General features: G+C 72.4%; 106 protein-coding genes, 2 pseudogenes and 1 riboswitch (1 of these 109 running past the window's edge). Of the genes and pseudogenes, 73 read left to right on the top strand and 35 right to left on the bottom strand.

All coding sequences use genetic code 11. The annotated features are described in order from the left end of the window. The 7 genes from ACH45E_RS04185 to ACH45E_RS04155 all read left to right on the top strand — a co-directional run. Positions 1–316 carry the 3' portion of a small basic family protein gene (locus ACH45E_RS04185; RefSeq protein WP_003988855.1) on the top strand. It extends 17 nt beyond the left edge of the window, so 316 of the gene's 333 nt are visible here — the last part of the coding sequence; the start codon falls outside the window, past its left edge; it ends in the stop codon at positions 314–316. Between the two features lie 5 nt (positions 317–321). Next, positions 322–1200, top strand: coding sequence for a DUF881 domain-containing protein (locus ACH45E_RS04180; RefSeq protein WP_361435322.1), 879 nt, complete (start codon positions 322–324; stop codon positions 1198–1200). 193 nt (positions 1201–1393) lie between these two features. Beyond that, positions 1394–2209, top strand: coding sequence for an FHA domain-containing protein (locus ACH45E_RS04175; RefSeq protein WP_361435324.1), 816 nt, complete (start codon positions 1394–1396; stop codon positions 2207–2209). A gap of 43 nt (positions 2210–2252) precedes the next feature. Continuing rightward, positions 2253–2990, top strand: coding sequence for a MerR family transcriptional regulator (locus ACH45E_RS04170; RefSeq protein WP_361435326.1), 738 nt, complete (start codon positions 2253–2255; stop codon positions 2988–2990). Between the two features lie 86 nt (positions 2991–3076). Further along, a complete protein-coding gene (locus ACH45E_RS04165; RefSeq protein WP_026253112.1) occupies positions 3077–3550 on the top strand; it encodes a bifunctional nuclease family protein in 474 nt (157 codons plus the stop codon). 169 nt (positions 3551–3719) lie between these two features. Beyond that, entirely contained in the window at positions 3720–4364 is a 645-nt protein-coding gene (locus ACH45E_RS04160; protein ID WP_361435328.1) for a MerR family transcriptional regulator, read from the top strand. Positions 4365–4463: 99 nt separating this feature from the next. After that, on the top strand, positions 4464–5882 hold the full coding sequence (locus ACH45E_RS04155; protein WP_361435330.1) for a DNA polymerase IV: 1419 nt from the start codon (positions 4464–4466) through the stop codon (positions 5880–5882). Between the two features lie 121 nt (positions 5883–6003). Here ACH45E_RS04155 and ACH45E_RS04150 read toward each other — a convergent pair whose 3' ends face one another. Further along, the gene (locus ACH45E_RS04150) at positions 6004–6387 is read right to left on the bottom strand and encodes a PRC-barrel domain-containing protein (RefSeq protein WP_361435333.1); all 384 of its coding nucleotides are present in this window, start codon (positions 6385–6387) and stop codon (positions 6004–6006) included. 114 nt (positions 6388–6501) lie between these two features. Then, positions 6502–6597, top strand: a riboswitch (glycine riboswitch). Positions 6598–6774: 177 nt separating this feature from the next. On the opposite strand from ACH45E_RS04150, the gene gcvP reads away from it, so the two are divergent. Then, entirely contained in the window at positions 6775–9660 is a 2886-nt protein-coding gene (gene gcvP / locus ACH45E_RS04145) for an aminomethyl-transferring glycine dehydrogenase (RefSeq protein WP_361435335.1), read from the top strand. 67 nt (positions 9661–9727) lie between these two features. On the opposite strand, the gene ACH45E_RS04140 is transcribed toward gcvP, so the two are convergent. Beyond that, positions 9728–10147: a TOBE domain-containing protein gene (locus ACH45E_RS04140; protein WP_361435337.1), complete on the bottom strand. Its 420-nt coding sequence runs from the start codon at positions 10145–10147 to the stop codon at positions 9728–9730. Positions 10148–10221: 74 nt separating this feature from the next. Next, positions 10222–10623, bottom strand: coding sequence for a helix-turn-helix transcriptional regulator (locus ACH45E_RS04135; protein ID WP_361435339.1), 402 nt, complete (start codon positions 10621–10623; stop codon positions 10222–10224). 129 nt (positions 10624–10752) lie between these two features. Here ACH45E_RS04135 and ACH45E_RS04130 point away from each other — a divergent pair, with 129 nt between their 5' ends. Then, a complete protein-coding gene (locus tag ACH45E_RS04130; RefSeq protein WP_361435341.1) occupies positions 10753–11322 on the top strand; it encodes a DUF1707 domain-containing protein in 570 nt (189 codons plus the stop codon). A 28-nt stretch (positions 11323–11350) separates the two neighbouring features. On the opposite strand, the gene ACH45E_RS04125 is transcribed toward ACH45E_RS04130, so the two are convergent. Beyond that, positions 11351–13306 carry an amino acid transporter gene (locus ACH45E_RS04125; RefSeq protein WP_361435343.1) on the bottom strand — a complete coding sequence of 652 codons (1956 nt, stop codon included), beginning with the start codon at positions 13304–13306 and terminating at the stop codon, positions 11351–11353. A gap of 527 nt (positions 13307–13833) precedes the next feature. Between ACH45E_RS04125 and ACH45E_RS04120 the strand changes: the two genes are divergently transcribed. The 4 genes from ACH45E_RS04120 (at position 13834) to ACH45E_RS04105 (ending at position 18113) form a co-directional block, all read left to right on the top strand. Then, positions 13834–15126 (top strand): extracellular solute-binding protein, encoded by a 1293-nt coding sequence (locus ACH45E_RS04120; protein WP_361435346.1) that lies wholly within the window; start codon positions 13834–13836, stop codon positions 15124–15126. Between the two features lie 9 nt (positions 15127–15135). Beyond that, the gene (locus ACH45E_RS04115) at positions 15136–16134 is read left to right on the top strand and encodes a sugar ABC transporter permease (RefSeq protein WP_361435348.1); all 999 of its coding nucleotides are present in this window, start codon (positions 15136–15138) and stop codon (positions 16132–16134) included. Between the two features lie 65 nt (positions 16135–16199). Continuing rightward, positions 16200–16964: a carbohydrate ABC transporter permease gene (locus ACH45E_RS04110; protein WP_361436801.1), complete on the top strand. Its 765-nt coding sequence runs from the start codon at positions 16200–16202 to the stop codon at positions 16962–16964. A gap of 99 nt (positions 16965–17063) precedes the next feature. Continuing rightward, a complete protein-coding gene (locus ACH45E_RS04105; protein WP_361435350.1) occupies positions 17064–18113 on the top strand; it encodes an endo-1,4-beta-xylanase in 1050 nt (349 codons plus the stop codon). A gap of 125 nt (positions 18114–18238) precedes the next feature. Here the strand turns inward: ACH45E_RS04105 and ACH45E_RS04100 are convergent, their stop codons facing one another. Together ACH45E_RS04100 and ACH45E_RS04095 are read right to left on the bottom strand one after the other, a co-directional pair. Further along, entirely contained in the window at positions 18239–18445 is a 207-nt protein-coding gene (locus ACH45E_RS04100) for a DUF5999 family protein (protein ID WP_361436804.1), read from the bottom strand. Positions 18446–18799: 354 nt separating this feature from the next. Then, positions 18800–19384 carry a hypothetical protein gene (locus ACH45E_RS04095; RefSeq protein ID WP_361435352.1) on the bottom strand — a complete coding sequence of 195 codons (585 nt, stop codon included), beginning with the start codon at positions 19382–19384 and terminating at the stop codon, positions 18800–18802. 558 nt (positions 19385–19942) lie between these two features. Between ACH45E_RS04095 and ACH45E_RS04090 the strand changes: the two genes are divergently transcribed. Together ACH45E_RS04090 and ACH45E_RS04085 are read left to right on the top strand one after the other, a co-directional pair. Then, complete coding sequence (locus ACH45E_RS04090; protein ID WP_361435354.1) at positions 19943–21460, top strand: glutamate--cysteine ligase; 1518 nt, start codon at positions 19943–19945, stop codon at positions 21458–21460. Between the two features lie 197 nt (positions 21461–21657). Next, positions 21658–22458, top strand: coding sequence for a type II CAAX endopeptidase family protein (locus ACH45E_RS04085; protein ID WP_361436807.1), 801 nt, complete (start codon positions 21658–21660; stop codon positions 22456–22458). A gap of 74 nt (positions 22459–22532) precedes the next feature. On the opposite strand, the gene ACH45E_RS04080 is transcribed toward ACH45E_RS04085, so the two are convergent. Beyond that, positions 22533–23342 carry a PhzF family phenazine biosynthesis protein gene (locus ACH45E_RS04080; RefSeq protein ID WP_361435356.1) on the bottom strand — a complete coding sequence of 270 codons (810 nt, stop codon included), beginning with the start codon at positions 23340–23342 and terminating at the stop codon, positions 22533–22535. Positions 23343–23517: 175 nt separating this feature from the next. On the opposite strand from ACH45E_RS04080, the gene ACH45E_RS04075 reads away from it, so the two are divergent. Together ACH45E_RS04075 and ACH45E_RS04070 are read left to right on the top strand one after the other, a co-directional pair. Beyond that, on the top strand, positions 23518–24351 hold the full coding sequence (locus tag ACH45E_RS04075) for a class II glutamine amidotransferase (RefSeq protein ID WP_361435358.1): 834 nt from the start codon (positions 23518–23520) through the stop codon (positions 24349–24351). Between the two features lie 97 nt (positions 24352–24448). Then, positions 24449–25066: a PadR family transcriptional regulator gene (locus tag ACH45E_RS04070; RefSeq protein ID WP_361435360.1), complete on the top strand. Its 618-nt coding sequence runs from the start codon at positions 24449–24451 to the stop codon at positions 25064–25066. 78 nt (positions 25067–25144) lie between these two features. Here the strand turns inward: ACH45E_RS04070 and ACH45E_RS04065 are convergent, their stop codons facing one another. Further along, complete coding sequence (locus ACH45E_RS04065; protein ID WP_361435362.1) at positions 25145–25573, bottom strand: SRPBCC family protein; 429 nt, start codon at positions 25571–25573, stop codon at positions 25145–25147. A 236-nt stretch (positions 25574–25809) separates the two neighbouring features. On the opposite strand from ACH45E_RS04065, the gene ACH45E_RS04060 reads away from it, so the two are divergent. The 3 genes from ACH45E_RS04060 (at position 25810) to ACH45E_RS04050 (ending at position 28605) form a co-directional block, all read left to right on the top strand. Further along, positions 25810–26361 carry a Clp protease N-terminal domain-containing protein gene (locus ACH45E_RS04060; RefSeq protein WP_361435364.1) on the top strand — a complete coding sequence of 184 codons (552 nt, stop codon included), beginning with the start codon at positions 25810–25812 and terminating at the stop codon, positions 26359–26361. A 100-nt stretch (positions 26362–26461) separates the two neighbouring features. Next, positions 26462–27466 (top strand): EamA family transporter, encoded by a 1005-nt coding sequence (locus tag ACH45E_RS04055; protein ID WP_361435366.1) that lies wholly within the window; start codon positions 26462–26464, stop codon positions 27464–27466. 182 nt (positions 27467–27648) lie between these two features. Next, on the top strand, positions 27649–28605 hold the full coding sequence (locus tag ACH45E_RS04050; protein ID WP_361435368.1) for an EamA family transporter: 957 nt from the start codon (positions 27649–27651) through the stop codon (positions 28603–28605). Positions 28606–28686: 81 nt separating this feature from the next. Here ACH45E_RS04050 and ACH45E_RS04045 read toward each other — a convergent pair whose 3' ends face one another. Both ACH45E_RS04045 and ACH45E_RS04040 read right to left on the bottom strand, forming a co-directional pair. Further along, the gene (locus tag ACH45E_RS04045; RefSeq protein WP_361435370.1) at positions 28687–29316 is read right to left on the bottom strand and encodes an FMN-binding negative transcriptional regulator; all 630 of its coding nucleotides are present in this window, start codon (positions 29314–29316) and stop codon (positions 28687–28689) included. Next, a complete protein-coding gene (locus tag ACH45E_RS04040; RefSeq protein WP_361435372.1) occupies positions 29316–29999 on the bottom strand; it encodes a pyridoxamine 5'-phosphate oxidase family protein in 684 nt (227 codons plus the stop codon). Before ACH45E_RS04040 ends, ACH45E_RS04045 begins: the two co-directional genes overlap by 1 nt. 46 nt (positions 30000–30045) lie before the next feature. Here ACH45E_RS04040 and ACH45E_RS04035 point away from each other — a divergent pair, with 46 nt between their 5' ends. Then, positions 30046–31377 (top strand): aminotransferase class I/II-fold pyridoxal phosphate-dependent enzyme, encoded by a 1332-nt coding sequence (locus ACH45E_RS04035; RefSeq protein ID WP_361435374.1) that lies wholly within the window; start codon positions 30046–30048, stop codon positions 31375–31377. A 6-nt stretch (positions 31378–31383) separates the two neighbouring features. On the opposite strand, the gene ACH45E_RS04030 is transcribed toward ACH45E_RS04035, so the two are convergent. Then, the gene (locus ACH45E_RS04030) at positions 31384–32325 is read right to left on the bottom strand and encodes a DMT family transporter (protein ID WP_399039913.1); all 942 of its coding nucleotides are present in this window, start codon (positions 32323–32325) and stop codon (positions 31384–31386) included. A gap of 74 nt (positions 32326–32399) precedes the next feature. On the opposite strand from ACH45E_RS04030, the gene ACH45E_RS04025 reads away from it, so the two are divergent. Then, positions 32400–33302, top strand: coding sequence for a LysR family transcriptional regulator (locus ACH45E_RS04025; protein WP_361435378.1), 903 nt, complete (start codon positions 32400–32402; stop codon positions 33300–33302). A gap of 15 nt (positions 33303–33317) precedes the next feature. Here ACH45E_RS04025 and ACH45E_RS04020 read toward each other — a convergent pair whose 3' ends face one another. After that, entirely contained in the window at positions 33318–33785 is a 468-nt protein-coding gene (locus ACH45E_RS04020) for a pyridoxamine 5'-phosphate oxidase family protein (protein ID WP_361435380.1), read from the bottom strand. Positions 33786–33946: 161 nt separating this feature from the next. On the opposite strand from ACH45E_RS04020, the gene ACH45E_RS04015 reads away from it, so the two are divergent. Further along, entirely contained in the window at positions 33947–34591 is a 645-nt protein-coding gene (locus ACH45E_RS04015) for a cysteine hydrolase (protein ID WP_361435382.1), read from the top strand. A gap of 9 nt (positions 34592–34600) precedes the next feature. Here ACH45E_RS04015 and ACH45E_RS04010 read toward each other — a convergent pair whose 3' ends face one another. Continuing rightward, complete coding sequence (locus ACH45E_RS04010) at positions 34601–35104, bottom strand: Rieske (2Fe-2S) protein (RefSeq protein WP_361435384.1); 504 nt, start codon at positions 35102–35104, stop codon at positions 34601–34603. A 437-nt stretch (positions 35105–35541) separates the two neighbouring features. On the opposite strand from ACH45E_RS04010, the gene ACH45E_RS04005 reads away from it, so the two are divergent. Genes ACH45E_RS04005 through ACH45E_RS03995 form a run of 3 tightly spaced genes read left to right on the top strand, consistent with a single transcriptional unit; the run spans position 35542 to position 39056 of the window. Then, entirely contained in the window at positions 35542–36861 is a 1320-nt protein-coding gene (locus ACH45E_RS04005) for an aminotransferase class I/II-fold pyridoxal phosphate-dependent enzyme (protein ID WP_361435386.1), read from the top strand. Between the two features lie 32 nt (positions 36862–36893). After that, positions 36894–37787, top strand: coding sequence for a dihydrodipicolinate synthase family protein (locus ACH45E_RS04000; protein WP_361435388.1), 894 nt, complete (start codon positions 36894–36896; stop codon positions 37785–37787). A gap of 9 nt (positions 37788–37796) precedes the next feature. Then, positions 37797–39056 carry an MFS transporter gene (locus ACH45E_RS03995; protein WP_361435390.1) on the top strand — a complete coding sequence of 420 codons (1260 nt, stop codon included), beginning with the start codon at positions 37797–37799 and terminating at the stop codon, positions 39054–39056. Positions 39057–39139: 83 nt separating this feature from the next. Here ACH45E_RS03995 and ACH45E_RS03990 read toward each other — a convergent pair whose 3' ends face one another. Further along, positions 39140–39538, bottom strand: a complete 399-nt coding sequence (locus ACH45E_RS03990; RefSeq protein WP_361435392.1) for a hypothetical protein — start codon at positions 39536–39538, stop codon at positions 39140–39142. Positions 39539–39764: 226 nt separating this feature from the next. Between ACH45E_RS03990 and ACH45E_RS03985 the strand changes: the two genes are divergently transcribed. The 12 genes and pseudogenes from ACH45E_RS03985 (at position 39765) to ACH45E_RS03930 (ending at position 51366) form a co-directional block, all read left to right on the top strand. Then, positions 39765–40460: a response regulator transcription factor gene (locus ACH45E_RS03985; RefSeq protein ID WP_361435395.1), complete on the top strand. Its 696-nt coding sequence runs from the start codon at positions 39765–39767 to the stop codon at positions 40458–40460. A gap of 532 nt (positions 40461–40992) precedes the next feature. Next, positions 40993–41625 carry a hypothetical protein gene (locus ACH45E_RS03980; protein WP_361435397.1) on the top strand — a complete coding sequence of 211 codons (633 nt, stop codon included), beginning with the start codon at positions 40993–40995 and terminating at the stop codon, positions 41623–41625. A gap of 127 nt (positions 41626–41752) precedes the next feature. Beyond that, complete coding sequence (locus ACH45E_RS03975; RefSeq protein WP_361435399.1) at positions 41753–42658, top strand: universal stress protein; 906 nt, start codon at positions 41753–41755, stop codon at positions 42656–42658. Positions 42659–42686: 28 nt separating this feature from the next. Then, complete coding sequence (locus ACH45E_RS03970; protein ID WP_361435401.1) at positions 42687–43709, top strand: zinc-dependent alcohol dehydrogenase; 1023 nt, start codon at positions 42687–42689, stop codon at positions 43707–43709. A gap of 5 nt (positions 43710–43714) precedes the next feature. Further along, positions 43715–44587 carry a universal stress protein gene (locus tag ACH45E_RS03965; protein ID WP_361435403.1) on the top strand — a complete coding sequence of 291 codons (873 nt, stop codon included), beginning with the start codon at positions 43715–43717 and terminating at the stop codon, positions 44585–44587. Between the two features lie 3 nt (positions 44588–44590). Then, a pseudogene (locus ACH45E_RS03960) lies at positions 44591–44944 on the top strand (acetate--CoA ligase family protein); the annotation flags it as partial. Between the two features lie 141 nt (positions 44945–45085). Beyond that, positions 45086–46099 (top strand): 2-hydroxyacid dehydrogenase, encoded by a 1014-nt coding sequence (locus ACH45E_RS03955; protein ID WP_361435405.1) that lies wholly within the window; start codon positions 45086–45088, stop codon positions 46097–46099. Positions 46100–46455: 356 nt separating this feature from the next. Beyond that, a pseudogene (locus tag ACH45E_RS03950) lies at positions 46456–46656 on the top strand (cytochrome ubiquinol oxidase subunit I); the annotation flags it as partial. 64 nt (positions 46657–46720) lie between these two features. Next, positions 46721–47071 (top strand): hypothetical protein, encoded by a 351-nt coding sequence (locus ACH45E_RS03945; RefSeq protein WP_361435407.1) that lies wholly within the window; start codon positions 46721–46723, stop codon positions 47069–47071. Positions 47072–47279: 208 nt separating this feature from the next. After that, positions 47280–48485 carry a globin domain-containing protein gene (locus ACH45E_RS03940; protein WP_361435409.1) on the top strand — a complete coding sequence of 402 codons (1206 nt, stop codon included), beginning with the start codon at positions 47280–47282 and terminating at the stop codon, positions 48483–48485. A 346-nt stretch (positions 48486–48831) separates the two neighbouring features. Further along, complete coding sequence (locus ACH45E_RS03935) at positions 48832–50112, top strand: GAF domain-containing SpoIIE family protein phosphatase (protein ID WP_361435411.1); 1281 nt, start codon at positions 48832–48834, stop codon at positions 50110–50112. A gap of 63 nt (positions 50113–50175) precedes the next feature. Further along, complete coding sequence (locus ACH45E_RS03930) at positions 50176–51366, top strand: PP2C family protein-serine/threonine phosphatase (protein ID WP_361435413.1); 1191 nt, start codon at positions 50176–50178, stop codon at positions 51364–51366. A 40-nt stretch (positions 51367–51406) separates the two neighbouring features. Here the strand turns inward: ACH45E_RS03930 and ACH45E_RS03925 are convergent, their stop codons facing one another. The 5 genes from ACH45E_RS03925 to epsC all read right to left on the bottom strand — a co-directional run bounded on the left by ACH45E_RS03925 (position 51407) and on the right by epsC (position 54491). Continuing rightward, positions 51407–51745, bottom strand: a complete 339-nt coding sequence (locus tag ACH45E_RS03925; RefSeq protein ID WP_361435415.1) for a cupin domain-containing protein — start codon at positions 51743–51745, stop codon at positions 51407–51409. A 14-nt stretch (positions 51746–51759) separates the two neighbouring features. Beyond that, positions 51760–52605, bottom strand: a complete 846-nt coding sequence (locus ACH45E_RS03920) for a class I SAM-dependent methyltransferase (RefSeq protein WP_361435417.1) — start codon at positions 52603–52605, stop codon at positions 51760–51762. A 46-nt stretch (positions 52606–52651) separates the two neighbouring features. Continuing rightward, entirely contained in the window at positions 52652–53008 is a 357-nt protein-coding gene (locus tag ACH45E_RS03915) for a DUF6457 domain-containing protein (protein WP_399039905.1), read from the bottom strand. 68 nt (positions 53009–53076) lie between these two features. Then, positions 53077–53946, bottom strand: coding sequence for a cysteine synthase A (gene cysK, locus ACH45E_RS03910; protein ID WP_399039955.1), 870 nt, complete (start codon positions 53944–53946; stop codon positions 53077–53079). After that, positions 53841–54491: a serine O-acetyltransferase EpsC gene (gene epsC, locus ACH45E_RS03905; protein ID WP_399039953.1), complete on the bottom strand. Its 651-nt coding sequence runs from the start codon at positions 54489–54491 to the stop codon at positions 53841–53843. The genes cysK and epsC overlap by 106 nt, the downstream gene beginning before the upstream one ends. 819 nt (positions 54492–55310) lie before the next feature. Here epsC and ACH45E_RS03900 point away from each other — a divergent pair. The 6 genes from ACH45E_RS03900 to ACH45E_RS03875 all read left to right on the top strand — a co-directional run bounded on the left by ACH45E_RS03900 (position 55311) and on the right by ACH45E_RS03875 (position 60709). Next, positions 55311–56126, top strand: coding sequence for a DUF2249 domain-containing protein (locus ACH45E_RS03900; RefSeq protein WP_361435421.1), 816 nt, complete (start codon positions 55311–55313; stop codon positions 56124–56126). A 206-nt stretch (positions 56127–56332) separates the two neighbouring features. After that, a complete protein-coding gene (locus ACH45E_RS03895; protein ID WP_361435424.1) occupies positions 56333–57292 on the top strand; it encodes an Acg family FMN-binding oxidoreductase in 960 nt (319 codons plus the stop codon). 127 nt (positions 57293–57419) lie between these two features. Beyond that, positions 57420–57725 (top strand): FeoA family protein, encoded by a 306-nt coding sequence (locus ACH45E_RS03890; protein WP_361435426.1) that lies wholly within the window; start codon positions 57420–57422, stop codon positions 57723–57725. Beyond that, on the top strand, positions 57722–59671 hold the full coding sequence (locus ACH45E_RS03885; protein WP_361435429.1) for a ferrous iron transporter B: 1950 nt from the start codon (positions 57722–57724) through the stop codon (positions 59669–59671). The genes ACH45E_RS03890 and ACH45E_RS03885 overlap by 4 nt, the downstream gene beginning before the upstream one ends. After that, entirely contained in the window at positions 59668–60222 is a 555-nt protein-coding gene (locus ACH45E_RS03880; RefSeq protein ID WP_361435431.1) for a NifU family protein, read from the top strand. Before ACH45E_RS03885 ends, ACH45E_RS03880 begins: the two co-directional genes overlap by 4 nt. Before the next feature lie 10 nt (positions 60223–60232). Then, positions 60233–60709, top strand: a complete 477-nt coding sequence (locus ACH45E_RS03875; protein ID WP_361435433.1) for a MarR family winged helix-turn-helix transcriptional regulator — start codon at positions 60233–60235, stop codon at positions 60707–60709. Positions 60710–60719: 10 nt separating this feature from the next. On the opposite strand, the gene ACH45E_RS03870 is transcribed toward ACH45E_RS03875, so the two are convergent. Both ACH45E_RS03870 and ACH45E_RS03865 read right to left on the bottom strand, forming a co-directional pair. Next, positions 60720–61940, bottom strand: a complete 1221-nt coding sequence (locus tag ACH45E_RS03870; protein WP_361435435.1) for a metallophosphoesterase — start codon at positions 61938–61940, stop codon at positions 60720–60722. Between the two features lie 56 nt (positions 61941–61996). Next, a complete protein-coding gene (locus tag ACH45E_RS03865) occupies positions 61997–62791 on the bottom strand; it encodes a DUF1963 domain-containing protein (RefSeq protein WP_361435437.1) in 795 nt (264 codons plus the stop codon). Between the two features lie 105 nt (positions 62792–62896). Here ACH45E_RS03865 and ACH45E_RS03860 point away from each other — a divergent pair, with 105 nt between their 5' ends. From ACH45E_RS03860 to ACH45E_RS03825, 8 genes are all read left to right on the top strand, one after another. Continuing rightward, on the top strand, positions 62897–64057 hold the full coding sequence (locus ACH45E_RS03860) for an NAD(P)-dependent alcohol dehydrogenase (RefSeq protein ID WP_361435439.1): 1161 nt from the start codon (positions 62897–62899) through the stop codon (positions 64055–64057). Between the two features lie 18 nt (positions 64058–64075). Then, positions 64076–64840, top strand: a complete 765-nt coding sequence (locus ACH45E_RS03855) for a HipA family kinase (RefSeq protein ID WP_361435441.1) — start codon at positions 64076–64078, stop codon at positions 64838–64840. Continuing rightward, positions 64837–65253 (top strand): DUF3037 domain-containing protein, encoded by a 417-nt coding sequence (locus ACH45E_RS03850; RefSeq protein WP_361435443.1) that lies wholly within the window; start codon positions 64837–64839, stop codon positions 65251–65253. The genes ACH45E_RS03855 and ACH45E_RS03850 overlap by 4 nt, the downstream gene beginning before the upstream one ends. Positions 65254–65379: 126 nt before the next feature. After that, a complete protein-coding gene (gene fabG / locus ACH45E_RS03845) occupies positions 65380–66141 on the top strand; it encodes a 3-oxoacyl-ACP reductase FabG (RefSeq protein ID WP_361435446.1) in 762 nt (253 codons plus the stop codon). 20 nt (positions 66142–66161) lie between these two features. Continuing rightward, complete coding sequence (locus tag ACH45E_RS03840) at positions 66162–66923, top strand: SDR family oxidoreductase (RefSeq protein ID WP_361435448.1); 762 nt, start codon at positions 66162–66164, stop codon at positions 66921–66923. 194 nt (positions 66924–67117) lie between these two features. Then, positions 67118–68698 carry an ABC transporter substrate-binding protein gene (locus tag ACH45E_RS03835; protein WP_361435450.1) on the top strand — a complete coding sequence of 527 codons (1581 nt, stop codon included), beginning with the start codon at positions 67118–67120 and terminating at the stop codon, positions 68696–68698. A 92-nt stretch (positions 68699–68790) separates the two neighbouring features. After that, entirely contained in the window at positions 68791–69474 is a 684-nt protein-coding gene (locus ACH45E_RS03830) for a uracil-DNA glycosylase (RefSeq protein WP_361435452.1), read from the top strand. Between the two features lie 106 nt (positions 69475–69580). After that, positions 69581–70105, top strand: a complete 525-nt coding sequence (locus tag ACH45E_RS03825; protein ID WP_361435454.1) for a hypothetical protein — start codon at positions 69581–69583, stop codon at positions 70103–70105. A gap of 22 nt (positions 70106–70127) precedes the next feature. Here ACH45E_RS03825 and ACH45E_RS03820 read toward each other — a convergent pair whose 3' ends face one another. The 3 genes from ACH45E_RS03820 to ACH45E_RS03810 form a co-directional block, all read right to left on the bottom strand. Beyond that, a complete protein-coding gene (locus ACH45E_RS03820; RefSeq protein ID WP_361435456.1) occupies positions 70128–70592 on the bottom strand; it encodes a hypothetical protein in 465 nt (154 codons plus the stop codon). A gap of 113 nt (positions 70593–70705) precedes the next feature. Continuing rightward, positions 70706–71218, bottom strand: coding sequence for a DinB family protein (locus ACH45E_RS03815; RefSeq protein WP_361435459.1), 513 nt, complete (start codon positions 71216–71218; stop codon positions 70706–70708). 81 nt (positions 71219–71299) lie between these two features. Next, on the bottom strand, positions 71300–71890 hold the full coding sequence (locus tag ACH45E_RS03810; protein WP_361435461.1) for a TetR/AcrR family transcriptional regulator: 591 nt from the start codon (positions 71888–71890) through the stop codon (positions 71300–71302). A 98-nt stretch (positions 71891–71988) separates the two neighbouring features. Between ACH45E_RS03810 and ACH45E_RS03805 the strand changes: the two genes are divergently transcribed. Further along, complete coding sequence (locus tag ACH45E_RS03805) at positions 71989–73179, top strand: FAD-dependent monooxygenase (RefSeq protein WP_361435463.1); 1191 nt, start codon at positions 71989–71991, stop codon at positions 73177–73179. Beyond that, on the top strand, positions 73176–74090 hold the full coding sequence (locus ACH45E_RS03800) for a Gfo/Idh/MocA family oxidoreductase (RefSeq protein ID WP_361435466.1): 915 nt from the start codon (positions 73176–73178) through the stop codon (positions 74088–74090). The genes ACH45E_RS03805 and ACH45E_RS03800 overlap by 4 nt, the downstream gene beginning before the upstream one ends. A 6-nt stretch (positions 74091–74096) precedes the next feature. Here the strand turns inward: ACH45E_RS03800 and lnt are convergent, their stop codons facing one another. Continuing rightward, positions 74097–75674, bottom strand: coding sequence for an apolipoprotein N-acyltransferase (lnt, locus tag ACH45E_RS03795; RefSeq protein WP_361435468.1), 1578 nt, complete (start codon positions 75672–75674; stop codon positions 74097–74099). 104 nt (positions 75675–75778) lie between these two features. Next, a complete protein-coding gene (locus ACH45E_RS03790; protein ID WP_361435470.1) occupies positions 75779–76264 on the bottom strand; it encodes a nuclear transport factor 2 family protein in 486 nt (161 codons plus the stop codon). Between the two features lie 184 nt (positions 76265–76448). On the opposite strand from ACH45E_RS03790, the gene ACH45E_RS03785 reads away from it, so the two are divergent. Further along, positions 76449–77060 (top strand): DUF4291 domain-containing protein, encoded by a 612-nt coding sequence (locus tag ACH45E_RS03785; protein WP_361436810.1) that lies wholly within the window; start codon positions 76449–76451, stop codon positions 77058–77060. Between the two features lies 1 nt (position 77061). Here the strand turns inward: ACH45E_RS03785 and ACH45E_RS03780 are convergent, their stop codons facing one another. Next, positions 77062–77241, bottom strand: coding sequence for a hypothetical protein (locus ACH45E_RS03780; protein ID WP_361435472.1), 180 nt, complete (start codon positions 77239–77241; stop codon positions 77062–77064). Positions 77242–77334: 93 nt separating this feature from the next. Then, entirely contained in the window at positions 77335–78210 is an 876-nt protein-coding gene (locus ACH45E_RS03775) for an undecaprenyl-diphosphate phosphatase (protein ID WP_361435474.1), read from the bottom strand. Between the two features lie 285 nt (positions 78211–78495). On the opposite strand from ACH45E_RS03775, the gene ACH45E_RS03770 reads away from it, so the two are divergent. Genes ACH45E_RS03770 through ACH45E_RS03760 form a run of 3 tightly spaced genes read left to right on the top strand, consistent with a single transcriptional unit; the run spans position 78496 to position 81292 of the window. Continuing rightward, positions 78496–79644: a Gfo/Idh/MocA family oxidoreductase gene (locus ACH45E_RS03770; RefSeq protein WP_361435476.1), complete on the top strand. Its 1149-nt coding sequence runs from the start codon at positions 78496–78498 to the stop codon at positions 79642–79644. Further along, on the top strand, positions 79641–80576 hold the full coding sequence (locus ACH45E_RS03765) for a PmoA family protein (RefSeq protein WP_361435478.1): 936 nt from the start codon (positions 79641–79643) through the stop codon (positions 80574–80576). The genes ACH45E_RS03770 and ACH45E_RS03765 overlap by 4 nt, the downstream gene beginning before the upstream one ends. Continuing rightward, on the top strand, positions 80570–81292 hold the full coding sequence (locus tag ACH45E_RS03760; RefSeq protein WP_361435480.1) for a cupin: 723 nt from the start codon (positions 80570–80572) through the stop codon (positions 81290–81292). The genes ACH45E_RS03765 and ACH45E_RS03760 overlap by 7 nt, the downstream gene beginning before the upstream one ends. 161 nt (positions 81293–81453) lie before the next feature. On the opposite strand, the gene ACH45E_RS03755 is transcribed toward ACH45E_RS03760, so the two are convergent. Then, the gene (locus tag ACH45E_RS03755; protein WP_361435482.1) at positions 81454–81924 is read right to left on the bottom strand and encodes a helix-turn-helix domain-containing protein; all 471 of its coding nucleotides are present in this window, start codon (positions 81922–81924) and stop codon (positions 81454–81456) included. 106 nt (positions 81925–82030) lie between these two features. On the opposite strand from ACH45E_RS03755, the gene ACH45E_RS03750 reads away from it, so the two are divergent. Beyond that, entirely contained in the window at positions 82031–83200 is a 1170-nt protein-coding gene (locus tag ACH45E_RS03750) for a thiolase family protein (protein ID WP_361435484.1), read from the top strand. 16 nt (positions 83201–83216) lie between these two features. On the opposite strand, the gene ACH45E_RS03745 is transcribed toward ACH45E_RS03750, so the two are convergent. Next, positions 83217–84005 carry a VTT domain-containing protein gene (locus tag ACH45E_RS03745; protein ID WP_361435486.1) on the bottom strand — a complete coding sequence of 263 codons (789 nt, stop codon included), beginning with the start codon at positions 84003–84005 and terminating at the stop codon, positions 83217–83219. Between the two features lie 335 nt (positions 84006–84340). On the opposite strand from ACH45E_RS03745, the gene tuf reads away from it, so the two are divergent. Both tuf and ACH45E_RS03735 read left to right on the top strand, forming a co-directional pair. Next, a complete protein-coding gene (tuf, locus tag ACH45E_RS03740; protein WP_361435488.1) occupies positions 84341–85510 on the top strand; it encodes an elongation factor Tu in 1170 nt (389 codons plus the stop codon). 13 nt (positions 85511–85523) lie between these two features. Continuing rightward, positions 85524–86369, top strand: a complete 846-nt coding sequence (locus ACH45E_RS03735; protein WP_361435490.1) for a fused MFS/spermidine synthase — start codon at positions 85524–85526, stop codon at positions 86367–86369. Positions 86370–86379: 10 nt separating this feature from the next. Here ACH45E_RS03735 and ACH45E_RS03730 read toward each other — a convergent pair whose 3' ends face one another. Further along, positions 86380–87393, bottom strand: a complete 1014-nt coding sequence (locus tag ACH45E_RS03730) for a hypothetical protein (protein WP_361435492.1) — start codon at positions 87391–87393, stop codon at positions 86380–86382. A gap of 85 nt (positions 87394–87478) precedes the next feature. On the opposite strand from ACH45E_RS03730, the gene ACH45E_RS03725 reads away from it, so the two are divergent. Further along, positions 87479–87916: a DUF4442 domain-containing protein gene (locus ACH45E_RS03725; RefSeq protein ID WP_132855047.1), complete on the top strand. Its 438-nt coding sequence runs from the start codon at positions 87479–87481 to the stop codon at positions 87914–87916. A 10-nt stretch (positions 87917–87926) separates the two neighbouring features. Here the strand turns inward: ACH45E_RS03725 and galU are convergent, their stop codons facing one another. Next, a complete protein-coding gene (gene galU, locus ACH45E_RS03720) occupies positions 87927–88889 on the bottom strand; it encodes a UTP--glucose-1-phosphate uridylyltransferase GalU (RefSeq protein ID WP_361435494.1) in 963 nt (320 codons plus the stop codon). A 347-nt stretch (positions 88890–89236) separates the two neighbouring features. On the opposite strand from galU, the gene ACH45E_RS03715 reads away from it, so the two are divergent. From ACH45E_RS03715 to ACH45E_RS03680, 8 genes are all read left to right on the top strand, one after another. Then, a complete protein-coding gene (locus tag ACH45E_RS03715) occupies positions 89237–91033 on the top strand; it encodes an RICIN domain-containing protein (RefSeq protein WP_361435496.1) in 1797 nt (598 codons plus the stop codon). 421 nt (positions 91034–91454) lie between these two features. Then, a complete protein-coding gene (locus ACH45E_RS03710; protein WP_361435499.1) occupies positions 91455–98429 on the top strand; it encodes an SDR family oxidoreductase in 6975 nt (2324 codons plus the stop codon). 10 nt (positions 98430–98439) lie between these two features. Then, positions 98440–103470 carry a beta-ketoacyl synthase N-terminal-like domain-containing protein gene (locus ACH45E_RS03705; protein WP_361435501.1) on the top strand — a complete coding sequence of 1677 codons (5031 nt, stop codon included), beginning with the start codon at positions 98440–98442 and terminating at the stop codon, positions 103468–103470. Next, positions 103467–103787, top strand: a complete 321-nt coding sequence (locus ACH45E_RS03700; RefSeq protein WP_361435503.1) for an acyl carrier protein — start codon at positions 103467–103469, stop codon at positions 103785–103787. Before ACH45E_RS03705 ends, ACH45E_RS03700 begins: the two co-directional genes overlap by 4 nt. Before the next feature lie 3 nt (positions 103788–103790). Next, positions 103791–104600, top strand: a complete 810-nt coding sequence (locus tag ACH45E_RS03695) for an alpha/beta fold hydrolase (RefSeq protein ID WP_361435505.1) — start codon at positions 103791–103793, stop codon at positions 104598–104600. Further along, the gene (locus ACH45E_RS03690; protein WP_361435507.1) at positions 104597–105781 is read left to right on the top strand and encodes a glycosyltransferase; all 1185 of its coding nucleotides are present in this window, start codon (positions 104597–104599) and stop codon (positions 105779–105781) included. The genes ACH45E_RS03695 and ACH45E_RS03690 overlap by 4 nt, the downstream gene beginning before the upstream one ends. Continuing rightward, entirely contained in the window at positions 105778–106854 is a 1077-nt protein-coding gene (locus ACH45E_RS03685) for a class I SAM-dependent methyltransferase (RefSeq protein ID WP_361435509.1), read from the top strand. The genes ACH45E_RS03690 and ACH45E_RS03685 overlap by 4 nt, the downstream gene beginning before the upstream one ends. 99 nt (positions 106855–106953) lie before the next feature. After that, entirely contained in the window at positions 106954–107613 is a 660-nt protein-coding gene (locus ACH45E_RS03680) for a DedA family protein (protein WP_361435512.1), read from the top strand. A 24-nt stretch (positions 107614–107637) separates the two neighbouring features. Here the strand turns inward: ACH45E_RS03680 and ACH45E_RS03675 are convergent, their stop codons facing one another. Next, a complete protein-coding gene (locus ACH45E_RS03675) occupies positions 107638–108168 on the bottom strand; it encodes a gamma carbonic anhydrase family protein (protein WP_361436813.1) in 531 nt (176 codons plus the stop codon). Positions 108169–108275: 107 nt separating this feature from the next. Here ACH45E_RS03675 and ACH45E_RS03670 point away from each other — a divergent pair, with 107 nt between their 5' ends. Further along, positions 108276–109046, top strand: a complete 771-nt coding sequence (locus ACH45E_RS03670; protein WP_361435515.1) for an acyltransferase — start codon at positions 108276–108278, stop codon at positions 109044–109046. 35 nt (positions 109047–109081) lie between these two features. Here the strand turns inward: ACH45E_RS03670 and ACH45E_RS03665 are convergent, their stop codons facing one another. Beyond that, the gene (locus ACH45E_RS03665) at positions 109082–109939 is read right to left on the bottom strand and encodes a DMT family transporter (RefSeq protein WP_361435517.1); all 858 of its coding nucleotides are present in this window, start codon (positions 109937–109939) and stop codon (positions 109082–109084) included. A 91-nt stretch (positions 109940–110030) separates the two neighbouring features. On the opposite strand from ACH45E_RS03665, the gene ACH45E_RS03660 reads away from it, so the two are divergent. After that, positions 110031–110603, top strand: a complete 573-nt coding sequence (locus tag ACH45E_RS03660) for an XRE family transcriptional regulator (protein ID WP_361435520.1) — start codon at positions 110031–110033, stop codon at positions 110601–110603. 43 nt (positions 110604–110646) lie between these two features. Beyond that, positions 110647–111204 (top strand): YbaK/EbsC family protein, encoded by a 558-nt coding sequence (locus ACH45E_RS03655; RefSeq protein ID WP_361435522.1) that lies wholly within the window; start codon positions 110647–110649, stop codon positions 111202–111204. Between the two features lie 3 nt (positions 111205–111207). Here ACH45E_RS03655 and ACH45E_RS03650 read toward each other — a convergent pair whose 3' ends face one another. Then, positions 111208–112263 (bottom strand): cation diffusion facilitator family transporter, encoded by a 1056-nt coding sequence (locus ACH45E_RS03650; protein ID WP_361435524.1) that lies wholly within the window; start codon positions 112261–112263, stop codon positions 111208–111210. Positions 112264–112309 lie beyond the last annotated feature (46 nt).

Below are 112309 nucleotides of genomic sequence, written 5' to 3'. Positions count from 1 at the left end.
CCTCGTCGTGGGAGTCGTGGCCGGCCTGTTGGTCCGGCCCGAGGTTCCGGCGGTCGTCGAGCCTTATCTGCCGATCGCCGTCGTCGCGGCGCTGGACGCCGTCTTCGGCGGCCTGCGGGCCATGCTCGACGGCATCTTCGACGACAAGGTCTTCGTGGTGTCGTTCCTGTCCAACGTGGTCGTGGCCGCGCTGATCGTGTTCCTGGGCGACAAGTTGGGCGTGGGCGCTCAGCTGTCCACCGGCGTCGTGGTGGTCCTCGGCATCCGTATCTTCTCCAACGCCGCGGCGATCCGGCGCCACGTGTTCCGGGCGTGACACCGATGAGCAACCAGGACGAGCAGCCGGAGAACAGGCTGCGCAAGGAACTGCCCGCCGAGGTGCCCGCGACGGCCCCCGTGCCCGAGCAGACCGCCGAGGAGCAGACCGCCGAGGAGCAGACCGCCGGGGAGCAGACCGTCGGGGAGCAGCCCCAGCAGGCACTGACCGGCCGCCGGCGCCTGGTCCAGGGACTGTGGCCGCCCCGCGTGACACGGGCCCAACTGATCGTCGCGGTACTTCTGTTCGGCCTCGGTTTCGGGCTGGCCGTGCAGGTGGCGTCGAACAGTGACAGCGACAGCGCCCTGCGCGGCGCCCGCCAGGAGGATCTCGTCCGTATCCTCGATGAACTCGACGACCGTACTCAGCGTCTTGAGGACGAGAAGCAGGGACTGGACAAACAGCGGCAGGAGCTGCAGAGCAGCTCCGACCAGGCCGCGGAGGCGCGCAAGCAGACCGCCGAGAAGGAGAAGCAACTCGGCATCCTCGCGGGCACCGTGGCGGCCGAGGGTCCCGGCATCACGATGACGGTCGACGACACGAAGGGGACGGTCCAGGCGGACATGCTGCTCGACGCGATCCAGGAGCTGCGCGCTGCCGGCGCGGAGGCGATCCAGGTGAACGGTGTCCGGGTCGTTGCCGGCACCTACCTCACGGACTCCGGCAAGAGCGTGAGCGTCGACGGGAACAAGATCAACGCTCCCTATCGTTTCAAGGTCATCGGCAAACCGCAGGACCTCGAGCCGGCGCTCAACATTCCCGGAGGTGTGGTGCAGACTCTCGAGAAGGAGCAGGCCACCGTGACCGTCGAGCGGTCGACCAAGATCGTCGTGGATGCCTTGCGACCGGCGAAGCAGCCTGACTACGCTCGGTCGTCCTCGTAGTGAACCGAGAGTGCATGGGGGACGTCCGGCAGGGGCATGAGGTTGCGGGGGGTCGGCGCACGGAAGGGGTGGTGCGTGGTGGAAACTGTCTGGTGGCTACGGACGTTGTGAAGGTGTCCGGGTTGGCCGGTGTAGGCAATCAGGGTTCGTCCTGCCCCACGGGCGGGTCTGTTTCGGTCAAGGGGAATCGCCCGTGAAGTTGTTTGCGAAGTTGTTCGGCAAGAGCGCGCGAGAGGGCAGCGACAACGCGACCGCCCGCCATCGCGCACAGCCTGACGCAGAGGGTCAGCGCCCGCTGTTCCGTGACCAGGTGGCTGGTCCGGGCGGTGACATTTCCGGAGGTCAGGGCGCGCCGTCTGTTGACCCTGCCCAGCCCGGCGGCATAGGTTTCGGGCAACCGTCAACCTCAGGTACGGGTGGAGGGTTTGCCTCCGGCCCGTACGCGTCCAACGCTCCGGCGGGGCAGGAGGATCCGTCCATGTCGGTCCTGGTGTGTACGAGGTGCGGTAACCGCAACGCGGAGAACGCCCGCTTCTGTTCCAACTGCGGTGCGCCGCTGCGCCCCGGCGCCGTACCGGAGCGCGCGTCCGAGACCACGAGCACGATCTCCATCTCGGGCCTGGAGGCCTACGACGCGGAGGCGACCGGTCAGACGCCGATGCTCTCCCCGGAGGCGCAGGCGGCCGTCGACGCGCTGCCGCTGGGCTCGGCGCTGCTGGTGGTGCGCCGTGGGCCGAACTCGGGCAGCCGCTTCCTGCTGGACAGCGAGCTGACCACGGCCGGGCGTCATCCGCAGAGCGACATCTTCCTGGACGACGTGACGGTCTCGCGTCGCCACGTGGAATTCCGGCGCTCTCCGGACGGCTCCTTCACGGTGGCGGACGTGGGCAGCCTGAACGGCACGTACGTCAACCGTGAACGGATCGACGAGGTCGCTCTGTCGAACGGTGACGAGGTGCAGATCGGCAAGTACCGGCTGGTCTTCTACGCGAGCCGGCAGGGCATCTGACCCTCCCCCGGACGCCGTCCGGGGGGACCCCCAGGGAAGGTCCATGCTTCGAACACCGAGCGGCGGTGCCGGGCACGGCACCGCCGCCGCGGACAGTGGGCTGATGAGCATCGGCACGGTGCTGAACGTGCTGCGCGAGGAGTTCCCCGACGTCACGATCTCCAAGATCCGGTTCCTGGAGTCGGAGGGGCTGGTCGAGCCGCAGCGGACTCCCTCGGGGTACCGCAAGTTCAGTGCCGAGGACGTCGAGCGCCTCGGTCACGTCCTGAGGATGCAGCGGGACCACTATCTGCCGCTCAAGGTGATCCGCGAGCATCTGGACGCGATGGAGCGCGGCGAGGCCGTGCCGTTGCCGGTCGTGGGGCGCCAGCGCGCCGGTGAGACGGTGCTCGAACCCCCGGAGGGGCCCACGGCCGCCCGGATCGGGCGGGTCGAGCTGCTGGCGGCCGCCGGGATCGACGAGAGCGACCTGAAGGAGTGGGAGTCGTACGGACTCATCGCTCCCCTCGAGGGCGGGGTGTACGACGCGGAGGCCGTCACGGTGGCCTCCCTCGTCGCGGAGCTGGGGCGGTTCGGGATCGAGCCGCGCCACCTGCGGGTGATGAAGGGCGCCGCCGACCGGGAGGCCGGGCTGGTGGACCAGGTGGTCGCCCCGCTCAAGCGGCACCGCAATCCGCAGACCAGGGCGCACGCGGAGGCTCGTACGAAGGAGCTGGCCGCGCTCACGGTGAGGTTGCACGCGGCCCTGGTGCAGACCGCGCTCGGGGTTCGGCTGCCTTGAGCGGCACTGGTGTGCGAGAGGCCGGATCGGGCGCCCGTTCCCGGCCCGACTACCCAAACATCCCGGGCACGGCCTAGGGTTGCTGTGTGAACGAGCTCGATGTCGTAGGTGTCCGGGTGGAAATGCCCTCCAACCAGCCGATCGTGCTCCTGCGTGAAGTGGGCGGCGATCGGTACCTCCCCATCTGGATCGGACCGGGGGAGGCGACGGCGATCGCCTTCGCCCAGCAGGGCATGGCCCCCGCACGACCGCTGACCCACGACCTGTTCAAGGACGTGCTGGAGGCCGTCGGCCAGGAGCTCACCGAAGTGCGCATCACGGATCTGCGTGAGGGCGTGTTCTACGCGGAGCTGGTCTTCGCCAGCGGAGTCGAGGTGAGCGCCCGCCCGTCCGACGCCATAGCGCTGGCCCTGCGCACCGGAACGCCGATCTACGGCAGTGACACGGTGCTCGACGACGCGGGCATCGCGATTCCGGACGAGCAGGAGGACGAGGTGGAGAAGTTCCGCGAGTTCCTCGACCAGATCTCGCCCGAGGACTTCGGTACCAGCAGTCAGTGAGAGCGTCCTGACGTTCCCCGTCGGCGCATTCGGCTAGCCTTTCCCCGCGGTGGGGCACGGGAAACCACTCTTAGGGTGATTATCACTCGGCGTGCCGAGTGTGGCGATCGTTGACGCACCCCCGGTGACTGCCTACCGTCGAGAAGGCAGGTCAAGGACGGAGGTCGGCGTGAGAAGCAGCGGCGACGGTATGGCTGGGGGTGCCCCCGGACGTGCTCTCGGGGAGAGTGGTCCATACCCGCTTCATGGCAGCGCGACCGACCACGTTCCGCAGCGACCGACGGCCGTGCCGAGCGGCGGAGGGGCGGCGTCCATGGCGTCCGAGCAGATCGGCTACCGCGGTCCGACGGCCTGCGCGGCCGCCGGCATCACCTACCGGCAGCTGGACTACTGGGCCCGCACCGGCCTGGTCGAGCCGAGCGTGCGGCCCGCATACGGGTCGGGCACGCAGCGGCTGTACAGCTTCCGGGACGTCGTCGTCCTGAAGATCGTGAAGCGTTTTCTGGACACCGGCGTCTCGCTGCAGAACATCCGCACCGCCGTCCAGCACCTCAGGGAGCGCGGTTTCCGTGACCTGGAGCGCATGACGCTGATGAGCGACGGCGCCACGGTCTACGAGTGCACCTCCCCGGACGAGGTCCACGCCCTGCTCCAGGGCGGCCAGGGGATCTTCGGGATCGCCGTGGGCGTGGTGTGGCGGGACGTGGAGAGCGCGCTCTCACAGCTGCACGGGGAGCGCATCGACACCGGGGAGACCCTCGTCGGGCAGAACCCCGCCGACGAGCTGGCGCGGCGGCGCAACCGGGCGGTTTGACGGCGCCTGCCGCGCCTGCCCCGCGGCGGCGCAGGGCGCTGCCCGTCCCGCGTACCGGCTGCCGGTGCATTGTCAGTGGCGTGGTGCAGCATCGGAGATGTGAGAAACGCGCCCACGATCCTGCACCTCGACATGGATGCCTTCTTCGCCTCGGTGGAGCAGGCGTCCAAGCCGAGCCTGCGCGGGAAGGCCGTCGTCGTGGGCGGGCTGGGGCCGCGCGGAGTGGTCGCCACCGCGTCGTACGAGGCGCGGGTCTTCGGGGTCCACTCGGCGATGCCGATGGCCCAGGCGCGTCGGCTCGCCCCGAACGCCGCCTATCTCGTCCCGCGCTTCGGGGTGTACCGGTCGATCAGTGAACAGGTGATGGGCTTGCTGCGGGCGCTGTCCCCGCTCGTCGAGCCGCTGAGCCTGGACGAGGCGTTCGTGGACCTGGAGGCGGGGGGAGCGGCCCGGGACGGGGAATCAGCACGGCTGGCCGGGGTGAAGCTGCGCGCGGACATCCGGGCTGTCACGGGACTGACGGGGTCGGTGGGGCTCGCCGCGTCCAAGATGCTCGCGAAGATCGCCTCCGAGCAGGCCAAGCCGGACGGGCTGGTGCTGATCGAGCCGGGGACGGAGCGGGCGCTGCTGGGCCCGCTGTCGGTGCGCACGCTGCCCGGGGTGGGGCCGGCCACCGGGGACCATCTGCGACGCGCCGGGATCACCACGGTCGACGAACTCGCCGAGGCGGGCGAGGACGAGCTCGTACGGCTGGTGGGCAAGGCCCACGGTCACGCTCTGTACGCCATGGCGCTGGCGCACGACGAGCGGCCCGTGGTGGCGGAGCGGGAGGCCAAGTCGGTGTCGGTCGAGGACACCTATGACGTGGACATCCACGACCGGCTCCGAGTCGGCCTGGAGGTGCAGCGGCTCGCCGACCGATGCGTGCGGCGGCTGCGCGATGCCGGGCTGTCGGGGCGGACCATCGTGCTGAAGGTGCGGCGATACGACTTCTCGACGCTGACCCGGTCGGAGACGCTGCGGGGGCCCACGGACGATCCGGCGGTCGTGCGGGAGGCGGCGGCCCGCCTCCTGGACTCCGTCGACACGACCGGCGGTGTACGGCTGCTCGGGGTGGGCGTCTCCGGGCTCGCCGACTACACCCAGGAGGACCTGTTCGCCCAGGCGGCGGGTGAGCTGGCGGAAGCGGCCGCGGAGGAGGCAGTGCCCGAGCCTGTCGCCGAACAGCCGACGCCGGCCGAACGGCGCTGGCCCGCGGGGCACGACGTACGGCACGCGGAGTTCGGGCACGGCTGGGCGCAGGGCAGCGGGCTCGGGCGGGTCACCGTGCGCTTCGAGACGCCCGGCTCGGCGCCCGGCCGAGTGCGGACGTTCCGGGTCGACGACCCGGCCCTGGAACCGGCGGAGCCGCTGCCTTTGACAGCCCGGACAGCTGCGAGCGGGCTCCGACCCGGGAGCGATGGGGAGCGGGCTCCCATCGGTGCGGAGGGATCCCGAGGCGGTGCGGACAGGCCCTGACGCGCTGCGGATGAGCCCCTCCGCGGTGCGGGGGCTGAGGCGGACGAGGGAGCGGGGGTGTGTCCGGCCGGTGCTGGCCGGAAGGAGCCGGCCCGGGGCGGCTCTGTGGGGCTTGCGTTCGCTACGCCGGTCCCGCCGTCTCGTCCGTGCCCGCCAAATGGCCGAAGTCGCGGTCCGGGGGCGGAGGAGACGGGGTCACGTCGAGGCCGTAGTGGTGGTAGAGCTGGAGTTCCTGCTCGGGGGAGAGATGACGGCCGACGCCGAAGTCAGGCGCGTCCTTGATGAGGGACCGCTCGAAGGGGACCCGGAGGGTGCCGTCGATCAGTTCGCTGGGCTCCAGCGGAACGAAAGCGTCCCTGGAGAAGAGGCCGGTGCGTATGGCCGCCCACTCCGGCTCGCCGGTCGCGTCGTCGAGGTAGACCTCGTCGATCGTGCCGATCTTGTCGCCATTGCGGTCGAACGCCTTGCGGCCGATCAGGTGGCGCGGATCGATGTCGGTTCGCACGGTCCCTCCTCTTGGTCGCAACTCATCCGTAAGCACTACAAAAGAGCACATTCACCAAGGTGGCCACTCGAAGGAACAGGCGTGCACCTCGCTGGTACGCTGGCAAACGGCTGCTGACCCCGCGCGGGAGAGTCCTCCGGACATCATCGGAGGCGCCGAAGGAGCAACTCCTCCCCGGAATCTCTCAGGCTCACGTACCGCACGGACGAGGTCACTCTGGAAAGCAGGGCGGTGTCTCGACGGCTTCCGCTCTCACCGACGGTGAAAGCCGGGGCCCTCGGGCGACCCGGTGAAGCTCTCAGGTCGAGATGACAGAGGGGGAGGCCGTCGGGGTATCCGTACCGGGGTGCCCCTCGAAGGTCGCGTCAGACCAGGAGGCCCTCCGCAATGACCGCCCACCGCACTCCGCTCTCCGAGCTCGAACAGGGCATCCCCTTCGAGCAGCGCCACATCGGGCCCGACCAGGAGGCGCGGGCCAAGATGCTCGCGCACGTCGGCTACGGCTCGCTCGACGAGCTGACCGCCGCCGCGGTGCCGGATGTGATCAAGAACGCCGACGCCCTGGATCTGCCGGGTGCCCGTACCGAGGCCGAGGTGCTCGCCGAGCTGCGTTCGCTGGCCGACCGCAACCAGGTCCTCGACCCGATGATCGGGCTCGGGTACCACGGGACCTTCACCCCGCCCGTCATCCTGCGCAATGTGATGGAGAACCCGGCCTGGTACACCGCTTACACCCCGTACCAGCCGGAGATCTCGCAGGGACGGCTCGAGGCCCTGCTGAACTTCCAGACCATGGTCGCCGAGCTCACCGGGCTGCCGACCTCCGGTGCCTCGCTGCTCGACGAGGGCACGGCGGCGGCCGAGGCGATGGCGCTCTCCCGGCGCATGGGCAGGAACAAGAAGGGTCTCTTCCTGGTCGACGCGGACGCGCTGCCGCAGACCATCGCCGTGATCCGGACCCGCGCCGAACCGACCGGCGTGGAGGTCGTGGTCGCCGACCTCAGCGAGGGCATCCCGGCCGAGGTCGCCGAGCGTGAGATCAACGGCGTGCTGATCCAGTACCCGGGCGCCTCCGGGGCCGTACGCGACATCAAGCCCGTCGTCGACCGGGCGCACGAGCTCGGCGCGCTCGTCACCGTCGCCGCCGACCTGCTGGCGCTGACCCTGCTCACCTCCCCCGGCGAGCTCGGCGCGGACATCGCGATCGGTACGACCCAGCGCTTCGGTGTGCCCATGGGCTTCGGCGGCCCCCACGCCGGCTACATGGCGGTGCACGAGAAGTTCGCCCGCAGCCTGCCCGGCCGCCTGGTGGGCGTGTCCGTCGACGCGGACGGAAACAAGGCCTACCGGCTGGCCCTGCAGACCCGCGAGCAGCACATCCGCCGCGAGAAGGCCACCAGCAACATCTGCACCGCCCAGGTGCTGCTCGCCGTCATGGCCGGTATGTACGCCGTCTACCACGGCCCCGAGGGCCTGAAGGTCATCGCGCGGCGCACCCACCGGTACGCCACCCTCCTCGCCGAGGGGCTGCGGACGGGGGGCGTCGAGGTCGTCCACGGCTCCTTCTTCGACACCGTCACCGCGCGCGTCCCCGGCCGGGCCGCCGAGGTCGTGGCCGCCGGCCGGGAGAACGGGGTCAACCTGCGGCTCGTCGACGCCGACCACGTCTCGGCCGCCTGCGACGAGACCACGGCCCGCGCCCAGCTGGGCGCCGTATGGACGGCGTTCGGCGTCGAGGGGGACATCGAGGCGCTGGACGCGGCGACCGGGGACGCCCTCCCCGAGGCCCTGCTGCGCACCGACGACTACCTTGCCCACCCCGTCTTCCACCAGCACCGCTCCGAGACCGCGATGCTGCGCTACCTGCGCCGGCTCGCCGATCGCGACTACGCGCTCGACCGCGGCATGATCCCGCTGGGCTCCTGCACCATGAAGCTCAACGCGACCACGGAGATGGAGCCGGTCACCTGGCCCGAGTTCGGGCAGCTGCACCCCTTCGCGCCCGCCGAGCAGGCGCAGGGCTACCTCACGCTCATCCGTGAGCTGGAGGAACGTCTCGCCGAGGTCACCGGATACGACAAGGTCTCGCTGCAGCCGAACGCCGGTTCGCAGGGCGAGTTCGCCGGCCTGCTCGCCGTACGCGGCTACCACCGCGCCAACGGCGACGACCAGCGCACCGTCTGCCTCATCCCGTCCTCCGCGCACGGCACCAACGCCGCCAGCGCCGTGATGGCGGGCATGAAGGTCGTCGTGGTGAAGACCGCCGAGGACGGCGAGATCGACATCGAGGACCTCCGGGCGAAGATCGAGCAGTACCGTGACGAGCTGGCGGTGCTGATGATCACGTACCCGTCGACGCACGGTGTGTTCGAGGAGCACGTCGCCGACATCTGTGCCCAGGTCCACGACGCCGGCGGCCAGGTGTACGTCGACGGCGCCAACCTCAACGCGCTGGTCGGTCTCGCCAAGCCGGGCCACTTCGGCGGTGACGTCTCCCACCTCAACCTGCACAAGACGTTCTGCATCCCGCACGGCGGCGGCGGTCCCGGCGTCGGCCCCGTGGCTGTGCGCGAGCACCTGGCGCCGTACCTGCCGAACCACCCGCTCCAGCCGGCGGCCGGCCCCGAGACGGGCGTCGGCCCGATCTCGGCCGCGCCCTGGGGCTCGGCGGGCATCCTGCCGATCTCGTGGGCGTACGTCCGCCTGATGGGCGGCGAGGGCCTCAAGCGCGCCACCCAGGTGGCCGTGCTCTCCGCCAACTACATCGCCAAGCGCCTCGAGCCGCACTACCCGGTGCTCTACACCGGCCCGGGCGGCCTGGTCGCGCACGAGTGCATCATCGACCTGCGCCCGCTGACCAAGGCGACCGGAGTGTCCGTGGACGACGTGGCCAAGCGGCTCATCGACCACGGCTTCCACGCGCCGACGATGTCCTTCCCGGTGGCCGGCACGCTGATGATCGAGCCGACCGAGTCCGAGGACCTGGCCGAGCTGGACCGGTTCTGCGACGCGATGATCGCGATCCGCGCGGAGATCGAGAAGGTCGGCGCGGGCGAGTGGCCCGCCGAGGACAACCCGCTGCGGAACGCCCCGCACACCGCCGCCGCGCTCGGCGGCGAGTGGAAGCACGCCTACAGCCGCCAGGAGGCCGTGTTCCCGGCCGGGGTCCTCGCCGCCGACAAGTACTGGCCGCCGGTGCGCCGCATCGACCAGGCCTTCGGCGACCGCAACCTCGTCTGCTCCTGCCCGCCGCTGGACGCGTACGAGGACTGAGCGAGCGGCCAGACCCGTTCAGACAGCCTTGGGGCCCCGTCCGTGTCCGGGCGGGGCCCTCGCGCGTTCACACCGTCGCCAGCGACACCTCGGTCGCCTTGATCAGGGCGACGACGTCGGAGCCCACGAAGAGGCCGAGGTCGGTGGCCGCCTCCTTGGTGATCGCCGCGGTGAGTTCGCCACCGTCCACGGTCACCCTCACCGAGGCCATGGCCGTGCCGATCGTGAGGTGGGTGATGGTGCCGGGGACCTGGTTGCGGATCGACAGGCCGTCGACCCGGCTGGTGGCCAGGGAGACTTCCGTCGCCTTCACCAGAGCGCGAACGGTGGCGCCCGGGGCGAGCGCGAGCTGTTCGGCGGCCTCCGAGGTGATGGCCGCCGTGAGGCTCTGGCCGCCGTCCAGGCGGATCTTGACGATGGTCATGACCTCGCCGGGGTGGACGGCGGTGACGGTGCCGGGGAGCTGGTTGCGGATGCTCAGGGTCATGGCCCCACACCGTAGTGCGCGAGGGCGTTCAGGCAGGGTATGTATGGGTTTGCGGCGCCGTCGGCCGCCCAGTCTCACATCCGGTCGATATGTACATTCGTCGACTTCACACGGGCGGTGGCCTCCACGCCGACCTCCAGGCCCAGTTCTTCGACGGCCTCGCGGGTGAGCAGGGAGACCAGTCGGTGGGGGCCGGCCTGGATCTCGACCTGGGCCGCGACGTCGCCGAGCTTGATCGCGGTGACGATGCCGGGGAAGGCGTTGCGGACCGAGGTGTGGGAGGTGCCCGTGTCATCCTCGCCGCCGCCCGCCTTGGCGAGTTCGACGGAGAACGCGGCGAGGTCCTTGCCGTCGATGAGTCTCCGCCCCGCCTCGTCGCGGTGGGTCGCCATCCGGCCCGCGTCCGCCCAGCGGCGGGCGGTGTCCGGGCTCACGCCGAGCAGCCGCGCCGCCTGGCCGATCGTGTAGGACTGCATGCCGGTCACGATAGGGCGAACGCGGTGGGAACTGTGGAGGGGGGTTGGCCGTTGGATGTAACGCGATATAGCTTTAGTTCGCGTTCTTCTTGTTCGTGGGTTGGCCCATCGGGAATCGGGGTGAGGGGCATGTCGGTTGAGCTGCGGGCCGCGCACGCGGACCGGGACCGTGTCGTGGATGTGCTGACGGCTGCGGCGGGCGACGGGCGGCTGACCGTCGAGGAGCTCGACGAGCGGGTGGGGGCGGCCCTGGCCGCCCGGACCCTGGGTGAGCTGGCCGGCCTGACGTCCGACCTGCCGGGGGTCGCCGAGCCGGTCCCGGCCAAGGACGTGGTCCGAATCGAGCAGCAGGGCGGTTCCGCCCTGCGCGGCCACGGCTGGGTGGTTCCGCGACGGCTGGAGATCGACTCGTCGTGGGGCGACGTGACGCTGGACTTCACCGGGGCGGTGTTCACACACGACAGCCTGGGCATCGACCTGGACATGCGGGGCGGCACCCTGCGGCTGGTGACCCGGCCGGGGGTGGTCGTGGACACCGACTCCCTCGCGATCGGCTACGCGAAGATCCGCTCGCGTCCGGCGGGGGAGCCCGGGGCACCGGTCGTCCTGCGCGTGGAGATACGCGGGCGGATGAGCTATGGCCGGGTCGTGACCGGGCCGCCGCGGCGCCGGTTCCTGCGGAAGGGTACGGCGGCCTGACCGCGGGCCACCCGCTCCGACCCGCGGGTCAGCCGGTGTGCACGCGCGGCCGGCGCTCGCGGTTCGGTTCGGCCTCGCGCAGGACTTCCCGGGTGACGGGGGCGACCTCGCCCTGGCCGAAGAGGAAGAAGCGCAGGAAGTTGGCGAAGGGGGTGCCCTCGGTCCACTCGAAGTACATGTGCGGGATGCAGCCCGTGCTGTCGCGGACGTGCAGGAGGAGGGCGGCGAGGGCGTTCGGGATGGAGGAGGACTCCAGGGTCAGGACGCGGTAGCGGTCGTGGAGCACCTCGCCGCGTACGGTCAGCTCCGCCTCGAACTCGGAGGGGTCGGTGACCGTGACCTCGACGAAGACGAAGTCCTCCTGGGCGGGGATGTCGTTGTCGGCCCGGATCTGCTCGATCTTGTCGCGGTACTCGGCCTTGTCCCGCCGGTCGGGCTCGTTGGCGATGAGCCGGATCTTGCGGCTGGCGATGTCGCGGACGAACCGCTGCGCCATGTCGTCCAGCGTCACCCGGGTCACGCGCAGCTCGAAGGCGCGGGCCAGCCGGGACAGCAGCGAGACCAGGATGATGCCGACGATGAAGCAGGCACCGATCTTCACGCCGTCGGGGCGCTCGATGACGTTCACGACCGTCGTGTAGAGGAACACGGCGGAGATGACGGCGAAGGCGATCGTCCAGTTCCTTTGTCCCGCCTTGCGGGCGGCGATGGTCACGGCGATGGCGGCGGAGCTGATCAGGACCAGCACGCCGGTGGCGTAGGCGCCGCCCTGCGCGTCGACGTCGGCGTCGAAGATCCAGGTGACCAGGAAGGCGATGAGGATGAAGACGATGACCATCGGGCGGACGGCACGCGCCCAGTGCGGGGCCATGCCGTAGCGGGGGAGGTAGCGCGGCATCAGGTTGAGCAGGCCGGCCATCGCGGAGGCGCCCGCGAACCACAGGATGGCGATCGTGGAGACGTCGTAGACCGTGCCGAACGCCCCACCCAGGTACTCGTGGGCGAGGTAGGCGAGCGCGCGGCCGTTGGCCTGGCCGCCCGTCTTGAACTCCTTCTCCGGGATCAGGACCGTGGTGATGAAGCTGGTGGCGATCAGGAAGACGCTCATGATGACGGCGGCAGCGGTCAGCAGCTTCTTGGTGTCGCGAATACGGCCCTTGGGGTGGTCCTCGGTGTCACTGTCGTCGCCCTGGACGTGCGGCATGACGGCGACGCCGGTCTCGAAGCCGGACAGGCCCAGCGCCAGCTTCGGGAAGACCAGCAGGGACAGGCCGATCATGACGAAGACGTTGCTGTGTTCCGCGGTCAGAGCGCTGGTCCAGTCGGTGACCACGTGTCCGGCCGTGGCGACGTGCCACAGGCCGACGAACACGACGACGACGTTGAGCACGAGGTAGATGCCGACCAGGGCGACCGCGACGCCGATCGCCTCCAGGAAGCCCTTGAGGAACACCGCGCCGAGCAGGGCCACCAGGAAAAGCGTGATCACCATCTGGTGGCCGTGGAGCGTGCTGGTCAGGTGCGGGTTCTCCACGAGGTGGGTGGAGGCGTCGGCGGCGGAGAGGGTGATGGTGATCAGGAAGTCGGTGGCCGCGAAGCCCAGCAGGGTGAGCACGAAGAGCTTGCCCTGCCAGAAGGAGAGCAGCCGCTCCAGCATCGCGATGGAACCCTCACCCCGCGGGCTCTCCTCGGCCACCCGGCGGTAGACCGGCAGGGCGCCGGCCAAGGTGACTATGACCAGCACGACCGTCGCGATCGGCGACAGCAGACCGGCGGCCAGGGTGGCGATGCCGGGCTGGTAGCCGAGGGTGGAGAAGTAGTCGACGCCGGTCAGGCACATCACCCGCCACCAGCGCTGACCCCTGTGCGGAGGTTCGGGCTCCGCGTGCGGTCCCGTGTGGCCGCCGGCCTTGCCCATGTCGGACAGGCCCTCCAGCATCCAAGCGCGCAGGCGGCTGGGAGGAGGGTGTTCGGTCGTGACCATCGCCGTGCTCCTGGGTGGGGCTCAGTGGGTTTCCGGCCATCACTCGGACGGCGGCAACAGCGTATGCGGAGAGTGACGCGTGGGCCCCTGATCCACGGGGTGGTGGGCGTCAAGCTTGCGTTAAGAACCGTTCGGGCGAGCGACGACTGTGACGCTGCGTACACATGGGGCGGGCAACTCCGTTCCCTGCGCCCGGGGTTGATCAGCGCCGACTGATGGCAGGCGGTCCTCGGTATCCGGGCGGGCGGGCCCGGCACCGTCTCCCACGGCGCGGCCCTCGGGGCCGACCAGCTGGTGCACGACACCTTGACGCCCCCGAAGGGCCTTTCTAGAGTCGCGGTTCGGAACGTTCGATGAGATCGCCGAATGTTTCGATTGGACGCGGTGCGGGGAAGCCCGTTCCCCACGTCAGTTCAGAAGCCGCAACGCGTGTTGTACAAGGGGTTGCCACTCGCCCAGAGCGCTCTCTAGGGTGCGGCGCAGCTTTCCGAGGTGGTTCCGAAAGTTTCGAAGACAAGGAGCGCATCATGGGCGACCCGGCACTCTCCCGCCGCGGCTTCCTGGCGGCCTCCGCCGCGGCCGGTCTGGGCATGACGGCCCTCAGCGGCTGCGGCGGCGACTCGGACGGAGGGTCGTCGAACGGCACGACCACGATCGAGTGGTGGAACATATCCACCACCCAGCCGACGAAGACGGTCTGGGCCAATCTGGCCAAGAAGTTCGAGGCGCAGAACCCCAAGGCCAAGGTCAAGATCGTCCAGTTGGAGAACGACGCCTACAAATCGAAGATGACGGCGCTGACCGCCTCCGGGAAGCTGCCGGACATCTTCCACACGTGGGGCGGCGGCGTGCTCCAGCAGCAGGTCGACGCCGGGCTCGTCGAGGACCTCACCGACGGGACCAAGCCCTGGGCCGACGGGATGCTGTCCGTCGCCAAGCAGCCGTACCTCCTCGACGACAAGCTGTACGGCATCCCGTTCGACATCGGCATGATCGGCTTCTGGTACAACAAGGCGCTCTTCAAGCAGGCCGGTATCAGCACTCCGCCCACCACCTGGAGCGGCTTCCTCGACGCCGTGCGGAAGCTGAAGGCGAAGAACATCACGCCGATCGCCGTGGCCGGCAAGGAGAAGTGGCCCGAGATGTACTACTGGGCCTACCTCGCCATGCGCACGGCCGGAATCGACGCGCTGAAGAAGGCCGACGAGGCCAAGGACTTCAGCGACCCCGGGATCGTCCAGGCCGGACAGCACCTCAAGGACCTGGTGCAACTCCAGCCGTTCCAGAAGGGGTTCCTGGGAGCCGCGTACAACAGCCCGACCGGCCAGGCGGCCGCCGTGGGCAACGGCAAGGCGGCCATGGAGCTCATGGGGCAGTGGGCCCCGGTCGTCGAGGCCGACGCGGGCAAGGGGCTCGGCTCGAACCTCGGCTTCTTCCCCTTCCCGGCCGTCGAGGGCGGAAAGGGCGCGATCACCGAGGTGTTCGGCGGCGGCGGTGGGCACGCCCTGCGCAAGGGCGCCCCGCAGGCGGCCGTCGACTTCCTGAAGTTCTTCGCCTCCGAGACCACCGACCTGGAACTCGTCAAGAAGACCAACACCCTTCCGGTGGTCCCCGGCGCCGAGAAGGCGCTCTCCGACCCCAACACCAAGGCCGTGCAAGCCCAGTTGACGGCTGCCACCGGCTTCCAGCTCTACCTCGACCAGGCGTACGCGCCCTCCGTCGGCCAGGAGGTCAACGACAGCGTCTCCGCGCTGATCGCCGGCTCGAAGTCACCCGAGCAGGTAGCCCAGTCGATCACCAAGGCCGCGAAGGAAGCGTAGTAGCCGGCGATGACCTCGACCTTCCTCCCGGACAAGCGGACGGACCCCGGCGTCACCCTCTCCTCCCCGGCGGCGGTGTCGGCCCGGGGACGGGCACGCCGGCGCCTGCTGAACTGGCTCACCGCGGTCGGCTTCCAGGTGCCCGCGCTGGTGCTGTTCATCGGACTGGTGCTGCTGCCGATGCTGTTCGCGCTGTACGCGGCCTTCTTCCGCTGGGGCGGCTTCGGCATGCCCTCCGACTACGTCGGCACGGACAACTTCACCCAGCTGTTCAAGGACGACGTCTTCCTGGGCGACCTGTGGCGCTGTCTGCTCCTGGTGGTCCTGTCCCTCGCCCTGCAACTGCCGTTCGCGCTCGCCATGGCCGTCGCGCTCAACCAGCGGCTGCGCGGGCGGGCCGTGTACCGGATGCTGTTCTTCGCCCCCTACGTCCTGTCGGAGGCGATCACCGGTGTGCTGTTCAGCATGGTCTTCGCCCCGGACGACGGGCTCGCCGACCACGTCCTGGGCGCCATCGGACTGGGCGGCGTCGGAGGGGAGTGGTTCGCCGACACCTCCTATGTCATGGCGACGCTGTTCCTCGTCATGACCTGGAAGTTCTTCGGCTTCCACATGATGCTCTACCTCGCCGGACTGCAGGCGATCCCGGCCGAGCTGACCGAGGCGGCGCTGATCGACGGCGCGAACCCCTGGCAGCGGTTCCGCAACGTCACCCTGCCGCTGCTCGCGCCCACCCTGCGCATCAGCGTCTTCCTGTCCGTCATCGGGGCGATCCAGCTCTTCGACCTGGTCTGGGTGATCACCCAGGGCGGGCCCGACCATCACTCCGAGACGATGGCCGTGACCATGTTCCAGTACGGCTTCAAGCGCTACCAGGTCGGCTACGCCAGCGCGATCAGCGTGGTCATGTTCGGGATCTGCCTCGTCTTCGCCCTCGCCTACCAGCGCTTCGTGCTCCGCCGTGACCTCGAAGGGGCCACCACGACGATGAGGGGAGACGGCAAGTGACCCGAAGGACCAAGGCCGTACGCGAACTGCCGTTGCACCTGGTGCTCGTCGCGGTCGGCGCGGTGATGGTCGTACCCCTGCTGTACGCCGTCCTGTCCGGCTTCAAATCCACCGCCGAGCTCTCCAGCAACCCCTTCGGACTGCCCAAGCACTGGCTGATCGGCAACTACACGAACATCCTCGGCTCGGGCGACTTCTGGAGGCTGGTGGGCAACAGCACACTGGTCGCCGTGGCGACGACCGTGCTGGTGGTCGCCACGTCCGCGCTGGCGGCCTTCTCCTTCGCACGGTTCGCCTTCCGCGGGCGGGAGTTGCTGTTCACCGTCTTCACGATGGGGCTGATGTTCCCCTTCGCGGTGGCCGCGCTGCCCCTCTTCCTGCTGCTGCGCTACCTCGGCCTGTTGGACAACCCGCTCGGCGTCATCCTCCCGCAGGCCGCCTTCGGGCTGCCGATGACCATCATCATCCTGCGCGGCTTCTTCCGGCAGATCCCCGGTGAGCTGGAGGAGGCGGCCACGCTCGACGGGTGCAGCGCCTTCGGGTTCTTCTGGCGGGTGCTGCTGCCCATGGCGCGGCCGGCACTCGGCACGGTGTCGGTGCTGGCCGTCGTCACCAGCTGGAACAACTTCATGTTGCCGCTGCTGGTGTTCACCGACTCCAAGTGGTGGACGCTGCCCCTGGGCGTCGCGCAGTTCCAGGGCCAGTACTCGGCGGAGTACGCCCGCGTCTTCGCCTACCTGGTGCTGGCCATGGTCCCCGCCCTCGCCTTCTACTCCGTCGCCGAACGCCAGCTCGTAGGCGGCCTGACCGCCGGCGCGACCAAGGGCTGACGCACGCCGACGGCGGTACGGCCCGATCCGTACCCGAGTACGACCGACCGCCGCATCCGAGTACGACCCCCCCCGCATCCGACAGTGAGGAGTCGCACCATGCCCAGGACCAGTACGCGCCTCAGACTCGCCGGCGCCCTCGCGGCCGTTCTGGTGGCCGCGGGCGTCGCCACCGGCCCCGCCGCCCAGGCGCACGGGCGGCAGCCCTCGCTCGCCGACCTCGCCCATCGGCACGGGCGCTACTTCGGCAGCGCCACCGACAACCCCGAGCTGACCGACAGCGCGTACACGAAGATCCTCGGTACCGAATTCGACATGATCACGCCGGGCAACGGCATGAAGTGGTACGCGACCGAGCCCCAGCAGGGCGTCTTCGACTGGACGAACGGCGACGAGATCGTCGCTCTCGCCCGCAAGAACCACCAGCGGGTCCGCGCCCACACCCTGGTCTGGCACAGCCAGCTGCCCGACTGGCTCACCTCACGGGAGTGGACCGCCGGCGAGCTGCGGGCCGTGCTGAAGAAGCACATCACCGAAGAGGTGCGGCACTACCGGGGCAAGGTCTACTCCTGGGACGTCGTCAACGAGGCCTTCAACGAGGACGGCACCTACCGCGAGACCCTCTGGTACAAGACACTCGGCCCCGGCTACATCGCCGACGCGCTGCGCTGGGCCCACCAGGCCGACCCGCACGCCAAGTTGTACCTCAACGACTACAACATCGAGGGGACCGGCCCGAAGAGCGACGCCTACTACGCCCTGGCCAAGGACCTCAAGAAGCGGGGCGTGCCCCTGAACGGCATCGGATTCCAGGCCCACCTGGCCCTCCAGTACGGCTATCCCACCACCCTGGAGGACAATCTGCGCCGCTTCTCCCGCCTCGGCCTGGACACCGCCCTCACCGAGGTCGACGTCCGTATGCAGCTGCCCGCGACCGACGCCAAGCTGGCCGAGCAGGCGACCTGGTACCGGAACCTGACCGAGGCCTGCCTCGCGGTGCGCCGGTGCGTCGGGCTGACCGTCTGGGACTACACCGACAAGTACTCGTGGATCCCGGCGTTCTTCCCGGGGGAGGGTGCGGCCCTGCCGTGGGACGAGCAGCTGAAGCCGAAACCCGCGTACGAGGCACTGCGCGACGCGCTCGGCTGACGGCCGGATACGGTCAGTAGTCGCCCCCGGACACGCGTCGGGGCCGGTGCGCACCGAGAGTGTGCGAGCCGGCCCCTCAGGTCACCGGGCGGCGCGGGGACCGCCCGGGGTGGTGCCGAGAAAGCCTAGGCGGCCGTCATCACCCGGCTGGGGTTCAGCGGGCGGTGCGGGGCGATGATCTGGCCGTCGGGCAGGAGCTCACCGGTGTCCTCGAAGAGCAGAACGCCGTTGCACAGCAGGCTCCATCCCTGCTCCGGGTGGTGCGCCACGAGGCGGGCGGACTCCCGGTCGGCGGATTCGGCTGTCGGGCACGGCGGCTGGTGCTGGCACATGGGTGGGATCTCTCGCTCTGTCGTGGTCATGTCCGTCCCCCGTGGTGATAAGTCGGTCGGAACCCAGTGTTGCCCTCCGGGCGTCAATCCGCAGGTATTTCGCAGCACCGCTTCTCACAGGTTGATGACGCATCGCCCACATGCTCGGTTCATCCCCACCGCACTGTCATTTCGGGTGGTTCTCGGTGGCCGGATAGGGCTAGTGCCGGTGGTGCGGACGGTTTTGGCGGCTCTTAGGAGCGAATGAATGCTCGTAAGAGCACAATGGTGTCGGCATAACCGCGCGTACCCCGCCACCGAAGGGGCGGCGGGGTACGAAAGGAGAATCTGGGCAGGGGGAGAAAACGGGCGACGTCAGGCGGGCGAGCCCAGTAGTGGGACGGGAGTCGCCCGGTGGGTCAGCACCGGGAGCAACTCGGCGACCCGGTGCGGCCGGTGGGCCGCGATGCCGGGCGGTGCGGGAGCCAGCGGGACGAGCAGGTCGGTGGCGGCGGGATGGCCCTCGGCACCGTCCGCGGCGCAGTCGCCGTGCAGCCACAGCGTGAGCATGTACAGGCCCGGCACCGACAGCAGGCGGGCCTGAAAGGGCTGTTGCATCGCCTCGGCCTGGCGCAGGGCGCGCTCGGTGGAGGCGATGTAGGGGCCCTCGAAGAAGTGCGAGAACGCCCAGCCGTCGGGGGTCAGCCGGGTCTCGGCCGCAGCCACCGCACGGTCGCCGCACCGAATCAGGAACCGCCAGCCGGTCAGCCGGGTCGCGGACACACCCTCGGCGGTGATCCGGTCCAGTACGTGCAGGGGCAGGGGCAGTTCTGGCGTGGCGGGTCCCTGGGCGGCTCGCAGGGAAGGGGTCCGGGCCTCGCGGACGGCGGTGGGGGAACCGAGGGCCGTGAGGACGGAGCGCAGGGCAGGCGCGGGGGCAGGGGGAACGTGCAGGGGCATGGTGGGTCGCCTCTCATTCGACAGGCGCGATGGCGCGACGGCGGGGGTGGGCGGACGGCGCTGTCAGCTCATGGGGTCAGGGAGGCGGGGGCCCGGGGCGGTGAACGAGAGGTGCGGACGCGGCCTGCCGCACGTCGCCTGGACGGCGGGAACCAGAACGGTGGGCGCCAACCTTCTGCCTTCTTCGCGGAGTTTATACGACTTGTGTTCAGACGATGTTTCGTCTAGCCGTTTCCGGTGAGTAGAGCAAGTTCGTATTCGGTCGGCGATTCGCGGGAATCATCCCGATTTCCGGGCCTACCGTACCCCTCTGACCTCGGAATACGCCGTCGCAGCGGACGGCCCATTCTCGTCGGCGTTTTTCACGAGGCCGATGGGGCACACGAAGGTGCGAGCTCCCCATGCCCCGTGAATGTGCCGCGGGACACATTCCAACAGAGTAGCGGGGAAGGGGCCCGCGCGGGACGTTATCGATCGCGTCGGGTGGGCATCATCCCACCTGACCCAGTACCCCGGCGGCCGGATCTTCCGCCCGCCCATCCGAGGAGGGACGCTTCGATGGGGGAGAAGGTCGTGGCAGGGCCGTTCGACCTGTCCGATCGGCAGCGCTACCGGGAAAAGCTCCGCAGGTGCCTGACGGGGCTGGAGCGGCTGCTGGCCCAGGAGAGGTTCGACCGGCCCAAGAACCTGATGGGTGTGGAGATCGAGCTGAATCTCGTGGGCCCCGACGGCCTGCCGAAAATGCTGAATGGGCAGGTACTGGAACGTATCGCGAGCCGAGATTTCCAAACAGAACTCGCCATGTTCAATCTGGAAGTCAACATTGCCCCACACCGGTTGGGTGGGCGGGTATTCGACCGGCTCGCCGAGGAACTCCGCACCTCGCTGGCGTACGCCGACCGCAAGGCCGGCGAGCTGGACGCCGGAATCCTGATGATCGGCATTCTGCCCACCCTGGACCGCGACGACCTGGTCTCCTCCAACCTCTCCGAGGTCGACCGCTACACCTTGCTCAACGACCAGATCGTGGCCGCCCGGGGCGAGGACTTCCACCTCGACATCGACGGGGTCGAGCACCTCACTTGTACGTCCCGCTCCATCGTCCCCGAGGCCGCGTGCACCTCCGTACAGCTGCACCTCCAGGTCACCCCGGGCCGCTTCGCCGACGTGTGGAACGCCGCCCAGGTGGCGTGCGCGCCGCAGATCGCCGTCGGCGCCAACTCCCCGTTCCTCTTCGGCCACGAACTGTGGCGCGAGTCCCGCCCCCCGCTCTTCCTCCAGGCCACCGACACCCGCCCGCCCGAGCTCCAGGCCCAGGGCGTCCGGCCGCGCACCTGGTTCGGGGAGCGGTGGATCTCCTCGGCGTACGACCTGTTCGAGGAGAACCTGCGCTACTTCCCGGCCCTGCTGCCCATCTGCGACGACGAGGACCCGCTCGAGGTCGTCGAGGCGGGCGGAGCGCCCAAGCTCGCCGAACTCGTGCTGCACAACGGCACGGTGTACCGCTGGAACCGCCCCGTCTACGACGTCGCCGACGGCGTGCCGCACCTGCGGGTGGAGAACCGCGTCCTGCCGGCCGGGCCCACCATCACCGACGTCATCGCCAACGCGGCCTTCTACTACGGCCTGGTGCGCGCCCTCGCCGAGGAGCCCCGGCCCGTGTGGACCCGGATGCCGTTCGAGGCGGCCGCCGCCAACTTCGACGCGGCGTGCCGGTACGGCATCGACGCGCGCCTGGTCTGGCCGCGGCGCGGAAGGTACGGCGGCACGAGCGAGGTCGACGCGGTGACGCTGGTACGCGACGAGCTGCTGCCGCTCGCCGAGGCGGGGCTTCAGGGGTGGGGCGTCGAGGCCGCCGACCGTGACCTCTACCTCGGTGTCATCGAGGAGCGGTGCCGGCGCCGGGTCAACGGTGCGTCCTGGCAGGCGGCGACCTTCCACCGGGCCCTCGAACAGGGCCTGCCCCGGGACGGCGCCCTGGCGGCCACCACCCGTCGCTACTGCGAGCTCATGCACCTCGGCGAGCCAGTGCACACCTGGCCGGTGGGACTGCCGGAGCCGGTGCCGCTGGGCTAGGCCCTGTCGTTTGGATCGTCCCGGCGTCGCGGGGTCTGGCACGCACCCCCTCTCGGCCTAGGCGCGGCGAGGGCGGGGTCGGGGCGGGGGTCGGTCGTGCCCCGGCCGGGGTGATCGGGCAAGCTGGGTCCTTCCGTGACGGTGGTGCCCCCTCCATGTCGCCCGACAGCCTGTGGCGCACCCGACCAGAGGCAGGTGTGCAGGTGCAGGCAGGCTCGGTGGCCGATTCCTTTCCGCAGGAGCCGCCCTCGCGGCGGATCCTCCGGGACGAGACCCTGCTCGTTCTGGCCCTTTCGCTCGGCGCGAGCGGCGTGTCCGCTCTGATCAGCTTCATCGGATCGGTCACCAAGCCCGGCGGCCTGAAGGACCAGGCGGCCACCCTCAACGCCTCGGCGGCGCCGGGGCGCCCCTGGCTCGATCTAGCCTGGCAGCTGTTCGGCATCGCCTCGGCGCTGGTCCCCGTCGCCCTGGTGGCGCACTTCCTGCTGCGCGAGGGCGAGAGCCTGCGCACCCTCGGCTTCGACCGGACCCGCCCCTGGCCCGACCTGGGCCGCGGGGCCGGCGTCGCGGCGGTGATCGGCAGTACCGGCATCGCCTTCTACCTGGCCGCACGCGGGCTCGGCTTCAACCTCACGGTCGTGCCCGAGGCACTGCCCGACGTGTGGTGGAAGTACCCCGTGCTGATCCTCTCGGCGATGCAGAACGCCATCCTCGAAGAGGTGATCGTGGTCGGCTACCTGCTGCGCAGGCTGGGCCAGTTGGGCTGGACCCCGGGGACCGCGCTGGTGGCCAGCTCCGTGCTGCGCGGCTCCTACCACCTGTACCAGGGCATCGGCGGCTTCCTCGGCAACATGGTCATGGGCGTGGTGTTCGTCTTTCTGTACCGGCGCTGGGGACGCGTCGGGCCCCTGGTGGTCGCGCACTCCCTGCTCGACATCGGGGCGTTCGTGGGCTACGCGGTGCTGGCGGGAAAGGTGGGCTGGCTGCCGACGGCGTGAGGGACCGGGGAGGGGGCGTACGAGGCTGCCGTACGCCCCCTTTCGTGTCGCGCTGGTCCGTGTCTTCGTGACGCTCAGGCGAGGAGTTCGCCCTCGATGACCGTGACCGCGCGTCCGGTCAGCAGGGTGCGGTCGCCGCGCAGGCCCGTGCGGACGAGGCCGGTGCGCCGGGAGGCCTGGAGGCCCGTGAGATCGGGACGGCCGAGGCGCTCGGACCAGTAGGGGGCGAGGGCGGTGTGGGCGCTCCCGGTGACCGGGTCCTCGTCGATGCCGACGTTCGGGAAGAAGCAGCGGGAGACGTAGTCGTGGCCGCAAGCCGGCTCCTCGGCGCGGGCGGTGGCGATGACGCCCCGCGCGGAGTGGACGGCGAGGGCCTTGTGGTCGGGGGAGAGGCCGAGGACGGTCTTCTCGTCGGCGAGCTCCAGCAGCAGATCGCCCACGTTCGGCCCGGTGTCGACGGCGGCGACCGGCTCCGCGCCGAGCGCCTCCGCGAGGCCTGCCGGGAGGTCGACCGGGGTGAGCGGGGCGGTCGGGAAGTCCAGGGTGATCGCGCCGTCCTCGCCGGGCGTGGCGATGAGCACGCCGCTGCGGGTGGCGAACCGTACCGGCCCCGCGTGGGCGCCGGTCGTGTGCAGGACGTGGGCCGTGGCGAGCGTCGCGTGGCCGCACATCGCCACCTCGGTGACGGGCGTGAACCACCGCAGCGCCCAGTCCGCGTCCCCGCCCTCGGGCAGGCGGTGGGCGAACGCCGTCTCGGCGTGGTTGACCTCCATGGCGACCTTCTGCAGCCAGTCGTCGTCCGGGAAGGCGTCGAGCAACAGGACCCCGGCGGGGTTGCCTGCGAACGGGCGGTCGGTGAACGCGTCGACGATTCGGATACGCATGCGCCGACGCTAGGGCGCGCGGTCGCCGTGTGGCCAAGGCCAATCGCGGGCTGCTGGACCGATCGTGGGGCGGGCCCGTACGGCGTCCGGGGGCGGAAATCACCCGCCACAGGGGATGCCCGGCACGGCCTGCCCGGGTGAACCTCTCGTTGAGAACCACAGGGAGGTGCCACCGATGTGCCGATGGCTCGCCTACTCGGGAACCCCCGTCCTGCTCGACACCATCCTCTACAAACCCGCGCACTCGCTGATCGACCAGAGCCTGCACTCCAGGCTGGGAGTCGAGACGACCAACGGCGACGGGTTCGGCGTCGGCTGGTACGCGCCGGACATCGACACCCCCGCGATCGTCCGGGACACCACGCCGGCGTGGAACAACCGCAACCTGCGGGAGCTCGCCGGCCACGTCAGCTCCCCGCTGTTCTTCGCCCACATCCGCGCCTCGACCGGCACCGCGGTGCAGCAGACCAACTGCCATCCGTTCCGCCACGACCGCTGGATGTGGATGCACAACGGGGCGATCACGGACTTCCACCGGGTGCGCCGGGAACTGGCGCTGGCCGTCGACCCGGGACTGTTCTCCGACCTCGAGGGCTCGACGGACTCCGAGATGATGTTCTTCCTCGCGCTCACCTTCGGTCTGGAGGACGACCCGCCGGGTGCCGTCGCGCGGATGGTCGGTCTGGTGGAGGAGACATGCCGCCGGCAAGGGGTGGAGTACCCGATCCAGATGACGGTCGCGGTCACGGACGGACGCCGGCTGTGGGCCTTCCGCTACTCCAGTCAGGGTGCCTCACGCTCGCTCTACTACAGCACCCGGGTCGAGACACTGCGGGCGCTCCACCCCGATGTGGCCTTTCTCCGGCACGTCTCCGACGAGACCCGTCTGGTCGTCTCCGAGCCCCCGGTCGATCTGCCCGGAGCCTGGAACCAGGTTCCCGAGAGCAGCTACGGCGTCGTGCACCAGGGTGCGGACGAACTGCACGACTTCACCCCCGCCGCCGGATAGCGCGGCCGGCACACCGTTCTCCGGGTCTTGTCATGCGATCGGTTCCGATATATCGTTGAAGCATCGCGACAGATCAACGATGGATGGAGTGATTGCGATGCGTACCCACGGATTCGAGCGTGGACATCGGCAGGACGGCCCCCACCGGCGCGGCCGGGACGGGATGCGGGCGGCCTTCGGGCCCTTCGGGCCGGGTGGTCCGGGGTTCGGGCCCGGCGGGCCCGGTTTCGGGCCAGGGCCCTGGGGGCCGCGAGGGCGCGGTGGCCCTAGGGGGCGGGCGCGGCGCGGTGACGTGCGGGCCTCGATCCTGGCCCTGTTGCGGGACCGTCCGATGCACGGCTACGAGATGATCCAGGAGATCGCCGAGCGCAGCGGCGGCGCGTGGAAGCCCAGCCCCGGCTCGGTCTACCCCACCCTCCAGCTGCTGGAGGACGAAGGTCTGATCGCCAGCGCGAGCGAGGGCGGCAAGAAGCTGTTCTCCCTCACCGGCGAGGGCCGGGCCGCGGCCGAGGCGGGCCCCGAGGCTCCCTGGGAGGAAGCGTCCCGCGGGGTCGACTGGGAGGCCCTCGGTGAGATCCGCCAGGCCGGCTTCGGCCTGATGGAGGCCTTCAGCCAGGTCTGGAAGACCGGCAGCAAGGAGCAGCGCGAGAAGGCGCTGTCCGTGATCAACGATGCCCGCAAGAAGCTGTACCTGATCCTCGCCGACGAGGATTGACGACGAGGACTGGCTGACAGCCGCACGGCCGTCGAGGCGCCCCGTGGAGAGATCCGCGGGGCGCCTTCTTCGCGGACGTCAGGCCAGCAGGCCGCCCAGCTTGCGCAGCGACTCGTTCAGGGCCGCCGTCGCCGAATCCTTGAGCTTGCCCGCCATCAGGGAGACGGCCGCGCCGGTGAACTCGCCGTCGATGCGCACCGTCGTGCCCTCGCCGTCGGGGGTGAGCGTGTAGCGGGTGGCGACGGTCACCGCCATCGGGCCCTTGCCGCGGATGGCGAGGACCCGGGCCGGCTCCAGCTCCTCGACCGTCCACTCGACCTCCGCCGGGAAGCCCATCAGCTTCATGTTCTCCTGGAAGGTTCCGCCCACCTCCAGGGCCTCGGGGCCGCCCTTGGGAAAGCTGGTGTGGGTCGCGTTCCACTCCCCGTACGCCGACCAGTCCGTGAGCTTCGCCCACACCTTCTCGGCCGGTGCCTGGATGCGTGCCTCCGCGCTGACTTCGGCCATGCGACCACCCCTTCGTGTCGGGCTACGGTGTCGCGGAACGTAGCCGCAGGGCCCAGAACATTCAATACTGACGAACCGTCAGAATGTGTGGAGGTCTGTACGGACCGTAGCCGTCGTACGGTCCTGATCTCATCCGCAAGGAGGAGATGCCGAACGCCGGTGTCCACTTCCCGTGGGAGGCCGAGATGGTTCCCCCCGTCGATGACACGGGCGTGGGGGACTGATGAGGTAGGGATGTGCAACCCCGTATTCCCCGCGAGTCCGCCCGTGACCAGGGCGCCCACCACGCTGACGACGAAGCCGGGCTCGGAGCGGAGCTGGCGGCGGTGGTCGCCGTTGCCCGCCGCAGGGCCGTCCGGGACGGGGACCGCCAGATCGACACCGCCCATCTGCTGCACTCGCTCCTGGAGACCGACGCCGAGGCGCGCGCCCTCATCGGCGACCCCCGCAAGGTCGTCCGTCTGCTCGGCTACCTCGTGCAGCGCAGCATCGGCTACGGCCTGCGCTGGCAGAGCAGCGTGGAGGGCTCCGGCACGCTGTCCTTCCTGAAGGACGCCGAGGGCTGGTCGCCGGTCGCCGCGGCCGCCATGCGGGGCGCCCGCGAGCGCGCCGGGCGGCGCGGGGAGCAACGGGCCGACGGCATCGACCTCCTCGCGGCGCTCGCCGCCGACCCGCAGGCCCGGGCGGTCGAGGTGCTCCGGCGCGCCGGAGTCGATGCGGCCGGCCTGCTCGTCAGGATCGACCGCGCGACGGCGGAGTGCGTCGGCGACGGCGGAAGGGCGCGCTGAGCGGTGCGCGGCGTGCTCGGCGGCGCCCGGGGGCAGGCGCCGTCCAGCGGGTGAGACAGGTGTCAACGGGGGTGACGCTCATGTCGTCGCCTGCCATCATGTGCCGGTGCGTACGTCTGAGAGCGGTCTTGGCGGTGGCGGGAAGGGTGTCGGGCTCGGCCTGGCGCTCGGTTCCGCGCTCGCCTTCGGGGGATCGGGAGTAGCGGCCAAGCCGCTGATCGAGGCGGGGCTCGACCCGCTGCACGTGGTGTGGCTGCGAGTGACGGGCGCCGCGCTCGTGATGCTGCCGCTCGCGGTGCGCCACCGTGCCCTGCCGCGCCGCCGCCCCGCGCTGCTCGCCGGGTTCGGACTGCTCGCCGTGGCCGGCGTCCAGGCCTGCTACTTCGCCGCGCTCTCCCGTATCCCGGTGGGGGTCGCGCTGCTCGTGGAGTACCTCGCGCCCGCGCTCGTGCTCGGCTGGGTGCGGTTCGTGCAGCGGCGGCCCGTCACCAGGGCGGCCGCGCTCGGAGTGGTCCTCGCCGTCGGTGGCCTCGCCTGCGTGGTCGAGGTGTGGTCCGGCCTGGGCTTCGACGCCCTGGGGCTGCTCCTCGCGCTCGGCGCGGCCTGCTGCCAGGTCGGCTACTTCGTCCTGTCCGACCAGGGCGCCGGGACCGGCGAGGAGGCGCCGGACCCGCTCGGCGTCATCGCCTACGGACTCCTCGTCGGTGCCGTCCTGCTGACCTTCGTCGCCCGTCCCTGGACCATGGACTGGTCGGTGCTGTCCGGCACCGCACGGATGAACGGCACCGACGTTCCGGCCGCCGCCCTGCTGGCCTGGATCGTGCTGGTCGCGACGGTCGTCGCCTATGTCACCGGCGTGCTGTCCGTGCGCCGGCTGTCCCCGCAGGTCGCGGGCGTCGTGGCCTGCCTCGAAGCGGTGATAGCGACCGTACTGGCCTGGGTGCTGCTCGGCGAACACCTCTCGGTGCCGCAGGTCGCCGGCGGTGCCGTCGTCCTGATCGGCGCGTTCATCGCGCAGTCCTCGACACCGGCCAAGGGCGCGGCGGAGCCGGTGGCGGCCGGGAGCGCCGAAAGGGAGTTGTCCGCGCGAGGAACGGCCGCCTAGGCTGCCGATCATGCCGGCCGACGCGCTCGTCCTTCCGCCCCCCGCCGCCTGAGGCGGGCCTCCGGGAACGCGCCCGGCGTGCCGCCGGGCGGGACGGTGCTGCCCGCAGACGAAGTCCGTGGGCTCCGCTCGACGAGATCAGCGGGGCCTCCGCCGAACTTCCACCTCTGCGGAGACCACTCGTGTCGCATGCTGTCTCTGGCCTGCCCGTCGGGCGTGGCCTGCTCTGTCTGATCGTCGCCGGTGCCGCCTGGGGCACCGCGGGCGCCGCCGCCGCACTGGTCTACCGGACCAGTGACATGGGCGCCGTCACCCTGTCCTTCTGGCGCTGCGCCGCCGGGCTCGCGCTGTTGCTCGCCGGCCGGGTGCTGCGCCGCCGCCCACGTCCTGCCGTGGCCGAAGCACCCGGCCGCCGTGTGCTGAAGGCCGTGGCCACCGGCGTCGGCCTCGCCGTGTTCCAGACCGCCTATTTCGCGGCCGTGCCGGCCACCGGACTCACCGTCGCCACCGTGGTCACCCTCGGCGCCGGCCCCGTGCTCATCGCGCTCGGCGCCCGCTTCGCGCTGCGGGAGCGGCTCGGCCCGGCCGGAACAGCCGCTGTCGCCGGGGCGCTCGCCGGACTCGTCGTGCTGGCCTTCGGCGGCGCGGGAGCGACCGTACGTCCCTGGGGCGTGCTGCTCGCGCTCGCGTCGGCGGCCGGCTACTCCGCGATGACACTGCTCACCCGCTGGTGGGGGCGGGACGGCGGGAGCGACGCGCCGACCACGACGGTGTGGGCGTTCGCGGTGACCAGTCTGTGCCTCCTGCCGTTCGCCCTGACGGAGGGGCTGCTGCCGCACACCGCCCATCCCGTCCGGGTGCTGTGTCTCGTGGGGTACATCGCGGCGGTTCCCACGGCGCTCGCGTACGCCCTCTACTTCGCGGGCGCCGCCGTCGTGCGGTCGGCCACCGTCTCCGTGATCACGCTCCTGGAGCCGGTGAGCGCGGCCGTCCTCGCGGTCGCCCTGCTCGGTGAGCACCTGACCGCGTCCACCGTGACCGGCACGCTGCTGATGCTCGGCTCGGTCACGGGGCTCGCCGTCGCCGAGGCACGCGCGGCGCGGCGGGGGACGGGCGAGGAACGACCTGTCCTCGTGTGAGCCGACCGGGTCGCGGTCGGGTGGGATTGCGGTCGACCGGGGCTGCGGTCGGGGGACCCACGGTGGCACCGTGGCCGCCGCTCAGGCCCCCCGCCGTATCAGATGCTCTCGCGCCGCCGCGTCGCGTGGGCCGTTGCGGGTCGTCAGGGCGGTCACCATGTGCCGGCGGACCTCTTCCGATCGCTTTCCCGCGTACTTGAACTTGGCCCGGACGTCCTTCACTTCCAGCCGCAGGACGCGGATCCCGGACAGGAGGCGGCCGTAGGGGGCCTCGCCCGGGGTGGCGCGGGCCGAGCCGCCCTCCGGCTGGAAGTGGCCGACCTGGCGGTTGAGGAGGGCGGCCTTCTTCGCCGGGTCGTCCACGACGTGGGCGGTGCAGCCGAGCTGGACGGCCGCGTAGAAGCTCGTGGGGACGCCGTGTTCGGGCGGGGTGGCGTGCTCGGCCTGCCAGGGGCCCGGAACGAAGACGTAGTCGTCGACCACGCTCAGCAGCACCCGCGGCTCCGTCTCGAGCGCGGCCCAGAGCGGATTGGGGCGGGCGAGGTGGGTGACGGCCTCGCCGCGGTCGGGGTCGTAGGCGAAGTGCAGCGGCTGGACGAGCGGTGGCTCGCCGGGCGGGCCGTTGACCGCGAGCTGGCCGAAGTCGTGGGCGGCCAGCCAGGTCTGCCACTCGGTGTCGTCGTGGGGCGCGTCCCAGGGGTGGATCAGCATCACAGGGCCGTGAGGTAGTCGGGGAGCGCGGTGCCGGGGGCCAGGTCGGCCTCGGGGAGCGGAGTGTCGTAGCCCTTGCGCAGCGGGACCACGCCGGCCCAGTGGGGGAGGGCGAGGTCCTCGGGCTCGTCGTTCACTCCGCCGGTGCGGAGCTTGGCGGAGACCTCGTCGAGGTCGAGGCGGATCACGGCGGTGGCGGCCAGTTCCTTCCTGTTGGCGGGGCGGGAGTCGGCGGCGCGGCCCGCGACGACGTGGTCGACCAGCGCGTCCAGGGCGAGCAGCTTCTCCTCGGGGTCGGTGACCTCGTACGCGGTGCCGTGCACCACCACGGAGCGGTAGTTGATCGAGTGGTGGAAGGCGGAGCGGGCCAGCACCAGGCCGTCGACATGGGTGACCGTCAGGCACACCGGCAGCCCGGGGTCGGCCTGGCCGGTCATCCGCAGCGGGCGCGAGCCCGTGGAGCCGTGCACGTACAGGACCTCGCCGACCCGGCCGTACAGCGTGGGCAGCACCACGGGCGCACCGTCGCGGACGAAGCCGAGGTGGCAGACGTAGCCCTCGTCGAGTATCGCGTGCACCAGTTCCCTGTCGTACGACGCCTTGTGCGCGGCACGCGTGGGGACGGTGCGGTCGGTCGGGCGGTACGCGGCCGGCTGCGGTGGCGTCTGCCGGGTGCCCTGCATGACGGTCTCCCTTGCGTTTTGATTGCACTAGTGCATAATTGATTTTGTGCTAGGAGAGTATCCGATCGAAGGGCGCGGTGCAGCGGAGATTGCCGCGAGCATCGAGGGCGCGGTGGGTTCCGGGACCCTGGAGCCCGGGCAACTGCTGCCGCCGATGCGGGAGTTGGCGGTCCGGCTGGGTGTGAACCCGAACACCGTCGCGGCCGCCTATCGCACCCTGCGCGAGCGTGGGGTCATCGAGACCGCCGGGCGCCGGGGCAGCCGGATCCGGCCCAAGCCGGCCACCACGGGGCGGGAGAAGGTGCGCGTGGACGTGCCGGCGGGGGTGCGTGATCTGTCCGCAGGCAACCCCGACCCCGCGTTGCTGCCGCCGCTCGCACCGACGCTGGCGGCCGTCGCCGAGGAGGCGGACCGGGAGCCGGTGCTGTACGGCGGCGATCCCGTGGAGCCGGAACTGGCCCGCGTCACCCGGACCGAGTTCGACGCCGACGGCATCCCGGAGGGCCCCCTGGCGGTGCTCTCCGGGGCACTCGACGCCGTGGAACGCGTCCTCGCCGCCCATCTCAAGCCGGGGGACGCCGTCGCCGTCGAGGACCCCGGCTGGGGCCGCACCCTCGACCTCGTTCCCGCGCTCGGACTGCGCACGACCCCCGTCGGCGTCGACGACGAGGGGCCGCGACCCGAGGCATTGCGCACGGCCCTGCGCTCCGGCGCGCGGGCCGTGATCGTCACCGACCGCGCGCAGAACCCCACCGGTGCCTCCGTGAGCGCCGCCCGAGCGCGTGCCCTGCGGGCCGTCCTGCGCGAGCACCCGCAGACCCTGCTCGTCGAGGACGACCACGGCCACGGCATCGTCGACCTGCCCCTGCACCCCCTCGCGGGCGTCACCCATCACTGGGCGTTCGTCCGTTCCGCCGCCAAGGCCTACGGCCCCGACCTCAGGCACGCCGTGCTCACCGGCGACCCGGTCACCGTCGACCGGGTGCGCGGACGGCAGCGGCTCGGGCCGGGCTGGGTGAGCCTGCTGCTGCAACGGACGGTGGTCTGGCTGCGGGCGAGCGGCGCGGTCGACGGGCCGGCGGTGGCGGCGGCGTACCGGGCCCGGCGGGAGCTGCTCATCGACGCGCTCGCCGAGCGCGGGGTCCGCGCCCATGGCCGCAGTGGGATGAACGTCTGGGTGCCCGTCCCCGACGAGACCGGCGCGGTCGCCCGCCTCCTGCATGCCGGCTGGGCCGTCTCACCCGGCGCCCGCTTCCGCCTCGACGCCCCGCCCGGCATCCGGATCACCGTCTCGACCCTCACCCCGGCCGAGGTCGCCCCGCTGGCGGACGCGATCGCCTCCGCGGTCGGACCGACCCCGATGCGCAGCTACGTATAGGGGCGCCTAGGCCGCCCGCTTGCCCCGTACCTGCGTCAGCGCCGCCCCCGTCAGCACGATCACCGCTCCCACCGGCGTCGTCCAGTGCAGCGTCTCGTCCAGGATGGCGACGCCGGCGGCTGTGGCGATGACCGGGATGAAGTAGGTGACCATCTGGGCCGTCGTCGGGCCGACCTCGGCGACCAGGCCGTACTGGATGAGGACCGCGAGACCGGTGCCGAGGGCGCCGAGGGTGGCGACGGCCAGCAGCGGTATGAGGGCGAAGTGGGCGGGGGCGGTGGTGAACAGCGGGGTGACGACGGCCAGCTGGAGCGTGGCCAGGAGCAGTTGGGCACCCGTCATCGACAGGTGGGAGTGGCCGCTGCCCGCGAGTGTGCGGCGGACGTATATCCAGCCGACCGGGTAGCTGAGCGAGGCCAGCAGGGCCAGCGCGGTGCCCGTGGCGTCGAGGCCGGTGAAGCCCTGCCAGGCGCCCAGGACCGTCAGGACGCCGAGGAAGCCCAGGCCGAGTCCGGCGACCCGCAGTCGCGTCGGCCGGTCCTCGGAGAGGGCGACCAGGGACAGGGCCATGCCCCACAGGGGCGAGGTGGCGTTGCAGATGCCGGCCAGCGTGGACGGGATCGTCAGTTCCGAGTAAGCGAAGAGGGAGAACGGCAGGGCGTTGAGCAGGAACGCGGCGACCGCCAGATGGCCCCACGTGCGGGCCCCGCGCGGGAGTCGCTCCCGCTTCACAGCCATCGCGGCCCCGAGCACCGCCGTGCCGAAGACCAGCCGCCCGAAGGTCACCTGGAACGGTGCGTAGCCCTCCGTGCCCACCTTGATGAGCAGGAAGCTGAAGCCCCATATCAGGGACAGCGCACCGAAGCGGAGGCGCCAGTCGAGGCGGGGGCGGGGGCGCGCGGCGGTCTGTCGGGCTTCGGTGCGAGCGGCGGCGGCAGCGGTGGTCATGACCTCCACGATGCGGCAGTCAACCTCGTAGCACAATCGAGATTTCCACAGGGATACCTCTTAGTATTACTTACATGTTGAACCTGGAGCGCCTGCGCACCCTCGACGCCCTCGCCCGGCACGGCTCCGTCAGCGGGGCGGCCGAGGCGCTGCACGTCACGACGTCCGCGGTCTCCCAGCAGCTGGGCAAACTGGAGCGGGAGGTCGGCCAGCAGCTCCTGGCCAAGAACGGGCGCGGCGTGCGGCTCACCGACGGCGGCCGGCTGCTCGCCGAGCACGCGGCGCGCATCCTCTCCCAGGTCGAGCTCGCCCAGTCCGACCTGGAGGCGCACCGGGGCCAGGTCGCCGGAGAGCTGCGGCTGTCGGCGTTCCCGACCGCCGCGCGCGGTCTGTTCCCCACGGCCCTCGCCGACCTGCGCGCCCGGCACCCGGCGCTTCGGGTGCGCTCAGGCGAGCTGGAGCCGGAGAACGGTATCGCCGCAGTGGTGCGCGGCGACCTGGACCTCGCGGTCGTCCTCGACTGGTACAACAAGCCGATGCCGGTGCCCGACGGCCTGGTCAAGGCACCCCTGCTCGACGACCCCGCCGACGTGGCGATGCCGGCCGGCCACCCGCTCGCGGACCGCGACGAGGTGGACCTCGGGGAGTTCGCCGAGGACGAGTGGATCACCTGGCGCGAGGGCGAGTTCTGCCACGAATGGCTGATGTTCACGCTGCGCTCACGCGGCATCGAGCCGATCCTCGGCCACCGTGCCGCCGAGACCCACACCCAACTGGGCCTGGTCGCCGCCGGACTCGGGGTGTGCATCGCGCCGGTGCTGGGCCGCCACCCGGTGCCCCCCGGTGTCGTCACGGTGCCGCTCAAGCAGCGGGTGCGGCGCCATGTGTACGTCGTCTGGCGCGCGGACGCCGACCGCCGCCCGTCGATCCGCGCGGCGGTCGAGGCGCTGCGGACGGCGGCCGAGCAGGTCGGCTGAACCGCCCTGACGGTCTTACGCGGGCCCCAGCTTGCTGAAGTCCCAGGAGACGATCTTCTCCGGTGTCAGCCGCGCCCAGGCGTGCCGCCCGTCGTGGGGCATCTCGTCCAGGCCGAAGTTCTTGCGCGCGAACAGCGTCTCCGCGGTGTCGAGTTCGGCGCACAGCTCCCCGATGCGCGGCACCTCGCCCACGAACTCCATCGTGCCGGTCAGCTCGACACCGCGCAGCTGGTCGTACTCCTCGCCCGAGTCGACCACGACCGCCACCCGCGGATCGCGGCTGAGATCCGTCCAGCGCTTGCTGCGCACCACCGAGTAGAGCCACAGCGACACGCCGTCCCAGGCGTACCACAGGGCACTCACGTGCGGTGCGCCGCTCGCCGACACGGTGGCGACCCGGCAGGTGCGCTGGGTGGTGAGGAACTCGTCCACCTCACCCGTTGTCATCATGATCTTCCGGCCCCGGCGCTGAGTGGCAGTCATGCGTCCCCCTCTTCTCCCACGTCGTGCCAGAGGAGACGGTCCGGGTCCTGTCCGGCGCCTAGATCCTCTGACATCACGTCAGAAAAGAATGAGTCGTCTTCCCCTCGGACGCAATGCCGGTTAGTCTCGCCCGCCCCGAACTCCTGCGAAAGGGCGCGAATATGGCGTCGCACGAGCAGCTCGGTGAAGTCCTCGACCCCGCGTGCACCGTCCTGCTCACCGTGGAGTGCCAGCAGGGCGTGGTCGGCCCGGACAGCGCATTGCCCGAACTCGCCCGTCAGGCCCGCTCCTCCGGCGCCCTGGACAACGTCGCCCGGCTGGTCGCCGCCGCGCACGACAGCGGAGTCCAGGTGATCCATGCCGTCGCCGAACGCCGGCCCGACGGCCGGGCCGCCAGCCGCAACGCCCGGCTGTTCCGCGCCGCCGAACGGCTCCCGGTGCGGCAGCTGTCCGGCACCTCGGCGGTGCGTGTCGCGGCGCCGATCGAGGTCACCGAGGAGGACATCGTCGTACGGCGGCTGCACGGCCTCTCGCCCGTGCAGGGCACCGAGGTCGACGCGCTGCTGCGCAACCTGGGCTGCCGCACGCTGATCGTCACCGGGGTCTCGGCCAACGTGGCGATCCCCAACGCCGTGTTCGACGCGGTCAACCTCGGCTACACCACGGTCGTGCCGGCCGACGCCATCGCGGGGGTGCCCGCCGACTACACCCCCGCGATGATCCGTAACACCCTCGCGCTGGTCGCCACGGTCGCGACCACGGACGAGGTGCTCGGCTGCCTCAGACGGCCGGGCCGCCAGGGCTGACGCCCGCGTTCACGCCAGCTTGATCTCGTCCCCGGAGACGGTGATGTTCGCGGCGGCCAGCGGCTGCGTCGCGGGCCCCTGCTTCACACTTCCGTCGGCGGCGGAGAAGTGGCTGTTGTGGCACGGGCAGACGATCACGCCATTGGCGACGCTGCCCACCGCGCACCCCGCGTGGGTGCACTTGGACGAGAACGCCTTGTACGTGCCCGCGGCCGGCTGGGTGACGACAACGCCCTGGTCCTTGAAGATCTTGCCGCCGCCCTCGGGGATGTCCGAGGTCTTGGCGAGCGCGGTGCCACCGGCGCTGCCGCCGCTCTCCTGCGCGCTGGGCGAGCCGCCGGCAGCGGCTCCGGCTCCGGCGGCTCCGGTGGACCCGGCCGCGCTGGAGGTGTCCGACGACTTGTCGTCCGACCCGCAGGCGGTCAGCGCGGCGGCGAGTCCCGCCGCTCCGGCCGCCGCCACGACGGTACGGCGGGCCGGACCCGCTGCGGGAGTGGGCGATGCGCTGGTCATGAGGGATTCCCTTCCGCGGAGCTTTTCGTGATCCGTCCAGGGGTACGGTCTCGGGGCACCACCTGTTCAGACGGCATCGAGATCTTGTCTTCCTGGAGATGAGGCGAACGTAAACCACAGCTGTCGTTCCCCTGTCGGTCCGGGCATCGCCGCAGGCCCCGGCGGCCGGAGGCGCTGCTCGAGGAAGTCGTCGCGACCGCTGCATCACGTCCCCGCGTGAGACGACTCACTGCCGCGGTGCGCCGCGGCGAGCGGTCCCACGAGTACCGATCCGGGCCACCACGACCGTGGGCCGCCGCAAGTACCGCTGGGCCGGCCACTCCGCCCCTGACGGACGGCTCGGTGTGCGGGGCGCCGTCGAATGCCTGCCGCGCAGGCCGACGCTCTTCTGTTTTGGCATAGGACAAAGTGTTAGGGTCGGTGATGGAGGTGATCACGTGCGCATCAGCGGTTCGACAGCCGGTGAGATCGCGGGCAGTGTGCGGGACCTGGCTGCTTCGGGTGAACTGGCGCCGCGTGACGTACTGCCGCCGGTGCGGGCGCTCGCCGCCGAACTGGGGGTCAACCGGAACACGGTCGCCCTGGCGTACCGGCGGCTCGTCGAGGCCGGGGTGGCCGAGACCCGGGGCCGGGGCGGCACGGTGATCGCGGCGGTGCCCCAGCTCGCCCGGGAAGGCGTCGGCGCAGGCGGCGACCGGATCGACCTGGCCAGCGGCAACCCCGATCCGGAACTGCTGCCCGACATCCTGGCCGCGACCAGGCGCGGGCACTACCACCAGCCCCTGTACGGCGTGCCCGCCGTCGACGGGGGGCTGGCCGAGTGGGCCGCCGCCGACTTCGCCGAGGACATCGAGCAGCCGTTCCGGACGCTGGTGGCGCACGGGGCGGTCGACGCCACCGAAAGGCTCCTGAACGCCCACCTCGCCCGCGGCGACCTGGTGGCGATCGAGGACCCCTGCTTCCTGGCGAGCATCGGCACGCTGCGGCTGGGCGGCTACCGATCGGTGCCGGTTCAGGTCGACGGCGCCGGGATGCGGCCCGACGCCCTGCGGGCCGCCCTGGCGGACGGTGCTCGCGCGGTCGTCTGCACCCCCCGCGCCCACAACCCGACCGGCGCGAGCCTCACCGAGGAGCGGGCGGCCGACCTGCGCGCGATCCTGGCGGACCATCCCCAGGTCCTGGTGATCGAGGACGACCACTTCTCGGCCGTCTCCGCGCGGCCGTACCACCGGATCACACCTCCGACCACCGCACGCTGGGCCCTGGTGCGGTCCGTGTCCAAGTTCCTCGGCCCGGACCTGCGTCTCGCCCTCGTCGCCACCGACACGGAGACCACCGCGCGCCTGGAGGCGCGGTTGAGCGCCGGCACCACATGGGTCAGTCACCTGCTGCAGCACGTCGCCCGCGAACTGCTCCTCGATCCCGGCGTCCAGGAACTCCACGAACGGGCCCGCGGGACATACGCACACCGCAGCGGCCTGCTCGTCGAGCAGTTGCGCGCCCATGGCATCGAGGTCCCCGGCCGGCCCGACGGGCTGAACGTGTGGGTCGAGCTGGACGTCGACGGCCGGTCGGTGGTCGAAGCCCTGGCGCAGCGGGGCTGGGCGGTGCGGTCCGGTCACCTCTTCGTCCGTGACCCGTCCGCCCACCAGGGCGCCATCCGGGTCACCAGCTCCACCATCAGCGAGCCGCAGGCCAAGATGTTCACCGCCGAACTCGCGTCAGTCGTGGCGGACTTGCGCGCCGCGAGCAGATGACCATGCCCCGATTCCCCATGGGAGGAGACCTCATGTTCCGTGGCCTCAGCGCCTTCCCCCTCACGCCCACCGACGAGCACGGCGTCGACGAGGCGGCGTACTCCGCGCTCGTCGCCCGGTCGGCGGCCGCCGGCGTGGACTCCATCGGCGCGCTCGGCTCCACCGGCGGCTACGCCTACCTCACCCGGGAACAGCGCGCCCACGCCGCGAAGATCGCGGTCGAGTCCGCCGACGGTGTCCCCGTCATGGTCGGCATCGGCGCGCTGCGCACCTCGCACGTCCTGGCGCTGGCCGAGGACGCCCAGGAGGCCGGAGCCGCAGCCGTGCTGCTCGCCCCGATGACGTATCAGCCGCTCACCGACGAGGAGGTGTTCGGCCTCTACGAGGACGTCAGCCGCGAACTGTCCGTGCCGCTGTGCGTGTACGACAACCCCGGTACCACGCGTGTGCACTTCAGCGACGAACTGCACGGCCGGATCGCCCAGTTGCCGAACATCGGCTCGATCAAGATCCCTGGTGTGCCCGATGGCCCGGCAGCGGCGAAGACACGTGTCGACGCGCTTCGGGCGCTGATCCCGGACACGGTGAGCATTGGTGTGAGCGGCGACTGGGCGGCGGCCCGCGGGCTGAACGCCGGGTGCGACGCCTGGTACTCGGTCCTCGGCGGCACCTTCCCGCGGACCGCTCTCGCCCTCACACGCGCCGCCCAGAGCGGTGACGCGGGCCGGGCGTCGGACCTGTCCGGCGAACTGGAGCCGCTGTGGGCGTTGTTCCGCCGCTACGGCGGCCTCCGCGTGATGTCGGCTGCCGCGTCCCACCTGGGTCTGACGGGGGAGCCGAACCTGCCGCGGCCCCTGCGCGGGCTGGACGAGGCCGCGCGTGAGGACGTCGCCGCCGCGCTCGGCGCCCTCGGGCTCACCGCCTGAGCGCGCGCCATGAACCATCAGCACCTCACGACCGAGCCGAACGCGGCCGGCGTGCCGTCCGCGCCCAGCGGGAGCAGGGGCGGGCTGGCGCGCTATGTCGTCGCCGCGGCCCTGGCCCGCACCGCCGACGGGGGAGCGGTCGTGGCCGTCGTCCTGCTGGTCACCTCGTCGGGCGGCTCTGGGATGCTCGCGGGCGCACTCGGTGCGTGCATCACCGCGCCGCATCTGCTCGGGCCCGTCGTCGCCCGCCCCCTGGACCTCGCGCACGACGGGCGCAAGGTCATCGCGACCGCATGTCTGCTGTACGCCGGCGCCCTGTCCGCGGGGGTACTGACCTACGCCCGTGCGCCCGCGCCGGCGACCGCGCTGCTGCTGGCCACGGCCGGCACCTGCGGCCCCCTGCTGACCGGTGGCATCAGCAGCCGGCTGCCCGCCATCGTCGGCCCGCGGTTGCGCACCCAGCGGCGCGCGCAGGGCTGGGACGTGGCCACCTACGGCATCGGCGGCACCGTCGGCCCGTCCCTCGTCGCTGCCCTGTCCGGCTCGCTCTCGCCCACCGCGGCGGCTCTCGCGCTCGCGGCCGGGGCGGGCGTGGCGGCAGGCTGCGTACTGCTTCTGCCCTTCGCGCCGCCGGCCCACGGCGGGGACAGGGCCGCGATCCTCAAGCCCGGGCCGACCCTCGCGCTGATGGCCCGCACCGGTCGTCTCCGGCGCACCGTCTACCTGACGACGATCGTCGCGCTCAGCGTCGCCGCGCTGCCGATCACGGCGGTGCACATGACGAAGATCCTCGGCGTCGAGACGCCGGCCGCGGCCGTTCTGACCGCCGCCTACGGCCTGGGCAACCTCACCGGCTCCTTGGTCGTCATGGCCATTCCGCTCACCGGCAGCCCGGACCGGTTGATGCGCCGCCTCGCCCTGGGCGTCGTCGCGGGCCTCGCCACGGTCACCGTGAGCCACACCTTCACCCTGTCCGTAGCCGCGTACGCGGGCACCGGCATCCTCAACGCCCTCTTCTTCGCCTCCACCCTCGCCGCCCGCACGGAGTACGCGCCGGCGGAGGCACGCGGACAGGTCTTCATCTGGGTGGCGGCCCTGAAAATCACCTCAGGATCGGCGGGCACCGCTCTGGCCGGTTCCCTCACGGGTCTGGACGTACGTCTGCCCCTCGTCCTCGGCATCACCGGGATCACAGCGGCCGTCCTGGCCGCCACGTTCGAGGAACGGGCCATCGGCAGGCTCACCGTCACGCGACGCGCACAGCCTTGACCGTCCCCGAACGGAAGCCGGTCCGGCTGATCCCGACTCGCAGGTGCTCGAGACCGGGCGGCCCGGCCGGGGGCCCTTGCCCGCTACTCCCGGCCGCTGTCGGCACGGCCGCCGCGCCACGGAGGCGGGGTGACCGACCTGCGGGCGTCCTCCCTGCGGTGCAGGACACGGTTCATCTGGCTGCGCAGCCGGTCGCGCAGCCGGTCCGCCAGTTCGTGTGCCGTGGCCTCCTGGGCATGCACGACCACGAGGGTGTTCCCCACGACGAGCTCGGCCCCGGCGGACCAGGGCCGCTCGGCGTGGTGTGCCACCGCCCTGGCGACCCTCACGGCCCCGTTCACGGCTGGAAGCCCGGGCCGGCCGAGGACCGCGTCGATCTTCTCCCGGAGGTAGGCGACGGCTTCCTCGTCCACATCGCCTTCCACGCGCACCTCTACCTCGACGGCGCCGGTGGCCTCGGTGCCGGTGTCCTTGGCAGTCATGTGCTCCACTCCTTCTGGTCGTTTCGCAGCGGCACCAGACTTCTGCGGGCACCGGTCCTGGCCCAGGGCTGTCAGGCCTCGTCAGCGGGGCCGTTGGGCCTTCACCGACGGGCCGTTTCGTACCCTGGCACCAGCGGTATCTCATGGCCGCGGGACACTGTGGGTGGACAAAGGGGCCGGCCGGCCCTGGCCCTTCGGCCCGGATACGAGACCAGGGAGCAGTTTGATGGCGGACAGCGAGCAGCCCGGCACCGGCGATCCGATCCGGGTCTTCCTCCTGGACGACCACGAGGTGGTACGGCGCGGAGTGCGCGACCTGCTGAACGACGAGCCGGACATCGAGGTGATCGGCGAGGCCGGCACGGTGGAGCAGGCACTGGTGCGGGTTCCCGCGTTGCGCCCGCAGGTGGCGGTGCTGGACGTCCGGCTGCCCGACGGCGACGGAGTGACCGTGTGCCGGGAGCTGCGGTCCCGCATGCCCGAGCTGGCCTGCTTGATGCTGACCTCCTTCGACGACGAGGAGGCCCTGCTGGACTCCATCATGGCGGGCGCGTCCGGTTACGTCCTGAAGCAGATCCAGGGCTCGGACCTGGTGTCCGCTGTTCGCACCGTGGCCGGCGGCCAGTCCCTGCTCGATGCCAGTGCCACCACCAAGCTGATGGCCCGGCTTCGCGGAGGCGGGCAGGAGGAGCAGCAGCAGCCGGACGGACTGCAAGGTCTGACCGAGCGGGAGCGGGAGATCCTGGCTCTGATCGGTGAGGGTCTTACCAACCGCCAGATCGGCCAGCGGCTGTACCTGGCCGAGAAGACGGTGAAGAACCACATCTCCCGTCTGCTGGCCAAGCTCGGCGTCGAGCGCCGTGTCCAGGCCGCGGTGATCGCCACCCAGGTCCAGGACCGGCAGCGGCAGGAAGGGCACTGAGCCATAGCGCCTGCTGGAAGCCGAGTACGACGGCCCTGGGGGTGATCGGCCCCGACGGCTGATCCGGCAGCGAAGACGGCCGCCGCCCCCGTGTCGGCGAGGGCGGCGGCCGTGGCGCGAGGATCGTTCCCCCCACTACGAGACTCGCGCGGAAGCCCTCGCGGCTCCTGGGGCGTGGGGGAGAACCACCCCGTCCCGAACGAGCCGTAAGGACATGGCACCGCCGGCCGGCCGGCATCGCGCCGTGAGCCCGGCCGCAGCTCCTGCACTCGATTGTCGGCTTCGGCACGGTGCTGACGACGGGCCGGCCGGACCATGCCGCGGACCGAACGGCCCATGGCCTGTGGCCAGGAGTACCGGGCCGCGCCGGCGCGCGAGGGCGGTTGCCGCCTCCAGCCCAACGGGCCCTGGGCGCAGGGACGTTCAGCCCAACGGATGGAGACCTTCGGCATCCGGCGTGGCGTCGGGCGTCGGACGAGAGTGAGCGACGTCAAGGAGACGACGTTCACACATCGCCGAAGGGATCACCATCATGGCCGTGCACGAGCACGCTCACCGGAGCCCGGGCTTACACCTGTCGGCGGCCTTCCGCTGGCACCGGACCGGCTCCGGCTCCGAGTCCGCGGTGCCGGAACGTCTCGGCACGCACGCCGCGCAGGCCTACGCCCTTGCTTCCCTGCGCGTCCTGACCGGGTTCGTCTTCCTGTGGGCGTTCCTGGACAAGACCTTCGGCCTGGGCTACGCGACCGCGTCCGGCAAGGGCTGGATCGACGGCGGGTCGCCGACGAAGGGCTTCCTCAGCTCCGTCGCCGCCGGGCCGATGGAGTCGACGTTCCACTCCTGGGCCGGCGCCACCTGGGCGGACTGGCTGTTCATGCTGGGCCTGCTCGGCATCGGTGCGGCCGTCATGGCCGGTGTGGCGCTGTGGCCGGCCGCGGTGGCGGGCACGGCGACGATGGCCCTGATGTGGATCGCCGAGTGGCCGCCGGCCAAGCACCTGTCGGACGGATCGCCGAGCATGTCGACGAATCCCTTCACCGACTACCACGTGATCTACGCGGTCGCGCTGATCGCCGTGGCGGCAGCGGGCGCGGGCGCCACCTGGGGCCTGGGCCGGCTGTGGGCGCGGCTGCCGATCGTCCGCGACCACACCTGGCTGCGCTGACCCGCACGCGGGGCCCATCGTCCCCGCTGAGGGACCAGCGGCCCCTGCCCTGAAGAACCCCTGAACACGACGCTGGAATCGGGTCTCCCCGAGTCCCCTCGGGGCCCCGATTCAGGAGGTGGAGAACATGCCCCGCACCATCACCGTGGGTCTCGACGGCTCGCCCGAGAGCCGCGCCGCCGCGGAATGGGCGGCCCGCGAGGCGAAGCTGCGCGGACTGCCGGTGAAGCTCGTCCAGGTCTGGGAGCCGGTACCCGAGCCCATGGCCCAGGCCCCGCTCCTCGGTGTCGAGACGCACCAGCACTGGACCGAGAGGATCCCCCGCGAGTCCGCCGAGGGCCTGCGGCTGCGCCACCCCGGCGTCGAGGTCAGCACCGAGCAGCTCACCGGACAGCCCGCCGAAGCCCTGGTCGGCGCGGCGAAGGAGGCCGAACTGCTCGTCCTCGGCGCACGCGGCCTGGGCGGGATCGGCGGCTTCCTGCTCGGCTCGGTCGGCCTCGCGGTCGTGGCGCGCACCGAGCGACCCGTCGTCCTGGTCCGCGCCGGAGAGCAGGCCGCGGACGAGCACGAGATGGACCCGGCGGGCATCCCCTCCGCAGCCACCGCCTTCCGTCCCGTCGTCCTCGGGCTCGACATCGGCAACCCCGACGACACGCTGGTCGGGTTCGCCTTCGAGGCCGCCGCACGCCGGAACGTGCCACTGCGCGTCGTGCACGGGTGGAACCCGCCGCCCTACTACGCCTACGGCATGGCTCTCGAGCCCGCGGTCGAGCGGGAGATGGCGAAGGGCGACGCCGTGGTCCTGAGCGAGGTGCTGCGCCCCTGGCGGCAGAAGTACCCCGACGTCGAGGTCGTCGAGCAGTCGCACTACGGCAGCCCCTCACTCCTCCTGATCGACGCCTCCCACGAGGCCTCCCTCGTCGTCGTCGGCCGGCGCGTCCGCCGCTCCTCCGTCGGCGCCCACATCGGCACCGTCACCCACGCCGTCCTGCACCACTCCACCGCCCCCGTCGCCGTCGTCGCCCACGACTGACGTACCCCTCCAGAGGAGAGAACAGATCATGAAGGCAGCGGTCGTACGAGCGTTCGGCGAGCCCCTGGTCATCGAGGAGCGCCCCGACCCCGAGCCCGGCCCCGGCCAGGTCCGCGTCCGCGTCGAGGCCTCCGGGCTGTGCCACACCGACATCCACGCCGCCCACGGCGACTGGCCGGTCAGGCCCGATCCGCCCTTCGTCCCCGGTCACGAGGGCGTCGGCACCGTCGAGGCCCTCGGCGACGGCGTCACCCACCTGACCGTCGGACAGCGCGTCGCCGTGCCGTGGCTGGGCAAGGCCTGCGGGCGCTGCGAGCACTGCCTGTCCGGGTGGGAGACGCTGTGCGAGCAGCAGATCAACACCGGGTACGGCTGCGACGGCGGGTACGCCGAGAAGATGCTCGCCTGGGCCGACTTCGCCCAGCCCGTGCCCGAGGGCGTCACCCCGTTCGACGCGGCCCCGCTGACCTGCGCGGGCGTGACCACGTACAAGGCCCTCAAGGTCGCCGACGTCCGGCCCGCACAACTCGTCGCGATCTCCGGCGTCGGCGGGCTCGGACACCTCGCCCTGCAGTACGCGAAGATCGCCGGAGCCACCGTCGCGGCCATCGACGTCACCGACGACAAGCTCGAACTCGCCGCGCGACTCGGTGCCGACCTCGTCATCGACGCCCGCAAGCAGGATGTCGGCGGGGAGCTGAAGAGGCACGGCGGCGCCCACGCGGCGATCGCCCTCGCGGTGAACCCGGCCGCGTTCGAGGCCGCGGGCTCCGGTCTGCGGCGCGGCGGCAAGCTCGTCATGGTGGCGCTGCCCGCGCACGGGACGATCCAGGTCCCGATCTTCGACACCGTCCTGGGCGGCACCTCGGTGATCGGCTCCATCGTCGGTACACGGCAGGACCTCGCCGAGGTCTTCCAGCTCCACGCCGCCGGCCGCACGAAGGTCATCTACGAGACCCGCCCGCTCGCCTCCGTCAACGAGTCCATCGACGCCGTGCTGCGCGGCGAGATCACGGCCCGGATCGTCTTCGACCTGGGCGCCGGACGGTGACGACGATGGAACTGCCCCTGGTCGTCGGCGTCGACGGTTCCGAGCCCAGCCTGCGCGCCGTCGACTGGGCGGCCGACGAGGCCGCCCTGCGGGGGCTGCCGCTGCGGCTGGTGCACGCCTCGCTGTGGGAACGGTACGAAGGCACGTCGCTCGCGAAGGACCTCGGCAAGCCCTCCGAACAGGTGATGGCCGAGGACATCGTCGAGACCGCCGCGCGCCGTGCGCACAGCCGCCAGGCCGACGTGCAGGTCACCACCGACGTACTGCCCGAGGAACCCGGGTACGTGCTGGTACGGGAGAGCCGCACCGCCTCCGCCATGGTCCTGGGTTCACGCGGCCGCAGCGGCATGGCCGAGGCACTTCTCGGCTCCGTCAGCGTGACCGTGGCGGGCCACGCGCACTGCCCCGTGATCGTGCTGCGCGGCAGCCACGACAACCGGGCCGTACCCGGCAGGCACGGCCACGTCGTCGTGGGCGTCGGCGAGAAGCAGGCCGACGCGGCGGCGATGCGCTTCGCCGCCGAGGAGGCACGGCGCCGAGGCGTGCCGCTGGAGGCGGTACGGGCCTGGCGCTGCCCCGCGCACGAGACCACCGACCACCCCCTTCTGGCCGGTGAACCGGCCCGGCTGCACGAGGAGCGGGCCGCGGAGGTGCTGCAAGCGGCTCTGCGGGGCATCCCGGACGGCGTCGAGGTGCACCGGCGCACCGTCGAGGGCCACGCCCGCCAGGTGCTGCTCGAGGCCTCGGCCGGCGCCGACCTGCTCGTCGTCGGGGCCCGGCGCCGCGAGGGCCACTACGGCCTCCAGCTCGGCCGCGTCGCCCACGGGGTGCTCCACCACGCCGCTTGCCCCGTCACCGTCGTACCCCAGCAGGCGTGAGGGGACGAGGTCTTCGGCCCGCTCGTGCTGTTCGGGCTCGGCGGCACCGCCACCGAGGTCCCCGGTGACCACGCCGCACGGCTTGCCCCGCTCACCGACCACGATGTGCACGACCTGATCACCGCGCCGCGCTGCGCCCCGCTGCTGTTCGGAGCCGGCGGCAGCGGGCCGGCCGATCTCGAAGGCCTGGAGCGGCTGCTGTCGCGCCTGTCCCGCATGGCGGCCGACCTGCCGCAGCTCGCCGAGGTCGACTTCAACCCCGTGCTCGCGACCACGGCCGACGTCTCGGTACTCGACGCGCGGGTGCGGCTGGTGCCGCGCAGGCCCCAGGACCCCTGTCTGCGCCGGCTCCGCTGACGACCGGTCAGGTCATCACGGACACTGGGCTCGCCGTGGCTCCGGGACGACGGGGCCACCCCTCGGAGCCGATCGGCCCTCTTTCCTTCCGCGTTCCCGGCCTACGGTGGGAGTGATCACCGATCGACGGGAGGAGAGCAAGTGGACATCGTCGGGTATGGCGTCCTCGCGGACGAGGAGCCGCTGCTGAGGGAAGCGTTCGACGAGGCGTTCGCGGGCCGGCACGAGCTGCGGTGTCTGGGGCTGTTCCTGGACGGGGACACCGTCCCGACCGCCGCGGGCCACGAGGTGGTGCTCAGCAGCGTCAACGACACCCTGGACGCCGGAGTGCTGCGCTCGCTGGCCAAGGGCGGCACCCGGCTGATCGCCCAGCGGTCCACCGGCTACAACAACATCGACCTGACCGCCGCCAGGGAACTCGGGCTCACGGTCGCCCGGGTCTCGTACTACTCGCCGTACTCGGTCGCCGAGTTCGCCTGGACCCTGGCCCTGGCGGTCAACCGCCGGATCGTCCGGGCCGCGCACCGCACCCGCGAGTTCGACTTCCGGCTCGACGGGCTGATGGGCCGGGACCTGCGCGGCCGGACGGCCGGCGTGGTGGGCACCGGAAAGATCGGCGCCGCGTTCGCCCGGATCGCCCACGGGTTCGGGATGCGACTGCTGGGCTGGGACGTCGCGGAGAACCCCGACTGTCTCGCCCTCGGCATGGAGTACGTCCCCCGCGAGCGGCTGTTCGCCGAGGCGGACCTCGTCAGCCTGCACGTGCCGCTGCTCCCTCAGACCCATCACCTCGTCGACGCCGAGGCCCTCGCGCTGATGAAGGACGACGCCGTCCTGGTCAACTCCAGCCGCGGCGGACTGGTGGACACCGACGCCCTGCTGGAGACGCTGCGCGCGGGCCGGCTCAGCGGGGTCGGCCTCGACGTGTACGAGGAGGAGGCCGGCGTCTTCTTCCTGGACAAGTCGCTGGAGGTGATGACCGACGAACGCCTCGCGAGGCTGATGACCTTCAGCAACGTCCTGATCACCTCGCACCAGGCCTATTTCACCCGGGACGCCGTCGGGCAGATCGCCCGGACCACCGTGGCCAACATCGAGGACTACTTCGCCGGCCGCTCCGGTGACGACGTGCTCGTCCGCCCCGAGACGCCCTGATCTACGTCTGCTCCCCCCGACGCGACGTGAAGCCGCGACGTGAAGCCGCGACGTGAAGAGAGGCCGTTGGACCCCATCCGGCACCCGTCCCGGAGCTGTTCGGCCCCGTCCCGCCCGGGTACCCCTCGGACGATCATGAGGCGGCGGCCGGGAAGAGGCCAGGCCCATACCCGCACCACGGCACTTCCCGGCTCGTCGTCGACACGGCAGAAGGGGAGGGCACCGTCCGGTGGACCAGGCACAGATACACAAGGTGGGGACCGCACGGCCGAGTGCCGGGGCCGCCGTGGCCCCAGGGACGACCGGACGGGCCGTACGGCCGTCGTGGACGGAGTGGCTGACGACCACCGACCACCGAGGTGGACGACCCGTGGGGCTACGGCCGTTCGCTGGAGTGGGCGACCTCCTGTCCGTCTCCGCGCCACAACTTCGTCTCCCTCCCGCGCATCCGCAGCGAGTCTCCCGCGTTCGACCTCCACCACCCGGAGATCGCGGCGCTCGAAGAAGCGGCGAGGTGGACCATGGCGCAGGCCGTCCTCGCTCTGGGGGCCGCGGCGGCCTGCCTCAGTGGCTGGACCACGACCGGGATCACCGCAGTGGTGGACACCTTCCGGCGCGGCGGTGGCCGGCACCGCTGTCACGGTGGGCCTTCGGGCCGGCGCGGCCGTGCAGCGCCGCCGCGAGATGCGCGAGGCCGCACGCGACTGGGCGGCGCTCGGCCACGATCGGCAGCCATTCGACACCGACCGTGCCCGGAGCGTCGTCGCCGTGCTCATCGGCATCGGGCCGGCTGTCGCCGTAGCCGCTCTCGGGGCGGTCGCGGAGCGCGAACAGGGCGTGGGCCGGTGGTGGATGGTCGCGGTCGTGTCCTGCGCGGTGGTCGGAGTGTTCCTCATCCTCGCGGGCGTCTACGGACGGCCGCTCCGACAACGCCGCCCCGCCGGGCGGCCTCGGCCACCCAGGAACGCCTGACTGCCTGGTCGGCACGCCTGACCGGTCGTCACGCGCCTGCCGGATGCACCGGGACCGGGCCGACGGGCCCAGTTCGATGGGGCGGTTCGGCCCTATCGCGGGTGACGGCCGCACCGGATGATCGATGTGCCGGTCGGACCCGCACCACGGATCCCGGCTGTGGCGGTGAACGCCGCCCCTCAACCTCTTCACATCTCAGGGGAGTTCCATGCTTTCGCCCGAGTCGGCCGCTGTCGTCCGTGCCACCCTGCCCGCTGTCGGCGGTGCCCTGGACGAGATCACCACACGCTTCTACGGCAGCATGTTCGCGGAGCAGCCCGAGCTGCTGGACGGCCTGTTCAACCGCGGGAACCAGGCCAGCGGTGAGCAGCGTCGGGCGCTGGCCGGATCCATCGCGGGCTTCGCCCAGGCCCTGCTGGCCGACCCCGACGCCCGCCCGGACGCGCTCCTCGCCCGGATCGCCCACAAGCACGCGGCGCTCGGCGTCACCGAGGACCAGTACACGATCGTCCACAAGTACCTGTTCCGCGCCATCGGCGACGTGTTGGGTGAGGCGGTCACCCCGGAGGTGGCCGCGGCCTGGGACGAGGTGTACTGGCTGATGGCCGGCGCGCTCATCGCCCAGGAGGCCCGCCTCTACCAGGAGGCCCAGGTCGACCCGCGCGAGCCGTGGCGGCAGTGGACCGTGGTGGAGAGGCGTGAGGAGACCCCGGACGTGGCCTCCTTCCTGCTGCGCCCGGCCGACGACGGGCCCCTGCCCCAGGCGCGTGCCGGTCAGTACGTGAGCGTACGGGTGCGCATGCCCGACGGCATCCACCAGACCCGCCAGTACAGCCTGTCCAGCCCTCCCGGCGACGGCCTGCGACGCATCACCGTCAAGCGGGTGGCGAGCGTCGCCGACGCCCCCGAGGGCGAGGTCTCCAACCAGCTGCACCGGACCGTACGAACCGGCGACCAGCTCACCCTGTCGGCCCCGTTCGGAGACGTGGTCCTCGACGACGCCGACACCCCGCTGCTGCTGGTCTCCGCCGGCATCGGCTGCACCCCGATGGTCGGCATGCTCGAACACCTCGCCGCCACCGGCTCGACCCGCCGGGTGCGGGTCCTGCACGCCGACCGCTCCCCGGCCGACCACGCCCTGCGCGCCGACACCCGACGCCTGGCGGAACAACTGCCCGAGGCACGGGCGGAGTTCTGGTACGAACAGGACGCGGCCGAGGAACCCGGCTCGCACGCCGGGCTGATGGACCTCGCCGGCCTGGACCTGCCCGCCGACGCCGACGTGTACCTGTGCGGCTCGCTCCCCTTCATGCGCGCCGTCCGCACCCAGCTGCTCCAGGCCGGCATCCCCGCGCGCAGCATCCGCTACGAGGTCTTCGGCCCCGACCTGTGGCTCGCCCACGCGGAAGGCTGAACCGCGCAGAGGCCGTCCTGGTGGCCTGCGTGGCCTTCGAGATCAGGGGATCTTGGCGACGGTGCGCAGTACGGGCGCGTCCTCGCGGGCCTCCAGGCTGTGCCGGGCCACGCAGTACCAGCACCGTCGCCTCGCCGGGGTACCCGTGCTCGGCCAGAGCGGTGCCGGAGCGCAGGGCGAGCGCCGCGGCCGGCGGAGGAGGCCGAAGGAGCACCGTACCGACCGGCACGCTGACTGCCGTGCCGCCCGCCGTGTCGTAGAGCCTGCCCATGCCCGGGCGGGCGCGTAGGGTGACAGGGAAGGCGCGGTGATGACGGCGTCGGGCGGCGCCGGGAGGAATCTCACCATGGTGCACGATCCGGCCAACGACACCCCGCGGCCCGGGGCCTCGCCGCTCGTTCTCGGCCCCCAACGGCTGCGGCAACTGCTCGACGCGGTCGTGGCGCTGAGCGCCGACATGGACACCGGCACCGTGCTGCACCGCATGGTGGAAGCAGCCGCCGATCTCGTCGGCGCTCGCTACGGGGTCCTGGGCGTGCTGTCGGAGAGCGGCAAGGTGACCGACCTGTTCACCGTGGGCGTCGACGCCCCCCGCCTGTGCGCTGCCATGGGCCTGCCGCAGGGCCACGGCCCGCTGCACACCATGGTGGACGACCGGCAGCCGCTGCGGGTGACGGATGTGGCCGCACACCCCCGTGCCGCGGGTTTTCCGGCCGGTCATCCGGTCATGCGGACTCTGCTGGGCGTTCCGCTGATGGTGCGCGGGACCGTCTACGGCGACCTCTGTCTGGCCGACAGGACGGACGGCGCGCCCTTCGACGACGACGATGAGGACCTGCTGACCGCGCTGGCCAGTGCGGCGAGTGTCAGCATCGAGAACGCCCGTCTGTACGAGCACGTCAAACGCGCCGCCGAGCACTTCCAGCGCCGTATGCTGCCCGTCCTTCCGGACCTGGCACCGCTTGAGGCCGCGGTCCGCTACGAGCCCGCGTCGGAGCTCCCCAGACTCGGCGGGGACTGGTACGACGCCATGGTCCTGCCCGATGGCGCCACCTGTGTCGTGGTGGGCGACGTGACCGGCCACGACGTCGAGGCCGCCCCGCTGATGGGCCAGATCCGCGACATGCTGCGGGCGCTCGCCTTCGACCGGTGCGGGCCACCCGGCCTCGTCGTGTCGCGCCTGGACCGCGCCCTGACCATGTTCGAGGACCCGCCGACCGCCACCCTGGTGTTCGGCCGCCTCGAACGGACCCGTGAGGGATACACCTTCGGCTGGAGCAACGCCGGGCACCCGCCCCCGCTGCTGATCGGGCCGGACGGCAGCACCGGCTGTCTGGCGCCCGCCCGGCACGGTATCCCGGTGGGCATCGACGCGTCCGTCCCACGGTTCAACCACGCGCACCCGCTTCCGCCGGGCGCCACCCTGCTGCTGTTCACCGACGGGCTGGTCGAGCGCCGCGGTCAGGACATCGATACGGGGCTGGACGACCTGGCCGAGCACGCCGCCCGCCTGGCCGGGGCCCCGCTGGAGGAACTGTGCGACGCCCTGATCACCCGAAGCCGGCAGGTGTTCGACGACGACGTCGCCGTTCTCGCCCTGCGCACCCCGGACGGGCCGGCGCGCTGAGACGGCCCGGAGCGGTGTGAGGCCGGGCATGGAAGGGGTGATCCCGTGTCGGACCCACCGCACGTGTCCGCCGGATCCGACAGAGCTGTCGACGAGCATCTGCTGGAAGAGCTGGTCATCGAGGCGCAGACGGCCCTGCCCGTCGAACTGCCCGCCCTGGCGAACCGGTGCGCCGCGGCCCTCGGCCTGGGCACCGCGCTGATCTACCTCGCCGACCTGCAACAACACCTGCTCGTCCCCCTCGACGAGGCGATGGAGCCGTTGCCGGTGGACCGCTCGTCGGCCGGCTGGGCGTACCGCACACTCTCCCCGCGGGTGGCCGACACCGACGACGGCCTCATCGTCTGGATGCCTCTGGTCGACGGGGCGGAGCGGCTGGGCGTACTGGCGGTCGGGACCGCGTCGCTCGACGGGGCGCGGATGCGCCGCAGCCGGATGCTGGCCCATCTGCTCGCCATGCTGATCACCTCCAAGCGCGCCTACAGCGACTGGCTCGCCGCCCGTACCCGCACCGCGACCATGGGGCTGCCCGCCGAGATGCTGCGGGCCTTCCTGCCACCGCGCACCATCGGCAGCATCAGGTGCGTGTCGACCGCGGTCATGGAACCGGCGTACGGCATCGCCGGCGACGCCTTCGACCACTCGGTGGTCAAGAACGTGCTGCACACCATGATCCTCGACGCCATGGGGCACGACCTGACCGCCGGCCTGACCACGTCGGTCGCCATGGCGGCGGCACGCAACGCCCGCCGCGGCGGGCACGATCTGACCGACGTCGTCGGCTCCGTCGACCAGGCGCTCGCCTGGTGGCTGCCCGACCAGTTCTGCACCGGCGTGCTGTGCCGGCTCGACGCGGAGACCGGGGTGCTCCGCTGGGTCAACTGCGGTCACCCCCCTCCGCTGCTGATCCGTGCCGAGCGGGTGCTCTCCGGGGCGCTGGACAGCCCGCCGCAGCCGCCGATCGGGCTGGCGGGTTCCGTCGCCCCGGCAGCCCGGAAGGTCCACGAAACGACACTGGAGCCGGGCGACTGCGTCCTGCTGTACACCGACGGTGTCGTGGAGGCCCGTGACGCGGACGGTGCGGAGTTCGGCCTCGACCGGTTCACCGACTTCATCATCCGTTCCAACGCCGCCGGACAGCGCCCGGCCGAGGTGCTGCGGCTGCTGATCCACGCCATCCTCGACTACCAGCGCAACCGACTGCGGGACGACGCGACCATCCTGCTCTTCGAATGGCGCCCGCAGTACCAGTGACGCGGTTACCGCGCGGGCAGGGCGTCGCCGTCGAGGGCCTTCAGCCGTCCGCCGAGCCGCTGGACGCGGCGGGCAGCATGGTCAGCAGCATGATGGTGGGCTCGGTTGCGCGTACGGTGTGCGGCAGCCGGGCGGGCAGGTGGAACCAACTGCCGGGCGTCGCCTCGGTCTTCTCGTCGCCCAGCACGAGGTCGAGGCGGCCCTGGACGACCTGGATGACCACCGGCAGGGCCGAGGTGTGTTCGGTCAGCTCCTGTCCGGCGGCGAACGCGAAGCCGACCACGCGCAGCCGGTCGTCGCGATACAGGACGCGGCTGAGGGTGCCGTCCTCGGGGAGGGGCAGTTCGGCGGTCAGGTCGGGAATCACGGTGGCGGACATGCGGGTCTCTCTCCTCAGGAAATCGGTGGGGTGGGGGTGGCGATGAGGCTGATCGCGCCCAGATGGGCCTGGTGGCGGCGGAGGACACGGCGCATCTCGAGCACGCGGTGCCGGGCCGCCGGGTCGCGCAGGGTCCGGCCGGCGATGCCCACCGCCTGCGCGAACCCTTCGTCGGCGATGATGCGACGCGGTTCGAGCAGGGCCATCGGCGTTCTCAGGCGGGCGGTGACGGTGAAGCCCTCGGCGGCGAGCAGGGACACCCAGCCGGACGGGGTCGACGGGCGGGCGCCGACGTGGATGGCCTCGCCCAGGTCCTTCGTGATCGCCTCGGCGTGTCCGGGGTCGAGGTCCTCGGGCAACAGGCACATCTCGTGGATGCCGTACCGGCCGCCGGTGCCGGCGAGCAGCCGGTGGGCCTCTCGCATGATGCGGCGCTTGGCGGGCTCGGGCTGCATGGTCAGCATGGCCTCCCCGTACACGACGGTGGCGCTGCCGGACGGCAGACCGGTGTCGGCGGCGTCTCCCCGCACGGCGGCCACCTCGGTGGGCCCCGGGGCAGTGAGGACGCCCAGCCGTGCCACCGCGGCGGGGTCGCGGTCCACGGCGGTGTAGGCGGCCGGGACGCGTTCGAGGGTGAGCCGGGCCGTGGCCCCGAGCCCCGCGGCGAGCTCGACCACCCGGTCGTCGCCACGGATGTCCAGGGTGTCCAGCATCCAGCGGGTCAGCTCCAGGCCGCCGGGGCGGAGCACCCGCTTGCCCAGACGGGCCAGCAGCCAGTGGCCGGGCATACGGGCGGCGTCCAGTCCGTCGCCGGGTACGGGGATGTTCTGGTGGAGGGCCCGAGGGTCCGTCGATGCCATGTTCGTGCCTCGCTCTCTGCGCGCACCGACCTGTACTTAGGCGAACCTAACTCGCAGTGTCGTCCGAGTGCTGGGGCCGAAGGTCCCGACCGGAGGGTCGTGTGGGCCGGTCCTGACCGGCACCGCCGGGTGTCCCGGCCGCGCTCGGACGGTGGTCCTGCTCGGCGGCCCACCTGGCCGCGAGTTCCGCTGCGCGCCGGGCGGCGGCGGCCACCGCGTCGGGACCACCGCCGGCACGCCCCGCCGCGTATCCGACCAGGAAGGTGGTGAGCGGGGCGGCGGGCCGGGCGACACCGTGCGCGGCATTGCCCGCGAGGCTGAGCAGGAGCGACCGGTCGACCTCGAGATCGATACCCAAGTCGGCTTTCACGACGGCGGTCCACTCCGCCAGTACACGTTCCATGAGGTCTGTTTCCTTTCGTGTGTGCGGCTGTGCGGTCGGCGGCTGGTCGGCGGCTGGTCGGCGAGGCTTCACGTGAACAGGTCCGTGCTGAGGTACCGCTCACCGGTGTCGGGCAGGACGACGACGATCAGGGCGCCGTGGTGCCGCGGGTCTCGCGCGAGGGTGGTGGCCGCGTGGAGGGCGGCGCCGCTGGACGCGCCGGCGAGAATGCCCTCGGTGCGGGCCAAGTGCCGGGCCGCGGCCTGCGCTTGGGGCAGGGGAACGCGGCAGACGGTGTCGTAGACGGATGTGTCGAGGACGTCGGGGACGAACCCGGCGCCGAGGCCCTGGATACGGTGCGGGCCCGGGGCGCCGCCGGACAGGACGGCGGATTCGGCCGGCTCCACGGCCACCACGGTGACCTCCGGCTTCTTCTCCTTCAGCACCTGGCCGACCCCGGTGACGGTGCCGCCGGTGCCGACGCCGGCCACCAGGACGTCGATCTCCCCGCCGGTGTCCTCCCAGATCTCCTGGGCGGTGGTGCGGCGGTGGGCGTCGGGGTTGGCCGGGTTGGTGAACTGCCGGGGCATGAACCAGCCGTGGCGCTCAGCCAGCTCCGTGGCCCGCTCGACAGCGCCGCGCATGCCGTCGGCGGCCGGTGTCAGCACCAGCTCGGCGCCGTAGGCACGCAGCAGGGCACGCCGTTCGGCACTCATGCTCTCGGGCATGGTGAAGGTCACCGGATGGCCTTTGGCGGCGGCCACCATGGCCAGGCCGATGCCGGTGTTGCCGCTGGTCGCTTCCACGATCCGCTGTCCGGGGCGGAGCGTTCCGGTGGTCGCGGCCTCCTCGATCATCGCCAGGGCGATACGGTCCTTGACGCTGCCGCCGGGGTTGGCGGACTCCAGCTTGGCGACCAGACGCGCCGGCAGGTCCTCACCGTAGCGGCGCAGCGCCACCAGGGGGGTGCGACCGATGAGGGCGGTGATCGAGGGGTGTATCGCCGGCATGGCGGTCCTTCCTGATGGCCGGGGGTCCGGAGTCCGGCACGGTGGTGTGGTGGGTCGCCGCGGCGTGGACGCGGGAGTGGGCGGGGGACGTCGCGCAGCACGAGGGCGTGCGCGCCGATGAGCGTGTCGTGGCCTATGCGGACGGGGCCGAGCACGCTGGCGCCGACGCCGAGGACGACACGGTCACCGACGGTGGGGTGCCGCCTGGCGGACCCGGCATCCGTCCACCAGCCGACGCCGCCCAGGGTGACGCGGTGGTAGAGCATCACGTCGTCGCCGAGCACGGCGGTCTCGCCGATCACCACACCCATGCCGTGGTCGATGAAGCAGCGGCGCCCGATGACGGCACCGGGGTGGATCTCGATGCCGGTCAGGGCGCGTGAGAGCTGGGAGACGACCCGGGGCAGGAGCGGCACGCCGAGCCGGTGCAGGCGGTGGGCGATCCGGTGCGTCCAGATCGCCCACAGTCCCGGATACAGCAGGACCTCGGCCACGTGGATGCCGTGCAGGGCGGGATCCTTGCGGCAGGCCGTCCGGAGATCTTCGAGGAGCAAGACGAGTCCTTGTGCGGGCGTGGCCCCTCGGCCGGCGGGCCGGCGGATGAGGGGCGCCCCCGGCGGAGGAGGATGCCGAGGAGAGGACGCTGGGCGGGTGCGCGCGGTTCGGCGACGGGGAGCCGCGGAAGAACGCCTGTGGCGATCATGGTGCGCGGGGGATGCGCGGCGTCAGGAGTGCCGGTGCCCCGCACCGGTGCGGGAGTCGCTGATCAGCCTCCCGGTCAGCGCGCGTGACATCGGCGCCACGGCCGTCGCACGGAGCGCGTGCGGGGTTGCCGGGCAGTGACGTCGGCCGGGTGGGAGTGCTTGCCGTGCTGCATGGGAGCGGACGCTAGCCGAGCCGGGCCGCCCGAGCCTGGGCCGGAGCGCCCTCTCGTAGGCGGCCGTTCGGCCCTGTTCGACATCGGCGACCGAGGACCAGTGACGCTGTGGGCCGGGCCCACCCGGCCCAGGCGCCGATGCGGATGGCCTGGTGAGCTGGCGCATGACCGGCCAGGAGCTGCCACGGACCGCCGCGTCCCGCCGCCCGGCCACCTCCACTCGCGCCGAAGGTGCCACGGCGGGCGCGGCGAGCCTCCGGCCGGTCACCATCCGGTCGTCCCACCCGCACACCGGATGGCCGTCCGCCACGTCCCGGTGCCGGAGGCCCGCTACAGCCCGGCGGGCAGCGGCGCCGGCCGCGTCAGGGACGTGGCGGACGAACAGCCCACCCGAACCGGTCGGCCGGACCGGCCGTGAACCGCTGGAGACAACCTGATGAGTGCCGTCACCCTCGCCTCGGCCCCTGAGGACGCCACCGCCCTGGCAGCGGCGGAGGAGCACCACGCCCACCTGGCCGGCGAACTCGCCGGGCGCGTGACGATGCTGCTGACCGCCGCGGAACGCGACGCCGACGCGGCCGAGAAGATCCGCGCCGGACTCGTCGCCTTCTGCGATCGCGAACTCCTGCCGCATGCGGCCGCGGAGGAGGCGGTGCTCTACCCCGCCGCGCGGCATCTGCCCGACAGCCGCCTGCTCATCGAGAGCCTGATCGCCGAGCACAGCTGCCTCATGGCCCTGGTCGACACCCTGCGCGCCGCGCCCACCCCGTTCGGCGCGGCGGCCGAGGCCCGGGCCCTTCAGGTGCTCTTCGAAGAGCACGTGGCCAAGGAGAACGGACTCGTGCTGCCGCTGCTCGCCGTGGCACCGGACATCCGTCTGGCCCCCCTGCTGGCGGAACTGCGCGAGGAACTGGCGCGGCGCACACCCACCGGCACCGCCGCCGGACCCCGGAACACGGTCGGCGACGAGACCGGGGAAAGCGGTGGCTGCGGCGGAGTGTGCGGCTGCGGCGGTGGGGCGGAGGCCGACGTTCCGGAACTGGACGTGCGGTCGGTTCCCCACGCCCTGCGGCACGCCACGGTCTTCGGCGCGCTCGACGCCGTACCGGCCGGAGCCGCCATGGTGCTCATCGCGCCCCACGACCCGCTGCCCCTGCTGGCGCAGATCGAGGACCGCAGCCCCGGCACCTTCTCCGTCGAGTACCTGCAACGGGGCCCCGAAGCCTGGCGGCTCCAGCTCAGCCACCGCTGACGCCGCCGACCGCGCGCCACCGCACCACCACCCTGGTCGGGGCCGCAGCGGCCGGCCGGAATACGAGACGCGGCCTTGGGCCCGGGCCGTCCGGTCCGCGGTGGGGGACGGACGGCCCTCCTCACGCGTCCTGCGACGACCGAAGGTGGAGGACATACGGGGAGCCCCGACCACTGCGGCTCCCCACAGGAGTTGAGGAGCCGCGCATGCAGACCCGGGACATCGACGCCGGCGTGCTGGAGACGCTGATGGCCGCGGCCGTGGCGGCACCGTCGATCCACAACACGCAGCCGTGGCGCTTCGGGCTGCGGGCGGCCACCCGGTCCATCGAGGTCCGCGCCGACAGCAGGCGAGCACTGCCGTTGGCCGACCCCGATCGGCGCGCCCAGCACCTCTCCGTGGGCGCCGCGGTCTTCAACCTCCGGGTCGCCGTCGCGCACCTGGGCTTGGAGCCCGTGGTCCGGCTGCTGCCCGATCCCGGCGAGCCCGACCTGCTGGCCACCGTACAGCTGACCACGCCCGCCGGGGAGTTGCCGGAATGCCGGTGGCTGTACCCGGCCATCGAGCGGCGCCACACCAGCCGGATGCCCTTCACCGGCCGCCCGGTGCCCGGGGCGATCGTGGCGGAGATGGCCGAGGCCGCACAGTCCGACGGCGCGCGACTGCATGTGCCGGACTTCGCCGAGACACGGCTGCTCCTGGGCCTGACGGCGACGGCCGAAGCACGCAACCAGGCCCACCCGTCGCGTACCGGCGAATCCCGTGCCTGGATCACGGTCCCCGGTGCGGACGTGCCCTACGGCCTCCCGCTCACCGCCCTCGGCCCACAGGACGCGGACGGACGGATACCGATGCGTGATTTCACCGGCCGGCTGCCCGTACCGCACCTGCCGGGCCGGCACTTCGAGCGGCACGCCCAAGTGGCCTTGCTGTGGACGGCCCACGACCGGCGAGAGGACTGGCTGCGGGCGGGCCAGGCCCTGGAGCACGTGCTGCTGACGGCGACCGCGCACGGGGTGCGCACCTCGATGCTGCACCAGGCGATGGAGTGGCCGGATCTGCGGGCGGCGGCCTGCCTGCCGCAGCGGCGCTGTTGCCCCCAGCTGCTGATCCGGTTCGGCTACGGCCCGGACGGTGGCCCCACACCGCGCGCCTCCGCGCAGTGATGGGGCCGTAAGGCCCGCTCACGCGGGTCGGACGGCCCTGGGTCGACAGGTCTCGGTAAGGCTAGCTTTCCCTTACTGATCTCGGTTGCCGGCCACATCGGTCCGGCATGGTGTCGTGGAGGGGCGGATGCGCGGCGGTGACGTGGAATCCGGGCTGACGGGCAGGGTACCGACTGCTGTGGGGGGTGACGCCGCACGGGCTCTGGCCGAGCTGGCTCCCGGTGCCCTGGCCACGGTGGTCGCGGTCGTCGCGGACGGGGCACCGGATGTGGCCCGCCGTCTGGGCGACCTCGGGTTCACGCCCGGGACCGTGGTGGAGGTGGTACGCCGGGCGCCCCTGCGCGATCCGGTCGTCTACCGGGTCAAGGACTACGAGGTGTGCCTGCGCCGGGAACAGGCCGCATGCGTCCGGACCGTCGAGGCACACCGATGAGCACGGGTTGCCACGACAGCGGCCACGGACACGCGACAGCGACCGAGGCACCACGGATCGCCCTGGTCGGCAGCCCCAACTCGGGCAAGAGCAGCGTCTTCAACGGTCTGACCGGGCTGAACGCCAAGACCGGCAACTATCCCGGGGTGACCGTCTCCCGGTCCTTGGGCACCTGCCGGGCCGGAGGGCGCGCACTGGTGATCGAGGATCTGCCCGGCACCTACAGTCTGGCGCCGATCAGCCCGGACGAGCAGGTCACCGTGGATGTGCTCGACGGCCGGCCGGCCGGTGCGGACCGGCCTGACGCCCTGCTGGTCGTGATGGACGCCACCACCCTGCGCCGGTCGCTCGGGCTCCTCGCGCAGATCCTCGCCCGCGGTCTGCCGGTCTGCGTCGTGGTCACGCTCACCGACGAACTGGCCCGACGCCAGGGTCACCTCGACCTGGACGCGTTCGCCCAGGCCCTCGGCGTACCGGTGCTGGCGGTGATCGCCCACCGCGGGCACGGGATCGCGCAGCTGCGCGACCGGCTCTCCGCGTGGCGGGAGTGGCCCACCCCGGCACTGATCCCGCCCACCGAGCCGACCGAGCGGGACGCCTGGGCGGAGTCGGTGCTCTCCTTCGCCGACTACCGGGCACCCGAGCGGCACCGCATCACCCAGCGCGTCGACGCGGTCCTGCTGCACCCGCTCTGGGGCACGGTGGTGTTCTTCGCGGTGATGACGCTGTTCTTCCAGACCGTCTTCACCCTGGCGGCCCCGCTGCAGGGCTGGGTGGAGACGCTGTTCGGATGGCTGTCGGGCCTGGTCGACCGCCACGTCGGCAGCCCGTGGCTGTCCGGGCTGCTCGGTGATGCCCTCATCGGCGGCGTCGGCGGCGTACTGGTCTTCGTTCCGCAGATCCTGCTGCTGTTCCTGCTGCTCGCTCTGCTCGAAGGCGTGGGCTACATGTCGCGGGCCGCGTTCCTGATGGACCGGGTGATGGCCCGTGCCGGGCTGGAAGGCCGTGCCTTCGTGGCACTCCTGTCGTCCTTCGCCTGCGCGATCCCCGGCATCATGGCCACTCGCACCCTGCCCTCGGCCCGGGACCGCATCGCCACGATGATGGCCGCGCCGCTGATGACCTGCTCGGCCCGGCTGCCGGTCTACGTGCTGCTCATCGGCCTGCTCGTCGACCCGTCCGCCCACGTCGGCCCGTTCGGCGCGCAGGGCCTGGTCATGTTCGGCCTGTACCTGCTGGGTGCCGTCTCGGCGATGCTGGCCGCCTGGGTCTTCAAGAAGCTCGGCGACCGCAACGGCCGGTTCCTGCCGTTCTACATGGAGATGCCGCCCTACCGGCTGCCTGCCCCGCGCGCGGTGCTGCTGGCGATGTGGTCGGCCGCGCGGGCCTTCCTGCGCAAGTGCACCACCGTCATCATGGCCACCAGCATCGGGCTGTGGCTGCTGCTGAACCTGCCGCTGCACTCGGCCGCGCAGATGCAGGCGGCCGGCGTCGACACGGCCAGGCCGGCGGCCGTGACCGCGTACACGGTCGACCACAGCTACGCCGCCGGGCTGGGCCGGCTGGTCGGCCCCGTCTTCGACCCGCTGGGCTTCGACTGGCGGATCGACGTCGGTGTGCTGTCGGCCCAGTCGGCGCGGGAGACCTTCGTCGCCACTCTCGGGCAGGTGGCCGCCGCCGAGAACCCCGACCACCCGGCCCGGGCGCTGCGCGCCATGACCTACCCGGACGGGCCGCGCGCCGGACAGAAGGTCTTCACACCGCCCGTGATCGCCGCCCTGCTGGTCTACTTCGCGTACGCGCTGCAGTGCATGGCCACCGTGGCGGTGATCCGCCGCGAGACGGGCACGTGGAAGTGGCCGACGATCGCCTTCACCTATCTGACCGGACTCGCCTGGCTGATGGCGTACGCGGCGAAAACGCTCACCGGCCTGCTGGGCGGGTGAGCGACACCATGATCCCCCTCCACCCCCAGCGCGTCGCCGGCCACCCCGACCGCCTGCGCTGGATCATCCCCACCGGCATCCTCACCACCACCGGCCCGATCGCCGGGGCACCCGCGCCGCTGGCCGCCCTCGTGAACGACGGCACCCTCGTCGAGATCACCGTCGAGCCCACCGCCGTCGTCACCCGGCTCGGCGAGGGCCGCACCTGGCCCCACGAGGGCGCCCGGGTCCGCACCGCGCTCCACACCGCCCTCGCCGACCCCGCCGGCTGGGTCCCGTCCGACCAGGACCACCGTCCCGGCGACGACGCCCTGCTGGAGGCCGCCGTACGGGAACTCCTCACCGGGCCGGTGGGCGACTTCGCCCGCTCCCATGGAGGCACCATCGACCTGGTCGGCGTGCGGGACGGTGTCGTCACCGTCCGGTTCGGCGGTGCCTGCCACGGCTGCCCCGCTGCCTGGATCACACTGCACCAGCGTCTGGAGCGCCGGCTGCGCCTCCGGCATCCCGGTCTGCGCGAGGTCAGGAACGCCGTAAGCAGCTTCCACTAAACTATATTCCATGGCATCTAAATCGAGCGGTGGGGCGGTCGACCTGCCGGGCTTCTTCGCCGATCTGGTCCGATGCGAGACGCGCCTGTACAACGCCCTCAACGACCGTCTCCGCGAGCGGCACGGGATCGTCACCTCACAGTTCGAGTTCCTGCGCCACCTGCGCGACCACCCCGGATCTCGCGTGGCGGACCTCGCCGCCGAGTTCGCCATCGGCGTCGGGGCGACCAGCAAGGGCGCCGACCGTCTGGAAAAGCAGGGATGGGTCGTCCGGCAGCCGAATCCATCCGATCGCCGGTCCTCCCTGCTGGCCCTGACCGACGACGGCTCGCGGCTCATCGACGCGGCGGAGGAGACATTCACCCATGAACTCACCGAGTTGATCGGAGACACGCTCGACGGCTCCTCGGCCTCGGCCGCCGTCCGCGCCATCTCGAAGCTGCGCTCCGTGCTCGAACGCGACCAGATCGGCACGCCCACAGGCTGACGCCCCCGTGCTACGGCGCGGTGGGCAGGTGTGGGGAGCGGAGTACGAGCAGGGTGATCTCGCTGGGGGCGAGGATGCGGAACGGCGGGCCCCAGAAGCCGGTGCCGCGGCTGGTGTAGAGGAGGGTGCGGGTGCCGTGGTGGCTGAGGCCGGCGACGGCGGGCTGGTCGATGCGGACCAGGTGGTGGAAGGGCCAGATCTGGCCGCCGTGGGTGTGGCCGGAGAGTTGGAGGTCGATGCCGGCGGCTGCCGCCCGGTCGACGAACTTGGGCTGGTGTGCCAGGAGCAGGACGGGCAGGTCGGGGTCGGCGCCGTGCAGGGCTCCGGCGAGATGGGCGCGGTGGCCTGCCAGGCCGGAGGACTCGGCGGTGACGTCGTCCACGCCGGCGACCACGAGGGTGTCGCCTCCGCGTTCGAGCAGCAGATGGCGGTTGCGCAGCGGCTCCCAGCCCAGCTCGTCCATCAGGTCGACCCAGCCCTGGGCCTCGCTGTAGTACTCGTGGTTGCCGGTGACGTACACACGGGCCCGGGTGGCCCGCACGGTACCGAGGGGGACGGCCTGGGCGCGGCGGCGTTCGGCCGTGCCGTCCGCGATGTCACCGGTGTGGCAGACCAGGTCGGCTTCCAGAGCGTTCACCGTCTCGCACACCCGTGCCGACCAGCGGGCGCGATCGAGTGGGCCGTAGTGCGTGTCGGTGATGAGGACGACACGGGTGCCGTCCAACCCGGCACCCAGTCGGGGGAGTCGCACGTCGAGCCGGCGCACGCGTGGCACGCGGCGGGCCTCGGTGTACCCCCAGACGAGCAGTACGGCGGTCACGCCGAGGACGGCCCAAGCAACGATCCGGGCCCGGTCCTGGCTCTCGCCGACGCCGGCCACGGCCAGGGCGAGTCGCAAGACGACCCCGAGCAGAACGGACCAGGTGAACAGAACCCAGCTGGTGCCCAGCAGGCTGTCACCGATGATCGCCGCCCGGTCCTGCTGGCGCCGGCCGTGGCCGCGCACCATCGCGAACGGCATGCCGACGAGGCCGAGGGCGAACAGGGCGGTGCCGACCAGCGTGACGGGCAGCGGCCAGTGCTGACCGCCGTACAGGAGCACCCAGCAGGGCACGGCCCACAGCAGGACGGGGGCGACCAGGGGGATGTAGCGCATCAGGCGGTGCAGCCGGCTCTGCCGCGGCGCTTGCGCTTCACTTTCGGCGGGCCGGGTGTTGCTGGTGTCGGTCACGCTTCCCCTCCCTGACCGGGCTGCCGTCTCGCGCACTGTATCCGGCGCCCTTCTGATCAGCACTGCTGCGTGTACTTCAGTGCGGTATAACGGCGCGCGGCGATGTCCTGCCGGGTACCCGTGATCAGGTTCAGGGTGTAGACGTCGTGGTCGATCGACTGGCCGGCCATCTGGGCGAAGAGAACGAGGTCGCCCTCGTCGGGGGCCATGTCCCAAGGGCTGGAAAAGCCGCCGAGCTGGGCGCACACGCCGAACTCTGCTCCTCCGGCGGCCAGTTCGAGGACGGTCTCCTCGAACTCGTCCAGAATTTCTTCGTTGCCGTCGCCGTTGCCGTCACCGTCGCTCAGGAAGGCGCGGCGCGCGGGGGCGTACTGCCAGTCGCTGTGCAGGGTCAGTCCGACGACGGGGTAGAGGGTCTGCGGTTCGTAGACCTTGGCATGCGCGGTTTCACCGCCGAGGTCGTACGTCGAGGGGCGCTCGGCGGTCCGCGCTCCCGCGGGCACGTGGAGCACCGCGGAGGACTCCGGCTCGTACTCGATCTCGGAGAAGAAGAGCAGGTGGCCGTCGGTGGGCAGCTCGATGTCCAGGACGTCGTGCGGCAGGGCCGCGCAGTCGACGGTCAGGACGAGGGGTTCTTTGCCGTCGGGCCAGTCGGTGTCGTGGGGGAGTGAGGGCAGTCCGCCCGTGCGGGCGGCCGGGCGGGCGGTTTCCCGCTGGGCCGGGGACAGTTCGTCGAGTTGGAGCAGGTAGATGCACGGGCGTGAGTGGGCGAGCAGCTCGGCTGCGACCGTGTCCGGGACGCCGTGCTTCTGGGCCGTGTCGTAGACGAGTTGCTCGTCGACCGATGTCATGCGCGTGATCGTGCCAGGAGGCACTGACATCCGTTCGTCGGTTTGGCCATTTCCGATCACAGATAGCGGCAGATCGGGGGCACGGGACTGGAAGGCGGCCACACCGTGAAGGTCCAGGCGTATGCGGCACACGAAGCCGGCGGGCCCCTGCGCCCGTACGAGTACGAAGCCGGTCCACCGGGGCCGAGCGAGGTCGACGTGCGCGTGACGCACGGCGGGATCTGCCACACCGACCTCGGGATGATCGACGACGAGTGGGGAATCTCGCGGTACCCCGTCGTGGCCGGGCACGAGGCGGTCGGCGTGGTGGCGGCGGTCGGCGACGCGGTGGACCACAGCGTCCTGTCCGTCGGGCAGCGGGTCGGCGTCGGCGCGATCGCGGGCTCCTGCTTCCGCTGCGAATGGTGCCTGAGCGGGCGCACCAACCTGTGCCCCCGCAAGGACGACACCGCCATGCGCGGCGACCGGGGCGGGTTCGCCAGCCACGTCCGGGCCGGTGACTGGCGCCACGTCCACCCGCTCCCCGACGCGATCCGGTCCGAGCACGCGGCCCCGCTGCTCTGCGCCGGCACGACGGTGTTCTCCCCGCTCCTGGAGAACCAGGTCCTGCCGACGCACCGCGTCGGTGTGGGCGGTCTGGGCCATCTGGCCATCCAGTTCCTCGCCAGGTGGGGCTGCGCGGTCACCGCCATCTCCACGACACCCGCCAAGCGGGCCGACGCCGAACGCTTCGGCGCCACCGACTTCATCGCCTCCGGCGAGGCGGGCGCCCTGCAGCAGGCCGCCGGTTCGTTCGACTTCGTCATGTCCGCCGTGTCAGCGGACCTCCCCTGGGACGACTACCTCGGCCTGCTGCGGCCGCAGGGCCGGCTGTGTGCCGTCGGCCTCCCGGAACGCCCCGTCACCGTCTCGGCGATGAGTCTGCTGGTGGCCGCGAAGACACTCGTCGGCGGCATCGTGGGTTCAGCGGCACAGACCCGACAGATGATCGACTTCGCCGCACCGCCACGACATCCGCCCGCAGGTGCAGACGTTCCCGGCCGCGGACTTCGAGCAGGCACTGGACCGGGTCCGCAAGGGCAGCGTCCGCTACCGCGCCGTCGTGGAGTTCGAGTAGCCGGACATGACCGGCCGGCGGCATCGGTGGAGCCGGGCACTCCGCGCCCGCGATCACCCTCGGTCACTATGCTCGTTTCATGCCGGAGGGCGGCCGGAACTCCCCAGATTCTCACCTCCGGACTTGACCATGGATTGCAAGCTCAATGAAACGGACGGCCCCTGAAAGTGCTGAAAGAGGTCACCGCGACCCGCTACATCACACCCCTGCGTGAGGGCGGCTCGCTGCCGGGGCTCGTCGAGGCCGACGACTTCGGGACGTACGTCATGAAGTTCACCGGCGCCGGTCAGGGCCGCAAGACGCTGGTGGCCGAAGTCGTCTGCGGCGAACTGGCCCGCCGCCTCGGCTTCCGCATGCCCCGGCTGGTGACGATCGCCCTCGATCCGGTCCTGGGGCTCGGCGAACCCGACCAGCAGGTGCAGGAACTGCTGAGGTCCAGCGGCGGCACCAACCTCGGCATGGACTTCCTCTCCGGTGCCCTCGGCTTCGACCCGCTCGCCTTCACGGTGAGCAGCGAGGAGGCCGGGCGGATCGTCTGGTTCGACGCGCTGGTGAACAACGTCGACCGCTCCTGGCGCAACCCCAACCTGCTGATGCACCGGGGAGAACTGTGGCTCATCGACCACGGCGCCACCATGATCTGGCACCACAACTGGCCTTCCGCCGAGACCTCCGCGGCCCGCCCGTACGACGCCTCGGACCACGCCCTCGCACGCTACGGGCCCGATGTCCGCTCGGCCGCCGCCGCGTTGGCGCCCCTGGTCACCGAGGAACTCCTCGCCGAGGTCACCGCTGAGATCCCCGACGCCTGGCTGGCCGGTGAACCCGGCTTCGCGACCCCGGACGACCTCCGGAGGGCCTATGCGCGTCCGCTGCTCACGCGGGCCGCCGGCATCCACGAGCGCATCAACGGCATCGAGGGGAACAAGTGACCGAGCGCCACATCACCCGGACGGGCCAGGGCGGCGACCGCGACGTCTTCGAGTACGCGCTGCTCAGGGTCGTACCCCGCGTCGAACGGGGCGAGTGCATCAACGCGGGAGTGGTCGTCTACTGCCGCGCGCAGGCGTACGTCGGCGCCCGTACCCATCTCGACGAGGCCCGGTTGCTGGCCCTCGACCCGGACGCGGACGTGGCAGGCGTACGGGCCGCGCTGGGCGCCGTCGAGGGCATGTGCAGCGGAGGCGGGGCGGCCGGGCAGGCGGCGGGGGACGACCCCGGGCGGCGCTTCCGCTGGCTGATCGCGCCCCGCTCGACGGTCGTGCAGCCCGGGCCCGTGCACACGGGGCTCACGACCGATCCGGCGGGCGAGGCGGAGCGGTTGCTGGGCCTCCTGGTGAGGTAATGGATCACACGCACCCGGTGTGCCGTTGACACCGGGTGCCAGGGCTTCTAGCGTCACGTGTGTCGAAGGTACTAAGCGGTCGCTCACCCATCGGGCGTACCTTCTCTAGGGCGAGGAGAAACAGCAATGTCCACCACTGAGCAGCGGGTCGCCGTGGTCACCGGCGCCGCGCGCGGCATCGGCGCCGCCACGGCCGTACGACTGGCCGCCGAGGGCCGCGCGGTCGCCGTGATCGACCTCGACGAGGCCGCCTGCAAGGACACCGTGGAGAAGATCACCGCGGCCGGCGGCAAGGCCATCGCGGTCGGCGCCGACGTCTCCGACGAGGCGCAGGTCGAGGCGGCCATCGCGCGCGTCGTCGAGGAGCTGGGCGCCCCGACGATCCTGGTCAACAACGCGGGCGTGCTCCGTGACAACCTGCTGTTCAAGATGACCGCCTCGGACTGGGACACTGTCCTGAACGTGCACCTGCGCGGCTCCTTCCTGATGACCAAGGCCGTCCAGAAGCACATGGTGGACGCGGGCTTCGGCCGCGTCGTCAACCTGTCCTCCTCCTCCGCGCTCGGCAACCGCGGCCAGGCCAACTACTCCGCCGCCAAGGCGGGCCTGCAGGGCTTCACCAAGACCCTCGCCATCGAGCTGGGCAAGTTCGGCATCACCGCCAACGCCGTCGCCCCGGGCTTCATCGCCACCGAGATGACCAAGGCCACGGCCGACCGCGTGAAGATGGGCTTCGAGGAGTTCAAGGCCGCCGCCGCCACCCAGATCCCGGTGCAGCGCGTGGGTGAGCCCGAGGACATCGCCAACGCCATCGCGTTCTTCACGGGCGAGGCCGCCGGCTTCGTCTCCGGCCAGGTGCTGTACGTCGCCGGCGGACCGCTGAACTAGGAACACTGGGGACCACGGACATGACTGAACTTCCTGAACTCTCCGGCAGGGTAGCCCTCGTCACGGGCGCCAGCCGCGGCATCGGATACGGCGTCGCCGAGGCGCTGGTCGCGCGCGGCGACCGGGTGTGCATCACCGGCCGTAACGAGGACGCCCTGAAGGAGGCCGTCGAGCAGCTCGGCGCCGAACGGGTCATCGGCGTCGCCGGCAAGGCGCACGACCTCGCCCACCAGACCGAGGCCGTCGAGCGCACCATGGAGGCCTTCGGCCGCGTCGACCACCTGGTCAACAACGCCGGTACGAACCCGGTGTTCGGGCCGATCGCCGACCTCGACCTGGATGTCGCGCGCAAGGTGTTCGAGACCAACGTGATCTCGGCGCTCGGCTTCGCGCAGAAGACGTGGCACGCCTGGCAGAAGGACAACGGCGGCGCGATCGTCAACATCGCCTCGGTCGCGGGCCTCGCGCCCTCGCCGTTCATCGGCGCCTACGGTGTCAGCAAGGCCGCGATGATCAACCTGACCCAGCAGCTCGCGCACGAGTTCGCGCCCAAGGTGCGGGTCAACGCCATCGCTCCGGCCGTGGTGAAGACCAAGTTCGCGCAGGCCCTGTACGAGGGCCGGGAGGAGGAGGCGGCCGCCGCCTACCCGCTCGCCCGGCTCGGCGTGCCCTCCGACATCGGCGGCGCCGCCGCCTTCCTCACCTCGGCGCAGTCCGACTGGATCACCGGGCAGACCCTCGTGGTCGACGGCGGCATCTTCCTCAACGCCGGCGTGGGCTGACGGCACCCGCCGTCACGCGCTCAGGGCGCCGTTCCCCGCGGGAACGGCGCCCGTTTCGCGCCTTACGAGACCCGCCCAGGGGAATGACAACGTCGTCATAGCACAGTGGATCAAGGAGCCTGGTCACAGGGTGGTTCAGGGGGCGTGACGCTGCGGTATGGTCTGCCGACCCTTGGTATGGCGGATCGAGGAGTGTGCGCGTGTTCAACCGGAACCGAGGCCTGCAGAGAGTGGCTGCGGTCCTGTCCATATCCTTGGTGGCCGGCTGCGGAATCCTTTCCGACGGCGACCAGGACAGCGGCGGGCCGATCGTGGTGGGCACCACGAGCGCGCCCAGCACCCTGGATCCTGCCGCCTCCTGGGACCAGTCCTGGGAACTCTTCCGCAATATCTACCAGACCCTGCTCAACTACCCCGTGGGCGCGACCACGCCGCAGCCCGACGCGGCCGAGAGCTGCCGGTTCTCGGCGTCCAACACCGTCTACACCTGCAAGCTCCGCTCGGACCTGACCTTCTCCAACGGGCACACACTGAACGCCCAGGCCGTCAAGTACTCGTTCGACCGAATCAAGAAGATCAACGTCAGCACCGGCCCCGCCGGTCTGCTGGCCGGTCTCGACCGGGTCCAGGCGGTGGGCGACCGCGAGGTCGTCTTCCATCTGAACAAGCCGGACGCCACATTCCCGTTTGTGCTGGCAACACCCGGCATGTCGATCGTGGACCCCGCGGAGTACTCGAAGAACGCGCTGCGCAAGGACGACCAGGTGGTCGGGTCCGGGCCGTACGACCTCAAGTCCTACCAGCAGGGCAAGGAGGCCGTGCTGGTCGCGAACAAGCGCTACAAGGGCTTCGCGGAGCGCAAGAACGACGCGGTGACCATCCGCTACTACCAGGATTCGCGGCTGCTGGCGAGCGACCTGCGTGACAAGAAGCTCGACGTCATCTTCCGCGGCCTCGCCGCCGACGACATCCTCTCCTTCCAGAGCCAGGGCACCAAGGACATCGATCTCATCGACGGCTCGAGCAACGAGATCGAGTACCTGGTCTTCAACCCCAAGGACCCCTGGGCCAACAAGGCTCCCGTCAGAAAAGCCATCGCCCAGCTCATCAACCGCGGCGAGATCGTCCACCAGGTCTACAAGGACACCGTCCAGCCGCTCTACTCCATGGTCCCCGCCGGCCTGACCGGGCACACCTCCGTCTTCTTCGACGACTTCGGAGACCCCAGCGTCGCCAAGGCCCGCAAGATCCTCACCGACGCGGGCATCAACCAGAAGGTGCCTCTCACGCTCTGGTACACCACCGACCGCTACGGCTCGGCGACCGCGAAGGAGTTCCAGGAGATCAAGAGCCAGCTGGAGGGCTCCGGCCTGTTCAGCGTCACCCTGCACGGCGCCCCCTGGAACACCTATGTGGAGGGCTACCGGAAGGGCGAGTACCCGGTGTTCGGGCGCGGCTGGTCCCCCGACTTCCCCGACGCCGACAACTTCATCGCGCCGTTCGTCGGCAGCCAGAACGCCGTCGGCACGCCCTACTCGACACCCAAGATCACTGACGACCTGCTGCCCCGCTCCCGCCGGGAGGCCGACCGCAGCCGCGTGGTGAAGGAGTTCCAGGAAGCCCAGACGATCATGGCGAAGGACGTGCGGCTGCTGCCGCTGTGGCAGGGCAAGCAGTACCTGGCCGTGAGCGACGACATCTCCGGCGCGGAGCGGTCCGTCGACCCGTCCACGATCATGATGATGTGGGAGCTGTTCCGGAAGACCAGCTGGTAGCGGAGGCGTTCTCCGAGGACGGGGCACCGTTGTCAGTGGTCGCCTGTAGGTTCTGAGACCTGGAAGTGACCGCACATCGTGAGGACGTTGACGTGACCGACATCGCCATGCTGCCCGAGTCCTGGCGCGGGGTTCTGGGCGACGAACTGCAGCAGCCCTACTTCAAGGAGCTGACCGAGTTCGTCGAGGAGGAGCGGTCGAAGGGTCCCGTCCACCCGCCGCGCGAGGAGGTCTTCGCCGCGCTGGACGCCACGCCGTACGAGAAGGTGAAGGTCCTGATCCTCGGTCAGGACCCCTACCACGGTGAGGGCCAGGGCCACGGCCTGTGCTTCTCGGTCCGGCCCGGCGTGCGGATCCCGCCGTCGCTGCGCAACATCTACAAGGAGATGCACGAGGAGCTGGGCACGCCCGTCCCGGACAACGGCTATCTGATGCCGTGGGCCCAGCAGGGCGTCCTGCTGCTGAACGCGGTGCTCACGGTCCGCGGCGGCGAGGCCAACTCGCACAAGGGGCGGGGCTGGGAGCGGTTCACGGACGCGGTGATCCGCGCGGTGGCCGGCCGGCCCGACCCGGCGGTCTTCGTGCTGTGGGGCAACTACGCGCAGAAGAAGCTCCCGCTGATCGACGCCGAGCGGCACGCCGTGGTGAAGGGCGCGCACCCCTCGCCGCTGTCGGCCAAGAAGTTCTTCGGCTCCCGTCCGTTCACGCAGATCAACGAGGCCGTCGCCGCGCAGGGGCACGAGCCGGTCGACTGGAGCATCCCGAACCTCGGCTGACCGCCGCCGGGCGGTCCTGTGTCGTGCGGGGCCGCCTGACCGGGTTTGCCGGTGCCGACGGTTAGCGTCGTCCGGTACAGGCCCCTACGTGTGCCCGGAGGACGCGGTGGCGGAGCGACAGGAGCAGGCGGCGCCGGACGCCGTGCTGACGCGGATCGGGCAGGTCGTGATGCTGCATCACGGCGGGGACCGCGAGGAGGCCCGGCGCCGGTTCCTGGATCTGTGGACGGAACTGGCGGAGGACGGGGACCCGCTGCACCGCTGCACGCTGGCCCACTACCTGGCCGACACCCAGGACGACCCGTCCGACGAACTCGCCTGGGATCTGCGGGCGTTGTCGGCGGCGGAGGAGCTGGCCCAGGAGCACGAGGCCGGCGACGAGAGCCCGGCCGCGGTGCGTGCCTTCTACCCCAGCCTGCACCTGAACCTCGCCGCCGACTATGTGAAGCTGGGCCACTCCGAGGCCGCCCGCACCCATCTGCGCCGGGCCCGCGGGGCGGCAGGCGCGCTCGGCGAGGACCGCTACGGGGACGGGGTGCGGGCGGCGATCAGCAGGCTGGAGCTGCGGCTGGGGGAGGGGGGCTCCTCCGGAGGGGAGTCCTGGGGACCGCCGAGACAGCGGCCGACGTAGCGCCGGCGGCCCGCTGCCGTGGTCAGTGCCCGTAGGCCTGATCGCAGATGACCGCCTGCGGGCTGTCCGGGCGCCAGCCGCCGTACTGCCTGCCGAGGGCGCACACGTCCGCGTTGTTCGGCACGGACTTCGGTACGGACTTCGACGCGCCCGGGATCCTCACCCGCGGCTGCTCGAGAGGCATGCGAGGGGGCCGGGGACGCGCGACCCGGGGCTCCGGCTGCCGGGGCACCGGTGGGGCCGCCGGAGGGTGCGCCGCGGGCCGGCCGGGCCGGCGGGACGGGCCGACCATCTCCAGTGCCTCCCGGGCCGGGCCCTGCACGTCCCGTGGCCACGTGCTGCCGTCCGGGCGGGGCGCCGAGGTCCGTGACGGCGAAGTACCCGGCGGCGGGCCGGGGGCCGGTGGACGCTGGACCGTCACACAGCCGGAGAGGGCCGAGACGGCCACGGTGACCAGGAGCGCTGCGGTGGTCGTCGTTCGATGCACCCGGGCAACTCTGGCGGGTGACGCCCGCGTTGGAAACGGTACCGGGGCGGATGGTGCCCCGCACGGGTGAAGTCGTGCCCCGTACGGGGGGTGCGGGCACACCGGGGGTGACGTCAGTCGCCGGTGGCGCCGTCCAGCCGCTCGCGGACCAGGTCGGCGTGGCCGTTGTGGCGGGCGTACTCCTCGATCATGTGGGTGTAGATCCAGCGGAGGTTGAAGGGCTCGCCGGTGGACCTGCCGTTGCCCTTGGACAGGTCGTCGAGACCGAATCCGGCCGCGTGGCGCCGGGCGATCTCGATCTCGGCCTGCCAGGTGCCGTACGCCTCCTGCCAGGTGTCCGCCTCGGTGAGATGGAACTCGCCGTCCGGGTCCTCCTCGCTGTAGTAGACCGGCCCGGGATCCTCACCGACCAGCACCTTGCGGAACCAGCCCCGCTCCACCTCCGCCATGTGCCGCACCAGCCCCATCAGCGACAGCTCGGACGGCGGCACGGACGCCGTGCGCAACTGTTCGTCGGTCAGGCCCTCGCACTTCCAGGCCAGCGTCTGGCGGTGGTAGTCCAGCCAGCCCTCCAGCATGGTGCGTTCGTCGGCGTTCTGGGCGGGCTCTTCGCGCTTGGTCGTCATGGTCGCATCCTCGCCCAACTCGCCCCGTGCCTCTATGGGTTTTCCCGCCACGGGATTTCCGCGTGCGCCCATTGCCCCCGGTCAGCGGCCGAGCATCCCGCGCAGCAGCTCCCGCACCCCCGCCCGCACCTCCGCCAGGCTCGGTACCTCCGCGTTGAACGACCCGGCCACGCACGAGAACATCAACCCGTCCGCCCAGCCGACCAGCGACAGTACGTGCCGGGCCGGGTCGGTCGAGCCGACGGCGGTGAGCATGGCGGCCAGCTGGTCGCGGAAGACGGCGCCCGTCGCGTCGTAGAAGGCGCGCAGCTCGGGGCGGCGGGTCGCCTCCAGAGCCAGTTCGTAGCGGGCGACGAGCAGGTCGCGGTCGCGGGTGATCGAGCGGTGTGTGGCCAGGGCCAGGGCGTCGGCCAGCGCGTCGAGCCCGCCGCGCGGGTCCGGCAGCTCGTCCAGGGCCAGCACCCGCGCCTCCCGCTCGGCGTGCCTGCGCACCGCCAGCTCCAGCAGCGCCTGCCGGGTGCGGGCCACGTTCGACGTGGAGCCCTGCGGCAGTCCTGCCGCCTCGTCGATCGCCCGGTGCGTCAGCCCGCGCATACCGCGTGAGGCGAGCAGGGCGAGGGCGGTGTCGGCGACGAGACCGGCGCGGGAGGCACTCGCGGGGTGTACGGACATGCCGGTCAACCTACCGTCTGGACTACGCCTGTAGTACGGTCGAGGGGCTGCTTTACTACACTTGTAGTGCGCGGGTCCGCCGCGCCGGAGGAGGAGTCATGGCACAGTCGCGTGCCGTCGTCATCGGCGGCGGCATCGGGGGTCTGACCGCCGCGGCGGCCCTGCACCGGGACGGATGGCAGGTCACCGTGGTGGAGCGGGCCCGCTCCCTGGAGCCGGTCGGCGCGGCCATCTCACTGGCGCCGAACGCCCTGCGCGCCCTGGACGTCCTCGGCATCGGCGAGGAGATCCGCGACCTGGCCGTCTGGCAGGGGGACGGGGGACTTCGGGCACCACACGGCCGCTGGCTCTCCCGCTCCAATGCCGAGGCAGCCGCCGCCCGCTTCGGCGGTCCCCTGGTCCTGCTGCACCGCTCCACCCTGGTCGACAGCCTCGCCGCGCTGCTCCCGCCGGGCACCGTCCGCACCGCCGCCGCGGCGGCCCTCGCCGACCCCGGCGACCGCGACCGGCCCGCCCGCGTCACCACCACCGCCGACGACGAGCTGGAGGCCGACCTCGTGGTGGCCGCCGACGGCGTCCACTCCCGCGCGCGGAGCCTGCTGTTCCCCGGCTTTCCGGGGGCGGTGTACGCCGGGTTCACCACCTGGCGGCTCGTGCTCCCGGTACCCGGGGCACGCTTCGCCTCGCACGAGACCTGGGGCCGGGGCCGGCTGTGGGGCACGCATCCGCTCAAGGACGGCCAGGTGTACGCGTACGCCGCCGCGACGGCCCCCGCCGGGGAGTGCGCCCCGGACGACGAACGGGCCGAGCTGCTGCGCCGGTTCGGCGACTGGCACGACCCGATCCCCGCCGTCCTCGCCGCCGCCCGCCCCCAGGGCGTGCTGCGCCACGACGTCCACCGCCTCGCCGAGCCGCTGCCCGCCTTCCACCACGGCCGGACCGCCCTCCTCGGCGACGCCGCGCACGCCATGCCCCCGACCCTCGGGCAGGGCGGCAACCAGGCCATCGAGGACGCCGTGGTCCTCGCGTTCCACGCCCGCGACCTCGCCGCCTACACGGCGGCCCGGCTGCCCCGCACGACCGCTATCGCCCGGCAGGCCGTCAAGGCCGCCCGGCTCAGCATGGCCGACGGCCGCGTGACCGTCGCCGTACGCGACACCGCGGTCGCGGCGCTGTCGAAGGCCGCACCGGGGCTGTTGCTGCGCAGCTTCGACGGCATCGCCGACTGGCGGCCGCCGTATGCTTCCGGCAGGACATCGGCGGGCAACCACGACAGGGAGCGCACGTGAAGGTCGGCTGCATCGGACTCGGTGACATCGCGCAGAAGGCCTATCTGCCGGTGCTGGCCACGCAGCCGGGCGTCGACCTGCACCTGCACACCCGCACGCCCGCCACCCTCGCCCGGGTCGCCGACGGCCTCCACCTCCCGGCCGACCGGCGGCACCCCACCCTGGACGCCCTGCTCGCCCAGGACCTCGACGCCGCCTTCGTGCACGCGTCCACCGTCGCACACCCCGAGATCGTCACCCGGCTGCTCGAGGCGGGCGTACCGACCTACGTCGACAAGCCGCTGGCCTACGAACTCGCCGACTCCGAGCGGCTGGTGGCACTCGCCGAGCGGCGCGGAGTCTCGCTCGCCGTCGGCTTCAACCGGCGGTACGCCCCCGGGTACGCGCAGTGTGCCGACCATCCGCGTGAGCTGATCATCATGCAGAAGAACCGGGTCGGGCTGCCGGAGGAGCCGCGCTCGATGATCCTCGACGACTTCATCCACGTCGTCGACACCCTGCGGTTCCTGGTCCCCGGCCCGGTCGACGACGTGACCGTGCGCGCCCGTACGGAGGGCGGCCTGCTGCACCACGTGGTGCTGCAACTCGCCGGGGACGGCTTCACCGCGCTCGGCGTGATGAACCGGCTGAGCGGCTCGGCCGAGGAGATCCTCGAGGTTTCCGGCCAGGACACCAAGCGCCAGGTCGTCAACCTCGCCGAGATAGTCGACCACAAGGGCCAGCCGACCGTGCGGCGGCGCGGCGACTGGGTGCCGGTCGCCCGGCAGCGCGGCATCGAACAGGCGGTACTGGCCTTCCTCGACGCCGTGCACGCGGGCAAGGTGCTCAGCGCCCGGGACGCACTGGTGACCCATGAACTGTGCGAACGGGTGGTACGCGCGGTTCTGGAGGGGGCGTCGGGTCCGGTCTGAGGGCGCTCAGCGCCCGGGGCGCACCGGCGATTCACGAGCTGTGCGAGCGGGTGCCGCGTGGGGTTCCGGAGGGGTCCTCCGGCGCAGCCCGAAGGCGCGCAGGCACTCGCTCACGCCCAGGGTGGCGAGCACGAGCAGGGCGCCGTGGACCGGCCAGTCGCCGTAGCGGACGTAGGGGGTGATGCCGTGGGCGAGGGGCACGTCGTACACGCGGGTCGTGCTCGCGTCCGTGCCGAGCCAGGGGCCGACGCGCTGCCCGGCGGGCCCGTAGACGGCGGAGACGCCGGTCAGTGTCGCGTGCACCATGGGCCGGCCGGTCTCGGCGGCGCGCAGTGCGGCCAGTGAGGCGTGCTGGGCGGGTGCCCAGCTGCCCTGGAACGACGATGTCGACGACTGGCCGAGCAGGAGGTCCGCGCCGTCCTCGGCGAGGTGGCGGCTCATGTCGGGGAACGCGGTCTCGAAGCACACCAGCGGGCCGACGCGCAGCCCGTGGCCGACGTCCATCACCACCTGCCGGCTGCCGCGGTGCCGGTCCTCGCCCGCCGCCCGGCCCACCGAGGTGGCCCAGCCGAGAAGCGAGCGGGCGGGTATGTACTCGCCGAACGGCACGAGTCGCATCTTGTCGTACCGCTCGCCGGTCGGGCCGTCCGGGCCGATCAGGATCGAGCTCTTGTAGATGCCGGGCTGGCCGGAGCGGCGGGCGTCCACGTTGACCAGTACGTCGGCGCCGGTAGCACGGGACAGCGCGGCCAGCCGGCGGGCCAGGTCGGGGCGGTCGTCGAGGTCGTAGCCGACGCTGCTCTCGCCCCAGACGACCAGGTCGACGTGCTGCCCGGCGAGCCGCCGGGTGAGGGCCTCCTCACGGTCGAAGCGCGCTGTCGGCCCCTTGATCACGCCGGGCTGGACGACCGCGATGCGCTCCCCGCCGTCCACGTGGGGCCGCGGCGACCACACCCAGGCCGCCGAGGTCGCGGCGGCGGCGGCCGCCAGCGAGGCCACGGCGGGCAGCCGGGACTCGCGCACCGACACCAGCTGGGCGATCGCGACGTTCACGGCCACCACGAGGAAGCTCAGCAGCCACACCCCGCCCACCGAGGCGAGCCGCAGCGCGGGGGCCACCTGCCACTGCGTGGCGCCGAGCATGCCCCAGGGCCCGCCCAGCCCCTGCCAGGAGCGCACCAGCTCCACCCCCAGCCAGGCCGACGGCAGCACCAGCACCGCGGCCAGGCCCCGGCCGGGCCCGCCACCCGCCGGCCGTTCACCGAGGAACCGGCGCGTCAGCCAGCCCCACGGCACCCAGAGGGCGCCCAGCAACGCGGCCAGCAGGAAGATGAACACGTTCAGGCTCGGCAGCAACCAGTGGTGCACCGCCACCATGAACCCGAATCCGCCGCACCAGCCGTCGTACGCCGCCCGCCGCCCGGTCGGCGCCGTGCGGGCGATCAGGAGCCACGGAACCAGCGCGACGAACGCGAACCACCACAGCGAGGGCGCGGGGAACGCGAACAGGGGCAGGGCACCCGCGAGCACGGCGGCGACAGAGCGCCGCCACGGGGAGGCGAGCCAGCGGTCGAACGTATCCATAGATCGCCTCCCTACCCAGTGGACGGCAGCATGTGCACACCGATTTACCGGCGGGTGGCTTCAGTGTGCGCGCCGGAAGGGGATCTCGGACAGTGGGCCTGGACTCAGCCCGCTGCCGGTGTAGGCCGCGGGTCGGGGAGCCGGCGCCATTTCTCCCGCACGACGACCTCGCGCAGGCGCCAGCCGTCGGCCGTGCGCAGCAGGGCGAAGGAGTAGCGCCCGCCGCACACGAGATCCGGCACGGTGGACCCGCCGGCGCCGCCGGCGAAGCGCATCGGGTTGACGTAGTCGGCCTGCACCCGGGCGGTGTCGCCGGTGTCCTGCTCCAGAACGCCGAACCGCACCCGCCGGTTGACGATCAGATGCTGCCGCATGGCGAACAGCCCCAGACTCTCCGCGAGCCACCCGGCGACCCGCCCCGCGTCCCCCTCGATGCCGCCGGCGCTGCGGTAGTCGGCCCGCCCGTCTGCCGTGAACAGCCTCCGGTACGCCGTCCAGTCGCCGTCGTCCACGGCCACCGCGTAGTCGGTCACCAGCCCGTCCACGGCCAGCCGGTCCATCACGGTCGCGAGCTCCACGCGCTGCGTCATCGGCACAGTGTTGGGCACAGCGCGGGAGGAGCCAAGAGGCGTGCGGGGATACGGGATTATTCGGTGGTGCCGGGCGGGTGCGACGGCGGAGGCTGTCGCCGTGAATCATGAGTTGCAGGAACAGTTGAAGGAACAGTTGAAGGACCCGTCGCAGGAACAGCCGAAGGACCAGTCGAACGGTCAGTTGAACGAGCAGCCGGTCTCACAGGAGCCCAGGCACCGGATCCGCGCCCGCCACACCGACTCCACGGTCACCGTCTACCAGGCTTATCGCCCGGAGATCGGCCGGCCGGCGGCGCGCCACGGCCGCTTCCCCTCCTCCTGGAAGCGCGACCGCATGACCTGGGTCAAGCCGTCCTTCCTGTGGATGATGTACCGCTGCGGCTGGGCCACGAAAGAGGGCCAGGAGACCGTTCTGGCCGTCGAGATCAGCCGCGAGGGCTTCGAGTGGGCGCTGCGGCATGCGTGTCTGTCGCACTACGCCCCCGGGCTGCACGAGAACCAGGCCGCCTGGAAGCGTGAGTTGCGGCGGGCGCCCGCGCGCGTGCAGTGGGACCCGGAAAGGGACCTGCACCTGCGACCGCTGCCGCACCGGTCGCTGCAACTGGGCCTCGCCGGTGAGGCGGCGGCCCGTTATGCGGACGAGTGGATCGTGGGCATCGAGGACGTGACCCCGCTCGCCGCCGAGGTCCACTCCCTGGTGCGGGCCGGTGAACTCGACCGGGCGGCCGGGCTGTTGCCCGAGGAGCGGGCCTATCCGGCGGCGGACGACGCGCTCGCCCACCTGCGGTCGTAGCTCAGGCCGCCTCGATGATCCCGCCCCGGATCGCCTTGGCCCACTCGATCACCAGCAGCTCGTACTCCATCCGCTCCTGGGCCGAGAGGGACCCGCCCGCGCGCAGCCACAGGGCGCGGATCTGCTCGTTCAGCTCGGCAGCAGACCGCACGGAATCAGGGGTCATGGAATCGGGGAACACGCGGACAAGCCTAGGGGCAAGCACTGACACTGCGCTACCGCACCGCTACGCAAACCGTATGGGCTTGGTCACGGCCCGGCCCGGACGGCCGCCTCAGCTCGCCGACTCGGCGGCATGCGGGCTCAGGGCGCCCGCCGTGACCAGGGCGATGATGACGATGCCCAGGGCGACGCGGTACCAGACGAAGGGCATGAAGCTCTTCGACGAGATGAACTTCATGAACCAGGCGATCACCGCGTACCCGGATGCGAAGGCGATCACCGTGGCGAACAGCGTCGGCCCCCACGCCACGTGCCCGCTGCCCACCGCGTCCTTCACCTCGAACGCCCCGGAGGCGAGCACCGCCGGGATGGCGAGCAGGAAGGAGTAGCGGGCGGCCGCCTCGCGCTTGTAGCCCATGAACAGGCCGCCGCTGATCGTGGCGCCGGACCGGGAGACGCCGGGGACGAGGGCGCAGGCCTGGCAGAGGCCGTAGACGAGGCCGTCCTTGACGCTGAGGTCGGCGAGGGTCTTGCGCTGCTTGGGCGTCCGGTGCCGGCCGCCCGTCTCGTCGCGCGCCGCCAGGCGGTCGGCGATGCCGATGATCACGCCGATGACGATCAGCATGGTCGCGGTGACCCGCAGATCGCGGAAGGGCCCCTCGATCTGGTCCTTGAGCGTCACGCCGAGCACCCCGATGGGTATGGAGCCGACGATCACCAGCCAGCCCATCTGGGCGTCGTGGTTCCGGCGCATCTCCTTGTCGGCGAGTGACCGGAACCAGGCCGAGATGATCCGCCCGATGTCCTTGCGGAAGTAGATCAGCACCGCGGTCTCCGTGCCGATCTGGGTGATCGCCGTGAAGGCCGCGCCCGGGTCCTTCCAGCCGGAGAAGGCCGCGGTCAGCCGCAGGTGCGCGCTGGAGGAGACGGGGAGGAACTCGGTCAGCCCCTGGACGAGTCCGAGGACGAGGGATTCAAACCAAGACATGAAGGTGTCGTGTCCAAGTGCTGAGTGGGCCGAGGGGGAGGGCGATCCGGCGGCGATCCCGCGGTGATGCGGCGGTGTTCCGGAGCTGTCCCGGCGGTGATCTTGTGTCGCCGAGGGCAGCGTACCGGCCCGCCGTGACAGGCCCGACAGAGGGGTTGGCCAGGTGGGCCGGGCCTGGGGTGTTGACCGGCCGCGATGTCGCCACATACGTTGCAGCGAACAGGGAAAGCGCTTGCCGTGCCGGTCCGCGCACGCCCGCCGTCCCGGAGGAGTTTGATCACGCCCATGCCCCGCCCCACAACCCCGCTCACCGGCCGGCGCATCCGGGCCGCCGTCGTCGGCGCCGGCGCCATCGGACGCGGTTCCCATCTGCCCGCGCTCGCGCGGCTCGCCGAGGAGGGCGAGACGGAGGTCGTCGCCGCGGTGGACGTCGACGCGCGGGCCGTCGAGGAGTTCTGCGCCGAGGCCGGTATCCCGCACGCCTACACCGACCTGCACCGGATGCTGGAGGAGCAGCGGCCCGATCTGGTGTGCGTCTGCACCCCGCCGACGCTGCACCGCGAGCAGAGCGTGGCCGCGCTGCGCGCCGGGGCCTGGGTGTGGTGCGAGAAGCCGCCGGTGCCGACGCTCGCCGACTACGACGCCGTGGAGGCGGAGGAGGGGACGGACGGCGGCCCGTACGCCTCGATCGTCTTCCAGCACCGCTTCGGTTCGGGCTCCCGGCACGTGCGCCGGCTGATCGCCGAGCGGGCGATGGGGCGTCCGCTGGTGGCGCACTGCCAGACCACCTGGTACCGCGACACCGCCTACTACGCCGTGCCCTGGCGGGGCCGCTGGCACACCGAGGGCGGCGGGCCGGCCATGGGCCACGGCATCCACCAGATGGATCTGCTGCTCGACCTGCTCGGCCCGTGGAGCGAGGTGCGCGCCATGGCCGGGCGGCTGGTCCACGACGTGGAGACCGAGGACGTCTCCACAGCGCTGGTCCGGTTCGAGAGCGGCGCCATGGCGACGATCGTCAACAGCGTCCTGAGCCCCGACGAGGTGAGCCGCATCCGCATCGACTGCGAACGGGCCACCGTCGAGCTCACCCACCTCTACGGCCACAGCAACGAGAACTGGCGCATCACCCCGGCCCGGGACGTGCCCGGCGACGAGGCCGCCGCCTGGCAGGACTTCGGCGCCGACGTGCCCAGTTCGCACCTGGAGCAGCTGCGCGAGCTGGTCGCGAGCATGCGCGCGGGGGAGCGGCCGCGCAGCAGCGGGGCGGACGGGCGGACCAGCCTGGAGCTGATCACCGCGCTGTACAAGTCGGCGTTCACGGACACGACGGTGAGGGCGGGCGAGATCGGGCCCGGCGACCCCTTCTACACGGCGATGCACGGGGGAGCGCCCGGCTGGGCGCCCGTCGTCGCGGACGAGGTGTCGGCGTGACCCGCGTGAGCGGACTGCGCGTCGTCCACGCCCACGGTGACCGCATCACCGTCACCGAGCCCGGCACCGGCGTCGAACTCCTCGCCTACGTCTACCGGCCGGAGGCCGCGTGGGAGGCGCCGAAACCGTACCTCCATCCGATCCGGACGCTGGCCGGAGACGTCGTCACCGACTACCGGCCCAACGACCACCGCTGGCACAAGGGTCTTCAGCTGACGGCCTCGCACCTGTCCGGCGCCAACCTGTGGGGCGGCAACTCCTACGTCCACGGCCAGGGGTACCTGGAACTCCCGGAGCGGGTCGGCTCGATGGCGCACGTGGCCTTCGACGAGGTCACCGCGCACGACGACCGCGTGGTCATCGCGGAACGGCTGACCTGGCACCCGCACAGCGGTGACCTGTGGGCGGAGGAGGAGCGCCGGATCGAGGTGCACGACGTGGATCCGGCGTCGGGTTCCTGGGCGCTGACCTGGACCAGCGCCATCACCAACCGGCGGGCCGAGCCGCTGCGCTTCGGCAGCCCGACGACCGCGGGACGTGAGATGGCCGGGTACACGGGCCTGTTCTGGCGCGGCCCGCGCGCCTTCCGCGACGGCCGGATCATCGGCCCGGACGCCGAGGGCCCCGGCCTGATGGGCGCCCAGGCGCCCTGGCTGGCCTTCTCCGGCGAGCACGACGTCTCCGACGGGCACGCGACGCTCGTCTTCGCGCACGCTCCCGAGAACGACCACCTCGGCGCCGAAGGGACCCACCCGGCCCACTGGTTCGTGCGCAACGAGCCGTTCGCCGCGGTCGCCCCCTCCTGGGCGTTCTTCGACGAGCTGGAACTGGCCCCCGGCGACACGCTGCGCCGGCGCTACCGGGTCGTCGTGGCGGACGGGGCGTGGGAGCGCGCGGAGATCGCCGAGTACCTGGAGGCGCATCCGTGGTGAGCGGCGGGGAGTTCACGGGCCTGCCGGGCGGCGTCGCCGTCTCCCGGCTCTGCGTGTACGACTGGCCCGCCGCCGACGGGGTCCGCGGCGGAACTCCCCATCTGCACCTGGCCTGCTCGGAGGCGTACGTGGTCACCGGCGGGCGGGGTGCCGTGCAGACGCTCACGACGTCCGGGTACGAGGTCACGCCCCTCGTGCCCGGCACGGTGGCCTGGTTCACGCCGGGGACCGTCCACCGGCTCGTCAACGAGGACGACCTGCGGATCACCGTCCTCATGCAGAACAGCGGGCTGCCCGAGGCGGGGGACGCGGTGCTCACGCTGCCCCCGGAACACCTGGCCGATCCCGAGGCCTACGCCGCCGCGACCACCATCCCGGCCGGCGCGCCGGAGGCGGAACGGGAGCGGATCGCCCGCGCCCGGCGCGACCTCGCGCTGGAGGGCTACCGGGCGCTGCGCGAGGCCTCCGGCCCGGAGGCGCTGGCGGCCTTCCACCGGGCCGCCGCGGCGCTGGTAAGACCCCGGATCGCGGAGTGGCGCGAGCGCTGGCGGCGTGGCGCGGAGGCCGCCGCGGCGGCGACGGGGGAGCAGCTCGACCGGCTCGGGCGAGGGGACGCCTCCCACCTGGCCGGTGCCGTCGTGCGGGCCGAGCAGCCTTCGGAGTACGGGAAGTTCGGCATGTGCGGGCGGCTCGACGTGTATCCGGGGCCGGCCTGAGGGCAGGGGCCGGGCGGCCGTCCGGCTCGGGAGGCGTGGGCGGGTTCCGCCGGTCCGCTGCCGCGCTGGTGCGGGCCCCGGCCGCCGGGCGGCGGGAGCACCGGCGGCGACGGGGGAGCAGCTCGACCGGCTCGATGTGTAGAGCCCGCCTGACGGCAGGGCTACGCGGCTGTCGGTCCCGTCACCGTCCAGCCCTCGCCCTGCGGGTGGGCCGTGAGGTCCTCGTGGCGTACGGCCTCGCCGCAGGCCCGGCAGGTGACGGACGGGACGAGTTCGTGGCCGCAGATGTGCTCGATCACCATGGGGCGGTCGTCGTCCCCCCGCAGATGGCGGTCCCCCCACGCCATGAGGGTCATCAGGACCGGTTCCAGCTCCAGGCCCGCCTGTGTGGGCCGGTACTCGAAGCGCTGCGGGCGCTCGCTGTAGGCCCGCTTGGTCAGGATCCCGGCGTCCACGAGCCGGCGCAGCCGGGTGGCCAGGATGTCGCGCGGGGCGCCGATGTTGCGCACCAGCTGGTCGAAGCGGCCGTTGCCGAGGCACACCTCGCGCAGTACGAGCAGCGAGTACTTCTCCCCGACGAGCGCCAGGGCGTCGGCGATGGAGCAGGGGCGCGGATCTCTCGTGGCGGCCATGCGCCCAGTCTAGGGGAGGGTTTGATTTTCCAACTCGGCGAGCTATGGTGAGTTTGGTTTTCCTACTCACCGGTAGTCCCGTCCCGCAGTCATGGAGGCCCGCACCATGCGTGACGCAGTCATCGTCGAAGCCGTACGCACCCCCATCGGCAAGGGCAAGCCGAACGGCGCCCTCGCGCACGTCCACCCCGTCGAGCTCCTCGCCCACACCCTGCGCACCCTCGTCGAGCGCTCCGGCGTCGACCCGGCCCTGATCGACGACGTCATCGGCGGCACCGTCGACCAGGTCGGCGAGCAGGCCATGAACACCACCCGGTACGCGGCCCTGTCCGCGGGCCTGCCCGAGACCGTCCCGGCCACCACGGTGGACCGGCAGTGCGGCTCCTCCCAGCAGGCGGTGCACTTCGCCGCCCAGGGCGTCATCGCGGGCGCCTACGACATCGTCGTCGCCTGTGGCGTGGAATCGATGAGCCGGGTGCCGATGTGGTCGAACGTGCCGCCCGGAAAGGACCCTTTCGGCCCGGGGATCGCCGAGCGCTTCCCCGAGGGGCTCGTCCCGCAGGGCATCAGCGCCGAGCTCATCGCCGCCAAGTGGTCCATCACGCGTGAGCAGATGGACGCCTTCGCCGTCTCCTCGCACCACAAGGCCGCCGCCGCCTGGGACAGCGGGCTGTTCGACGCCGAGGTCGCCCCCCTGGACGGCGTCTTGCGCGACGAGTGCGTGCGGCCCGGCAGCACCCCGGAGATACTCGCCGGACTCAAGCCCGCCTACTTCGACCCGGGGTTCGCCGAACGCTTCCCGCAGATCGAGTGGAACGTCACCGCGGGCAATGCCAGCCCCGTCAACGACGGCGCCTCGGCGGTACTGATCACCTCGACGGAGACCGCGCAGCGGCTCGGCCTGCGTCCGCTGGCCCGTCTGCACAGCTTCGCCGTCACCGGCTCCGACCCGCTGCTGATGCTCACCGGCGTCATCCCGGCGACCGAGAAGGTACTGCGCAGGGCGCACCTCACCCTCGCGGACATCGACCTGTTCGAAGTCAACGAGGCCTTCTCCAGCGTGGTCCTTGCCTGGCAGCAGGAGACCGGAGCCGACCTCACCAAGGTCAACGCGCACGGCGGCGCGATCGCCCTCGGCCATCCGCTGGGCGCCAGCGGCACCCGGCTCACCACGACCCTCGTCCACGCGATGCGCGAGCGTGGCGCCCGCTACGCGCTGCAGACGATGTGCGAGGCGGGCGGACTGGCCAACGCGATGATCCTGGAAGCCGTCTGACGGCCCGCCCGGGCCCTCAGTGGGCGCGCAGGTGGTGGCGCTTGCGCCAGGCCACCACCGTGCCCACGAGCGCGGGTACGGCGATCAGGGCCATCGCCACCAGGAAGGCCGGCGAGGTCGGCGCCGAGGCGCGGGCCCCGGCGACGGCGTACGCGGCGGTGTTCGGGACCGAGCCGAGCGCCGTCGCCAGCAGGAACGGCAGCCAGCCCATCCGGGAGACGGCGGCACAGTAGTTCGCGGCCCAGAACGGCACGCCGGGGAAGAGCCGCGCCACCATCATCGAGCGGAAGCCGTGCCGGCTGAGCTGTCCGTCGGCCGCCTTCAGCCAGCGGCCCCGCAGCAGCGGACGCAGCGCGTCCTGACCGAGCAGCCGGCCCAGCCCGAAGGCGACCCCGGCGCCGAGCACGGTGCCCGTCAGCGCCGTCCCGAGGCCCATCTGGGAGCCGAACAGGGCGCCCGCCGCGAGGTTCAGCAGCGGCCGGGGCACGAAGGCCACCGTGCACAGGCCGTACGCCGCCGCGAACACGGCCGCCGCGGCGGCCCCGCCCAGCTGCGGTGGCCAGCCCTGCGTGATCAGCCGCTGCGGCTCGAACAGCAGCACGCAGACCGCGGCGGCCGCGAGCAGCGCCAGGAGCAGCGACAGCCGCGACCACGGCGACCGAAGTACGCGCGTGCAGCGGGCGGACAGGGCGGAGGAGAGGGGCGGGGCAGCCGCGGCCGGGGGGACGGCGACCGCGAGCTCCGTGGCGACGGCCCGGGGAGAGGCCGTGGCGGTGCCCCCAGAGCGGTTGGTGGCATCGAGCATCCGGTGACATTAACCGACGAAGGTGTGTGATCGCCGTATGGAAGCTGTCGGTTGGGCGGGATCCGGGGCGAGGAACCGCGCGAAAAACCATTCGACGTGGGACGACGTGTCGGCCATGATCTACGTCATGTTCCGGCACGCCTTCCTCCTCGCAGCATCCGCGGTCGCGGATGCCCCGAAGGCTGCCGTCCCGATCTTCCTGGCCGCTGTCGACGGCGCCCGAAGCTGACCCTCTCCGGAACGTCCGGCGGACCCCGCAGGGGGAGGGTCGGCCAGTCCTCGGGGTCCCCATCTCTCCCGGATCTTCCTACGCAGAGGCTTCGAGGTACCCAGCCATGCCCAAGACGGCATACGTACGCACCAAACCGCACCTGAACATCGGCACGATGGGTCATGTCGACCACGGCAAGACCACCCTGACCGCCGCCATCACCAAGGTCCTCGCCGAGCGCGGCACCGGCACGTTCGTGCCCTTCGACCGCATCGACCGGGCCCCGGAGGAGGCCGCGCGCGGCATCACCATCAACATCGCGCACGTCGAGTACGAGACCGACACCCGGCATTACGCGCACGTGGACATGCCGGGTCATGCCGACTACGTCAAGAACATGGTCACCGGCGCCGCCCAGCTGGACGGCGCGATCCTGGTCGTCTCCGCGCTGGACGGGATCATGCCGCAGACCGCCGAACACGTGCTGCTCGCCCGGCAGGTGGGCGTCGACCACATCGTGGTCGCGCTCAACAAGGCCGACGCGGGTGACGAGGAGCTGACCGACCTGGTCGAGCTCGAGGTCCGCGAGCTGCTCACCGCGAACGGCTACGGCGGCGACGCGGCCCCCGTCGTACGGGTCTCCGGCCTCAGGGCCCTGGAGGGCGACCCGCGCTGGACGGCGTCCATCGAGGCGCTGCTCGACGCGGTGGACACGTACGTGCCGATGCCGGAGCGGTACCTGGACGCGCCGTTCCTGCTCCCGGTGGAGAACGTGCTCACCATCACCGGGCGGGGGACCGTCGTCACGGGCGCCGTGGAACGGGGCACGGTCCGGGTCGGTGACCGGGTCGAGGTGCTCGGCGCCGGCGTGGAGACGGTCGTCACCGGTCTGGAGACCTTCGGCAGGCCCATGGCGGAGGCGCAGGCCGGGGACAGCGTCGCGCTGCTGCTGCGCGGGGTCCCGCGGGACGCCGTCCGCCGGGGGCACGTGGTCGCCGCGCCCGGCAGCGTCGTGCCCCGGCGCCGGTTCTCGGCGCGGGTGTACGTGCTGTCGGCGCGGGAGGGCGGTCGTACGACGCCCGTCTCCACGGGGTACCGGCCGCAGTTCTACATCCGCACGGCGGACGTCGTCGGGGACGTGGACCTCGGCGAGGCGGCGGTGGCGCGGCCCGGCGACACGGTGAGCATGACCGTGGAGCTGGGGCGCGAGACGCCGCTCGAGCCGGGGCTCGGGTTCGCCATCCGGGAGGGCGGCAGGACCGTCGGGGCGGGCACGGTGACCGCCGTGGACTAGGCACAATGGGAAGGTGAACGAGTCCATACCCGTCTCCCGGATCACCGACCACGGCACCGCGAAGCTGATGCCGGACGTCGACCGGGAGCGGGCATGGCTGCTCACGGTCGACGGGGCGCCGCAGTCGTACGTGGACCTGGACGCGCCGACGCATCTGGAGTTCGAGTACGCGCGGCGGCTCGGGTACGTCCTGGAGACCGTCGCCGAGCCGGGGCGGCCGCTGGACGTACTGCACCTCGGCGGTGGCGCGCTCACCCTGCCCCGGTATCTCGCGGCGACCCGGCCCGGGTCCCGGCAGGACGTCGTGGAGGCCGACCGGGGGCTGCTGGAGCTCGTCGCCGAGCATCTGCCGCTGCCGGACGGGGCCGGCATCACGACGTACGCAGCCGACGCCCGGGCCTGGCTCGAGGCCGCGCCGGCCGGCTCGGCGGACGTGCTGATCGCCGATGTCTTCGGCGGCTCCCGGGTGCCCGCGCACCTCACCTCGCTCGACTACGCCCGCGAGGCCGCCCGGGTGCTGCGCGCCGGCGGGGTGTATCTCGCCAACCTCGCCGACGCCGCGCCGTTCGCCTTCCTCCGCTCCCAGCTCGCCACCTTCGCGGTCGTCTTCGAGGAGCTGGTGCTGATCGCCGAGCCGGGTGTGCTGCGCGGCCGCCGGTTCGGCAACGCCGTGCTGGTCGCCGCGCACCGCCCGCTCGACACGGCCGTCCTGGCCCGGCGCACCGCCTCCGACGCCTTCCCGGCCCGGGTCGAACACGGCACGGCGCTGCGGCAGTTCACCGGCGCCGCGGCACCGGTACGGGACGAGGACGCCGTACCGTCACCGGCCCCGCCCGACGGGGCGTTCGGCATCGGCTGAGGCCGGGCGGTCAGCTCGCCGTGGGTTCGCCGTGCAGCCGTACGGTGCTGAGGATCTTCATGACGGTCGCGGTGGCGACCTCGTCCTTGACGCCCTTGCCGCCGAAGAGGTTGAACGTCACCAGGTCCCCGGCGGAGTTCTTGAAGCCGAAGGTGAGCGCCTTGCCGTCGCTGGCGCACTTGCCCTTGCGCGGGGTGTTCGTCGAACGCGCCCAGGCGTAGGCGCCCTTGATGCCCGAGGCGGTCGTGTAGGAGGTGGCCTTCTTGTCGTACGTGATGCTCTTCTTGTCCGGCTGTGTGTAACCGCCGAACACCCACCAGGGCACTTCCCTGATCGCCGCGTCGGCCGGGCTCTTGGCGCCGCTCGCGCCCTTCGTGCCCGCCGCGGCCAGCGCGGTGTCCGAGGTCCGGCCGTCCTTGTCGTCGTCGGACGTGCACCACTTGGGCTTGTACTCGGCCACCGCCGCCATGGTGACGAGCAGTTTGCCGTCGGAGGACTTCTCGTCGGGGAAGGCGATGCTGGTGCCCGGGGGATCGACCTGCCAGTCCGCGGGGACGTCGAAGGCCGTGCCCCACTTGGTGTTGATCACGACCTTCCAGCCCGCGACGGTCGGCTTCTCGGTCTCGTCGCCGCGCGGGTTGTCGTTCGAGGCCGAGGAAGTGGCGGTGGCGGTCGGCGACGTGCTCGCCTTGCCGGGCGAACCGCCTCCCTCGTCGTCCTTGTCGCCGCCCAGCACGAGGAATCCGGTCACACCGGCCGCGACGACCACGGCCGTGGCCGCCACGATCGCGACCAGCTTCGTCCGGTTCCCGCCGCCACCGCCCTGCGGCGGCTGGGGGCCGCCGACGGGTGCCGGAGCGCCCCATTGCGGCTGCTGCTGCGGCTGCTGCGCGTACGGGTTGGCCTGCGGGTACTGCTGGTAGCCGGGCTGCTGGTACGGATTCGGCTGCTGGTAACCCGGCTGCTGGTACGGGTTGTCCTGCGGGTTCTGCTCGCCCCCGGGCGGCTGCTGTCCTGGCCACATGGCACGTAACCCTAATGGGTGCCGTCCGGGCTCTGGCCAGGATTGGCTACTCGTGAGTAACATGGCGGTCATGAACGCAGACCAGATGTCGATCGGCGAGCTGCTGGCCGCCACGGTGCCGATGGTGCGGACCCTGAACCTCGAGTACCTCGAGACCACCCCGGAACGGGCCGTGCTGTCCCTGCCGGACCAGAGCGAGTACCGCAACCACGTCGGCGGCCCGCACGCCGGGGCGATGTTCACCCTCGGCGAGTCGGCCAGCGGTGCCATCGTGCTCGCCGCCTTCGGCGACCAGCTCTCGCGCGCCGTGCCGCTCCCGGTCACCGCGGAGATCGCGTTCAAGAAGATCGCCCTCGGCCCCGTCAAGGCCACGGCGACCCTCGGCCGTCCCGCCGCGGACGTCGTCGCCGAACTCGACGAGGGCAAGCGCCCGGAGTTCCCCGTGACCGTCGCCATCCAGCGGGAGGACGGCGCCGTGACCGGGGAGATGACCGTGGTGTGGACGCTGCGGCCGAACAGCTGACAGCACGCTTTCAGGCCGCCCGCCGCCCCTCCTCCCGCCTGGCCGTGTCGCCCTCCAGGCCCTCGACGAACTCCTTGAGCCAGGCCGTGAATTCCGGGCCGAGATCCGGGCGGCCGCAGGCCAGGCGGACCACCGTGCGCAGATAGTCCGCCTTGTCGCCGGTGTCGTAGCGCAGCCCGTCGAAGACGACCCCGTGCACCGTGCCGCCCGTGGCCAGTTCCTGGAGGGCGTCGGTCAGTTGTATCTCGCCGCCGCGGCCGGGCGGCGTGCGCTCCAGGGCGCCGAAGACGGCGGGGGCCAGGACGTAGCGCCCGATCACCGCGTAGGCGCTCGGGGCGTTCTCTCGCGACGGCTTCTCCACCAGGCCGGTGACGCGTACGACGTCGTCCTCGCCGATGGGTGCCACGGCCGCGCAGCCGTACAGGTGGATCTGGGCGGGGTCGACCCGCATGAGGGCGACCACGCTGCCCGCGTAGTGGTCGCGGACGTCGAGCATGCGGCTGAGCAGGGTCTCGCGCGGGTCGATCAGGTCGTCGCCCAGGAGGACGGCGAAGGGCTGGTCGCCGACGTGCCGGCGGGCGCACAGGACGGCATGGCCCAGGCCGAGCGGGTCACCCTGGCGGAGGTGGTGGATGTCCGCCAGGCGCGCCGGGTCCCGTACGGCGTCGAGGCGCACGGTGTCGCCCTTGGCCGCGAGGGCCTGCTCCAGTTCGTAGGCGTGGTCGAAGTGGTCCTCGATGGCGCGCTTGTGCCGTCCGGTGACCATGAGGATGTCGTCGAGGCCGGCCGTGGCGGCCTCCTCGACGACGTACTGGATGGCCGGCTTGCCGACGACCGGCAGCATCTCCTTCGGCGTCGCCTTCGTCGCGGGCAGGAACCGGGTGCCCAGCCCGGCGGCCGGGATGACGGCCTTGCGGACCGTGCGGGGCAGGGCGGGGCCGGCTGGTGAGTGGGGGGCGATCACGCGCCCCATGCTGGGGCACGGGGATGAGAGAGCGCCGAGAGAGTCGTGGGAGAAGTCTGTGGATGGTGCGTCATCCGTCTTTTGCTCACCGGTGGTTGATTCTTACCTGACCGCCACTTTCGAATGCGGGTGCGGATACCGGCGGTAACTCCACTGAATTTACCGGGCCCTGAACTTAAGTCACTCGAACTTCTTGTTTCCTGTGAGGCGTGTGTGCGAAGGTGAGCCTCCCGCGGGAGGGGCTGGGCCGGGCTCATGGAGGAAGGCCCGAGTCCCTAAGGTACGCACCAATCAGCACTGATTTCCGCAGGGCGCGCATTCCCCGTGCCGCCTGCGGCTCGGAAGGAAATGGTCCAGTGCAACCCCCTCACCCCCCACGCCCGCCGTACCCGCCGCGACCCGGATCCGGACCGGGGGATTCCGACCGCGACCTCGTCGCCCAGCTGCGCGGCACGAGCGAGGACAGTCACCGCGCGGTCGCCCTGCTGCTGGCCCGGCACTGGCGCGCTACCTGCGACTACGCGGTCATCTGCCTGTCGACTTCCACGAGTTCGGCCCAGTTGGTGGCCACCTCCGCGTTCAGCCGGGTACTCGGCCGGCTCTCGGGCGGAGCGGTCGGCGGCGCCCTGCGCCCGCAACTCCTGGTGGCCGTACGGGAGACGGTCCGGGCCTGGGCCGCCGACGACGTGATTCCCATCGTCCTGCCGGAATTGCGCAAACCCAACGGCGGTCGCGGTCTACGCGCGGCGATGCCCGGAACCCCCGAAAGGCGTCAACTCGCCGAGCGTGCATTCCGGTCGCTGCCGGGGGCCTCGCAATGCCTTCTGTGGCATACCGAGGTCGAGGCCGAACCCATAACCATACCAGCTGGTCTGCTGGGGGTCGACACCGCCACCGCGTCGGCCGCTCTGGGACAGTCCCGTGAGCAATTCCGGGTGGCCTGCGTACGCGCCCACCGGGAACTCGCGCCCACCAGGGAATGCCGCTTCTACAACCGTCTGCTCGAGGTCCCCGTTCGCCGGGGCGGCGTCCTGCTGCCCGATGTGCGACGGCATCTGGTGGAGTGCCGCTACTGCCGGTACGCCGCGGAGCAGCTCAGCCACTTCGAGGACGGCCTGGACGTGCTGCTCGCCGAGACCGTGCTCGGCTGGGGCGCCCGCCGCTATCTCGACTCGCGCGCGGGACGCGGCGCCGCGCAGGAGCGGCCGGCCGCGCCGGAGGCCGTCCATCCGGCGTCCGGGGGGCGCCATCGCACCGCGGCCGGTGGCCGTCGCAAGGCCCTGGCGATCGGCGTCGGTCTCGCCTCCCTCGTGCTGCTCGCCACCGTCCTCGCCGCCAGGAGCTGGTCCGACGACAGCGGTGTCCCCCGGCCCCACGCCACCTGGGGCGCTCCCAGCGGCAGTTCCGCCCGCCCGAGCGCCGGTGACGAGGCGCCCCCGAGGGGATCGCCGTCGGCCGCCACCGCCGGCCGGACCGTCGAGGTCGGCCAGGGCAGGCTGCGCAGCCGCGCCACCGGGCTGTGCCTGGACGTGCGCGGCGGCCGGGCCCGGGACGGCGCCGGCGCGCTGCTCACGGCGTGCTCCTCGGCCCGTTTCCAGCAGTGGTCGTACGGGGGCGACGGCCTGCTGCGCAGCGTCGCCGATCCGGCCCTCTGTCTCGCCGCCGATCCCGACGCCGGGTCGGTCGTCCTGTCCGGCTGCGTCGTCCACCCCGGCGAGGTGTCCTACGACCTGACCGTCCGCGGTGAACTCCTGCTCCGTCGGCCCGGGGGCCTGGCCGTCGCCCCCGGTTCCGGCGCGTCCCGCACGCACGTGGTCGTCACCGCCCGCGACGGCTCCGCGGAGCAGCGGTGGGCACTGGAGCCCTTGACCGGGCGGGCGCCGCGGAAGACGCCCGGCGACGAAACGCCCCGGCAGCCGGCGCCGGAGCGGACGGCCGCCCCCGCTCCCCCGGGAGCGGACGCGCCACAGGACCGGCCCGCGCCGCCGCCGGAGGACCACCGTCCCCGCATCGCCCAGGTCGGCTGTTGCGAGGAAGCCGGACCGGCCGCGGTGCCATGGGTGCGGCACACGGTCGGGTCGCTCACCGCACCGGTCGACGACCTCGCCAAGTCCCCACCCGTCACTGGCCGTTACTTCAATGGTTTACGTTGATTTTCCCTGATTCGCGTTTGGCGCACGGGAATTGGGGTGTCGAGCGTTTCCCGCGGGTGCCGCCCCGATCGAGCCACGGGGCGGCGGACATGCGGATTTAACAGAGTGCGGCTCGGCGGCCCGGCGCGTTGCGCGGGGGTGAGTGGTGGATGAATCCCGCGGACGCTTTGACGGGCTTGCGGTGGTGTGGTGCCTGCCCGGGCGTGGTCCGCGTGGTGGGGCGGCTGAAGGGAATTGCTCGGATTTTCGGCTCTTGCGGTGAGTTCCGATGGCTGGCCGAATCAATTCGACGGCATGGGGAAGGCCCGCACCGATATTGACCGGCGAGTAAGTCGCTCGCTAGTTTCCGGTGGCCCCGCACAGGAGTTCCACGTCGCACCAGCCCCCCACCGTACTGGTCCACCGATTTCCTCGGAGCATCATGACGTCTGCCGTGCGCGCCCTGGACCTGATCATCTGCGTCACCCCTTTCGGAGAACCCGATGCCAGGCTCGCCGCGGCGGCCTCCCGGGCCGGCGGACTCGGCGTCCTGGACCTGGGAGCCGGCGACCGAAGAACCCGTGAGGCGCTGGCCCGCCTGAGACGGATGACTCCCGGACCGTACGGGGTGCGGGTGGCCGCGCACTGCCGGATGCGGCCCGAAGACCTCCTCGCACCCGGCCCGACGGGCCCGGGTCAGGAGCGTGCGGGCGCACCGGACACCGTGGTGCTGGCCCCGGACGCGCCCTGGCACGTCGACGAGATCGCCGCCCGCCACCGCGTGCTGGTCGAGGTGACGGACCTGGCCGCGGCCCGCGGGGCGGTCCGCGCCGGGGCGCACGGACTGATCGCCCGGGGCGGCGAGAGCGGCGGCCGGGTCGGCGCCCTCAGCATCTTCGTTCTCCTCCAACAGTTGCTGGCCGAACCGGACTTGGACCTGCCGGTGTGGGCCTGTGGCGGCATCGGGCCCCGTACGGCGGCGGCCGCCGTGGCCGGCGGGGCGGCCGGGGTGGTGCTCGACGGCCAACTGGCCCTGCTGGCCGAGTCCGGGCTGCCCGAGGCGACAGCCGCGGCACTGCGTTCCCTGGACGGTTCGGAGACCGTCGTGGTGGGCGGGCACCGCGTGCTGCGCCGCCGGGGTCCGGACGCACCGCCGCTGCCGGCCGACGACCCGGCGGCGGTCGCGGCCCTGCTCGGCGCCCAGGACCCGCGCCGGCAGTTGCTGCCGGTGGGGCAGGACGGCTTCCTCGCGGCCCGGTTCGCCGAGCGGTGGCGGGACGTGGGCGGCACGGTACGCGGGCTCACGGCGGCCGTGCGGGAGGCGCTGGCGGAGGGCGCGCCGGCCGGTTCCGGTGACGCCTCTCCCGCGAGCGCCCCCGGCCGTGCCCTGCTCCCCGGCTCCCCGATGAGCCGGGCCCTCGGCACCCGGCTGCCCGTGGCGCAGGGGCCCATGACCCGGGTCAGCGACCAGGCGGGGTTCGCCGCCGCCGTGGCCGGCGGGGGCGCGCTGCCGTTCCTCGCGCTGGCCCTCGCGAGCGGCGAGCAGGCCCGGGCGATGCTGACGGAGACCCGGTCGGTGCTGGCGGGCCGGCCCTGGGGTGTGGGCGTGCTCGGATTCGCGCCCGAAGGCATCAGGAACGCCCAGCTCGAAGCCGTACGGGAACTGCGGCCCAGCCACGCGGTCATCGCGGGCGGCCGGCCCGCGCAGGCCGAAGCGCTGGAACGGGCCGGGATCAGCACCTTCCTGCACGTGCCCTCGCCCGGCCTGCTCCGGCAGTTCCTTCAGGCCGGGGCCCGCCGGTTCGTGTTCGAGGGCTCGGAGTGCGGCGGCCACATCGGGCCCCGGGCGAGCTTCCCGCTGTGGGAGGCCCAACTCGCCGTCCTGGAAGACTTCCTGGCCGACGCGGACGACGAGACCGCCCGGCGGATCGAGGTGTTCTTCGCGGGCGGCGTCCACGACGAGCGCTCGGCGGCGATGGTCGCCGCGCTCGCCGCACCCCTCACCGCCCGGGGCGCGGCGGTCGGCGTCCTCATGGGCACCGCCTACCTGTTCACGGCGGAGGCGGTCGAACACGGCGCCATCCAGTCCCTGTTCCAGCGGCAGGTCGTCGCGGCGACCACGACCGCCCTGCTGGAGACCGCTCCCGGACACGCCACCCGCTGCGTGCCCAGCCCCTTCACCCGCGACTACCGCGACCGGGAAACCGAGTTGCGCGCCCGGGGGGTGCCGGACCGGCGTATCTGGGAGGAGCTGGAACGGCTCAACGTCGGGCGGCTGCGCATCGCCAGCAAGGGACTGGACCGGCCCGACGGCGGGGAACTCGTGCCCGTCGACGAGCGACGCCAGCTCGACGAGGGCATGTTCATGGCCGGAGACGTCGCCGTCCTGCGCTCCACGACCACCACCGTCGACGCCCTGCACCGCTCGGTCACCGAGGGCGCGGCCGGCTTACTCGCCGACAGCACCCGGCAGTTGAGCGAACGGCTCGGCACGGACCGCACCGCGCGACCCGAGGCGCCCGCCCCGCTCGACATCGCTGTCATCGGCATGGCCTGCATGTTCCCCCAAGCCCCCGACCTGCCCGCCTTCTGGGCGAACGTCGTCGCCGGGCACGACGCCGTCACGGAGGTCCCGCCCGAACGCTGGGACCCGGCCGTCCACCACGCCGACGGCAACACCACGTCCAAGTGGGGCGGCTTCCTGCCCCCCATCCCCTTCGACCCGCTGGGCTACGGCATCCCGCCCGCCTCGCTCGGCAACATCGAACCCGTCCAGCTGCTGTCCCTGGAGGCGGCCCGACGCGCACTGGACGACGCCGGATACGGCGGCACGGGACGGGAGTTCGACCGCTCCCGCACCTCCGTCGTCTTCGGCGCGGAGGCGGGCAGCGACCTGTCCAACGCCGCCACGCTGCGCGCCGTACTGCCGTCGTACTACGGAAAGGTGCCGGACGGGCTTGAGGCCCAGCTGCCCCGGCTCACCGAGGACTCCTTCCCCGGCATGCTCGCCAACGTCATCTCGGGCCGGATCGCCAACCGCCTCGACCTCGGCGGGGCCAACTACACCGTCGACGCCGCCTGCGCCTCCTCACTGGCCGCGGTCGACGTCGCCTGCAAGGAGCTCGCCGCCGGGACCAGCGACGTCGTCCTGTGCGGCGGCGCCGACCTGCACAACGGCATCAACGACTACGTCCTGTTCTCCTCGGTGCACGCGCTCTCCCCGACCGGCCGCTCGCGGGCCTTCGACAGCTCGGCCGACGGCATCGCGCTCGGCGAGGGCGTCGCCTGCGTCGTCCTGAAGCGGCTGGCGGACGCCGAACGCGACGGCGACCGGATCTACGGCGTGATCAAGGGGCTCGGCGCCTCCAGCGACGGCCGCTCCCTCGGCCTGACGGCACCCCGGCCGGAGGGTCAGCGCGCCGCGCTGGAACGGGCGTACCGCAACGCCCGCGTCTCACCCGCCGACGTCGGTCTCGTCGAGGCCCACGGCACCGGCACCGTGGTCGGCGACCGCACCGAACTCACCATCCTCAGCGAGGTCTTCACCGCCGCCGGCGCCGACGCGGGCGGCTGTTCGCTCGGCTCGGTCAAGTCGCAGATCGGGCACACCAAGTGCGCCGCCGGTCTCGCGGGCCTGATCAAGACCACGCTCGCCCTCTACACCGGCGTCAAGCCACCCACCCTGCACGTCGAGCGGCCGGGCGCCGCCTGGCGGGAGGGGGAGAGCCCCTTCGCGTTCCACACCCGGGCCCGGCCGTGGGCGGCACCGGCCGGGGAACGGATCGCCGGGGTCAGCGCGTTCGGCTTCGGCGGCACCAACTTCCACGTGGTCATCGGCGCCCACGGCGGCGCCGTACCGCCCGAGCAGGCACTGGACGCCTGGCCCGCCGAGCTGTTCCTCTTCCGGGGCAGGGACCTCACGGCGGCCCACCGCGCCATCGGGGAACTGCTGACGGCCGCCGAGACCGAGGGGCGGCCCTGGCGGCTGCGCGACCTCGCGCTGAGCGCGGCGAGACGTGCCGACGCCGCACCGGAACCGGTGCGTGCGGCGATCGTGGCGAGCGACGTCGACGGCCTGACCGGACAGTTGCGCAGGGCACTGGCGGGGGAGCACGACCCGGCCGCCGGCATCCATCTGGCACGGCAGGAGGAGGCCGTCGACGAGGGCAAGGTCGCCTTCCTCTTCCCCGGCCAGGGCAGCCAGCGTCCCGGCATGCTCGCCGAGGTGTTCCTCGCCTTCCCCGAACTCCAGCGCTTCCTGGAACCGGCGCCGGAGCACGCCGAGCGGATGTATCCGCCCGCCGCCTTCGACGAGGCCGGGCGCGCCCGGCAGCGGGCCGCGCTCACCGACACCCGGGCCGCCCAGCCCGCCCTCGGCATCACCGGCCTCGCCGCGCACGCCCTGCTCACCACCGCCGGCGTACGGCCCGACATGGCGGCCGGACACAGCTACGGCGAACTGGCCGCCCTCTGCGCCGCCGGCGCCCTCGACCCCGGGACACTGCTGGAGCTCAGCACCGAACGCGCGGCGGCGATCCTGGCCGCGGCGGGCGACGACCCCGGCACCATGGCCGCCGTCGCCACCGGCGCCGAGGACGTCGAACGGGCCCTGCGCGCCTCCGGCGCACCCGCCACCGTCGTCGTCGCCAACCACAACTCGCCCGAGCAGACGGTGATCTCCGGCCCCACCGAGGACATCGCCACCGCCGTACGGCTGCTGCGCGCCGCCGGCCACACCGCCAAGGGCGTACCCGTCGCCTGCGCCTTCCACAGCCCCCTGGTGGCCGGCGCGGGCGAGCGGTTCGCCAAGGTCCTGAAGGACAAGGCCGTACGGCCGCCCGAGTTCCCCGTGTGGTCCAACCGCACCGCCGCCCCCTACGACCCGGACCCCGACGCCGTGCGCGCCGGACTCGCCGCGCAGATCGGCGCCCCGGTCGCCTTCGTCCGGCAGATCGAGGCGATGTACGAGGCGGGGGCACGGATCTTCGTAGAGGCGGGGCCGGGCACGGTCCTCACCCGCCTGGTCCGGCAGATCCTCGGCGACCGCCCGCACCGCACCGTCGCCTGCGAGCCGCGCGACGGCGGCGGCCTGCGCGGCTGGCTCGACGCACTCGCCCAACTCGCCGTCGCGGGACGCCCGGTGCGCACCGCCTGGCTCCTGAGAGGACGCGACGCCGTCGACGCGGTCCGCACCCCGGTGCCCAAGCGGCCCGGGTGGACGGTCGACGGACAGCTGGTCCGCACCGCCGCCGGAGACCTCCTCCCCGGTGCGCTCGCACCGGCCCGACGAGTCGTGGAGACGACTGTGACGACGAACCCCCCGCACGGTGCCCCGCACGGCGCCCCCGCCGACCGGGACGCGCTGATCTCCGAATTCCTGCGCACCAGCCGGGAGATGATCGCCGCGCAGCGGGACGTCCTCCTGACCTACTTCGGCGCGGTACCGGGCGCGGCCGTCCCCGCACCGGCGGCCCCCGGCCCGTTGCCCCAGGCCGCGCCCGCGGAGCTGCTGCCCGCGGAGCTCCCGCCCGTCGAAGCCGTCGCGCCCCGGCCGCCGGCGCCCGAGCCCGCCTCCGACACCTGCGCGCCCGCGGACGTCGACGTCCAGCGTGTCGTCCTGGAGATCATCAGCGAACGCACCGGCTACCCCGTCGACATGATCGAGCCCGACCTCGACCTGGAGGCGGACCTGAGCATCGACTCGATCAAACGTGCCGAGATCGCGGGCGAACTCGCCAAGCGGCTGGGCATCGGCGGGGCCGCCGACCTGCAAGATGCCCTCGGTGACGCCGAGTTGGAGGAACTGGCCAAGGCGAGGACGGCCGCGGCGGTCACCGACTGGCTGGCGGCGCGGCTCAGCGGGGCCGACGATCGAACGGCGGCCGGACCGGAGACCACCCCCGGGCCCACCGAGGAACCCTCCGAGATCACCGGCGAGGCCCCGAAACGGTTCGAGCTCCGTCCGGTGCCCCTGCCCGGCGGCCCGCCGGACTCCGCCGCCGTCCTCGCCGGGCAGCGGTTCGCCGTCCTCGGAGAGGGCGCCGGAGCGGCCGGGCTGGTCGAGGCACGGCTCACCGGGTGCGGAGCGCACGTCGTGACCGCCGGCCGGGAGCACCTCCTCACCGAGACGGACGGCCCACTGGACGGCGTCCTCTACCTCGGCGCACTGCCCGGCGTCGACGCCCCGGTCCTGCCGGACGCCTTCCCCGTACTGCGCGCCGCCCTGGCCCTCGGCCCCCGCCTGCTGCTGGCCGCCCGGCCCGCCGACGGCGCCGACGCGCTGCCCGCGGCCGGGCTGTACGGCCTGTTCCGCACCATCGCCCGCGAGTACCCGCGGACCGTCGCACGGGTCGTCGGCCTCGACGACACCGCCCCGTCCGCCGTCGCCGACGCCCTGCTCGCCGAACTGCTCGCACCGTCGTCAGAGCGGGCCCCCGTCGTCCTGCGCACGGCCGCGGGCCGCCACGGCACGGAACTCGTCGAGGCGCCCCTGGGCCCGCTCGGCACCACCGGCGCGGGTCCCGCGGGGGACGGCGCCGCCGAGGCCGCCGCGCTCGGCCTCGACCGGGACGCCGTGGTGCTGCTGGTGGGCGGCGCCCGCGGGATCACCGCCCGGTTCGCGGCCACACTCGCCTCCGCCTGCCGCTGCCGCATCGAACTGATCGGCAGGACCCCGGCCCCCACCGGCCCCGAGGACCCGCGGACCGCCGCCGCCCGCACCCCGGCCGAACTGCGCGCCGCGCTCGCCGCTCACGCGGACGGCGGCCCCCGCAAGCCCGCCGAGGTCAACCGCGCGGCCGAACTCCTCCTGGCACAGCGGGAGATCACCGCGACGCTCGGGGAACTCGCCGCGCGCGGCAGCGACGCCCGCTACCGTTCCGTGGACTTCCGCGACCGGGACGCGGCGCTCCAGGCGGTCAAGGAGATCCACGCCGAGCACGGCCGGCTCGACGGGGTCGTGTTCGCCGCCGGGGTGATCGAGGACCGGCTGATCGCCGAGAAGACCGCCGAGTCCTTCCAGCGGGTGTACGGCACCAAGACCGCCGGAGCGGCCGCCCTGCTGGCCGCCCTGGAGGAACTCCCCACCGGGCCGGGCTTCGCCGTCCTGTTCGGCAGCATCTCCGCCGTACTCGGCAACCGGGGCCAGGCCGACTACGCGGCAGCCAACGACGCCCTGGAGGACCTCGGCGCCGGCTGGGCGGCCCGCACCGGCCACCGCGCGCTGACCGTGCACTGGGGGCCGTGGGCGCCCACCGGCGGCCACACCGGCATGGTGAGCCCCGAACTCGGCCGGGAGTACGCCCGGCGCGGGGTGCGGCTCATCGACCCCGAGGAGGGCACCGCGGCCCTGCTGCGGGAACTCGCCTGGGGCGACGGGTCGGCCCGCGCGGTCGTCTACACCGCCTCGGGCTGGTGACATGACGGACATGACGGTTCGTCAAACTCCCGTGGCGATCACCGGAATGGCGGTCCTGCTGCCCGGCGCCGCCGACCTCGACGCCTACTGGCACAACCTGCGCGACGGCGTGGACGCGATCGGCGACGTGCCCGAGAACCGCTGGGACGCCGACTACTACCGTCCCTCGGCCGCGACCGGGTCCGCCGTCGCCGACCAGGTGTACTGCCGGCGCGGCGGGTTCGTGGACGGCCTCGCCGAGGTGGAGGTCACGCGGTTCGGCATCATGCCCGCCTCGGTGGCGGGCACCGAACCGGACCAGCTGATCGCGCTGCACGTGGCCGCCGCCGCGATCGCCGACGCGGGCGGCGCGGGCCGGCTGCCCGACCGGCACCGCGTGGGCGTCGTCCTGGGCCGGGGCGGTTACCTCACCCCCGGCCTGGTCCGGCTCGACCAGCGGGTCCGGACGGCGGGACAACTCGTGCGCACCCTGGGCGAGTTGCTGCCCGACCTGACAGCGGACCAACTGGGGCGGGTCCGAGAGGCGTTCACCGAACGGCTGGGGCCGCAGAGCCCCGAGTCCGCGATCGGTCTGGTGCCCAACCTGGCGGCCTCCCGCATCGCCAACCGGCTCGACCTGCGCGGCCCCGCCTACACGGTGGACGCGGCCTGCGCGTCCTCGCTGGTCGCCGTCGACCAGGCGGTCGGTGAACTCGCCGCCGGGCGCTGCGACCTGATGCTGGCCGGGGGAGTGCACCACTGCCACGACATCACCCTGTGGAGCGTGTTCTCCCAGCTGCGCGCCCTCTCCCCGAGCCAGCGCATCCGCCCCTTCCACCGGGACGCCGACGGCATCCTCATCGGCGAGGGCACCGGTGTGGTCGTCCTCAAGCGTCTCGCCGACGCCGAGCGCGACGGCGACCGCGTCTACGCGGTGATCCGGGGCACGGGCGTGGCCAGCGACGGCCGTACGTCCGGCCTCGTCAACCCCGACCCGGGCGGCCAGGCCCGCGCCGTACGCCAGGCCTGGCGGGCCGCCGGCCTCGACCCGGCCGCCCCCGGCGCGGTCGGCCTGCTGGAGGCGCACGGTACTGCCACCCCCGCCGGGGACGCGGCCGAACTGGCCACGCTGGCCGAGGTGTTCGGCCCTGGGGACCCCGGCATGCCGGACACTGCGGACCGCGCCGTGCTCGGCTCGGTGAAGTCGATGATCGGTCACACCATGCCCGCCGCCGGAGTGGCCGGCCTCGTCAAGGCCGCCCTCGCCGTCCACCACGGCACGCTCCTGCCCACCCTGCACTGCGACGACCCCCACCCCGCGCTCGCCCGCACCCGCTTCCGGCCGCTGCGTTCAGCGGTTCCGTGGGACACCACCCCGGACCGGCCGGTACGCCGCGCGGCGGTGAACGCGTTCGGCTTCGGCGGGATCAACGCCCACGTGGTACTGGAGGAGCCACCCGGCGGGCCAACGGCGCCAGGCATGCCGGGCGGCGCCCTCAGCGCCCCGGCTCGCGTCGGTGAGCCGGCGGGTTCGGGGGCGGGCCTGGGCGGGGTCTCTTCTGGCCCGGGCGGTGTCGGTGAGCCTGTGGGCCGGGGGGCAGGTGTGGCGGGCGGCGCGGCTGCCGTAGTCGGCACCGCTGGGCCCGACGGGGGCGAGGGCGCCCGTGTCGCCGAGCGCGCCGACCGGCCCGAGGGCCCGGTGCAGGCGGTGGGCGGGCCCCCGCATGTTCCCGTCCGGGTCATCGAACCCGAGCGTGTCCTGCTGCTCGCCGCCGACCACCCGGAGGGGCTTGCCGCGCTCCTCGCCGGGGACGACTCCGCCGTACTCGGCTCCGGACTGGACGGCGACCGGACGCATTCCGAGGCCGGTCCGGTGCGGCTGGGTGTCGTCGATCCGACCGCCAAGCGGCTGGCGCTGGCCCGGCGGGCGGTCGGCAAGGGCCGGGCCTGGCAGGGCCGCGGCGACGTCTGGTTCCGGACCCGGCCGCTCCTCGGGCCCGGGCGGGGGCGGCTCGCCTTCGTCTTCCCCGGCCTGGAAGCCGAGTTCACGCCCCGCGTCGACGACATCGCCGCCCACTTCGGCCTGCCCCCGCTTCCCGGGGCCCCGGCCGGCGAACCGCGGGTCGGTGATGTGGGCCGGCACGGCGCCGGTGTCGTCGGCGTGGGCCGGCTCCTCGACGCGGCGCTGCGCCGGATGGGCGTCGTGCCGGACGCGGTGGCCGGGCACAGCGTCGGCGAATGGACCGCGATGGCGGTGGCCGGGCTGTACTCCGGTGCCGAGGTCGACGCGTTCATGGCCGGGTTCGACCCGGACACGGTGACCGTCCCGGGCCTGGCCTTCGGTGCCGTCGGCGCGCCCGCCGCGCAGGTCGCCGCCGCCCTCGCCGACGGCTGGGCGGACGCCGGGATCGTGCTCTCCCACGACAACGCGCCCAGCCAGTCGATGGTGTGCGGGCCGGACACGGCGGTCGGCGAGTTCGTCCGGGCCTTCCGTACCCGCGGCGTGCTGTGTCAGGTGCTGCCCTTCCGCTCCGGGTTCCACACGCCGATGCTCGAGCCCTACCTGGCGCCCATCAAGGAGGCCGCCGACCGGTTCCGGCTCCATCCGCCCACCGTCCCCGTCTGGTCCGGGACCACGGCGGCACCCTTCCCGGAGGGCGAGGCCGCCGTGCGCGCACTCTTCCTCCGGCATCTGCTCGAACCCGTCCGCTTCCGCGAGCTCGTCGAGGCCCTGTACGACGCCGGCCACCGCGCCTTCGTCCAGGTGGGCCCCGGCGGGCTCGCCTCCCTGATCGGCGACACCCTCGGCGACCGCGACCACCTCGTCGTCGCCGCCAACTCGCCCCACCGCACCGGCCTCGCTCAACTCCGCCGGGCGGCCACGGCGTTGTGGGCGGCTGGAGCGCCGGTGGCACCGGCAGTACCCCCGCCGTGCGCCCCCGTACCCGCCGCCAGGCCGCCCCGTCCGCCGGTCCGGCTGGACCTGGGCGGCGCGCTGGTGTCCCTCGACGGCCCGGCCCTGACCGCACTGCGCGCGGAGTTACGCGTGACGCCTCCGGCGAGGGACACGCGAGACCGGACCGGCGCCGCCCCGACCCCGGCCGCCGCCATGCCGTCCCCGCTGGACGCCGTGGCCGAACGCTTCCCGGCCGCCGCCGAACTGAACGCGCTCCTGCGCGACACCGCGCACACGGCGGCCACCCTCATCACGGCACGCGGCCACGCACACCACTCGCCCCCGCCCCCGCCCGGGACCGACACCGGCCCCGACTCCGCCGTCGTCCCCCGAGCCACCGGGCAGGCCCCCACGCGCACGGGAGGGCATGCCGGCCAGGCGGAAGGAGGCCGCACACCAGCGGCCGCCGACCGGACAGCCGTTCCGGCACCCGTGGCTGCCGCACCCAAGGGCAGCCACGACCCTGCGGTCTTCGGGCAGCCCCCGGTCGCCGCCCCTGTGGCCACCCCGGGAACGGCCGCCCCCGCCCCCGTCCCCCCGGCCACCTGGCAGACCACCGTCCGCGTGTCCCCCGACGCCATGCCCCACCTCCTCGACCACTGCTTCTTCCCGCAGCGCCCCGGCTGGCCGGACGTGGCGGACCGGTGGCCGGTCGTCCCGGCGACCACGATCGTGCGGCACATGATGGACGCGGCGGAGCAGGCGTCGCCCGGCATGCGGGCGGTCGCCGTGCACGGGGCGCGCTTCGACCGGTGGCTGACCGCCACGCCACCCCTCGACGTCCCCGTCACCGTCACCCGCGCCCCGGACGACCCGCACCGCCTCGCCGTCGCCTTCGGCCCCACCGCCCGCGCCGTCGTCGAGCTCGCCGACCGGCACCCCGCACCGCCCCCGGCACGCAGCGCCCACCCCACCCCCGAACGTGTCCCCGACCACACCGCCGCCCAGCTCTACGCCGAGCGCTGGATGTTCCACGGACCGGCGTTCCAGGGGGTCACCGAACTCACCGGCATCGGCGACCGGCACGTACGCGGGGTCATCACCACCCCCTCCGCCCCCGGCGCCCTGCTCGACAACGTGGGCCAGATCCTCGGCTACTGGATCATGGCGACCCGGACCGAGCGGACCGTGGTGTTCCCGGTCCAGACGCGGCACATGCGGTTCCACGGACCGCACCCCGCTTCCGGCACGCGGGTCGAGTGCCTGGTGCGGATCACCTCGCTCACCGACACCGTCCTCGAGGCGGACGTGGAACTGACCGTCGGCGGACGGGTATGGGCCCTGCTGACCGGCTGGCAGGACCGCCGGTTCGACAACGACCCGCAGACCCGCCCGGTCGAGCGCTTCCCCGAGCGCAACACCCTCTCCGAGCCCCGGCCCGGCGGCTGGTCGCTGCTGCACGAGCGATGGCCGGACCTCGCCTCACGCGAGCTGATCATGCGCAACTCGCTCGGCGGCCCGGAGCGGGCGGAGTACGCCGAGCACGCGCCGCGCGGCCGCAGACAGTGGCTGCTCGGCCGGATCGCGGTCAAGGACGCCGTACGCCGATGGCTGTGGGAGCACGGCGAGGGGCCGGTCTTCCCGGCGGAGATCCGCGTCCGCAACGACGACCTGGGCCGCCCGTACGTCACGGGCGTCCACGGCCGCACCCTGCCCGCGCTGGACGTCTCGCTGGCCCACCGGGCCGAGGCCGGCGTGGCGATCGTACGGCCGCACCAACCCGGTCCGGGGCCCGGCATCGACATCGAAGAGGTCACCGAACGGGACCCGGCGGCCCTCGCCACCGCCCTCGGCACGGACGAACTCCGGCTGCTGCGCGCCCTGTCCGAGGCGGGGGACACCGCGCTGTGGTTCACCCGGTTCTGGGCCGCCAAGGAGGCCGTCGCCAAGGCCGAGGGCACCGGATTCGGCGGGCGCCCCCGGGACTTCGCCGTCTTCCACGCGGCACCGGCCGGAGACCGGCTGCTGGTCTCGGGCCGTCTGGAACGCGTCTACACGGTGCGTCTCGCACCGGTCAGCAATCCCCCGGCACTGCCGGCCCGGGACTACGTCGTGGCCTGGACGACGGGCCCGGCGGGCGACGACGAAGAGGAGCAGGAGCGATGAATCCCACGGAGCCGACCCCCGCCCACGCCGACGAGGAGGTGGTGCTCGCCGACATCAGGGCCCTGCTCCTGACCCTGCTGGAGGAGTACGGCGACGACGACGTCGAGATCGGCATGAACACCACGTTCAACCGCGATCTCGAACTGGAGAGCATCGATCTCGTGGCCCTCGCCGGTCTGCTGAAGGAGCGGTACGGGAGCCGGGTCAACTTCGCCGAGTTCCTGGCCGGCATGGAGTTCGAGGAGATCATCGAACTCACCGTCGGCAGGCTCGTCGAACACGTCGTGCAGAGCCTGAAGGCCGCGGCGGCGGGCTGACGGATGGCCATGGTCAGCGCCGGCGACATCCGGCTGCACGTGCAGAGAATGGGCCCCGAGGACGGCCGCGCCCCGGTCGCCACCGCCGTGCTCGTGCACGGCCTGCTCACCGACAGCCTGGCCAGCTACTACTTCACGCTGGCCCCGCGGTTCGCGGTGGCGGGCGTCGACGTGGTCATGTACGACCTGCGCGGCCACGGCCGCAGCGAGCGACCGCCGGCCGGATACAGCCTCGACGACAACATCGACGACCTCGAGGCACTGCTCGACCGGCTGGGGATCACCGGGCCCGTCCATCTCGTCGGCAACTCCTACGGCGGCACCATCGCCTTCGGCTACGCCGCCCGCCACCCCGAGCGAGTGGCCGGCCTCACCTTGATCGAGTCCGAGCCGGCGACCGCGGCCTGGGCGGCGAAGCTGGGCGGAATCCTGGACCGCGTGGTGACCGAACTGGCGTACAACGAACCCGACGCGATCGCCTGGATCACCGCGAACCGCGGCCACAACACCGCCCGCCTCGCCAAAGGCGCCGCACGGCTCGCCCGGGAGACCACCCTCGGCCGGGACATCCCCGCCAGCCGGGTCCTGACCGAGCCCGAGATCAGGGCCGTACGCTGCCCCGTCCTCGGTGTCTACGGCGGCGACTCGGACCTGGTGGAACTGGTGCCGCTGAAGGAGGCCCTGCTCGCGGACTACCGGTCCGTCGTACTGCCGGGGCACGAACACTCCGTGCTGGTCGAGGCGGCCGGAGCCGTCGGCGGGCACATCCTGGAACTGATCCGCTCAGCGGGGGCCGAGGTCGTCGTCCGGTGAGCGGGTTCCTGTTCGTCCTACCGCCCCTGGTCGGGCACATCAACCCGGCGGTGGGCGTCGCCGCCGAACTCGCCGCGCGCGGACACCGGGTGGCCTGGGCGTGCGCCGATCCCGCGCTGGTACGGCGGCTCGCGGGCCCGGAAGCCGTCGTCCTGCCCTGCGCGGGACCCGCCCCGGCCGCGCGCCCGCCGGAGCTGCGGGGGCCGGAGGCGCTGAAGTACCTGTGGGAGGGGTACCTGCTGCCGCTCGCGGAAGCGATGGCTCCCGGGGTGCGGGCGGCCGTCGGGGAGTTCCGGCCCGAGGTCGTCGTCGCCGACCAGCAGGCCTTCGCCGGCGCCCTGGTGGCCGAGCGGCTCGGCCTGCCCTGGGCCACCTCCGCCGCCACCTCGGCCGAACTCACCGGTGCCTACGACGGCATACCCAAGGTCGCCGACTGGCTGCGGGCACGGCTCGGCGAACTGCGCTCCCGCATCGGCGACCCGGCCGGTGACACCGACCCGCGCTTCTCCCCCCACCTCCTGCTGGCCTTCAGCACTCCCGAACTCGCCGGCCCGTCGGCCGCCCGGGGCGACCACATCCACTACGTCGGCCCCTCGATCGCCGACCGCCCGGCCCCGCCGGGCTTCCCCTGGGAGTGGCTGGACCCCGGCCGGTCCACGGTCCTCGTGACCCTCGGCACCGCCAACGCCGACGTGGGCGGGCGCTTCCTCGCCGAGTGCGTGAGCGCGCTGCGGGAGCGGGCCGACCGGGTGCAGGCGGTGGTGGCCGATCCCGGCGGCACCCTGCCGGCGTCCGGCGGCGACAAGGACGTCCTGGTCCTGCCCGCCGTACCCCAGCTCCCGCTGCTGGAAAGAGCCGACGCCGTGGTGTGCCACGCCGGGCACAACACCGTCTGCGAGGCCCTCTGGCACGGAGTCCCGCTCGTCGTCGCCCCCATCCGCGACGACCAGCCCGTGGTGGCCGCCCAGGTCGTCGACGCCGGAGCGGGCGTCCGGGTGCGGTTCGGCCGGGTCACCGCGGCCCGGCTGGGCCCGGCCCTCGACGCCGTACTGCGTGAACCCGCCCACCGCACCGCCGCCGGCCGTGTCCGCACCGCCTTCCGGGCGGCGGGCGGCGCCCCCGCCGCCGCGGTCCACCTCGAGCGACTGGCCACCGACGCACGCCCGGAGGAAAGCTCATGAGCAACGACACTCGCGGAGCCGACCGCGCCGCCCGGGTCGACGCGCTGCGCCCCGCCTACCAGGCCGACCTGGCCGACGGCGTGGACCGCTTCTTCGCGCCCCGGCGCACCACCTGCCCCTGGTGCGACGCGGACCGCCTGACCACCCGGCTGCGCACCACCGACCTGCTCCAGCACAAGCCGGGCCGCTTCCTCCTCGACCGCTGCGAGGCCTGCGGGCACACCTTCCAGAACCCGGCGCTGAACGAGGCGGGCCTGGAGTTCTACTACCGCGACTTCTACGACGGCCTCGGCGAGCAGAAGATGGGCGGGACCTTCGGCGGCCGCACCGGAATGTACCGGGGCCGCGCCGAGTCGATGCTGCCGCACGACCCCACCCCGAAGAACTGGCTCGACGTCGGCACCGGCCACGGCCACTTCTGCGCCGCCGCCCGCGAGGTGCTGCCCGGCACGACGTTCGACGGCCTCGACTTCACCGACGGCGTGGAGATCGCCGAACGAGAGGGCCGCGTCGAGCACGGCCACCGCGGCTCCTTCCCCGAGCTGGCCCCCGGCCTCACCGCCCGCTACGACGTCGTCAGCATGTTCCACTACCTGGAACACAGCACCGACCCCGACCGTGAACTGCGCGCCGCCCACCAGGCCGTCCGGCCCGGCGGCCATCTGCTCATCGAGGTCCCCGACCCAGAGAGCCGCTACGCCCGCCTCCTCGGCCGCTGGTGGCTGCCCTGGCTCCAGCCGCAGCACCTGCACCTCGTGCCGGTCGGCAATCTGCGCCGGCGGCTGGCCGAGCTGGGCTTCACCGTGGTCGCCGAACAGCACGCCGAGCCGCACGACCCGGTCGACCTGCTCGCCGCCGTCTGGCTGGCCCTGGACCACATCGCGCCGCGCGAGGACGCCCCCTGGCTGCCCGAGCCGCCGGGCGCCCTCCGGCGCGGCCTGCGCACCGCGGTCCTCCTCACGGGCGTGCCGGTGTTCATCGCGGCCACGCTCCTCGACCGGTTCGCGGTGCGGCCCCTGTCCCACCGCCTCGGCCTGTCCAACGCCTACCGTCTCGTGGCCCGCCGTGACTGAACGGCGCCGTCGTACGCCGGTGAACCGGTAGCCTTCACGGGGGGCGCGCTCAAAAGGTGACGTCCCCGGAGTTGAGGACCTACAGGGGAGGAACCGGCGGTGCACGTCCAGGAATGGCTCGACTCGGTGCCCGCGGCCGCCGTCTACGCCGTGGTGGCCCTGGTGATCGGTCTGGAGAGCCTGGGCATTCCGCTGCCCGGTGAGATCGTCCTGGTCTCGGCGGCCCTGATGTCCTCCCACCACTCCGGCATCAACCCCGTCGTACTGGGCGCGTGCGCGACCGCCGGCGCCGTCGTCGGCGACTCCATCGGTTACGCGATCGGCCGCAAGGGCGGCCGCCCGCTGCTGGCCTGGCTGGGCGGGAAGTTCCCCAGGCACTTCAGCGAGGGCCATGTCGCCACCGCCGAGCGGTCCTTCGAGAAGTGGGGCATGTGGGCGGTCTTCTTCGGCCGTTTCGTCGCGCTGCTCCGCATCTTCGCCGGCCCGCTCGCCGGTGTCCTGCACATGCCGTACTGGAAGTTCCTGATCGCCAACGTCCTCGGCGGCATCTGCTGGGCGGGCGGCACCACCGCCGTCATCTACTACGTCGGAGTCGTCGCCGAGGACTGGCTCAAGCGCTTCTCGTACCTGGGCCTGGTGGTGGCGCTGCTGATCGGCCTGACGTCGATGCTGGTGATCAAGCGCAAGGCGAAGAAGGCGGCGGCCGAGAGGCGGGAAGCCGAGGCCGCCGAACCGGAGCCCGTCCCGGCCACCGACTGAGCATCCGGGAAGGCGCCCGGGGGTTCAGCCCTGGTGCACGTCCCGGTGTGCCTTCGCCAGGTCCGCGTACAGCGTGCCGTTGAGCGTCACCCCCTGGCGCTCCTCCTCCGTCAGCTCCCGCTTCACCTTCGCCGGCACCCCCGCCACCAGCGAACCCGGCGGAACCACCATCCCCTGCGGCACCAACGCCTGCGCGGCGACCAGCGACCCCGCTCCGATCACCGCCCCGTTGAGCACCGTCGCCCCCATCCCGATCAGGCAGTCGTCCTCGACGGTCGCCCCGTGGACCACGGCGTTGTGCCCGACGGACACCCGCTCGCCGATGGTGACGGGAAAGCCCGGGTCGGCGTGCAGTGTCACGTTGTCCTGCACATTGGCGTCCGCCCGGACACTGATCCGCTCCACGTCCCCGCGCACCACCGCCCCGTACCAGACGCTCGCCCCCGCCTCCAGCGTCACGTCCCCGATCACGGATGCCGTGGGCGCCACGAACGCCTCGGGGTCCACCTTCGGTTCCCTGCCGCCGATGCCCGTGATCAACGCCTTGTGCGTCATCGCCTTCTCCTCGTCGTCGCCGTCCCCGCACCGTACGCCACCCGGTGGGGCGAAGATCACAGCGCTCCGGGCTCTTGGGCGGACCGCGCGCTGAGTACCGTGAGCGGGTGCCCAAGCCCAAGAACACGTTCTCGTTCTCTTCCTGGCGGCGCGGCCTCCTCCAGCGCGCCGTGCACGCGGGCTGGGCGTGGGTGCAGCGCACGGGCTCGGTGACCGCCGAGCACCCCGGACGGCTGCGCTTCGGCGCCATGGGAACGGGTACCAGGCTCGCCTTCCCGCTGGGCACCGTCTTCGGCGAGCCCTGGATCCATCTGGGCGCCCACTGCATCATCGGCGAGCAGGTCACGCTGACCGCGGGCCTCATGCCCGGCCTCGACCTCGGCCCCGAGCCGATCCTCCGCCTCGGCGACGGGGTCGTGCTCGGCCGCGGCAGCCATGTCATCGCCGATACGACGGTCACCATCGGCAGCGACTGCTATTTCGGCCCGTACGTCTACGTCACGTCCACGAACCACTCCTACGACGACCCGCACGAGCCCATCGGCAGGCAGTGGCCGCGGATGGAGCCGGTGGAGATCGGTCCGGGGTGCTGGATCGGCACCGGCGCGGTGATCCTGCCGGGCGCGCGGATCGGCCGGAACGTGGTCGTGGCCGCCGGGGCGGTGGTCCGCGGGACCGTGCCCGACCACGCCGTGGTGGCCGGCGCGCCCGCCCGGGTCGTACGACGCTGGACCCCCGTCGACGGCTGGCAGCCTCCGCTGCGCACCCCGCCCCCGGTACCGATTCCGGAAGGCGTCACCCCGGACCAGCTGCTGGCCCTGGCGGACCTGGACGAGCAGGACCTGGCCCGGCTCGCCGAACTGGAGACCGAGAGCTGAGTCAGAGCCCCGGACTCCCATGTTGTCCGGGGCTCTCAGCCCGTCGCCAGCAGCAGCGTGCCCAGCAGGGCGAGGCCCGCGCCCGCTGCCTGGACGGCGCGCAGGCGTTCGTGGAGGAGGCCCCGGGCGGCCAGGGCGGTCACCACCGGGTAGAGCGAGGCGAGTACCGCGGCGACGGTGACCGGGCCGTGCTGGGCGGCGACCGAGTAGGTGCCGTTGGCCGCCACGTCCGCGAGTCCGACGAAGGCGAGCGCCGGCAGGGCGGCCCAGGGGAAGCCGCCCGCCGGGAAGGCGGGGACGCCGCGCTTGACGGAGACGTACAGTGCGGCCCCGCCCGCGGCGACGTTCGTCACGCGCTGGACGAACAGGGCGAGGAACAGGCCGGTGACGGTGGTCGAGGCCTCCGCGATCAGCGCGAACACCGTGCCGAAGCCGAGCGCCGCGACCAGCGTGAGCAGGATCGCCTGCCGCTGCACGGGCGCGCCGCGCAGTTGCGGCCCGCCCGCGAGGACGACGCCCGTGACGGCGACCGCGATGCCCGCGACCTGCGCCGGGCCCGGACGCTCACCGAGGAACAGGCCGACGGTGATGGGGACGGCCACGCCCAGGGTGGCCAGCGGCGACACGACGCCCATCGGCCCCAGCGCGAGCGCCCGGTAGAAGGACAGCAGGGCGACCGGACCGACCAGGCCCGCCGCGAAGGCGAACCACAGCCGGGGACCGGCCTCGCTCCAGCCGCCCGTCGCGACCACGACCGCGCCCAGTACCACGGCCGCGATCGCCTGGGACAGCACGACGACCGTCAGGGCGGGGTTGCGCCGCGTCAGCAGCCCGCCGCCGAAGTCGGCCAGGCCCCACAGGAGGCTGGTGGCCAGGGCGAAGAGTGCGGTCACGGGCCCTCGCAGTACAGTTCGGTGAACAGATCGGTGCACCCCACCGTAGTTCAGTGCAGTGAACCCTGTCATCCATAATATTGGACGGAATGTGTCGGACCTCGACCTGCTGACCCAGTCCCTGGCGCGCAGCGTCAAGCACTGGCGCGCGGTGCGCGGCTTCACCCTGGACGTGCTGGCCGCCCGGGCCGGCGTCAGCCGCGGCATGCTCATCCAGATCGAGCAGGCCCGCACCAACCCCAGCCTCGGCACCGTCGTCAAGATCGGCGACGCGCTCGGCGTCAGCATCACCACCCTGCTCGAGTACGAGCAGGGCCCGAAGGTCCGGATCGTCCCCGCCGAGCAGGCCGTACGGCTCTGGCACACGGACGCGGGCAGCTACAACCGGCTCCTCGCGGGCACCGAGGCCCCCGGACCGCTGGAGATCTGGGACTGGCGTCTGATGCCCGGCGAGCACAGCACCTCCGACCCGCACCCCGCCGGCACGGTCGAACTCCTCCACGTCACGGCCGGGGAGCTGACCCTCACCGTCGACGGCACGGAGTACCGCGTCCCGGCCGGCGCGAGCGCCACCTTCGAGGCCAACACGTCCCACACGTACGGCAACACCGGCGATGTGCCGATGGAGCTGGTGATGGCGGTCTCGGTGCCGCCCGTCCCCTGAGCTGCCCGGCCGCCCCTCGCCGCAGGGCTGTTAGCGTGCGGCCATGCGCGCACCCATCGGACGCTTCGACACCGCCATGCCCGCTCCGGACTGCCTCGACGAGCTGACCCGCCCGGTCGCCGACGCCGTGCGCGGCTGGAGCGGCAGCGTCCCCGCCGACCGGATCGTGTACGTCGACACCGATCCGCAGTGGGCCGACACCGCCGTCTTCGTCGAGCACTACGGCCGCGAGCTGCTGGAGCAGTCGGCCAACTGTGTGGTCGTCGCGGGCAAGCGGGGCGGCGAGAGCACCCTGGCCGCGTGCGTCGTGCTCTCCACCACCCGGGTCGACGTCAACGGCGTCGTGCGCCGCCGACTCGGTGCCCGCAAGGCATCCTTCGCGTCGATGGAGACCGCGACGGGGGAGACCGGCATGGAGTACGGAGGCGTCACCCCGATCGGACTCCCGGACGGCTGGCCGGTGCTGGTCGACTCGGCCGTCGTCGACCTGCCGTACGTCCTGGTCGGCAGCGGACGCCGGCGCGGCAAGCTGCTGGTGCCGGGGAAGGCGTTCGCCGAGCTGCCCGGAGCGGTCGTGCTGGAGGGTCTGGGCGTGGCCTGACGTTCAGGCGGTCACGTGGTGGGCCAGCGGCAGATGCGGGTCCGTCTCGCCCGGGGCGGGCGCCGGATCCGCGTGCACCAGGGCCGCGGTGAGCCTCGGTACGGCGTGCAGCAGGGCGTGCTCGGCCGCCACGGCGACCGCGTGCGCCTGCCGGACCGTCGCCTCGCCGTCCACCACGACCGCGACCTCCGCGCGCAGCCGGTGCCCGATCCACCTCAGCCGCAGCTCGCCGACCTCCCGTACCCCCGCGACCTCCCCGAGCGCCCGCTCGGCCCGGTCCACCAGCGCCGGATCGACGGCGTCCATCACCCGCCGGAACACCTCACGCGCCGCGTCCCGCAGCACCAGCCCGATCGCCGCCGTGATCGCCAGCCCCACGAGCGGGTCGGCGAGCCGCCACCCCAGCGCGGACCCTCCGGCGCCGACCAGCACGGCCAGTGACGTGAACCCGTCCGTACGGGCGTGCAGACCGTCGGCGACCAGCGCGGCCGAGCCGATCGCGCGGCCCACCCGGATCCGGTACCGGGCCACCCACTCGTTCCCCGCGAACCCGGCCACGGCGGCGACGGCGACGGCCGGGACGTGCGCCACGGGCCGCGGGTCGAGAAGCCGGTCCACCGCCGCCCACGCGGCGAAGGCCGCGGACGCGGCGATGGTCAGCACGATCGCGATGCCCGCGAGGTCCTCGGCGCGCCCGTATCCGTAGGTGAAGCGGCGCGTCGGTGCGCGGCGGCCGAGCGCGAAGGCGATGGCCAGCGGTACGGCGGTCAGCGCGTCCGCGGCGTTGTGCACCGTGTCGCCGAGTAGCGCCACCGACCCCGAGACGGCCACCACGACCGCCTGCACCAGCGCCGTCCCGCCCAGCACCGCCAGCGACACCCACAGGGCGCGCATGCCGCGCGCGCTCGACTCCAGCGCGGGGTCGAGCTTGTCGGCACTCTCGTGGGAGTGCGGGGTGAGGAGGTGGGCGAGACGGTGGCGGACCGAGGGACGGCGAGGGTGTTCGTGGTGAGGGTGATGCTGATGGCCATGGCCATGGGCGTGGTGCCGGTCGCTCACGGGGTGCCCCTTCCGGTGCGCGGGAGGTGGACGGACCGCCGCCCAC

Origin of the sequence: Streptomyces sp. NPDC020299, assembly GCF_044387825.1 — a bacterium.
GTDB lineage: Bacteria > Actinomycetota > Actinomycetes > Streptomycetales > Streptomycetaceae > Streptomyces.
The sequence above is the reverse complement of the archived record's forward strand: the minus strand, read 5'-3'. Positions and strand labels throughout refer to the sequence as shown.

Bases quoted from the DNA above. Each gene is read 5' to 3' on its own strand.
- ACH45E_RS03730 (WP_361435492.1), bottom strand. From the start codon at position 87,393: ATGTGGCCAGGACAGCAGCCGCCCGGGGGCGAGCAGAACCCGCAGGAC.
- lnt (WP_361435468.1), bottom strand. From the start codon at position 75,674: ATGGATACGTTCGACCGCTGGCTCGCCTCCCCGTGGCGGCGCTCTGTC.
- ACH45E_RS04090 (WP_361435354.1), top strand. From the start codon at position 19,943: ATGGGGGAGAAGGTCGTGGCAGGGCCGTTCGACCTGTCCGATCGGCAG.
- ACH45E_RS03750 (WP_361435484.1), top strand. From the start codon at position 82,031: ATGCGTGACGCAGTCATCGTCGAAGCCGTACGCACCCCCATCGGCAAG.
- ACH45E_RS03770 (WP_361435476.1), top strand. From the start codon at position 78,496: ATGCCCCGCCCCACAACCCCGCTCACCGGCCGGCGCATCCGGGCCGCC.
- ACH45E_RS03695 (WP_361435505.1), top strand. From the start codon at position 103,791: ATGGCCATGGTCAGCGCCGGCGACATCCGGCTGCACGTGCAGAGAATG.
- ACH45E_RS04000 (WP_361435388.1), top strand. From the start codon at position 36,894: ATGTTCCGTGGCCTCAGCGCCTTCCCCCTCACGCCCACCGACGAGCAC.
- galU (WP_361435494.1), bottom strand. From the start codon at position 88,889: ATGGGGCGCGTGATCGCCCCCCACTCACCAGCCGGCCCCGCCCTGCCC.
- ACH45E_RS04025 (WP_361435378.1), top strand. From the start codon at position 32,400: ATGTTGAACCTGGAGCGCCTGCGCACCCTCGACGCCCTCGCCCGGCAC.
- ACH45E_RS03775 (WP_361435474.1), bottom strand. From the start codon at position 78,210: ATGTCTTGGTTTGAATCCCTCGTCCTCGGACTCGTCCAGGGGCTGACC.
- ACH45E_RS03810 (WP_361435461.1), bottom strand. From the start codon at position 71,890: ATGTCCGTACACCCCGCGAGTGCCTCCCGCGCCGGTCTCGTCGCCGAC.
- tuf (WP_361435488.1), top strand. From the start codon at position 84,341: ATGCCCAAGACGGCATACGTACGCACCAAACCGCACCTGAACATCGGC.
- ACH45E_RS03895 (WP_361435424.1), top strand. From the start codon at position 56,333: ATGCAGACCCGGGACATCGACGCCGGCGTGCTGGAGACGCTGATGGCC.
- ACH45E_RS03995 (WP_361435390.1), top strand. From the start codon at position 37,797: ATGAACCATCAGCACCTCACGACCGAGCCGAACGCGGCCGGCGTGCCG.
- ACH45E_RS03915 (WP_399039905.1), bottom strand. From the start codon at position 53,008: ATGGAACGTGTACTGGCGGAGTGGACCGCCGTCGTGAAAGCCGACTTG.
- ACH45E_RS03885 (WP_361435429.1), top strand. From the start codon at position 57,722: ATGAGCACGGGTTGCCACGACAGCGGCCACGGACACGCGACAGCGACC.
- ACH45E_RS03890 (WP_361435426.1), top strand. From the start codon at position 57,420: ATGCGCGGCGGTGACGTGGAATCCGGGCTGACGGGCAGGGTACCGACT.
- ACH45E_RS03935 (WP_361435411.1), top strand. From the start codon at position 48,832: ATGGTGCACGATCCGGCCAACGACACCCCGCGGCCCGGGGCCTCGCCG.
- ACH45E_RS04075 (WP_361435358.1), top strand. From the start codon at position 23,518: ATGTGCCGATGGCTCGCCTACTCGGGAACCCCCGTCCTGCTCGACACC.
- ACH45E_RS03920 (WP_361435417.1), bottom strand. From the start codon at position 52,605: ATGGCATCGACGGACCCTCGGGCCCTCCACCAGAACATCCCCGTACCC.
- ACH45E_RS03875 (WP_361435433.1), top strand. From the start codon at position 60,233: ATGGCATCTAAATCGAGCGGTGGGGCGGTCGACCTGCCGGGCTTCTTC.
- ACH45E_RS03815 (WP_361435459.1), bottom strand. From the start codon at position 71,218: ATGACGACCAAGCGCGAAGAGCCCGCCCAGAACGCCGACGAACGCACC.
- ACH45E_RS03745 (WP_361435486.1), bottom strand. From the start codon at position 84,005: ATGCTCGATGCCACCAACCGCTCTGGGGGCACCGCCACGGCCTCTCCC.
- ACH45E_RS03865 (WP_361435437.1), bottom strand. From the start codon at position 62,791: ATGACATCGGTCGACGAGCAACTCGTCTACGACACGGCCCAGAAGCAC.
- ACH45E_RS04045 (WP_361435370.1), bottom strand. From the start codon at position 29,316: ATGCTGATCCACCCCTGGGACGCGCCCCACGACGACACCGAGTGGCAG.
- ACH45E_RS03940 (WP_361435409.1), top strand. From the start codon at position 47,280: ATGCTTTCGCCCGAGTCGGCCGCTGTCGTCCGTGCCACCCTGCCCGCT.
- ACH45E_RS04130 (WP_361435341.1), top strand. From the start codon at position 10,753: ATGTCGGTTGAGCTGCGGGCCGCGCACGCGGACCGGGACCGTGTCGTG.
- ACH45E_RS04080 (WP_361435356.1), bottom strand. From the start codon at position 23,342: ATGCGTATCCGAATCGTCGACGCGTTCACCGACCGCCCGTTCGCAGGC.
- ACH45E_RS03790 (WP_361435470.1), bottom strand. From the start codon at position 76,264: ATGACGCAGCGCGTGGAGCTCGCGACCGTGATGGACCGGCTGGCCGTG.
- ACH45E_RS03705 (WP_361435501.1), top strand. From the start codon at position 98,440: ATGACGGTTCGTCAAACTCCCGTGGCGATCACCGGAATGGCGGTCCTG.
- ACH45E_RS03985 (WP_361435395.1), top strand. From the start codon at position 39,765: ATGGCGGACAGCGAGCAGCCCGGCACCGGCGATCCGATCCGGGTCTTC.
- ACH45E_RS03990 (WP_361435392.1), bottom strand. From the start codon at position 39,538: ATGACTGCCAAGGACACCGGCACCGAGGCCACCGGCGCCGTCGAGGTA.
- ACH45E_RS04110 (WP_361436801.1), top strand. From the start codon at position 16,200: ATGGTCGTACCCCTGCTGTACGCCGTCCTGTCCGGCTTCAAATCCACC.
- ACH45E_RS03900 (WP_361435421.1), top strand. From the start codon at position 55,311: ATGAGTGCCGTCACCCTCGCCTCGGCCCCTGAGGACGCCACCGCCCTG.
- ACH45E_RS04105 (WP_361435350.1), top strand. From the start codon at position 17,064: ATGCCCAGGACCAGTACGCGCCTCAGACTCGCCGGCGCCCTCGCGGCC.
- ACH45E_RS04115 (WP_361435348.1), top strand. From the start codon at position 15,136: ATGACCTCGACCTTCCTCCCGGACAAGCGGACGGACCCCGGCGTCACC.
- ACH45E_RS03655 (WP_361435522.1), top strand. From the start codon at position 110,647: ATGCGCGCACCCATCGGACGCTTCGACACCGCCATGCCCGCTCCGGAC.
- ACH45E_RS04180 (WP_361435322.1), top strand. From the start codon at position 322: ATGAGCAACCAGGACGAGCAGCCGGAGAACAGGCTGCGCAAGGAACTG.
- ACH45E_RS03925 (WP_361435415.1), bottom strand. From the start codon at position 51,745: ATGTCCGCCACCGTGATTCCCGACCTGACCGCCGAACTGCCCCTCCCC.
- ACH45E_RS03675 (WP_361436813.1), bottom strand. From the start codon at position 108,168: ATGACGCACAAGGCGTTGATCACGGGCATCGGCGGCAGGGAACCGAAG.
- ACH45E_RS03725 (WP_132855047.1), top strand. From the start codon at position 87,479: ATGTCGATCGGCGAGCTGCTGGCCGCCACGGTGCCGATGGTGCGGACC.
- ACH45E_RS04070 (WP_361435360.1), top strand. From the start codon at position 24,449: ATGCGTACCCACGGATTCGAGCGTGGACATCGGCAGGACGGCCCCCAC.
- ACH45E_RS03840 (WP_361435448.1), top strand. From the start codon at position 66,162: ATGACTGAACTTCCTGAACTCTCCGGCAGGGTAGCCCTCGTCACGGGC.
- ACH45E_RS04030 (WP_399039913.1), bottom strand. From the start codon at position 32,325: ATGACCACCGCTGCCGCCGCCGCTCGCACCGAAGCCCGACAGACCGCC.
- ACH45E_RS04010 (WP_361435384.1), bottom strand. From the start codon at position 35,104: ATGACCAGCGCATCGCCCACTCCCGCAGCGGGTCCGGCCCGCCGTACC.
- ACH45E_RS04040 (WP_361435372.1), bottom strand. From the start codon at position 29,999: ATGCAGGGCACCCGGCAGACGCCACCGCAGCCGGCCGCGTACCGCCCG.
- ACH45E_RS04020 (WP_361435380.1), bottom strand. From the start codon at position 33,785: ATGACTGCCACTCAGCGCCGGGGCCGGAAGATCATGATGACAACGGGT.
- ACH45E_RS04015 (WP_361435382.1), top strand. From the start codon at position 33,947: ATGGCGTCGCACGAGCAGCTCGGTGAAGTCCTCGACCCCGCGTGCACC.
- ACH45E_RS04095 (WP_361435352.1), bottom strand. From the start codon at position 19,384: ATGCCCCTGCACGTTCCCCCTGCCCCCGCGCCTGCCCTGCGCTCCGTC.
- ACH45E_RS03805 (WP_361435463.1), top strand. From the start codon at position 71,989: ATGGCACAGTCGCGTGCCGTCGTCATCGGCGGCGGCATCGGGGGTCTG.
- ACH45E_RS04170 (WP_361435326.1), top strand. From the start codon at position 2,253: ATGCTTCGAACACCGAGCGGCGGTGCCGGGCACGGCACCGCCGCCGCG.
- ACH45E_RS04120 (WP_361435346.1), top strand. From the start codon at position 13,834: ATGGGCGACCCGGCACTCTCCCGCCGCGGCTTCCTGGCGGCCTCCGCC.
- ACH45E_RS04065 (WP_361435362.1), bottom strand. From the start codon at position 25,573: ATGGCCGAAGTCAGCGCGGAGGCACGCATCCAGGCACCGGCCGAGAAG.
- fabG (WP_361435446.1), top strand. From the start codon at position 65,380: ATGTCCACCACTGAGCAGCGGGTCGCCGTGGTCACCGGCGCCGCGCGC.
- ACH45E_RS03710 (WP_361435499.1), top strand. From the start codon at position 91,455: ATGACGTCTGCCGTGCGCGCCCTGGACCTGATCATCTGCGTCACCCCT.
- ACH45E_RS03980 (WP_361435397.1), top strand. From the start codon at position 40,993: ATGGCCGTGCACGAGCACGCTCACCGGAGCCCGGGCTTACACCTGTCG.
- ACH45E_RS03700 (WP_361435503.1), top strand. From the start codon at position 103,467: ATGAATCCCACGGAGCCGACCCCCGCCCACGCCGACGAGGAGGTGGTG.
- ACH45E_RS04140 (WP_361435337.1), bottom strand. From the start codon at position 10,147: ATGACCCTGAGCATCCGCAACCAGCTCCCCGGCACCGTCACCGCCGTC.
- ACH45E_RS03755 (WP_361435482.1), bottom strand. From the start codon at position 81,924: ATGGCCGCCACGAGAGATCCGCGCCCCTGCTCCATCGCCGACGCCCTG.
- ACH45E_RS03970 (WP_361435401.1), top strand. From the start codon at position 42,687: ATGAAGGCAGCGGTCGTACGAGCGTTCGGCGAGCCCCTGGTCATCGAG.
- ACH45E_RS04135 (WP_361435339.1), bottom strand. From the start codon at position 10,623: ATGCAGTCCTACACGATCGGCCAGGCGGCGCGGCTGCTCGGCGTGAGC.
- ACH45E_RS03975 (WP_361435399.1), top strand. From the start codon at position 41,753: ATGCCCCGCACCATCACCGTGGGTCTCGACGGCTCGCCCGAGAGCCGC.
- ACH45E_RS03685 (WP_361435509.1), top strand. From the start codon at position 105,778: ATGAGCAACGACACTCGCGGAGCCGACCGCGCCGCCCGGGTCGACGCG.
- ACH45E_RS04100 (WP_361436804.1), bottom strand. From the start codon at position 18,445: ATGTGCCAGCACCAGCCGCCGTGCCCGACAGCCGAATCCGCCGACCGG.
- ACH45E_RS04125 (WP_361435343.1), bottom strand. From the start codon at position 13,306: ATGGTCACGACCGAACACCCTCCTCCCAGCCGCCTGCGCGCTTGGATG.
- ACH45E_RS03965 (WP_361435403.1), top strand. From the start codon at position 43,715: ATGGAACTGCCCCTGGTCGTCGGCGTCGACGGTTCCGAGCCCAGCCTG.
- gcvP (WP_361435335.1), top strand. From the start codon at position 6,775: ATGACCGCCCACCGCACTCCGCTCTCCGAGCTCGAACAGGGCATCCCC.